This is a genomic window from Nocardia pseudovaccinii, from assembly GCF_050942345.1.
Lineage (GTDB): Bacteria > Actinomycetota > Actinomycetes > Mycobacteriales > Mycobacteriaceae > Nocardia > Nocardia pseudovaccinii.
Genome location: NZ_CP192074.1, coordinates 6877016 through 6990909, shown reverse-complemented (window position 1 = coordinate 6990909; position 113894 = coordinate 6877016). Strand labels below are relative to the sequence as shown.

The 113894-nt window shown below is 65.4% G+C and carries 104 protein-coding genes, 1 tRNA gene, 3 rRNA genes and 2 pseudogenes (2 of these 110 running past the window's edge); 73 read left to right on the top strand and 37 right to left on the bottom strand.

Annotation, left to right across the window (positions count from 1 at the left end; translation table 11 throughout):
• The 3 genes in view from ACQPZ2_RS31450 to ACQPZ2_RS31440 are tightly spaced (at most 43 nt apart) and all read left to right on the top strand, a layout consistent with a single transcriptional unit that may run on beyond the window.
• A protein-coding gene (locus ACQPZ2_RS31450; protein WP_433521770.1) for an alpha/beta hydrolase crosses the window boundary here: on the top strand, positions 1 to 171 show its end. 597 nt of this gene lie to the left of the window's left edge; only the last 171 of its 768 coding nucleotides appear in the window; its start codon lies off the left edge, out of view; it ends in the stop codon at positions 169 to 171.
• Between the two features lie 25 nt (positions 172 to 196).
• On the top strand, positions 197 to 715 hold the full coding sequence (locus ACQPZ2_RS31445; RefSeq protein ID WP_433521769.1) for a PspA/IM30 family protein: 519 nt from the start codon (positions 197 to 199) through the stop codon (positions 713 to 715).
• Between the two features lie 43 nt (positions 716 to 758).
• Positions 759 to 1787: a hypothetical protein gene (locus ACQPZ2_RS31440; RefSeq protein WP_433521768.1), complete on the top strand. Its 1029-nt coding sequence runs from the start codon at positions 759 to 761 to the stop codon at positions 1785 to 1787.
• Between the two features lie 4 nt (positions 1788 to 1791).
• Here the strand turns inward: ACQPZ2_RS31440 and ACQPZ2_RS31435 are convergent, their stop codons facing one another.
• From ACQPZ2_RS31435 to ACQPZ2_RS31420, 4 genes are read right to left on the bottom strand one after another with little or no spacing between them, the layout of a single operon-like run.
• Entirely contained in the window at positions 1792 to 2565 is a 774-nt protein-coding gene (locus tag ACQPZ2_RS31435; RefSeq protein ID WP_433521767.1) for an ESX secretion-associated protein EspG, read from the bottom strand.
• 23 nt (positions 2566 to 2588) lie between these two features.
• The gene (locus ACQPZ2_RS31430; protein WP_433521766.1) at positions 2589 to 3851 is read right to left on the bottom strand and encodes a hypothetical protein; all 1263 of its coding nucleotides are present in this window, start codon (positions 3849 to 3851) and stop codon (positions 2589 to 2591) included.
• A gap of 16 nt (positions 3852 to 3867) precedes the next feature.
• On the bottom strand, positions 3868 to 4254 hold the full coding sequence (locus ACQPZ2_RS31425; protein ID WP_433521765.1) for a hypothetical protein: 387 nt from the start codon (positions 4252 to 4254) through the stop codon (positions 3868 to 3870).
• Positions 4255 to 4275: 21 nt separating this feature from the next.
• Complete coding sequence (locus ACQPZ2_RS31420) at positions 4276 to 4788, bottom strand: DUF3558 domain-containing protein (protein ID WP_433527570.1); 513 nt, start codon at positions 4786 to 4788, stop codon at positions 4276 to 4278.
• A 466-nt stretch (positions 4789 to 5254) separates the two neighbouring features.
• On the opposite strand from ACQPZ2_RS31420, the gene ACQPZ2_RS31415 reads away from it, so the two are divergent.
• From ACQPZ2_RS31415 to ppc, 7 genes and pseudogenes are all read left to right on the top strand, one after another.
• Positions 5255 to 8215 (top strand): nitrate- and nitrite sensing domain-containing protein, encoded by a 2961-nt coding sequence (locus ACQPZ2_RS31415; protein WP_433521764.1) that lies wholly within the window; start codon positions 5255 to 5257, stop codon positions 8213 to 8215.
• Positions 8212 to 8640 (top strand): roadblock/LC7 domain-containing protein, encoded by a 429-nt coding sequence (locus ACQPZ2_RS31410; RefSeq protein ID WP_063045565.1) that lies wholly within the window; start codon positions 8212 to 8214, stop codon positions 8638 to 8640. Before ACQPZ2_RS31415 ends, ACQPZ2_RS31410 begins: the two co-directional genes overlap by 4 nt.
• On the top strand, positions 8637 to 9074 hold the full coding sequence (locus ACQPZ2_RS31405; RefSeq protein ID WP_433521763.1) for a DUF742 domain-containing protein: 438 nt from the start codon (positions 8637 to 8639) through the stop codon (positions 9072 to 9074). Before ACQPZ2_RS31410 ends, ACQPZ2_RS31405 begins: the two co-directional genes overlap by 4 nt.
• A 28-nt stretch (positions 9075 to 9102) precedes the next feature.
• Positions 9103 to 9678, top strand: coding sequence for a GTP-binding protein (locus tag ACQPZ2_RS31400; RefSeq protein ID WP_063045567.1), 576 nt, complete (start codon positions 9103 to 9105; stop codon positions 9676 to 9678).
• A gap of 37 nt (positions 9679 to 9715) precedes the next feature.
• A pseudogene (locus ACQPZ2_RS31395) lies at positions 9716 to 9856 on the top strand (maltose acetyltransferase domain-containing protein); the annotation flags it as partial.
• Between the two features lie 34 nt (positions 9857 to 9890).
• The gene (locus ACQPZ2_RS31390; RefSeq protein ID WP_433521762.1) at positions 9891 to 10106 is read left to right on the top strand and encodes a VOC family protein; all 216 of its coding nucleotides are present in this window, start codon (positions 9891 to 9893) and stop codon (positions 10104 to 10106) included.
• Positions 10107 to 10173: 67 nt separating this feature from the next.
• Entirely contained in the window at positions 10174 to 12945 is a 2772-nt protein-coding gene (gene ppc, locus ACQPZ2_RS31385; RefSeq protein ID WP_433521761.1) for a phosphoenolpyruvate carboxylase, read from the top strand.
• Here ppc and ACQPZ2_RS31380 read toward each other — a convergent pair.
• The 4 genes from ACQPZ2_RS31380 to ACQPZ2_RS31365 all read right to left on the bottom strand — a co-directional run bounded on the left by ACQPZ2_RS31380 (position 12942) and on the right by ACQPZ2_RS31365 (position 16399).
• The gene (locus ACQPZ2_RS31380) at positions 12942 to 14033 is read right to left on the bottom strand and encodes an IS630 family transposase (RefSeq protein WP_433520296.1); all 1092 of its coding nucleotides are present in this window, start codon (positions 14031 to 14033) and stop codon (positions 12942 to 12944) included. The genes ppc and ACQPZ2_RS31380 overlap by 4 nt on opposite strands.
• Before the next feature lie 47 nt (positions 14034 to 14080).
• Positions 14081 to 14488 carry a RidA family protein gene (locus ACQPZ2_RS31375; RefSeq protein ID WP_063045570.1) on the bottom strand — a complete coding sequence of 136 codons (408 nt, stop codon included), beginning with the start codon at positions 14486 to 14488 and terminating at the stop codon, positions 14081 to 14083.
• Positions 14485 to 15255 carry an IclR family transcriptional regulator gene (locus tag ACQPZ2_RS31370; protein ID WP_063045571.1) on the bottom strand — a complete coding sequence of 257 codons (771 nt, stop codon included), beginning with the start codon at positions 15253 to 15255 and terminating at the stop codon, positions 14485 to 14487. The genes ACQPZ2_RS31375 and ACQPZ2_RS31370 overlap by 4 nt, the downstream gene beginning before the upstream one ends.
• Positions 15256 to 15319: 64 nt before the next feature.
• Positions 15320 to 16399, bottom strand: coding sequence for a sugar kinase (locus tag ACQPZ2_RS31365; protein WP_433521760.1), 1080 nt, complete (start codon positions 16397 to 16399; stop codon positions 15320 to 15322).
• Between the two features lie 106 nt (positions 16400 to 16505).
• Here ACQPZ2_RS31365 and ACQPZ2_RS31360 point away from each other — a divergent pair, with 106 nt between their 5' ends.
• The 4 genes from ACQPZ2_RS31360 to ACQPZ2_RS31345 are packed head-to-tail and all read left to right on the top strand — an operon-like array spanning position 16506 to position 21495.
• A complete protein-coding gene (locus ACQPZ2_RS31360) occupies positions 16506 to 17789 on the top strand; it encodes an amino acid deaminase (protein WP_433521759.1) in 1284 nt (427 codons plus the stop codon).
• 9 nt (positions 17790 to 17798) lie between these two features.
• The gene (locus ACQPZ2_RS31355) at positions 17799 to 19409 is read left to right on the top strand and encodes an N-acyl-D-amino-acid deacylase family protein (RefSeq protein ID WP_433521758.1); all 1611 of its coding nucleotides are present in this window, start codon (positions 17799 to 17801) and stop codon (positions 19407 to 19409) included.
• 23 nt (positions 19410 to 19432) lie between these two features.
• Positions 19433 to 20032: a bifunctional 4-hydroxy-2-oxoglutarate aldolase/2-dehydro-3-deoxy-phosphogluconate aldolase gene (locus tag ACQPZ2_RS31350; protein ID WP_433527569.1), complete on the top strand. Its 600-nt coding sequence runs from the start codon at positions 19433 to 19435 to the stop codon at positions 20030 to 20032.
• Positions 20033 to 20043: 11 nt separating this feature from the next.
• Entirely contained in the window at positions 20044 to 21495 is a 1452-nt protein-coding gene (locus ACQPZ2_RS31345) for a GntP family permease (RefSeq protein ID WP_433521757.1), read from the top strand.
• A gap of 39 nt (positions 21496 to 21534) precedes the next feature.
• Here the strand turns inward: ACQPZ2_RS31345 and ACQPZ2_RS31340 are convergent, their stop codons facing one another.
• Positions 21535 to 22506, bottom strand: coding sequence for a helix-turn-helix transcriptional regulator (locus ACQPZ2_RS31340; RefSeq protein ID WP_433521756.1), 972 nt, complete (start codon positions 22504 to 22506; stop codon positions 21535 to 21537).
• Between the two features lie 63 nt (positions 22507 to 22569).
• Between ACQPZ2_RS31340 and ACQPZ2_RS31335 the strand changes: the two genes are divergently transcribed.
• The gene (locus tag ACQPZ2_RS31335) at positions 22570 to 23727 is read left to right on the top strand and encodes an epoxide hydrolase family protein (RefSeq protein ID WP_433521755.1); all 1158 of its coding nucleotides are present in this window, start codon (positions 22570 to 22572) and stop codon (positions 23725 to 23727) included.
• A gap of 30 nt (positions 23728 to 23757) precedes the next feature.
• Here the strand turns inward: ACQPZ2_RS31335 and ACQPZ2_RS31330 are convergent, their stop codons facing one another.
• Positions 23758 to 24738, bottom strand: a complete 981-nt coding sequence (locus ACQPZ2_RS31330) for a helix-turn-helix transcriptional regulator (RefSeq protein WP_433521754.1) — start codon at positions 24736 to 24738, stop codon at positions 23758 to 23760.
• 62 nt (positions 24739 to 24800) lie between these two features.
• On the opposite strand from ACQPZ2_RS31330, the gene ACQPZ2_RS31325 reads away from it, so the two are divergent.
• Positions 24801 to 25292 carry a pyridoxamine 5'-phosphate oxidase family protein gene (locus ACQPZ2_RS31325; protein ID WP_433521753.1) on the top strand — a complete coding sequence of 164 codons (492 nt, stop codon included), beginning with the start codon at positions 24801 to 24803 and terminating at the stop codon, positions 25290 to 25292.
• A gap of 16 nt (positions 25293 to 25308) precedes the next feature.
• Here the strand turns inward: ACQPZ2_RS31325 and ACQPZ2_RS31320 are convergent, their stop codons facing one another.
• The 4 genes from ACQPZ2_RS31320 to ACQPZ2_RS31305 are packed head-to-tail and all read right to left on the bottom strand — an operon-like array spanning position 25309 to position 28484.
• Positions 25309 to 26313 carry an NAD-dependent epimerase/dehydratase family protein gene (locus ACQPZ2_RS31320; RefSeq protein ID WP_433521752.1) on the bottom strand — a complete coding sequence of 335 codons (1005 nt, stop codon included), beginning with the start codon at positions 26311 to 26313 and terminating at the stop codon, positions 25309 to 25311.
• Positions 26314 to 26341: 28 nt separating this feature from the next.
• Entirely contained in the window at positions 26342 to 27562 is a 1221-nt protein-coding gene (locus ACQPZ2_RS31315) for an RNA polymerase sigma factor (RefSeq protein WP_433521751.1), read from the bottom strand.
• 1 nt (position 27563) lies between these two features.
• Positions 27564 to 27905 carry a YciI family protein gene (locus tag ACQPZ2_RS31310; RefSeq protein ID WP_433521750.1) on the bottom strand — a complete coding sequence of 114 codons (342 nt, stop codon included), beginning with the start codon at positions 27903 to 27905 and terminating at the stop codon, positions 27564 to 27566.
• Between the two features lie 9 nt (positions 27906 to 27914).
• Entirely contained in the window at positions 27915 to 28484 is a 570-nt protein-coding gene (locus tag ACQPZ2_RS31305) for a dihydrofolate reductase family protein (RefSeq protein WP_433521749.1), read from the bottom strand.
• 137 nt (positions 28485 to 28621) lie between these two features.
• Here ACQPZ2_RS31305 and ACQPZ2_RS31300 point away from each other — a divergent pair, with 137 nt between their 5' ends.
• From ACQPZ2_RS31300 to ACQPZ2_RS31270, 7 genes are all read left to right on the top strand, one after another.
• Positions 28622 to 29326 carry an ArsR/SmtB family transcription factor gene (locus ACQPZ2_RS31300; protein ID WP_433521748.1) on the top strand — a complete coding sequence of 235 codons (705 nt, stop codon included), beginning with the start codon at positions 28622 to 28624 and terminating at the stop codon, positions 29324 to 29326.
• Between the two features lie 179 nt (positions 29327 to 29505).
• A complete protein-coding gene (gene argC, locus ACQPZ2_RS31295) occupies positions 29506 to 30564 on the top strand; it encodes an N-acetyl-gamma-glutamyl-phosphate reductase (RefSeq protein WP_433521747.1) in 1059 nt (352 codons plus the stop codon).
• Complete coding sequence (argJ, locus tag ACQPZ2_RS31290; RefSeq protein ID WP_433521746.1) at positions 30561 to 31778, top strand: bifunctional glutamate N-acetyltransferase/amino-acid acetyltransferase ArgJ; 1218 nt, start codon at positions 30561 to 30563, stop codon at positions 31776 to 31778. Before argC ends, argJ begins: the two co-directional genes overlap by 4 nt.
• Before the next feature lie 76 nt (positions 31779 to 31854).
• Complete coding sequence (gene argB / locus ACQPZ2_RS31285; protein ID WP_433521745.1) at positions 31855 to 32790, top strand: acetylglutamate kinase; 936 nt, start codon at positions 31855 to 31857, stop codon at positions 32788 to 32790.
• A 76-nt stretch (positions 32791 to 32866) separates the two neighbouring features.
• Complete coding sequence (locus ACQPZ2_RS31280) at positions 32867 to 34081, top strand: acetylornithine transaminase (protein WP_433521744.1); 1215 nt, start codon at positions 32867 to 32869, stop codon at positions 34079 to 34081.
• Positions 34078 to 35070 carry an ornithine carbamoyltransferase gene (gene argF, locus ACQPZ2_RS31275; protein ID WP_433521743.1) on the top strand — a complete coding sequence of 331 codons (993 nt, stop codon included), beginning with the start codon at positions 34078 to 34080 and terminating at the stop codon, positions 35068 to 35070. The genes ACQPZ2_RS31280 and argF overlap by 4 nt, the downstream gene beginning before the upstream one ends.
• A gap of 43 nt (positions 35071 to 35113) precedes the next feature.
• Positions 35114 to 35626 (top strand): arginine repressor, encoded by a 513-nt coding sequence (locus tag ACQPZ2_RS31270; RefSeq protein ID WP_040689265.1) that lies wholly within the window; start codon positions 35114 to 35116, stop codon positions 35624 to 35626.
• A gap of 32 nt (positions 35627 to 35658) precedes the next feature.
• Here the strand turns inward: ACQPZ2_RS31270 and ACQPZ2_RS31265 are convergent, their stop codons facing one another.
• On the bottom strand, positions 35659 to 35808 hold the full coding sequence (locus ACQPZ2_RS31265; protein ID WP_433521742.1) for a hypothetical protein: 150 nt from the start codon (positions 35806 to 35808) through the stop codon (positions 35659 to 35661).
• A 252-nt stretch (positions 35809 to 36060) separates the two neighbouring features.
• Between ACQPZ2_RS31265 and ACQPZ2_RS31260 the strand changes: the two genes are divergently transcribed.
• From ACQPZ2_RS31260 to argH, 3 genes are all read left to right on the top strand, one after another.
• Positions 36061 to 37263: an argininosuccinate synthase gene (locus ACQPZ2_RS31260; protein ID WP_040689239.1), complete on the top strand. Its 1203-nt coding sequence runs from the start codon at positions 36061 to 36063 to the stop codon at positions 37261 to 37263.
• Between the two features lie 119 nt (positions 37264 to 37382).
• Entirely contained in the window at positions 37383 to 38288 is a 906-nt protein-coding gene (locus tag ACQPZ2_RS31255; protein ID WP_433521741.1) for a class I SAM-dependent methyltransferase, read from the top strand.
• Positions 38285 to 39706, top strand: coding sequence for an argininosuccinate lyase (gene argH, locus ACQPZ2_RS31250; protein WP_433521740.1), 1422 nt, complete (start codon positions 38285 to 38287; stop codon positions 39704 to 39706). Before ACQPZ2_RS31255 ends, argH begins: the two co-directional genes overlap by 4 nt.
• A gap of 102 nt (positions 39707 to 39808) precedes the next feature.
• Here argH and ACQPZ2_RS31245 read toward each other — a convergent pair whose 3' ends face one another.
• Positions 39809 to 40483: a hypothetical protein gene (locus ACQPZ2_RS31245; protein WP_433521739.1), complete on the bottom strand. Its 675-nt coding sequence runs from the start codon at positions 40481 to 40483 to the stop codon at positions 39809 to 39811.
• A gap of 109 nt (positions 40484 to 40592) precedes the next feature.
• Here ACQPZ2_RS31245 and ACQPZ2_RS31240 point away from each other — a divergent pair, with 109 nt between their 5' ends.
• From ACQPZ2_RS31240 to ACQPZ2_RS31220, 5 genes are all read left to right on the top strand, one after another.
• Positions 40593 to 40916, top strand: a complete 324-nt coding sequence (locus ACQPZ2_RS31240) for a DMT family transporter (protein ID WP_357475339.1) — start codon at positions 40593 to 40595, stop codon at positions 40914 to 40916.
• Between the two features lie 47 nt (positions 40917 to 40963).
• Positions 40964 to 41809, top strand: a complete 846-nt coding sequence (locus tag ACQPZ2_RS31235) for a DUF4253 domain-containing protein (RefSeq protein ID WP_433521738.1) — start codon at positions 40964 to 40966, stop codon at positions 41807 to 41809.
• 116 nt (positions 41810 to 41925) lie between these two features.
• A complete protein-coding gene (locus ACQPZ2_RS31230) occupies positions 41926 to 42702 on the top strand; it encodes an ATP-binding cassette domain-containing protein (protein WP_433521737.1) in 777 nt (258 codons plus the stop codon).
• Positions 42699 to 43733 (top strand): ABC transporter permease, encoded by a 1035-nt coding sequence (locus tag ACQPZ2_RS31225; RefSeq protein WP_433521736.1) that lies wholly within the window; start codon positions 42699 to 42701, stop codon positions 43731 to 43733. The genes ACQPZ2_RS31230 and ACQPZ2_RS31225 overlap by 4 nt, the downstream gene beginning before the upstream one ends.
• A gap of 53 nt (positions 43734 to 43786) precedes the next feature.
• Positions 43787 to 44761 (top strand): ABC transporter substrate-binding protein, encoded by a 975-nt coding sequence (locus ACQPZ2_RS31220; protein WP_387295372.1) that lies wholly within the window; start codon positions 43787 to 43789, stop codon positions 44759 to 44761.
• Positions 44762 to 44798: 37 nt separating this feature from the next.
• Here ACQPZ2_RS31220 and ilvA read toward each other — a convergent pair whose 3' ends face one another.
• Both ilvA and ACQPZ2_RS31210 read right to left on the bottom strand, forming a co-directional pair.
• Positions 44799 to 46019: a threonine ammonia-lyase gene (gene ilvA / locus ACQPZ2_RS31215; RefSeq protein ID WP_433521735.1), complete on the bottom strand. Its 1221-nt coding sequence runs from the start codon at positions 46017 to 46019 to the stop codon at positions 44799 to 44801.
• Between the two features lie 72 nt (positions 46020 to 46091).
• Complete coding sequence (locus tag ACQPZ2_RS31210) at positions 46092 to 47261, bottom strand: serine hydrolase domain-containing protein (RefSeq protein ID WP_433521734.1); 1170 nt, start codon at positions 47259 to 47261, stop codon at positions 46092 to 46094.
• A gap of 162 nt (positions 47262 to 47423) precedes the next feature.
• Here ACQPZ2_RS31210 and ACQPZ2_RS31205 point away from each other — a divergent pair, with 162 nt between their 5' ends.
• From ACQPZ2_RS31205 to ACQPZ2_RS31195, 3 genes are all read left to right on the top strand, one after another.
• Positions 47424 to 48146, top strand: coding sequence for a GntR family transcriptional regulator (locus ACQPZ2_RS31205; RefSeq protein ID WP_063045603.1), 723 nt, complete (start codon positions 47424 to 47426; stop codon positions 48144 to 48146).
• An 85-nt stretch (positions 48147 to 48231) separates the two neighbouring features.
• A complete protein-coding gene (locus ACQPZ2_RS31200) occupies positions 48232 to 49716 on the top strand; it encodes an NCS1 family nucleobase:cation symporter-1 (protein ID WP_433521733.1) in 1485 nt (494 codons plus the stop codon).
• Positions 49716 to 50447 (top strand): aspartate/glutamate racemase family protein, encoded by a 732-nt coding sequence (locus ACQPZ2_RS31195; protein WP_433521732.1) that lies wholly within the window; start codon positions 49716 to 49718, stop codon positions 50445 to 50447. Before ACQPZ2_RS31200 ends, ACQPZ2_RS31195 begins: the two co-directional genes overlap by 1 nt.
• 4 nt (positions 50448 to 50451) lie before the next feature.
• Here ACQPZ2_RS31195 and ACQPZ2_RS31190 read toward each other — a convergent pair whose 3' ends face one another.
• The 5 genes from ACQPZ2_RS31190 to ACQPZ2_RS31170 all read right to left on the bottom strand — a co-directional run bounded on the left by ACQPZ2_RS31190 (position 50452) and on the right by ACQPZ2_RS31170 (position 55753).
• Entirely contained in the window at positions 50452 to 50796 is a 345-nt protein-coding gene (locus ACQPZ2_RS31190) for a hypothetical protein (protein ID WP_387295363.1), read from the bottom strand.
• Between the two features lie 328 nt (positions 50797 to 51124).
• Positions 51125 to 51703, bottom strand: coding sequence for an isopentenyl-diphosphate Delta-isomerase (gene idi, locus ACQPZ2_RS31185; RefSeq protein ID WP_433521731.1), 579 nt, complete (start codon positions 51701 to 51703; stop codon positions 51125 to 51127).
• A 141-nt stretch (positions 51704 to 51844) separates the two neighbouring features.
• On the bottom strand, positions 51845 to 52717 hold the full coding sequence (locus tag ACQPZ2_RS31180; protein WP_433521730.1) for a geranyl diphosphate 2-C-methyltransferase: 873 nt from the start codon (positions 52715 to 52717) through the stop codon (positions 51845 to 51847).
• A 51-nt stretch (positions 52718 to 52768) separates the two neighbouring features.
• Positions 52769 to 54331: a family 2 encapsulin nanocompartment cargo protein terpene cyclase gene (locus tag ACQPZ2_RS31175; RefSeq protein ID WP_433521729.1), complete on the bottom strand. Its 1563-nt coding sequence runs from the start codon at positions 54329 to 54331 to the stop codon at positions 52769 to 52771.
• 15 nt (positions 54332 to 54346) lie between these two features.
• On the bottom strand, positions 54347 to 55753 hold the full coding sequence (locus ACQPZ2_RS31170; protein ID WP_433521728.1) for a family 2B encapsulin nanocompartment shell protein: 1407 nt from the start codon (positions 55751 to 55753) through the stop codon (positions 54347 to 54349).
• A 551-nt stretch (positions 55754 to 56304) separates the two neighbouring features.
• Here ACQPZ2_RS31170 and ACQPZ2_RS31165 point away from each other — a divergent pair.
• The 3 genes from ACQPZ2_RS31165 to ACQPZ2_RS31155 all read left to right on the top strand — a co-directional run bounded on the left by ACQPZ2_RS31165 (position 56305) and on the right by ACQPZ2_RS31155 (position 60363).
• On the top strand, positions 56305 to 59253 hold the full coding sequence (locus tag ACQPZ2_RS31165) for an acyl-CoA synthetase (protein ID WP_433521727.1): 2949 nt from the start codon (positions 56305 to 56307) through the stop codon (positions 59251 to 59253).
• An 84-nt stretch (positions 59254 to 59337) separates the two neighbouring features.
• The gene (locus tag ACQPZ2_RS31160; protein ID WP_433521726.1) at positions 59338 to 59631 is read left to right on the top strand and encodes a hypothetical protein; all 294 of its coding nucleotides are present in this window, start codon (positions 59338 to 59340) and stop codon (positions 59629 to 59631) included.
• 132 nt (positions 59632 to 59763) lie between these two features.
• On the top strand, positions 59764 to 60363 hold the full coding sequence (locus tag ACQPZ2_RS31155) for a class I SAM-dependent methyltransferase (protein WP_433521725.1): 600 nt from the start codon (positions 59764 to 59766) through the stop codon (positions 60361 to 60363).
• 18 nt (positions 60364 to 60381) lie between these two features.
• On the opposite strand, the gene rffA is transcribed toward ACQPZ2_RS31155, so the two are convergent.
• Both rffA and ACQPZ2_RS31145 read right to left on the bottom strand, forming a co-directional pair.
• Complete coding sequence (gene rffA, locus ACQPZ2_RS31150) at positions 60382 to 61521, bottom strand: dTDP-4-amino-4,6-dideoxygalactose transaminase (protein WP_433521724.1); 1140 nt, start codon at positions 61519 to 61521, stop codon at positions 60382 to 60384.
• Positions 61511 to 62611 (bottom strand): glycosyltransferase family 2 protein, encoded by a 1101-nt coding sequence (locus ACQPZ2_RS31145; protein WP_433521723.1) that lies wholly within the window; start codon positions 62609 to 62611, stop codon positions 61511 to 61513. The genes rffA and ACQPZ2_RS31145 overlap by 11 nt, the downstream gene beginning before the upstream one ends.
• A gap of 258 nt (positions 62612 to 62869) precedes the next feature.
• On the opposite strand from ACQPZ2_RS31145, the gene ACQPZ2_RS31140 reads away from it, so the two are divergent.
• From ACQPZ2_RS31140 to ACQPZ2_RS31125, 4 genes are all read left to right on the top strand, one after another.
• Positions 62870 to 65074, top strand: a complete 2205-nt coding sequence (locus ACQPZ2_RS31140) for a hypothetical protein (RefSeq protein WP_433527568.1) — start codon at positions 62870 to 62872, stop codon at positions 65072 to 65074.
• 70 nt (positions 65075 to 65144) lie between these two features.
• Positions 65145 to 67385, top strand: a complete 2241-nt coding sequence (locus ACQPZ2_RS31135) for a hypothetical protein (protein ID WP_433527567.1) — start codon at positions 65145 to 65147, stop codon at positions 67383 to 67385.
• Complete coding sequence (locus ACQPZ2_RS31130) at positions 67382 to 67891, top strand: GtrA family protein (protein WP_433521722.1); 510 nt, start codon at positions 67382 to 67384, stop codon at positions 67889 to 67891. Before ACQPZ2_RS31135 ends, ACQPZ2_RS31130 begins: the two co-directional genes overlap by 4 nt.
• A gap of 21 nt (positions 67892 to 67912) precedes the next feature.
• A complete protein-coding gene (locus tag ACQPZ2_RS31125; protein ID WP_040689305.1) occupies positions 67913 to 68146 on the top strand; it encodes a Trm112 family protein in 234 nt (77 codons plus the stop codon).
• 45 nt (positions 68147 to 68191) lie between these two features.
• Here the strand turns inward: ACQPZ2_RS31125 and ACQPZ2_RS31120 are convergent, their stop codons facing one another.
• The 4 genes from ACQPZ2_RS31120 to ACQPZ2_RS31105 form a co-directional block, all read right to left on the bottom strand.
• Positions 68192 to 68842 (bottom strand): TetR family transcriptional regulator, encoded by a 651-nt coding sequence (locus ACQPZ2_RS31120; RefSeq protein WP_433521721.1) that lies wholly within the window; start codon positions 68840 to 68842, stop codon positions 68192 to 68194.
• Positions 68839 to 69630, bottom strand: coding sequence for an ABC transporter permease (locus ACQPZ2_RS31115; protein ID WP_433521720.1), 792 nt, complete (start codon positions 69628 to 69630; stop codon positions 68839 to 68841). Before ACQPZ2_RS31115 ends, ACQPZ2_RS31120 begins: the two co-directional genes overlap by 4 nt.
• Complete coding sequence (locus ACQPZ2_RS31110) at positions 69627 to 70358, bottom strand: ABC transporter ATP-binding protein (RefSeq protein ID WP_433521719.1); 732 nt, start codon at positions 70356 to 70358, stop codon at positions 69627 to 69629. The genes ACQPZ2_RS31115 and ACQPZ2_RS31110 overlap by 4 nt, the downstream gene beginning before the upstream one ends.
• 77 nt (positions 70359 to 70435) lie before the next feature.
• Positions 70436 to 71953, bottom strand: a complete 1518-nt coding sequence (locus tag ACQPZ2_RS31105) for a multicopper oxidase family protein (RefSeq protein ID WP_433521718.1) — start codon at positions 71951 to 71953, stop codon at positions 70436 to 70438.
• Positions 71954 to 72135: 182 nt separating this feature from the next.
• On the opposite strand from ACQPZ2_RS31105, the gene ACQPZ2_RS31100 reads away from it, so the two are divergent.
• The 15 genes and pseudogenes from ACQPZ2_RS31100 (at position 72136) to recN (ending at position 91028) form a co-directional block, all read left to right on the top strand.
• Positions 72136 to 73308, top strand: coding sequence for an NAD(P)/FAD-dependent oxidoreductase (locus tag ACQPZ2_RS31100; RefSeq protein WP_433521717.1), 1173 nt, complete (start codon positions 72136 to 72138; stop codon positions 73306 to 73308).
• 101 nt (positions 73309 to 73409) lie between these two features.
• Positions 73410 to 74300, top strand: a complete 891-nt coding sequence (locus ACQPZ2_RS31095) for an RNA polymerase sigma-70 factor (RefSeq protein WP_433527566.1) — start codon at positions 73410 to 73412, stop codon at positions 74298 to 74300.
• A 31-nt stretch (positions 74301 to 74331) separates the two neighbouring features.
• Complete coding sequence (locus tag ACQPZ2_RS31090) at positions 74332 to 75480, top strand: low temperature requirement protein A (protein WP_433521716.1); 1149 nt, start codon at positions 74332 to 74334, stop codon at positions 75478 to 75480.
• A 22-nt stretch (positions 75481 to 75502) separates the two neighbouring features.
• Positions 75503 to 76114 (top strand): DNA-3-methyladenine glycosylase, encoded by a 612-nt coding sequence (locus ACQPZ2_RS31085; protein ID WP_433521715.1) that lies wholly within the window; start codon positions 75503 to 75505, stop codon positions 76112 to 76114.
• A 107-nt stretch (positions 76115 to 76221) separates the two neighbouring features.
• A complete protein-coding gene (locus tag ACQPZ2_RS31080) occupies positions 76222 to 76662 on the top strand; it encodes a DoxX family protein (protein ID WP_433521714.1) in 441 nt (146 codons plus the stop codon).
• A gap of 222 nt (positions 76663 to 76884) precedes the next feature.
• Positions 76885 to 78174 (top strand): tyrosine--tRNA ligase, encoded by a 1290-nt coding sequence (gene tyrS, locus ACQPZ2_RS31075; protein ID WP_433521713.1) that lies wholly within the window; start codon positions 76885 to 76887, stop codon positions 78172 to 78174.
• 545 nt (positions 78175 to 78719) lie between these two features.
• Positions 78720 to 80238: ribosomal RNA gene (locus ACQPZ2_RS31070) — 16S ribosomal RNA — on the top strand.
• A gap of 327 nt (positions 80239 to 80565) precedes the next feature.
• Positions 80566 to 83698, top strand: a 23S ribosomal RNA gene (locus tag ACQPZ2_RS31065).
• 122 nt (positions 83699 to 83820) lie between these two features.
• Positions 83821 to 83937, top strand: a 5S ribosomal RNA gene (rrf, locus tag ACQPZ2_RS31060).
• Together the 16S, 23S and 5S rRNA genes form the textbook arrangement of a ribosomal RNA operon.
• 861 nt (positions 83938 to 84798) lie before the next feature.
• A pseudogene (locus tag ACQPZ2_RS31055) lies at positions 84799 to 85851 on the top strand (tetratricopeptide repeat protein); the annotation flags it as partial.
• A gap of 405 nt (positions 85852 to 86256) precedes the next feature.
• A complete protein-coding gene (locus tag ACQPZ2_RS31050; RefSeq protein WP_433521712.1) occupies positions 86257 to 87153 on the top strand; it encodes an HAD-IIA family hydrolase in 897 nt (298 codons plus the stop codon).
• Between the two features lie 13 nt (positions 87154 to 87166).
• A complete protein-coding gene (locus ACQPZ2_RS31045) occupies positions 87167 to 87469 on the top strand; it encodes a hypothetical protein (RefSeq protein ID WP_433521711.1) in 303 nt (100 codons plus the stop codon).
• A gap of 1 nt (position 87470) precedes the next feature.
• Entirely contained in the window at positions 87471 to 88292 is an 822-nt protein-coding gene (locus tag ACQPZ2_RS31040; RefSeq protein ID WP_433521710.1) for a TlyA family RNA methyltransferase, read from the top strand.
• Positions 88289 to 89281 (top strand): NAD kinase, encoded by a 993-nt coding sequence (locus ACQPZ2_RS31035; protein WP_433521709.1) that lies wholly within the window; start codon positions 88289 to 88291, stop codon positions 89279 to 89281. The genes ACQPZ2_RS31040 and ACQPZ2_RS31035 overlap by 4 nt, the downstream gene beginning before the upstream one ends.
• Positions 89259 to 91028: a DNA repair protein RecN gene (recN, locus tag ACQPZ2_RS31030; RefSeq protein ID WP_433521708.1), complete on the top strand. Its 1770-nt coding sequence runs from the start codon at positions 89259 to 89261 to the stop codon at positions 91026 to 91028. The genes ACQPZ2_RS31035 and recN overlap by 23 nt, the downstream gene beginning before the upstream one ends.
• A 5-nt stretch (positions 91029 to 91033) precedes the next feature.
• Here the strand turns inward: recN and ACQPZ2_RS31025 are convergent, their stop codons facing one another.
• On the bottom strand, positions 91034 to 91453 hold the full coding sequence (locus tag ACQPZ2_RS31025) for an SRPBCC family protein (protein WP_040689356.1): 420 nt from the start codon (positions 91451 to 91453) through the stop codon (positions 91034 to 91036).
• A gap of 159 nt (positions 91454 to 91612) precedes the next feature.
• On the opposite strand from ACQPZ2_RS31025, the gene steA reads away from it, so the two are divergent.
• The 12 genes from steA to der all read left to right on the top strand — a co-directional run bounded on the left by steA (position 91613) and on the right by der (position 105053).
• On the top strand, positions 91613 to 92827 hold the full coding sequence (steA, locus tag ACQPZ2_RS31020; protein WP_433521707.1) for a putative cytokinetic ring protein SteA: 1215 nt from the start codon (positions 91613 to 91615) through the stop codon (positions 92825 to 92827).
• A complete protein-coding gene (locus ACQPZ2_RS31015; RefSeq protein WP_433521706.1) occupies positions 92824 to 93771 on the top strand; it encodes a copper transporter in 948 nt (315 codons plus the stop codon). Before steA ends, ACQPZ2_RS31015 begins: the two co-directional genes overlap by 4 nt.
• Before the next feature lie 130 nt (positions 93772 to 93901).
• Positions 93902 to 95623, top strand: coding sequence for a CTP synthase (locus tag ACQPZ2_RS31010; protein WP_433521705.1), 1722 nt, complete (start codon positions 93902 to 93904; stop codon positions 95621 to 95623).
• Positions 95624 to 96283: an NUDIX domain-containing protein gene (locus ACQPZ2_RS31005; RefSeq protein ID WP_433521704.1), complete on the top strand. Its 660-nt coding sequence runs from the start codon at positions 95624 to 95626 to the stop codon at positions 96281 to 96283.
• 12 nt (positions 96284 to 96295) lie between these two features.
• Positions 96296 to 97246, top strand: coding sequence for a site-specific tyrosine recombinase XerD (gene xerD / locus ACQPZ2_RS31000; RefSeq protein WP_433521703.1), 951 nt, complete (start codon positions 96296 to 96298; stop codon positions 97244 to 97246).
• A gap of 104 nt (positions 97247 to 97350) precedes the next feature.
• Positions 97351 to 97815, top strand: a complete 465-nt coding sequence (locus ACQPZ2_RS30995) for a cupin domain-containing protein (RefSeq protein ID WP_433521702.1) — start codon at positions 97351 to 97353, stop codon at positions 97813 to 97815.
• Between the two features lie 195 nt (positions 97816 to 98010).
• Complete coding sequence (locus ACQPZ2_RS30990; RefSeq protein WP_433521701.1) at positions 98011 to 98985, top strand: ParA family protein; 975 nt, start codon at positions 98011 to 98013, stop codon at positions 98983 to 98985.
• A gap of 185 nt (positions 98986 to 99170) precedes the next feature.
• Complete coding sequence (locus ACQPZ2_RS30985) at positions 99171 to 99974, top strand: segregation and condensation protein A (protein ID WP_433527565.1); 804 nt, start codon at positions 99171 to 99173, stop codon at positions 99972 to 99974.
• 791 nt (positions 99975 to 100765) lie between these two features.
• A complete protein-coding gene (gene scpB / locus ACQPZ2_RS30980; protein ID WP_433527564.1) occupies positions 100766 to 101413 on the top strand; it encodes an SMC-Scp complex subunit ScpB in 648 nt (215 codons plus the stop codon).
• Positions 101414 to 102019: 606 nt separating this feature from the next.
• Complete coding sequence (locus tag ACQPZ2_RS30975) at positions 102020 to 102898, top strand: pseudouridine synthase (protein ID WP_433521700.1); 879 nt, start codon at positions 102020 to 102022, stop codon at positions 102896 to 102898.
• Positions 102899 to 102930: 32 nt separating this feature from the next.
• Positions 102931 to 103641: a (d)CMP kinase gene (cmk, locus tag ACQPZ2_RS30970; RefSeq protein WP_433521699.1), complete on the top strand. Its 711-nt coding sequence runs from the start codon at positions 102931 to 102933 to the stop codon at positions 103639 to 103641.
• Positions 103638 to 105053, top strand: coding sequence for a ribosome biogenesis GTPase Der (gene der, locus ACQPZ2_RS30965; protein ID WP_433521698.1), 1416 nt, complete (start codon positions 103638 to 103640; stop codon positions 105051 to 105053). Before cmk ends, der begins: the two co-directional genes overlap by 4 nt.
• 54 nt (positions 105054 to 105107) lie before the next feature.
• Here the strand turns inward: der and ACQPZ2_RS30960 are convergent, their stop codons facing one another.
• Positions 105108 to 105932, bottom strand: a complete 825-nt coding sequence (locus ACQPZ2_RS30960) for an SDR family oxidoreductase (protein WP_433521697.1) — start codon at positions 105930 to 105932, stop codon at positions 105108 to 105110.
• 81 nt (positions 105933 to 106013) lie between these two features.
• Here ACQPZ2_RS30960 and ACQPZ2_RS30955 point away from each other — a divergent pair, with 81 nt between their 5' ends.
• From ACQPZ2_RS30955 to ACQPZ2_RS30945, 3 genes are all read left to right on the top strand, one after another.
• Positions 106014 to 106967, top strand: coding sequence for an Lrp/AsnC family transcriptional regulator (locus ACQPZ2_RS30955; protein WP_433521696.1), 954 nt, complete (start codon positions 106014 to 106016; stop codon positions 106965 to 106967).
• Positions 106968 to 107039: 72 nt separating this feature from the next.
• Entirely contained in the window at positions 107040 to 107339 is a 300-nt protein-coding gene (locus ACQPZ2_RS30950; protein WP_433521695.1) for an ArsR/SmtB family transcription factor, read from the top strand.
• Between the two features lie 17 nt (positions 107340 to 107356).
• Positions 107357 to 108358 (top strand): LLM class flavin-dependent oxidoreductase, encoded by a 1002-nt coding sequence (locus tag ACQPZ2_RS30945; RefSeq protein WP_433521694.1) that lies wholly within the window; start codon positions 107357 to 107359, stop codon positions 108356 to 108358.
• Here the strand turns inward: ACQPZ2_RS30945 and ACQPZ2_RS30940 are convergent.
• Positions 108355 to 108873 carry a hypothetical protein gene (locus ACQPZ2_RS30940; RefSeq protein ID WP_433521693.1) on the bottom strand — a complete coding sequence of 173 codons (519 nt, stop codon included), beginning with the start codon at positions 108871 to 108873 and terminating at the stop codon, positions 108355 to 108357. The genes ACQPZ2_RS30945 and ACQPZ2_RS30940 overlap by 4 nt on opposite strands.
• Positions 108874 to 108999: 126 nt before the next feature.
• Between ACQPZ2_RS30940 and ACQPZ2_RS30935 the strand changes: the two genes are divergently transcribed.
• Both ACQPZ2_RS30935 and ACQPZ2_RS30930 read left to right on the top strand, forming a co-directional pair.
• The gene (locus ACQPZ2_RS30935; RefSeq protein WP_433521692.1) at positions 109000 to 109752 is read left to right on the top strand and encodes an acyl-[acyl-carrier-protein] thioesterase; all 753 of its coding nucleotides are present in this window, start codon (positions 109000 to 109002) and stop codon (positions 109750 to 109752) included.
• 93 nt (positions 109753 to 109845) lie between these two features.
• Positions 109846 to 109919: transfer RNA gene (locus ACQPZ2_RS30930), tRNA-Pro, on the top strand.
• Between the two features lie 85 nt (positions 109920 to 110004).
• On the opposite strand, the gene ACQPZ2_RS30925 is transcribed toward ACQPZ2_RS30930, so the two are convergent.
• The 5 genes from ACQPZ2_RS30925 to ACQPZ2_RS30905 form a co-directional block, all read right to left on the bottom strand.
• Positions 110005 to 111270: a hypothetical protein gene (locus ACQPZ2_RS30925; protein WP_433521691.1), complete on the bottom strand. Its 1266-nt coding sequence runs from the start codon at positions 111268 to 111270 to the stop codon at positions 110005 to 110007.
• A gap of 229 nt (positions 111271 to 111499) precedes the next feature.
• Positions 111500 to 111718, bottom strand: a complete 219-nt coding sequence (locus ACQPZ2_RS30920; RefSeq protein ID WP_433521690.1) for a helix-turn-helix domain-containing protein — start codon at positions 111716 to 111718, stop codon at positions 111500 to 111502.
• A 1130-nt stretch (positions 111719 to 112848) separates the two neighbouring features.
• Positions 112849 to 113004: a hypothetical protein gene (locus tag ACQPZ2_RS30915; protein WP_433521689.1), complete on the bottom strand. Its 156-nt coding sequence runs from the start codon at positions 113002 to 113004 to the stop codon at positions 112849 to 112851.
• A gap of 287 nt (positions 113005 to 113291) precedes the next feature.
• Positions 113292 to 113756, bottom strand: coding sequence for an NUDIX hydrolase (locus ACQPZ2_RS30910; RefSeq protein WP_433521688.1), 465 nt, complete (start codon positions 113754 to 113756; stop codon positions 113292 to 113294).
• A gap of 22 nt (positions 113757 to 113778) precedes the next feature.
• On the bottom strand, positions 113779 to 113894 hold the final stretch of the coding sequence (locus tag ACQPZ2_RS30905; protein ID WP_433521687.1) for a hypothetical protein. The gene runs 889 nt beyond the window's last position; the window shows 116 of its 1005 coding nt (coding positions 890-1005); its start codon lies beyond the right edge, outside the window; the stop codon is at positions 113779 to 113781.

The following is a 113894-nucleotide window of genomic DNA, read 5'->3' as shown; positions in this document are numbered from 1 at the left end:
CAGGACGAACTCCTACCGCTGCGGCATGCCGAGCGGCTGTTCGCGGCCGCGCCGGAGCCGAAGCGATTGGTGGTCTTTCCCGGCGGGGGTCACAACGATCTGATCATGTCGACCGGGGTCGATTGGGCGGATCTGATCCGCTCCTGGGCGGGTGATGTGCTCGCCCGCTGATGGCGCTCGTGCGTAGCCTGGCGATATGAGTGATTTGGGTGAGATCACCGCGCGGCTCGCGGCGCTGTCCGATGACGAGCTCCTGGCGGTACTCGGCACTGCCACCGCGGGCCGACCTCGGCTCTCGTGGGTGCACACCGCGGTCGTGGAGGCCGCCGGACTCGGCCATATGGGATCCGAGTCGACTGTGAGTCCTGCCACTGTGACGCCGCAGCCGCATGACGAGGAGCCGGGGGCAGGCGCATCCGGGCAGGTCGGAGGCTTTTCTCCGGTACCGGCGGTACCGGTACCGCCGACCGGTATCCCGTCCGGCTCCGAGGTGGGCGGATATTCGTCCGGCGGCGTACCTACTTTTGAGTCAGTTCGCGATAAGGTCGAGCAGCGCTTCGGCACCGCGCAGGGGATGGGCGAACTCGACCGGCAGACTCCTGCGGGCCGCAGCGCCGACGAACAATGGGAGGCGCGCGAGAAAGCGGCGCGCGAGCGTCTGGCTCAGATACGGAAATCGTTGCACGGCAACGATGTCGAATCGAACGATCCGTAAGCTGACCGAGCGCGACGGACTACGAATGTGATGGTGATATTCGATGAGCGAGCCGCGTGAGATCGCCGAACGGCTACTCGATGCCCAAGTGGAATTCCTGCTGGCCGAGGTGAGCGGCGAGCGCTTCACCGAGGTCGTCGTCCGGGATGTGGAATCGGTGCTCGGGGTGGCCGACACCCTGATCTTCCGCGATGTCGTCGGCATCGACGATGCCAAGGAGACGGTCCGCACCGTCATCGATCTCATCGGCGGCAGTCCGGTCATCGCGGATATGGTCGGAGTATTCGCCGACTCGATCTACGACCATATCGCCGCGAACAACGACTACACCCTGGGCCAGGTGGTCGACCGCGAACCGGTCGAGGCGCTGCTGGAGAAGATCTTCGGCATGCATCAGGCGCAGGAGCGGATCCTGGAGCGGCTGACCGAGAGCCCACTGGTCGCCACAGTCGCCGCCAAGTTCGTGGATAAGCTCATCTCCGACTTCATGGAGGCGAATAGGCAGATCGCGGGCAAGATTCCGGGTGTCTCATCGCTGATCTCCATGGGACAGTCGGCGGCCAAGACCGCCAAGAAGGCCACCGAGAGCACCTTCATCGGCGATATGGCGGGCAAGGGTGCGGCATTCGCGCTCAAGCGCACCAACAATGCCATTCGGGAGATGTTGCGCGACGCTCCGGTGCACGATGCCGCGATGGAGTTCTGGGATCTGCACGCCGATGAGCCGGTGAGCGGCCTGCGGGACTATCTGACCCAGAAGGATCTCAACGAACTGGTGCTGCTCTGCTACGAGATCGCGGTGACCACCAGGGAGAAGGAGTATTTCGGGCTGCTCGTGGACGAGTGCGTGGATGTCTTCTTCACCAAGTACGGCGATTTCACGCTGGCCGCGATGCTGCCGGAACTCGGTCTGTCCGGCGACGATATCGCCAAGGAGATCCTGCGGTACGGTCCCGCCGTCATCGAGGGTGCGAAGCGTAATGGCGTGCTGGGCAAGCTGATTCGCGAGCGGCTGGAGCCGTTCTACACCTCGGATGTGGTGCTCGGGATCCTGGGCGACGTCAAGGGCTGAGCCGTCAGCGTGCGAAATGATCGCCGTTGCGGACCTCTTCGACTGTGCGGCCGATCATTTCGCGCAGCGTCGCGGTGACGCGCTGCCGATCGGTCGGCTTCACGATCACGGTGCGACTGCCGAAACTGACGTAGCGGCCGTCATTGTCGAAATCGGTGATCTGGAAGTCCTTGCGGCCCTTGGTATGCCGATTGTCCACGCTGCCGAGCGGATACACCCCGACGTGCACGGTGGCGGTCGTCGGGCGACGGAAGAATTTGTCGAACTCCTCGCGCGCCGTCGGACGCCACGCGTCGCGCACCACGGGCGGCGGCTTCTCCAACTCCTCGATCGGTACCTGCATCGGTTTACCCTGTCCCGGACGGGATTCCGGCAACACGTCGACCACGGCCGGGGCCAGATCGTCGGCCGATAGGAACAGCAGGTCCACATCCCCGCCATGCTGGTGCTCGGGTCCCGGCTCTTGAATCGCCAGTGCGCCGTGCTGGAAATGCACGCCGCCGTGCGCGCGGATCTTGCGCTCGTTGCGCGGACCGCGGAAGCCCGCCACCTCCACCCGCGCCTCCGGCGCCAGCAGCACCTCGACGGCGCGCACCAGATCCTCGTCCAGTTGTGGCACCACCACCTGGGCCGCGGCCCGACGCAGCCGATCCGAATCCTCCTGGAAGACCTCGGTGGAACGATGTCGCAGCGGATAGGGGAGCACATCCCGTCCGGTCGATTCCCAGAGCACTCGGAATTCGAGCGCGGTAAAACGCCACCGCCGCGCGGTTGTCATGCGGTCTTCCTGTCTGCCGGTGCTCATTCGCCGATGACCGGCGGGACCGTCTTCGGTGCATCGGCGAGCCCGGTGAGTTCTTCGCCGTTCTGCTGGTTGATCAAGTAGTCGGGAACACCCTTGGTGGACTCGTTTTCGTCCTTGCCGCCGCGATTGCCAGGGGAACCCATGCCGGACATGCCATTGCGACCTGTGGTGGCAGCGGTGGTAGAGGCCGCGGTAGTGGGCGTGGCGGAGCCGGTCGGTGTTCCGGAGACGGTTCGGCCCGGGGACTGCGCGGTCGATCCGGGGGTGCCGCTCGGGCTGCCCGAGTGGGTGGGCGAACCCGTGCTGGTCGGTGTTGTCGCCGACGACGGGTTGGTCGCGGTGGTGTCCGGCTTGGTCGTGGTCGGCTCGATGCTGGTGGTGCTCGGCGTCGTCGAACCATCCGTCGACTGGGTGCTCGACGGATCGGTGGACGGACTCTCCTCGGTGCTCGTGGGTTCTTGTTTCGGCTGGCTGCCGCCGGGGGTGGAGCCGGGCTGGCTGCCGCCGGGGCTGTAACCCGGCCCGGTGTTGGGGGTTTCGCCCGGCTTCGCGGTCGGGTTATCGGGTTTCGGGATGACCGGAACGTTGGTGTCGGTCTCCTCGATTACCGGGGCGTATACAGTGCGCAGCACACGGACCGCTTCCGCGTGTGCGGTGCTCTCGGCCTCGTCGTTATCGCGCCAACCGCGGCCCGCGATCCAATGCCTGGCGTTCTCGACATTCGACCGGAGCTCGGGAGCATGCGGCACAAGGGCTTTCGTCGGTTCCAGACCGGTCTCGAGCTCGGCGACCTTACTGCCGGTCAGCTTGGCGGCGTTGGCGAGCTGCAAAGCCTGCGTGCTGTAGTCACCCACCGCCTTGGCTACCGCATTGCGCGACGCGCCCTTCCAGATGCTTTCGTCGGTCGCGCGCTTCATCGCCTCGTTGAAGGTATTCAACGAGGTTTCGGCGCGTTTGCCGATTTCATTCCATGCGGTCGCGAGATTGCCGACGGCGGTGAGATCGATCTTGTCGACCTTTTCGCGCAGCTGCGAGGTGGACGGGGTATCGAAGTCGTCGCGGGATTTGACCGAACGCGGTCGGAAATCGCCTTGGAAGCCGATGCCATTGGCGGTGCTGCGGACGCCGTCACGCTGCTGATTGAATTTGGTCTGCACTGCGGCGGGGTCGACGCCGGGTTTGCGTTCGTCGCCCGCGATCCAGTCGGTGAGGCTTTCCAGCATTGCGGAGCCGAGATCGCCTGCGCTCCAGTTGAACATGCCGAATCCCATGGTGTCAGCCGCCTAGTGATTCGGTGTTGGTGTTGAAGTTGACGGAGTTGGTCACGTCCTGGCCGGTAATGCGTTTGATGGAGAGGGCCATGATTTGGCCCATATCTTTGACGACCTCGATATGGTCCAGGATTATCTTGTCGATCGAGTTGTCCTCGCCGGTGGCTTGGCCCTTGAACATTTTGACGAGGTCGTTGGCCATGTTGAAATCGCCGAAGCCGGAGACTCTTTGCGCCGCCTGCGCCTGAATCAGCATGTCCTGAAGATCGCTGAGTCGTTGGTCGCAAGCCGTAAGGCATTGCCGCGCTGCTTCTTCGCTGTCCAAGTACAGTTCGCCGGACCGCGCTTGATCAGCAAATCGTGTCCATTGCGCGACATCGGATTGGCTCATTGACAGTCTTCCCCCTCGGAGTTACTTCGGTAGCACCGGCACTATGGCCGCACCGGCCTGCTGCAGCAGGCCGCACGGTGGCGCGGGATGGTCGAGCACCGGATTGTTGATCAGAGTGAGCTCGAAGATGCCTTGGGACGCGGGGAAGACGACATCGCACATCAGGTCATGGGACGCACCTTCGACACGGAACTGACGGCCCTGCCGTCCGGCGATCGTCACATCCTGGAACTCGACGTTTCCCTGCTTCTGTTCGATCTCCTGCACAGTTCGGGCGCTGGAGAAGACTCCGAGGGAGTACTTCGAACCCTTCCAGTTGCAGATCTCCCATCCGGATTGGTGTACGCCTGCCACGCCGCTCTCTTTGGCGGAGGGGTTCAGGCCCGCCGCCGTCAGCGCGCTATCCGGAATTCCGGTGCACGGATCGAACAACTTCACAGGAGCAGCGCTCGTTCCGCTGCTCGGCGTCGCATCTCCGCTCTTGGACGTCCCACACGCGACCAACCCCGGCAGCACAGCCGCCGTGAGCAGCATCAACTTCAATCGGTGCGCCATCCCCACCCTCTCGACCTGCGGCTATCCGGAGATCATGACCATATCAAACGATATGCGGAGCATCGCTGGTCGCGATGGGAAGTGGGAGCGAAGGATTCGGCCGGAATCGTGCACAGTGAATCCTCGGCACAGCTGTCTGCGACGGCCGTCACGTCACACTGTCCGGCGACATGATGTGAGCGGATCGACACCGCGAAAACAGTGGATTACCAGCATGTATACAAATGTGCTCTGTGACCGTTTTGTCCGGTTTTCGCGTTGACAGCGACCTGCCCCTGCAGCAGGCTGCTGCGTGACTTTCCGTGCGCTCGCCGTGGAGCTGTCACGGCTTGGCAATCGGAGGAGCAGGGTGGTGCGTTTACGTCAACGGTCGGAAAAACCCGGTGGCACAACGGATATGACTGCCGACTCCAGAAGTGAACGCCAGGTTGCCGGAAGCAGAATAATGCGACCGCGCACGATTCGGGGGCAATTGGCCCGAATCCTCGTCGTCTCATTGGTTTTGGTACTGGCGCTGCTCGGCGTGACGGTCGCCCGGGAGGTCAAGGCCTTCCGAGACAGTGGTGACACCGTGCACGCGGTCTCGCTCGCACTGGCCGTCCAGGATCTGGTGCAGGAGGCACAGCGCGAACGCGGGCTCAGCAATGGTCTGCTGGGCGGCGATGCCCGGCTGGTGCAGACCGTGGCGGATCAGCGGGTCGAAACGAATCGCGCGCTGGCCGCACTCGAGAAGGCCGCGGACGGGAACGCGCCGGGCACGGCCCAGGTGCGTTCGGCGATCGGCCAATTCGACGCGCTGGATGCGACCCGTTCGCAGATCGATGCCCGCCGCACCAGCAGGCAGGCCGCGTTTCAGTTCTATACCGACGGCATTTCCGCACTGAATCGTCTGACGCTCGGGCTCGATCAGGCGCGCGACGCCGAGGTTCGCCATGGCCTCGAGGCGCTGTACGCCCTCGGCGAGGCCAAGGAGCAGACGGCCAAGGAACGTGGATTCCTCAATGGCGTCTTCGCCGCCGACGAGTTCCGCAGTGGCGAGTATGTCGAATTCCTCGATATCCGTGCCGCCAAGATGGCCGGTCTGACCGCCTTCGCGCGCGACGCGACCGCGGCACAGCAGGCCGAGCTCGATGCGGCGCTGCGCAGCGAGAATGCCGTCAACGCAGGCGAATCGGAGCGGATCGCGATCGCGTCGAGCAACGGTCCGCTGGTGCGTTCGGTGGATCCGAGCACCTGGTGGGCGCAGATGACGGCGGTCATCGATGAGCAGCGCACGGTCCAGCAGGCGGTCGGTGACGATGTGCAGCGGCGTGCGGCGGCGCTGCGCCGGGATGCGTTCTTGACCCTCGGCGGCTTCCTGCTCGCTGCGCTGATCGCCGTTGCCGCCGAGGTAGCGCTGGTCTTCACCAGCGTGCGCGCCATCGTGCGTCCGCTCGCCGCGTTGGCGGCGGAGGCGGATGATGTCGCCAATCACCGGCTGCCCGGGGTGATCGCGGCCTGGCGGGAATCCGATGACACTCAACCCGATCCGCCTGCGCCGGTGCGGACACCGCGCGGCGCGAGTGTCGAAATCGCCGCGGTGGCGGGGGCATTGGATGGTGTGCAGACTACCGCTTTCGAATTGGCTTCGGAGCAGGCGCTGGTCCGCCGCAATACCACCGAGTCGATGGCGAATCTGGCGCGGCGCAACCAGAATCTGGTTCGCCGTCAGCTCGGCCTGATCAGTGAATTCGAACGCGAGGAACTCGATCCCAAGGCGCTGTCCAATCTGTTCGAACTCGATCACCTCGCTACCCGCATGCGGCGCAATGCCGAAAGTCTGCTGGTGCTGGTGGGTGCGGGAAGCCCGCGGCGCTGGGCCGAGCCGATTCCGCTCACCGATGTGATTCGGGCCGGGTTGTCGGAGGTCGACGACTATCGCCGGGTGGTGCTGCGGCGGGTGGACGATATCGCGATCACCGGCGCGGTTGTCACTGATCTCGCGCATATGCTTGCCGAGCTCATCGAGAACGGATTGGCCTTCTCTCCACCGGATATGGAGGTGGAGATCTACGGACGCAAGCTGCCGACCGGATATCTGCTCGCGGTGGTTGATCACGGTGTCGGGATGCCGGTGGAGCAGTTGGACGAGGCGAATGCCCGGCTGCGCGGCGAGACCGATTTCGTCGTCGCGCCGACGCGGTACCTGGGGCATTACGTGGTCGGCCGGTTGGCGCGGCGGCTCGGGATCGATGTCGAGTTGAATGTGTCGCCGGTGAGCGGGATCGTCGCGCGGCTGCTGTTGCCCGCGGGAATCATCGCGGGAGAGAAAGATCGGCGCGCACCCGCGGCGCGAGAGCGGAGCGATTCGGCTGCGGTGGCCGGTGCGCAAGGGCAGGTCGAGTCGGCTGCGACCGGTGTCCTCCCGGCTTTGGGGGGATCTCCCGTGAGCGAAGCTGTTTCGCCGAGACCGATGCTCGGCAGGCCGCGGCACAGTGCTCCGGCTGATGGGGCTCGGGCGCCTGGCGCTCCGGTCAACGGCGCTCGGATAGCTGGTGCCTCGGTCAACGGTGCCCCGGTGCTGGGCGCTCTGGTCAACGGTGCCCCAATCGATGACGCGGTGGTAGGTGGCGGCTCCATGCCTCATGCCCCGCTCGCCGATGCTCCAGTGCCCGATGCTTCGGCGCTCGGCACTGCGGTATCCGGTGCGCTGACCCGTGATGCGCGGACGAACGGCGCATCCGACCCCGACGGCACCGCGCCTCGGCCACCACGGTCCGGTGGACCCGCGCATTCCCGACCGGGCTTCGCCGCATCGGCACCCGCGCCATTCGCCCAATTCCTTTCCACGCCGGTCGGTTCCGATGACAATGCCGAATCCATCGGTACCGGGATCGATGGATTCGTATTCACACGCGACGGGAGCAGTGGATCGCTGACCAGTCTGCCCGGCGCTACCGGAACTGATGGTGCCAGCCGATCCCTGAACTGCGTGCCCACAGTCAACGGATCCGGTGCCGATCGCCCCATCGACGGCATAACCGCATTCCAGGGTTCACAGCCCGCTTTACCGTCTTCGGCCAGCGGATCGCTATGGCAGGTTCCCGAAACGGTAACAGCGGCAGCGGAATCCGATGCTGCGCCGACGGCGGTGCAGCGCACAAGGAACGGATTGGTCAAGCGCAACAAGCGAGCACGTCCAGCGGACATCGGAAGTGACAGCGCGCCGAAGGCTCCTGAGCCGCCGAGTGCTCCGGTAGCGGATCGCTCACCGGCCGAAACTCGCAGCATGCTCTCGTCCTTCCGGGCCGGACATGAGCGCGGCGCTCTCACCTCGCCACGAACGGGGACGCCCGAAAATATCCCGCGCGCCACGGATTTGGCGCAAACCTCGGCTTCAACCACCACCGCAGAGGAGACTCGATGACCACCCACATACAGGCTGCGGACCCGCACACCTTCAACTGGATGCTGGCCAATTTCGTCCGCAATACCGATGGCGTCCGCGATACCGTCGCCGTTTCCTCCGACGGCCTGCTCATCGCCATGTCGGAGGGCCTGGACCGTACCGGTGCGGACCGATTGGCGGCCATGGTTTCGGGACTGTCCAGCCTGGCCCGAAGTGCCTCGCGCAGTTACGCATTCGATGGACTGAAGCTGATCATGATCGAGATGAAGCGCGGCTTCCTGCTGGTCTCCGCCCTCGGTGACGGCAGCTGCCTGGGGGTCATCGCCGACGGCGGTTGCGATGTCGGTCTCGTGGGCTACGAGATGGCGGTGCTGGCCGAACGGGCCGGTGCGCTGCTGGACCCGGCGCTCATTTCGGAATTGCGAGAGTCGTTGCGCCGATGAGAGATCCATACCGGCTGCGGTTGCCGGACCCGCGGATGATCCCGGTCAACCAAACTTTCGGCTGGCTCGTGGCCGGTCGGTCGCCGAAAGACAGTCCGGACGAACGGGGCCTCGATGACCGATTCGTGCGCCCGTTCGTCGTCACGGCGGGACGCACCACGCCATTGATCGACGGGCTGCGCATCGAAACACTGGTGCGGGCGCTGCCCGCCGCGCTGTCCGCGCCGCTGCACTTCGAACAGCGCACCGTCGTTCGGCTGTGCCAGCAGCCGCATTCCATCGCCGAAATCGGGACGGCGCTGCACGTTCCGGTGGGCGTCGCGAAGGTGATCGTCAGTGATCTCGCGGCCGCCGGGCACGTTTCGGTCCGGGACGCCCCGGAACTTTCCACCGCAGCCATCGAGAGGATCAGGGACCTTGTACGGGCACTCTGAATATCGGACACCACCGGCCGAGCGGTCGATGCCCTCGTCGGTCAAGATCGTGATCAGCGGCGGATTCGGTGTCGGCAAAACAACATTCATCAGCGCGATCTCCGAAATCGAACCGCTGGTGACCGAGGCGGCGATGACCGAGGTCGCCATAGGCGTGGACGATCCGGGGCGGCGCGCGGATAAGACCGAGACCACCGTCGCTCTGGACTTCGGCCGCATCACCCTCGACAGCTCGCTGATCCTGTACCTGTTCGGCACTCCCGGCCAGGACCGCTTCGTCTTCCTGTGGGACGACTTGGTCGACGGCGCGCTCGGCGCGGTGATCGTGGTGGACACGGGCCGGGTCGAGGACTGCTATCCGGTGCTCGACTACTTCGAAGAGCACAACACGCCATTCGTGGTGGTGGTCAACCGATTCGAACAGGGCGAGCACTTCGAACTCGACGAGGTCCGTGAGGCACTCGAGCTCGACGAGTGGATCCCCATCCTGGAATGTGATGCGCGAGACCGGGGATCGGTAAAAGAGGTGCTTGTCGCACTGCTCGAACAGGTGCTCGTCCAGCGCCTGTCCGCACCGCGCAGGCAACCCAGCGAGGTCGGCTGACCGTAGCCTGGCGCCCGTGGGCGAGCAAAAGGAACGGATGCTGCGCGGCGATTTGTACCGGGACAGCGATCCGGAGTTGGTGGCCGAGCGGATCCGGGCACAGCGGTTGTGCGACGAGTTCAACCGCACCGGCCCGGAGGAAACCGAGCGGCGCGATGCGGTGCTGCGGGAGTTGCTCGGCACGCTGGGCGATGGGCCTGGAGAACCCAGGGATGAACCCGAACGAGGCCGCCGAGGCCAGGCTGGCGAGCGGTGCGCAGGGCACCCTGATCTTCACCACCGAGGCCGTCGACGACACCTTCGCCCGGCTGCGCGACGCCGGTGTCGATGTCGATCAGGAGCCGATCACCCAGCCGTACGGCGTCCGCGACTGCGGTTTCCGCGATCCGTGGGGCAACCACCTGCGGTTCTCCCAGCTGCTCGGCTGATTCGCCGCGAACCGCCCGAGGCGAATGTCACCGCCAACCGGGTCGCACCTGGCACTAGGGTCGAATCATGACCCAAGCGCGGATCGAGACGGAACAGGATGCGACCCGGCCACTGCGCGATGACATCCGCTTCCTCGGCGGCGTCCTCGGCGACACCATCCGCGATCACGAGGGCCCCGAGGTCTTCGACCTGATCGAGCGGGTGCGGATCGAGGCGTTCCGGGTGCGGCGCGAGGAGGTCGAGCGCAGCGCGGTGGCGGAGATGCTGGACGGCGTCGAGATCGCGGTCGCGCTGCCGTTGATCCGCGCGTTCACCTATTTCGTGCTGCTGGCGAATCTGGCTGAGGATATCCAGCGCGATCGGCGGCGCGCGGCGCATGAGGCGGCGGGGGAGCCGCCGCAGGATTCCTCATTGGCGGCGACCTACCGCAAACTGGACGCGGCGGCCCTGGACGGCGCCGAGGTCGCCGATCTGCTCGCCGACGCCCTGGTGTCGCCGGTGATCACCGCACATCCGACCGAAACCCGGCGCCGCACCGTCTTCGATGTGCAGACCCGCATTACCGAGTTGATGCGATTGCGGCAGCGCTATACCGAAACCGAGCGGGCGCGTGCGGACCTGGAGCTGCGGATCCGCCGCCAGGTGCTCTCGCTGTGGCGTACCGCGCTGATTCGATTGCAGCGCCTGCGGATTCAGGACGAGATCTCGGTCGGACTGCGCTACTACGACATCACGCTGTTCGACGTTATTCCGGCGATCAACGCGGAAGTTCGGGCGGCGCTGCGGTCCCGGTGGCCGGGCGCGGAATTGCTGCCGCGGCCGATCCTGCGCCCCGGCTCCTGGATCGGCGGCGATCGTGACGGAAACCCCTATGTGACAGCGGATGTCGTGCGTCAGGCGGCATCGCAGGCGTCGGCCGTCGCGTTCGGACGGTATCTGCACGAGCTGGTGGAGCTGGAGAAGTCACTGTCGCAATCGGCGCGGCTGGTGCTGGTGACACCGGAGGTGGCCGCACTGGCCGAGGCCGGTTATCCCGATCCCGCGACGCATTCCGATGAACCGTATCGCCGTGCGCTGCACCGGATTCGGGCGCGACTGTCGGCGTCGGCACTTGCCGCGCTCGGTGAATTGCCCGCGGACGGCCGGGATATGGGTGCACCGGCATACGCGACCCCGCAGGCGGTACTCGACGATCTGGACGCTGTGGACGTCTCGATGCGGGCCAGCGGTGACGGTCTGCTCGCCGACGACCGGCTGGCCGCATTGCGATATGCCGTCGAGACATTCGGATTTCACCTGCAGGGCCTGGATATGCGCCAGAACTCGGAGGTGCACGAACAGGTCGTCACCGAGTTGCTGGCGTGGGCGGGTGTACATCAGGACTACGCGAGTCTCGCCGAGCCGGAGCGGGTGGAACTGCTCGCCGCCGAGTTGCGTACCCGTCGTCCGCTGCTCGGCCCGCATGCGCGGCTCAGTGAACTCGCTGCCAAGGAGCTCGATATCGTCCGTGCCGCACGGGATGTCGTCGTCATCTTCGGCGTCGAGGCGGTGCCGAACTACATCATCAGCATGTGCACCTCGGTCAGCGACATGCTGGAGGCGGCGCTGCTGTTGAAGGAGGGCGGGCTGCTCGATCCCGGTGAGCCCGATGGGCCGCCGAGCTGCCCGGTGAATATCGTGCCGCTGTTCGAGACCATCGAGGATCTGGGTGCCGGTGCGGCGACCCTGTCCGCGGTGCTGGATGTCCCGGTGTATCGAGAGCTGGTGGCTGCCAAGGGAATGCGGCAGGAGGTAATGCTCGGATACTCCGATTCCAACAAGGACGGTGGGTATCTGGCCGCGAACTGGGCGCTCTACCGGGCGGAGCTGGATCTGGTCGAGGTAGCGCGCAAGACCGGAATTCGCCTGCGGCTGTTCCACGGTCGCGGTGGCACGGTCGGTCGTGGTGGCGGGCGCAGCTATGACGCCATTCTCGCCCAGCCCGTCGGCGCCGTGCGTGGCTCGCTGCGGTTGACCGAGCAGGGTGAGGTGATCGCGGCCAAATACGCGGAATCCGGTGCGGCGCATCGTAATCTGGAGTCGTTGATCGCGGGCACTCTGGAGTCGACGCTGCTCGATGTGGAGGGGCTCGGTCCCGATGCCGAGCCGTCCTATGACCTCATGGACGATCTGGCGGCGCGCGCACGCGCGGCCTATGCGCGGCTCGTACACGAAACACCGGGATTCGTCGAGTATTTCCGGCAGTCCACGCCGGTCGCCGAGGTCGGCGATCTGAATATCGGCAGTCGTCCCGCCTCCCGCAAGCCGACGAATTCGGTGAACGATCTGCGGGCCATTCCGTGGGTGATGTCGTGGAGTCAGGCCCGCGTCATGCTGCCGGGCTGGTACGGGACCGGTGCGGCGCTGGAGGAGTGGGTCGGCGGCGACCCCAACCGCTTGGCGATTCTGTCGGACCTCTATCGCCGCTGGCCGTTCTTCCGGACGGTGCTGTCGAATCTGGCCCAGGTCATGGCCAAGAGCGACCTGGATATCGCGGCCAGGTACGCCGATCTCGTCGATGATGTGGCGTTGCGCGAGCAGATCTTCGGGATGATCCGTGACGAGCACGCCCGCACCATCCGCATGCACGCCGCGATCACCGGCAATGATCACCTGCTCGCCGACAACCCGTCACTGGCGGAATCGATCCACAACCGCTTCCCGTACCTGGAGCCGCTGAACCAGATGCAGGTCGAGTTGCTGCGCCGGCTGCGGGCGGGCGACGATTCCGAACTCGTCAAACGCGGCATCCTGCTGACCATGAACGGACTCGCCACCGCGCTGCGCAACTCCGGCTAGTGTCCTGCGCCAGGAATTCGGTGAAGATATGAGGCGAGTCGATCCAGGATTTCATCGGCGGTCTTGGTCCAGGTGAATGGTTTCGGGTTCTCGTTCCAGTGGACGATCCAGTCGCGGATGTCGCGTTCGAGGGCCTGGACCGACCGGTGGGAGCTGCGGCGAAGTTTCTTGTCGGTGAGCAGCCCGAACCAGCGTTCGACCTCGTTGAGCCACGACGAGTAGGTGGGTGTGAAGTGCATGTGGAAACGCGGGTGCGCGGCAAGCCATTTCGCGACGATGGGGGCTTTGTGAGTGCTGTAGTTATCGCAGATCAGGTGCACGTCGAGGTCGTCTGGGACTTGTTTGTCGAGCTTGGTGAGGAACTTCTTGAACTCGGCGGCGCGGTGACGGCGATGGATCGACCCGATCACCTCGCCGGTGGCCACGTTCAACGCGGCGAACAAGGTGGTGATCCCGTGACGGATGTAGTCGTGGGTGCGCCGCTCGGGCATGCCCGGCATCATCGGCAGTACCGGCGCGGACCGATCCAACGCTTGGATCTGGGATTTCTCGTCCACACACAACACCAGCGCCCTCTCCGGCGGATCCAGATACAGCCCGACCACATCGCGGACCTTGTCGATGAACTGTGGATCATTGCTGATCTTGAACTCGTCGACCCGATGCGGTTTGAGCTCGAACGCTTTCCAGATCCGCCCGATCGTGGACTTGCTCAACCCGACCTCTTCGGACATCGACGCCCTCGACCAGTGCGTGGCGTCGACCGGCTGCCGCTCCAGCGTCGCCACCAGCACCGCCTCGACCTGCTCATCGGTGATCGTGCGCGGTGCACCCGGGCGAGGCTCATCGACCAGTCCCTCCAGCCGCCGCGCCACGAACCGGTTACGCCACTTGCCCACCGTCTGCGGCCAGATCCCCAGATCCGAGGCCACTTCCTTATTGGATTTGCCTGCCGCGCAACCCAATACGATCCGGCACCGCTGCGCCAGCGCTTGCGACGACTTCGCCCGACGTGCCCACCGCTGCAGCGTCTCGCGCTCATCGTCAGTCAGAATCAACTCGGCCACCGGCCTGCCCACACGCGCCACCGGCCGAACCTACCATTCTTCAACGGATCTCAGGCGCGGGACACTAGTTAGGCCGACACGATGGCGACCGCATCGATCTCGACCAGCATTTCCTCCCGCGGCAGGCCGGTGAATACCGTGGTGCGGCTCGGCAATACGTCGCCGGTGGTGTTGGCGGTGACGAACTCGCCGTAGGCGTCGTTCATGACGGCGAAGTCCTCGCGCTTGGTCAGGTAGACGCGCAGCATCACCACATCGTCGAAGGTGGCGCCGCTCGCCTCGACGATCGCCTTGACATTCTGCAGCGTCCGAATCGTCTGGGCGGCAACGTCGCCGGGGAAGAGGTACTCATTGGTCGCCGGGTCGACCGGACCCTGGCCCGAGACCTGCACGAACGGGCCCTTGCGCACGCCCTGGGAGAAGGTGTGCGCGGGTGCGGGGGCGTCGGTGGTACGGACGGCGATCTTCTCACTCATGAGTGGCCTTTCAGTGGGTTGCGGCCGGGAGTCCAGCCGAGTTCGGCGGAAATGGCATCGGCCGCCGCGCGGACCCGCGGCAGTTCGGCCAACACCTGGTCGTGGTCGAGCAGCATGTCCGGCACCGACATCGAGACCGCTGCGACCACGGTCCCGGTGCCATTGCGCACCGGGACGCCGATGCAGTTGACGAAGCTCTCGTGTTCCTCGTGGTCTTCCGCATAGCCCTGTGTCGCAACGAGTTCCAGCTCTTCCAGATAGCGCTCCGGGGTGCGGATGGTGCGATCGGTGAACTTGCGATAATCGAGGCGCTCGGCGATCGCGAGCCATTCCGTGCGCGGCTGTGCGGCGACGAGTACCTTCCCGACCGCCGTGCAGTGCAGCGGGGCGGGGCGGCCGATGCGGGAATACATGCGCACGCTCTGGATCGCATCGAATTTATCGATGTAGATGGCGTCACCGGATTCGTAGGTGGCGAGGTGAATCGTCTGTCCGGTGGCGGAATTCAATGCGCTCAGGTGCGGGCGGGCGAGGGTGCGAACGTCACGCTGTTCCAAGGCGCGGTTGGCGAGTTCGAAAATCCGGGAGCCGAGGACGTATTGGTGCTGGCTGTCATGGGTGACGAAGCGCTGCGATTCCATGGTCTGCAGCAGCCGCAGCACCGTGGACTTGTGCACGCCGAGTTCACCGGCCAGCTGATCGAGCGAGCGCGCATCCTCCCCTAGCGACAGCAGGATGGTCAAGGCGCGCAACAAACTCTGGCTCATGACTGCGCCTCGCCAGCGCTCGGCTCCGTGATCGCCATGGGGACTGTGGCTTCGATTCGCTCGCTCATGACGCCACATTCTCTGCTACGACATCTCTGCTGTAATGCACACGCCCCCAGGCGGACTCGTCGAGTGCCGCCAATGCCGCCAGCGCGCCGGGTGAAGGCAATTCCGCGACATCACCGGTGCCGGTCAGTGCGGCGGCGGCACACAGATGCCCGAAGCGCAGCCGCTGCTCCAGCGGGCGTCCATGCAGCAGGGCGGCCAGATACCCGCCCGCGAAGGCATCACCGGCACCGATCCGCTCGGTGATCTCCAGTTCCAGCGCGGGCACTTCGACGCGCTCGGTTCCGGAGAATCCGGTCACCGAATGCTCATTGTTCTTGACCACCAAGTGTTCCGGCTCGGGGAACAGTGCCCGCAAGCGGTCGGCATCGTCGGTGCCGAAGACCGCCTCCGCCTCGTCGGCGCCGAGGAACACCACATCGCAGCCGCGTACATGACGAGCCAGCACCTCAGCGGCCTGCTCGACGCGCCCTGCCCACAGCGCCGGACGGTAATTCAGATCGAAACTGATCAGCTTGCCGCGGCGGGGAAGCGCGACAAGGGTTTCCGTGAGGCGGGTCGCGGATTCCGAGAGCGCGGTGGTTATTCCGGTGAAGTGCACGAGGCCGGTGCGTTCGAGTAGTCCCGCCGCCGCCGTCAGATCGGCGGTGGACAGCGCGCTGGCGGCAGAGCCGGTGCGGTAGTAGAGCATGCGGCTGGCTCCATCGGCCAGATCGGTCGCCTTGCCCGAGCCGCTGCCGCGCTCCTTCACATAGACGGCGGTGGGGCGTGCGGGATCGATGACAACCGCCGACACATCCACGCCGCGTGCCCCGAGGTGTCCGGTGAGATACCGGCCGAATCCGTCATCGCCGACCCGGGAAATCCACCCGGCGTCCACATCGAGCTGAGTGAGCACGGTGGCTACATTCGCCTCGGCGCCGCCCGCGGTTCGCTCGAAGTTCTCCGAGTCCTCCAGCGGACCGGGACGCGCCACCAGCACGGCGAGCCCCTCACCGATGGTCACCGCCCGTGGGCGGCACGACGTAGTAGGCCACGTCACATCGATCTCCCTTCTGCCCTTGCGGCCATCGGCCATCCAGTGCAGAATAACCACACAAAACACGATGTGCAACAAGCGTTGCAAAATATGCAATGCCTGAGCGATATGATTCGGCGGAGACGATTCCGCGGGAAGGAGCGACATGGCTATCGATGAGAAGGCCGTTGCCGCGCTGGCGGATCGGACGCTCGGACCCGAGCACAAGGGCCTGCCGCCCGCGGCCTGGGGCCGCACGGTTCGCGACTTTCTGGACTCCGCGCCGCACCTCGACGAGTTCGAAACCCCGGTATTGACCGTCGACCGCGCGGCCGTCGCGGCGAATGTCGCGGTGATGGCGGACTGGGCGGCGGCCGCGGGCGTGCGCCTGGCGCCGCACGGGAAGACCACCATGGCTCCGCAGCTGTGGGCGCAGCAGTTGGCCGCCGGGTGCTGGGGGATCACCTTCGCCACCGTGTGGCAGGTGCAGGTGGCCCGGTCGTTCGGAGTCGGACGGATAGTGCTGGCCAATGCACTCGTCGATCCGGTCGGATTGCGCTGGGTCGCCGCGGAATCCGCGCGGGATCCGGAGTTCGAATTCTTCTGCTGGGTCGACAGCGTCGAGACCGTCGCGCTGATGGAGCAGCACCTGACGGGTGATGCGCGCATTCGGGTGATCGTCGAACTCGGTGGGCCGCACGGGCGTACCGGCGCACGCACGGTCGAACAGGCGCATGCGATTGCCGAGGCGGTCGGCCGCGCCGAGCGACTGACTCTGGCCGGAGTCGGCGGCTATGAGGGTGCGCTCGCTCACGATCGCACCCCGGACGGGATCGCCGCGGTCCGGCGCTATCTGGACGAAATCGCCCGCTTGCACCGCGAACTCGCCGCGGCCGGACGCTATCCGGAAGGCGCGATCGTCACCGCGGGCGGCAGTGCCTTCCCGGATCTTGTCGTCGAATGTCTGGCCGGACTCGCCGACGAGCAAGGTGTTCCGACCACGGTGGTCCTGCGCTCCGGTGCGTACATCATTCACGACGACGGCTTCTACGCGGGCATTTCGCCGCTGGCCGCGCCACGCAGCGAACGACCGCTGCGCTCGGCGATGCACGGCTGGGCGCGGACCGTTTCGCGACCCGAGGCGGAACTCGCGCTGCTGGACGCCGGTAAGCGCGATCTGCCATTCGATGAGGGGCTTCCGGTCCCGCAATTCGTTGCGGGACCGGAAGGTTCGTTGAATCCGGCGGCACATGTCAGTGCGCTCAATGATCAGCACACGTTCCTGCGGCTGCCGGGCGGTGCCGCCGGTGATCTGCCGGTCGGCAGTGTGGTGCGGCTCGGTCTGTCGCATCCGTGTACCGCTTTCGACAAGTGGCGGTTGATCCCGGTCATTGATGACGCCGACGCGGAGCGGCCACGTGTTGTCGACCTCGTTCACACCTTCTTCTGACGAGTGGCCATGACGGACTTAGTGTTTCGCGATATCGATGTCATAGACGGCACCGGAGCGCCACGCTTCCGTGCCGATGTCGGCATCGATCGAGGACGGATCAGCACTATCGCCGACCCGCGAACGATCACCGAGGCGGCCCGGTTCATCGACGCGCCTGGTTCGGTGCTCGCCCCCGGCTTCATCGATATGCACGCGCACTCCGATCTGCATCTGCTCACCGAGCCCGGCCATTTCCCGAAGATCAGCCAGGGCGTCACCACCGAGGTCATCGGACAGGACGGGCTCTCGTATGCCCCGATCGATGACACCGCGCTGGCGGTACTGCGGCGTCAGATCGCCGGGTGGAACGGCAATCCCACCGATCTGGACTTCTCCTGGCGCACGGTCGCGGAGTATCTGGACCGCCTTGATCAGGGCATAACACCGAACGCCGCGTACCTCGTACCACAGGGCACGCTGCGGCTGCTGGTCGTCGGTAGCGAGCAGCGCCCGGCGACGGTGGCGGAGATCCGGCGTATGCGGGAGCTGCTCGCGCAGGGGCTGCGCGAGGGTGCGGTCGGTATGTCGAGTGGGCTCACATATACGCCGGGAATGTATGCGGACACCGGGGAATTGGCGGCGCTGTGCGAGATCGTCGCCGAATACGGCGGGTTCTATGCGCCGCATACGCGCTCCTACGGTAAGGGCGCGTTGGCGGCATACGCCGAGATGATCGGCCTGGCTCGCAGCACCGGCTGCGCACTGCATCTCACCCACGCGACGATGAACTTCGGCGTGAACCGCGGGCGCGCACCGGAATTCCTGGCGCTGATCGATGCCGCCCGGGCCGAAGGGTGCGATATCACCCTCGACACGTATCCGTACCTCCCCGGCTCCACGACACTTTCGGCGCTGCTGCCGAGCTGGGCGATGTCCGGTGGCCCGGATGCGGCTTTGGCTCGCATCGATGATCCCGAGATGCGCGCGCGAATCACGTTGGACGTGAATGTGAGTGGTTCCGACGGCTGCCACGGCGTCACCGTCGAATGGGAGACCATTCAAATCAGCGGTGTCGCCAATGCGGAGCTGGGGGAGTACGTCGGTAGGACCGTCGCGGAAATCGCGGCCGATACCGATCGCGCACCCGTCGCGGTGTTCTTCGACCTGCTGCGCAGAGATCAGTTGGCCACCACCATTCTGCAGCATGTCGGGCACGAGGAGAACGTGCGCGCGATCATGGCGCACCCGGTGCATATGGGCGGCAGTGACGCACTGCTCGTCGGTGATCGGCCGCATCCGCGCGCCTGGGGCACCTTCCCGCGCTATCTGGGCCATTACGTTCGCGAGCTCGGTGTGCTCGGGCTAGAGGAGTGCGTGCACCACCTCACCGGTCGGCCCGCCGAGCGGCTGCGACTGAGCGACCGCGGGCACGTATTCACCGGATACGCAGCCGATCTCGTGCTGTTCGACCCATCGGCGATCACCGATACCGCGACCTTCGACAACCCGAAGCAGCAGGCGCGCGGCATTCAGCACGTGCTGGTCAACGGCGAATTCGCCATCGAGAACGGTGCGCCCACCGGCAAGCTCGCCGGACGCGCGCTGCGCATGGATGCCACGCGGAAGGAGACATATTGAACGCCACGAGCGCTCTGGAAGTCATGCGCGCCGACCGCGTGCTGACTGTGGTGCGGGCGCCGGTGATTCCGGATCCATTGGCGCTCGCGGACGCGCTGGCGGGCTCCGGGATTCGCACCTTGGAGCTCACCTTCACGACGCCTGGCGTGCTCGATTATCTGCGCATCGCCGCGACGGCCCCCGACGCTGTCGTCGGTGTCGGAACCGTACTGCATGCCGATCAGGCCGCGGCCGCCATCGACAACGGTGCACGGTTCCTCGTCACACCCGGTGTGCGCGCGGAGGTCGCGGCTGTCGCGGCCGAACGCGACATTCCGGTCGTCATGGGCGCTTTCACGCCCACCGAGGTGCTCACCGCACTCGACCTCGGCGCCGCCGCGGTGAAGATCTTCCCCGCCAGGGCGCTCGGCCCCGGCTATTTGAAAGACCTGCGCGGTCCCTTCCCCGATGTGGCGCTCATTCCCTCCGGGGGCGTCAATGCGGGCAACGCCGCCGAATTCCTCGCCAACGGAGCCGTGGCCGTGACCGCGGGTACCGATGTCGTGGCCCCATCCGACGTCGCCGCGGGCCGATGGTCCGAAATCGCTTCGCGTGCGGCGTCATTCGTTCGATCCATGAATTGAGAGGTACCCACATGGGCACCACTGTCGACTGGCTGCGCACCACCACCCCCGGATTGCTGGTGCTGTGCGGTCTCGCGATTGCCGTACTGCTGTTCGCCATTATCAAGGTCAAGCTGGAGCCGTTCATCGCGCTGCTGCTCACCGGACTCGGGCTGGCGCTCGCCGCCGGACTGCCGGTGTCGAAGATCGTCGGTACGGCGATCAAGCCCGGTGATTCGCTGCTGGAGACCGGTTTCGGCGGCATTCTCGGGCATATCGCGGTCATCATCGGCCTCGGCACGGTGCTCGGTGCGATCCTCGAACGCTCCGGTGGTGCGGATGTTCTGACCGGCAAACTGCTGAGCATCTTCGGTGAGAAGGGTGCACCGGTCGCCATGGGTCTGCTCGGGCTCATCTTCGGCATCCCGGTCTTCTTCGATATCGGCATCTTCGTGCTCGCACCGCTGATCTATGTGGCCGCCAAGCGCGGTGGGCGATCGCTGGTGCTGTACGCCATGCCGATGTTGGCCGGTCTGTCGATGACCCACGCGTTTCTGCCGCCGCATCCGGGTCCGGTGGCACTGGGTGGACTGCTCGGGGTGAGCCTGGGATGGCTGATCATCATGGGATTCGTCTGTGGTTTACCGGGTTTCATCGCCGCGGGCATTGTGTGGGGCACCTACATCGGCAAGCGGGTACAGGTCGAGGTGCCTGCCGAGTTCTTGGTGCGGCCGGCGGCCGAGTCCGCAGCGAAGGGCGAAGGTCCGGGCACCGCAACGGATCCGGAGGCCGTACGCACCGAGACCCGCCCGCCAGCGGTCGGGCTCATCGGCGGCATTATCGCGATTCCGCTGGTGCTCATCCTCGGTGCGACCTTCGGCAGCCAATGGCTGGACAAGGATTCGGGGCTGCTGCAGGTGCTCACCTTCCTCGGCACACCCGCAGTGGCGCTGCTGATCGCGGTGCTTGTCGCCTTCTATCTGCTCGGTGTGCGGCGCGGTTCCAGCGTGCAGGAGCTCAGTACGCTCACCGCGGAATCGCTGAAGCCGGTCGGCATGCTCTTGCTGGTGGTCGGTGCGGGTGCGTTCTTCGGAAAGGTCATCTCCGCCACCGGTATCGGCACCGCACTCGCCGATACCATGTCGGCCGCCGGTCTGCCGGTGATCGTGCTCGCGTACATCATCAGCTGCGGTCTGCGCATCGCACAGGGCTCGGCTACCGTCGCCATCGTGACCACCGGCGGCATTGTCGCGCCGCTGGTCACCGGGCACGGCTACTCGCAGATGGCCATCGCACTCATCGCCATGGCGATCGCGGCGGGCTCGATCATCCTCAGCCATGTGAACGACGGTGGCTTCTGGATCATCTCGAAGTACTTCAACCTGACGGTGAAGCAGACACTGCAGACCTGGACGGTGCTCGAAACCGTGCTCTCGGTGGTCAGCTTCGCGGTGGCGGCGGTGCTGTTCGCGATTGTCGGCTGAACTCGTCCAGCCCGGCGTCGGATCCCGGTGCCGGGCTGGTCAATTCGTGCAGTCGAAGTTCTGTAGTGCGGCGGCGCAGCGGTCGGCTTGGGCACGAATGGCCGCGACGAGTTCGGGTGGGCCGCTCAGCAGCGTGAAGTCGATATCGACCGAGGTGATCATCCAGACCAGCGCCTCCGGCGTGTCCGCGCCGACGTGCAGTTGGCAGCTGTGGTCGTCGACTGCTTCGATGACGCCCATGCCGGGCCAGACATTCGCCGCGGCGTCCTCGGCGGATTTGTGCAGCAGGGCAATTGCTTGATGCGGCCACGCCCGTGCGGACAGTCGCAGCGAAAGGTGGACCGCGACATCGCCTTCCGGGAGTTCGCGCGGAGTGAAGCGCGGGCCGGTCGGGGTTCGTGGCGAGATGCGGTCGGCCCGGAAGGTGCGCCAATCATCGCGATCGACATCCCAGGCTACGAGGTACCAGCGCCTGCTGAAGTGCACCAGGCTGTGCGGCTCGACCGCACGGCGGGTGGTAGCACCGCTGTGTGCGCGATAGTCGAAGCGCAAGCGCTCGTGCCGTTGACAGGCCTCGGCGACGGCCATCAAGGTGTCCGGTTCCACCGTTGCGTCCGGTGTCCCGACGCGGACCGTCGCGCCACGCAGCGTGCGGACGCGGTGGCGCAGCCGCGGCGGCAGCACCTGCTCGAGTTTGGTGAGCGCGCGCAGCGATGCCTCCTCGATGCCAGCGACCGTCCCGTCGGAAGCGCTGCGCAAGCCGACCGCCACGGCGACGGCCTCCTCGTCATCGAGCAGCAGCGGCGGCAGTGCGGCCCCGGCGCCGAGCCGGTAGCCAGCGGTGCCCTGTGTGGCGTGCACCGGGTAGCCGAGTTCACGCAGCCGATCCACATCGCGTCGGATCGTGCGGCCGGTGACGCCGAGTCGTTCGGCGAGTTCGGTTCCGGTCCAGTCGCGGTGGGTCTGCAGCAGGGCGAGCAGTTTGAGCAGGCGCGCCGAGGTTTCCAACACGAGATCCAGAATGCCGGACGCTTAGGAACGATCCTGTCCTAAGGGGGTCCTATCGTCGCTTCCATGAGCACCGAACAGGACATCCGCCCCTTCCGCATCGACATCCAGCAGGCCCAGATCGACGATCTGCACGCTCGGCTGGGGAATACCTTGTGGCCGGATGAAATCCCGGGCGGCGGTTGGGACAGGGGCGCGTCGATCTCGTATATGAAGGGGCTCGCCGATTACTGGCGGTCCGAATACGATTGGCGCGCAGTCGAAGCGCGGCTGAACGAGCTGCCGCAGTTCGTCACCGATATCGACGGGCAGCGGCTGCACTTCCTGCACGTCCGCTCGCCCGAACCCGGCGCCGTGCCGCTGGTACTGAGCCACGGCTGGCCCGGCTCGTTCATCGAATTCCTCGATGTGATCGGACCTTTGAGCGATCCGCGCGCCCACGGCGGTGATCCGGCCGATGCATTCCATCTGGTCATCCCGTCATTACCCGGATTCGCCTTCTCGGAGCCCGGACCGAAGGTCGGGGACGGTTCGACCGAGCAATTCGCGCGGGTGGTGGCGAAGTTGATGGCCCGGCTCGGCTACGACCGGTACGGGGCGCAGGGCGGCGACGCGGGCTTCTTCGTCTCGACCGAACTGGGACGGATCGCCACCGACCATGTGCTCGGGATCCATGTGAACGGGCCGATCACACTGCCGTCCTGGAGCGCTGACGGTACGGAACCGGAGTACAGCCCGCAGGATCGGGCGAAGCTGGACAAGCTCACCGGTAGCGAGAGCTACACCCGTTTCGGCTATGCGATGGTGCAGGCGGGGCGTCCGCAAACCCTGGCGATCGGCATGCACGATTCACCCGCCGGTTTGCTGACCTGGATCGTGGATCTCTTTCAGCGCTGGACCAATCCCGCGCTCGAGTTGCCCGACGAGGCGGTGGATCGCGATGCGCTGCTGACGAATGTCAGCCTCTATTGGTTCACCAGGACCTTCGTCTCCTCGATCCGGCTGTACGGGGAGGGGGACTCGTGGGGGATGCCCGCGCGGAATTCCGGCGTGCCGACTGCGGCCGCGGTATTCGCCGGTGACAATTCCATTCGGGTGCTCGCGGAGCAGCAGCACAACATCGAACGCTGGACGGAGTACGACCGGGGCGGTCACTTCGCCGCGATGGAAGCACCGGACCTGCTGACCGACGACGTGCGCGCGTTCTTCCGCTCGCTGCGCTGAGCGTGGTGGCGACCGTGGGCTTGCGCAAGGTCAAGGAGCGTGCGGGCCCCGGTAGCGTTCGGCCATGGCGAAGGCCGTCGCGGCGAGCCGGTCGCGGAATTCCGGCGGGTCGAGAACCTCGCAGAATTCGCCGAGCGGCAGGATCGCACCCGCCAGCACCTCATAGGACTCCGAGGGAATGGTTACTTCGACCCAGCCCTCGGCGTCCGGTTCGGTGGCCGATGCCATCGCTTCGGCGACCGCGGCGGGCTCGTTCATCAGCCGGAGCAGGCGCAGCTGGGCGGCCGCGATCCGGCAGCGAGCCCGCACTCGCAGCATCGATCGGGCGAAATCGTCGGCGGACTCCGACCAATGCTCGGCGAGATTGAAATCGTCTGGCCGCGTGAACGATTCGCCGACCTGCTCGGCCGCGGCGATCCGGCTGACCCGATAGGAGCGGATGGCCGATCCGTCCCGTGCGACGAGATACCAAGTCCCGGCTTTCAATACGAGGCCGAGTGGATCCAAGCGGCGTTCGACGGCTCGATCCTTGCGCCGATACCGGATGTCGAGTCGCCTGTCGTGCCACAAAGCGTCGGCAACCGCTGCGAGCGTTGGTGTTTCGTCGGGACGATGAAACCAGCCCGGCGCGTCCACATGGACACGTTCCGCGATTCGTGTTGCCCGGCCGCGCAATTCGGGTGGTAGTGCGGCGAGCACTTTGAGCTGCGCGGTCGCCAATACCGTGCCGAGTCCGAGATCGGCAGCGGCCGCGGGTTGCCCGGCGAGCAGTACTGCATCGGCTTCCTCGGTGGTGAGACCGGTCAACCGGGTGCGGTACCCGTCGACCAGCCGAACGCCGCCGGTCCGACCCGGTTCGCTGTAGATCGGCACGCCCGCGGCGGACAGTGCCTCGATATCCCGATACACCGTGCGCACCGACACCTCCAGCTCGCGCGCCAGCTCCGGCCCGGTGGTCCGGCCGCGGGTCTGGAGCAGCAATAACAGCTGCACCAGTCGACTCGCTCGCATGATTCGAGATTAGCCATAAAACCTGACAGAAGATGTCAAGTTTGCCTCGTACCGTCGATCTCATGACCACATGGAGCCAGTTCACCGAAGAAGCGCCACGCATCGCCACCGTCTTCACTCGTCGACACCAAGCCACCGGCAATCTCTGCATGCTCGGCACCCTGCGCTCCGACGGCTTCCCCCGCATCAGCCCCGTAGAACCGCGGATCTTCGAGGGCATGCTGGTAATCGTGGGCATGCCGAACACCACCAAATTCAAGGATCTCGCCCGCGACCCGCGCTTCTGCCTGCACACCGCGACCGTCGACACCCAAGTCGGCGACGGTGACGCAAAGCTCTTCGGCACCGTCATCGACCTCCCGGACAAGGAAGTCCACGCCCGCTTCGCCCAGCAACTGTTCGACGAATCCGGCTTCGACATCCGCGGCCAAGAGTTCGACCACTTCTACACCGCGGACCTGACCAGTGCCTCCACCGTCGAGGTCACCGACGATCACCTGGACATCACCATCTGGAAGCCCGGGCAGGGGGAGCGGGTGGTGCGCAAACACTGAGAGCGGCCGGTGGCGATCACCGCCCGGCCAGGAACTCGTCTTCTGCCGGATAGTCGAAGAACTGGCGGAAGTAGGGGTCGTCGGTGGGGGGTGTTCCCGACGTATCGCCTGAGCGGGCGGCGGAAATCAGCCAGTCGAGCTGTGCGGCAACTGTTGTCGCGTAGTCGCCGACCGGTTGATAGCCGAGGGCGGTGGCTGCGGAGGTGTCGAGGGTGACGGGGTGGGTGGAGTCCCAGGGTGTATTGCCCAATGGATGATCGTCGAGCAGGATCTCGGTCCAGTCGTGGGCGAGGTGGCGGGCGACCGTGCGGGAAATGTCGAGGGCGGTGGGGGTGTCCGGATCCGCGATATTGAGGATGCGGGTGCCGGGCTGGTGGGCGACGGTTTCCACCAGTGCCGCGATATTGGCTGCGGCGGTGGTGTGGACGATCCCACCGCCTCGGCGGCGCAGCAGGACCGAGCGGCGCCCATCGAGGATTCGCTTCACGAAGACCCATTCGCGTGGACGACGGTTGCCCACTCCATGGACGCGCGATGGTCTCAGCACAGTGATGGGGAGGCCGCTGTCGAGCGAGACCTGCTCTGCGGCAACCTTGTTCGCTCCATAACCAGCGCGGGAGTTGTAGTCGATATTGCCAGGCGGCATCGTCGGTGCGGATTCGGGTAGTGGGCCATCGAATCGAGGCTCGACCTCCGAATTCGCGTGGTTGCCAGCGGCATCGATGTATACCGCCTTGCTGGACAGCAATACCGTCGAACCGGCTTCCGCCGCTAGTTCCACCAGGGTTCGAGCGTGGTCGGCGGTGTAGCAGGCGCAGTCGACGAGGAGATCTATTCCGGCGGCCAACTCCCGTCGCATGTCCGCGCGATCCGTGGCGATGAAACTCACACCGGCCGTGTGGAGTTCGACGGGGAGGCGGGTCCGTCCCGTCACTCGCACCTGCCAGCCCGCAGCCGCCATCCGCAATGCGATGGCGCGTCCGATCACGCCGGACCCAGCCACGATCAGTGCATCAGGCACCATTCGAGCCTAGAGCAACGCCTGGGCATCAGTTGGCTGAGGCGAGCTCATCCCTGCGCCGCCGCAGAAAGGTCTGTTCTGCGGTGTTTTCCGTGTGGGCGATGGCGGCGTCGTAGGCCTGAATTGCCTCCGCGGTGCGGCCGAGTCGGCGTAGGAGGTCGGCGCGGATCGCGTGGTACAGGTGGTGATTCGGTAGATCGATTTCAGAGAGCAGGGTAAGCGCCGCATCAGGACCCTCGATTTCACCGACCGCCACCGCGCGGTTCAGCGCCACCACTGGACTCGGTGCTATGGCGGCCAATTGGTCGTAGAGCTGCAGAATTTGTTGCCAGTCGGTGGATTCCGGATCGGTGGCGTCGGCGTGCACAGCGTTGATTGCGGCTTGGATCTGGTAGGGGCCGGGTTGGTTGCGGCGCAAGCACTCTCGGACGAGGGCATGTCCCTCGGTGCGGAGAGTGCGGTCCCAACGGTTACGGTCTTGGTCGGCCAGCGGTACGAGTGACCCGTCCGGTGCGGTCCGGGCGGCTCGGCGCGATTCGGTGAGCAGCATCAGCGCGAGCAGACCGGATACCTCCGGCTCGTCGGGCATCAGGTCGACGAGTAAGCGCCCCAAGCGGATTGCCTCGGCGCACAGGTCGGTTCGAACCAGCCGATCACCGGAGGTGGCGGTATGGCCCTCGGTGAAGATGAGGTAGATGACGGCCGAGACCGCGCACAGGCGGGCGGGCAGGTCGGCGTCGCGCGGAACTCGGTAGGGGATGCGCGCGTCGCGGATCTTGCCCTTGGCGCGGACGAGCCGTTGCGCCATGGTCGATTCGGAAGTCAGGAAGGCGTGTGCGATTTCGGGTGTGGTGAGACCGCCGAGCAGCCGCAATGTCAGTGCCACTTGGGCATTCAGCGACAGTGCCGGGTGGCAGCAGGTGAAGATCAGGCGGAGGCGGTCGTCCTGGACGGCGCTCATATCGTCGGATTCGTTGTCGGCGTGCAGAAGTGCGGCCTCGGCATGGCGGTCGTCGCGAGACGCTTCGCGCCGCAAGCGATCGATGGTTCGGTTGCGCGCGGTGGTGATTATCCAGCCGGGCGGGCTCGGCGGGAGTCCGTCGGTCGGCCACCGCTGTACGGCGGCAGTGAACGCGTCCTGCACCGCGTCCTCGGCGATGGTGATATCGCCGAAGACGCGGATCAGGCTGGCGACCACCCGGCCGTAGTGTTCGGTGAATACGGCCGCGATCGCGGCATCGGTGACCATCTCAGTGATCGGCCACCGGCCGCACCTCGATCGGCAGGGTGAGCACCGCGGCCATCTTCTTGCCCCAGTCGAGCGCCTCGTCCAGATCGGCCGCCTGGATGACGGTGAATCCGCCGATGTACTCCTTACTTTCGACATACGGACCGTCGGTGACGAGCACATCGTTGCCCTGGGCGCGCAGCACCGTCGCGGTACTCGGCGCATGCAGGCCCGCGGCGAAAACCCAGGCGCCCGCGGCCCGTATCTCGTCGTTCAGCGCGTACAGATCGCGCATGATCTCGTCGAGATTGTCCGGCGGCGCATTGCCTTCGGGCTGATAGATGCTGAGCAGATACTGCTGCACGGCTCCTCCTCATCCCCGCCGGTAGGTGGCGATCACCACGCCGGTGGGGGTGGTGACGCTATCGGTGAGTCGCAGTTCGCCGAGGTCCGCGCCATCGAACAGCCGCCGCCCACCGCCGACCACGATCGGATGGATCAGCAATAGATACTCGTCGACGAGATCGTTGCGCATCAACGTTTGCAGCAGATCGCCGCTGCCGAGCACCACGAGATCCTGCCGCAGTTCGCGTACCGCGGCGGCGACATCGCCGCCGAGCAGCGTGGAGTTCTCCCACGGCAATGGTTCGGTCAACGTCCGGGACGCGACGAACTTCTCGGTCTTGTTCAACACCTCGGTGTACGGATTGCCGGTTTGCTGCGGCCAGAAGCCGTAGAACTGCTCGTAGGTCCGTCGTCCGAGCAACAGCGCACCGTGATGGGTCGCCATATGTTCGCCCATCACCCTGGCCTGCACGGGGTCGTCGTGGCGATGCACCCAGCCACCGTGCCGAAAGCCGTCCCGGGTGTCCTCATCGGCCCCGCTGGGGGACTGCATGACGCCGTCCAGGGTGAGGTGCTCGACCGCGATGATCTTGCTCATGGAAGTCCTTTCCGTCGGCCGGTCGGTTACCGGCTTCACTACCTACACGAACGGCCCTGCGGCGAATCGACACCTCGGACAGAAATCGGTCGGATATTTCGGTGCCCGCCGAAATATCCCGGCGCGATCATGGTGTGGTGCAAACCCGAGGAGCCGAACTGGCCGGACTGGCCACCCTGCTGGCCGACCGCACCCGCGCCGATATGTGCCTGGCCCTGGTCGACGGTCGCGCCTGGACGGCAGGTGAGCTGGCCAGACATGCCGGAGTGGCGCCGTCCACCGCGACCGAGCACCTGAATCGGCTGTTCGACGGCGGTCTGCTCATCGAACGCCGTCAGGGCAGGCACCGCTACGTGCAGCTGGCCAGCTCGCAGGTCGCCGAGTTATTGGAGACCATGGTCGCCCATCTGGAACCGGCGCACCCGGAACCCACGACGCTGCGCGCGGCCACCGCGGCGGCGGCCCTGGCCCGTGGCAGAACCTGCTACGACCACCTCGCGGGCCGACTCGGCGTTGCGATCACCGCCGCCATGACCGAGCGCGAACTGCTCGATGACGAAGGCGGCTTCGCCCTCACCGAGGCGGGTTCGGCATGGCTGACGGGGCCGATGGGCATCGAGGCGGACACACTGCGGACCCGCCGCCCGATTGCCCGTCCCTGCCTCGACTGGACCGAACGCCGGACCCACCTCGGCGGTGCCGCGGGCGCACAGCTGTACCGCAGGCTGCAGGCACTGGATTGGGTGCGACGCGTTGGGTCGGGCCGCGCTGTCATGCTCACTCAGAAGGGGGAGATCGGTCTGCGCGAGGCGCTGGGCATCGATCCCGCAACAGTCGGCTGACACCGCGCCCGTTTTCGCGCAGGATCGATCGAGTGCCGAATCTCATCGACGCGATTGACCCGCCACCTCCTCGGGTATCACTGCCCGGGCGATCCGGAATCGCCTGGTGACGTGGGCCAGGATCGGTGGAGCAGGACCCCGTTAATGAATGGGCTTGCATAATCGTGCATAATCATCACATGGTTGATTCGTCGAGTAACCCAGTGTTGCGGGTTGCTGTGGCCGGTGCCAGTGGATACGCCGGCGGTGAGGTGCTGCGCCTATTGCTCGGCCATCCGGCCTACCGCGACGGGCGCCTCGTCATCGGGGCGCTGACCGCTGGATCGAATGCGGGCAGCACGCTGGGGGAGCTGCAGCCGCATCTGCTGCCGCTCGCCGATCGCGTGCTCGCGCCGACCACACTCGACGAGCTGGCCGGCCACGACATCGTCTTCCTCGGCCTGCCGCACGGTCAGTCCGCGGCCATCGCCGAGCAGCTGCCGGAGTCGACGGTGATCATCGACTGCGGCGCCGACTTCCGGCTGACCGATGCGGCGGCCTGGGAGAAGTACTACGGCACCACCCATGCGGGCAGCTGGCCCTACGGCCTGCCGGAGCTGCCGGGTGGGCGCGAGCGGCTGCGCGGCGCGCACCGGATCGCCGTGCCCGGTTGCTATCCCACGGTCGCCAGCCTCGCGCTGGCACCGGCGATCGCGGCCGGAATCATCGAACCGACGGTGCATGTTGTTGCGGTAAGCGGCACTTCGGGCGCTGGCCGCAAACTCGACATCGGCCTGCTCGGTTCCGAGGTGATGGGTTCGGTGCGGGCCTACGGCATCGCGGGCGCGCACCGGCACACACCCGAGATCGCGCAGAACCTGCGGGCCGCCGGTGGCACCGAGGTCGCCGTATCGTTCACCCCGGTGCTGGCGCCGATGCCGCGTGGCATCCTCGCGACCTGCACGGCTCCGACCCGAGTAGACGCCGACCAGGCTCGCGCGGTCTATGAAAAGGCTTACGCCGATGAACCATTCGTGCAGCTGCTGCCGGAAGGCACACTGCCGCAGACGGGTTCGGTGCTCGGCTCCAATGCCGTGACCCTCCAGGTCGCGGTGGACGCCGATGCCGGACTGCTCGTGGTGATCGGCGCGATCGACAACCTGACCAAGGGCACCGCGGGCGCCGCGGTCCAATCCATGAATCTGGCCGTCGGATTCGACGAGACCGCAGGACTTTCCACCGTAGGAGTGGCACCGTGACGACGATCGAAACTCCGGGAGGCAAGCTGGTCCGGAGCCAGGGCGTGACCGCACCGCTCGGCTTCCGGGCGGCGGGCATCGCCGCAGGCATCAAGGCCAGCGGAAAACCCGATCTGGCACTGGTGTTCAACGAGGGGCCGGAATACGCGGCCGCTGGCGTGTTCACCCGCAACCAGGTGAAGGCCGCACCGGTGCTGTGGTCGCAGCAGGTGCTCACCGCCGGCCGCTTGCGTGCGGTGATCCTGAATTCCGGTGGGGCCAACGCGTGTACCGGTCCGGGCGGATTCCAGGACACCCACCAGACCGCCGAGGAATTGGCCAAGGCGCTGAGCAATTGGGGCACCGAAACCGGTGCGGGCGAAATCGCCGTCTGCTCAACGGGTTTGATCGGCGACCGGCTGCCGATGGACAAGGTGGTTCCGGCCGTCACCGAGATCGTGCACGAAATGGGCGGCGGGCTGTCCGGCGGTCTCGATGCGGCATACGCGATCATGACCACCGATACCGTGCCCAAGGAAGCGGCCTTCCACCACCGCGACAAGTGGAATGTCGGCGGCATGGCCAAGGGCGCGGGCATGCTCGCCCCATCGCTGGCGACCATGCTGGTGGTGCTCACCACCGATGCCGCCGCAACTGCCGAACAACTGGATCGCGCGCTGCGCAACGCGACTCGGCTCACCTTCGACCGGCTCGATGTCGATGGCTCCTGCTCCACCAATGACACCGTGCTGCTGCTCGCCAACGGGGCGAGCGAGGTCACGCCGTCGCAGGAGGACCTCGACGCGGCGGTGCTCGCGGTCTGTGACGATCTGGCCGCCCAGCTGATGGCCGATGCCGAGGGCGTGACCAAACGGGTGCAGATCACCGTCGCCGGTGCGGTCTCCGAGGACGAGGCGCTGATCGCGGCGCGCGCTGTCGCCCGCGACAGTCTGGTCAAGACCGCGCTCTTCGGTTCCGACCCGAACTGGGGCCGGGTGCTCGCCGCCGTCGGCATCGCACCGGTCACCCTGGATCCGAACCGGATCTCGGTGTCGTTCAACGGAAATCCGGTCTGTGTCGACAGTGTCGGCGCGCCGGGTTCGCGCGAGGTCGACCTGTCCGGCGCCGATATCGAGGTACGGATCGAACTGAATGTCGGTGACGGCACCGCCACCGTGCGGACCACCGACCTGTCGCACGGCTATGTCGAAGAGAATTCGGCCTACAGCTCATGAGCGAGCGCAGCGAGCGAACATCAACACAGCCAGCTTCGCTGGGCATGGCGGAGCTGAGCGCCAGCGAGGCGCAGCCATGACCAGCGATGCGGTGCGGGAACTTTCGGCGTTGGACAAGGCGCACGTCCTCGCCGACGCATTGCCGTGGCTGCAGAAGTTCCGCGACAAGATCGTAGTCGTCAAATACGGCGGCAACGCGATGATCGATGCGGAGCTCAAACAGGCCTTCGCCGCCGATATGACGTTCCTGCGCACCGTCGGCGTACATCCGGTGGTGGTGCACGGCGGCGGACCGCAGATCAGCGCGATGCTGAAAAAGCTCGGGCTGCAAGGTGAATTCCGCGGCGGCTTCCGGGTCACCACACCCGAGGTGATGGATGTGGTGCGGATGGTGCTGTTCGGTCAGGTCGGCCGGGAACTGGTCGGGCTGATCAATGCGCACGGTCCGTACGCGGTCGGCATTTCCGGCGAGGACGCGCGCCTGTTCACCGCGACCCGGCGCACCGTCGACGTCGACGGCGAGGCCACCGATATCGGTTTGGTCGGCGATGTCACCGAGGTGAATGCCGACGCCGTGCTCGACCTCATCGGCGCGGGGCGTATTCCGGTGGTTTCCACCATCGCCCCGGACGCCGACGGCGTGGTGCACAACATCAATGCCGACACCGCTGCCGCCGCACTCGCCGAGGGCATCGGCGCGGAAAAACTGGTGATTCTGACCGACGTCGAGGGCCTCTACACCAACTGGCCGGACCGTTCGTCGCTCACCTCGCGCATCGACGCGGCCGAACTGGCCGAGTTGCTGCCACGTCTGGATGCGGGCATGGTGCCCAAGATGGAAGCCTGCCTGCGCGCCGTGCAGGGCGGGGTGCCGACCGCGCATGTCATCGACGGTCGCGTCCCGCATTCGGTGCTGTTGGAACTGTTCACCGGAGAAGGAATCGGAACGATGGTGACGCCCGCCCCGCTCCCGACGAGCGCGGCGGACACACTGAACGGAACGAAAATATGAGCGAGCGCAGCGAGCGAACAATAAACACAGCCGACCTGTCGGTCGTGACGGAGCCGAGCGCCAGCGAGGCGGAGTCATGAGCGACACAGCAGAGCTGCAGCAGCGGTGGTCCGCCGCGTTGATGAAGAACTACACCACCCCCAAGGTCGCGCTGGTGCGCGGCGCGGGCGCGGTGGTCTACGACGCGGACGGCAGACGCTACGTCGACTTCCTCGGCGGTATCGCGGTCAACAGCCTGGGCCACGCCCATCCGGCGATTCTGGAAGCCGTTACCCAGCAGCTCGGCACGCTGGGCCACACCTCGAATATCTACGCCAACGAACCGGTCATCGAACTGGCCGAACGGCTGCTCGCGCACTTCGGCGACGGTGAATTCGGGGACGGCCACGGCCGTGCGTTTTTCTGCAACTCGGGCACCGAAGCCAATGAGGCAGCGTTCAAGATGGCGCGGCTGACGGGGCGGCACAAAATCATCGCGACCGACGAGGCCTTTCACGGCCGGACCATGGGCGCGCTCGCGCTCACCGGGCAGCCCTCCAAGCGGACGCCGTTCGAGCCGATGCCCGCGGGTGTCGTCCACGTGCCCTACGGCGATGCGGCCGCGCTCGAGGCGGTTGTCGACGGGGACACCGCGGCGGTATTCCTCGAACCCATCATGGGGGAGAGCGGCGTTGTCGTGCCGCCCATCGACTATCTGGTGAAGGCGCGGGAGATCACCGCGCGTCACGGTGCGCTGCTGATCCTCGACGAGGTGCAGACCGGTATCGGCCGGTGCGGAAAGTTCTACGCGCACCAGGCATTCGGCATAGTGCCGGATGTGATCACGCTGGCCAAGGGGCTCGGCGGCGGGCTGCCGATCGGTGCTGTGCTGGCCACCGGACCGGCCGCCGATCTGCTGACGCCCGGGCTGCACGGCACCACATTCGGCGGCAACGCGGTCTGTGCCGCAGCGGCTTTGGCGGTACTGCGCACCATCGATGAGACCGACCTGCTCGCCCATGTCGAATCCGTCGGCAAGCGGCTCAGTGACGGCATCGAGCTGCTCGAGCACCCGTTGATCGATCATGTGCGTGGTGCGGGTCTGCTGCTCGGTATCGTGCTGACCGACGATATCTCTGCCGAGGTCGAGAACCGGGCGCGGGAGGCGGGCTATCTGGTGAATGCGCCCAAACCCAACATCATTCGGCTCGCGCCGCCACTGGTGCTCACCGAGACCCAGTCCGACAATTTCGTCGGCGATCTGCCCGAGATCCTGGACGGTGCGATCGTGGACGCCAAGGGGGGCAAATGAGTACAGCATCGCGGAGCGATTCCATGAGGGGTGGCGGCCGGGAGACGGGTGGGCCACTCCGGCACTTTCTGCGCGACGATGATGTCACGCCTGCCGAGCAGGCCGAAATCCTCGCGCTCGCAGCGGAATTGAAGAAGGATCCGTTCGCGCACCGGCCGCTGGAAGGGCCGCGCGGAGTCGGGGTGATCTTCGAGAAGAACTCCACCCGCACGCGGTTCTCCTTCGAAATGGGCATCGCGCAGCTCGGCGGGCACGCGGTGGTGGTCGACGGTCGCGACACCCAGCTCGGGCGCGAGGAGACGCTCGGCGATACCGGCAAGGTGCTCTCGCGCTACGTAGATGCGATCGTGTGGCGGACCTTCGAACAGGTGCGGCTGGACGAAATGGCCGTCACCGCGACGGTGCCGGTCGTCAATGCCTTGTCGAATGAGTTCCACCCGTGTCAGGTCCTCGCCGATCTGCAGACGCTGGTCGAGCGCAAGGGCAATCTGGTCGGGCGCAACCTCACCTACTTCGGTGACGGTGCGAACAATATGGCGCATTCGCTGCTGCTCGGTGGTGTGACCGCGGGTCTGAACATAACGATCGCCGCGCCAACGGGTTTCGAGCCGCTGCCATGGATTCTCGAGGCCGCGCGCAAGCGAGCTGCCGAGACCGGCGCGACCATCACCCTCACCGGCGATCCGGTTGCCGCGGCGGCAGGCGCCGATGCTCTGGTGACCGACACCTGGACCTCCATGGGGCAGGAGAACGACGGCCTCGACCGCGTCGGCCCGTTCCGGCCGTTCCAGCTCAACGACGATCTGCTCGCCGAGGCGCATCCGGATGTCGTTGTGCTGCACTGCCTTCCGGCGCATCGCGGCGAGGAGATCACCGACGAGGTGCTCGACGGACCGCACAGTGTGGTGTGGGACGAGGCGGAAAACCGGCTGCATGCGCAGAAGGCGCTGCTGGTGTGGTTGCTGGCCAAGCGGGGTGAGGCGCGGTGAGCCGTGGGTTCGGCCGCGCGAGACGTTGCGGTGAGGCATGGTCATGACCGTCCAGCCCGACGCGGGTAAGTCCGCCCCCGCAATCGCTCGAACCCGCGCCGGCCGCCAGTCCCGCATCATCGAACTGCTGACGGCGCACGCGGTCCGCAGCCAGACCGAACTCGCCGCGCTGCTCGCCGCCGAAGGCATCGAAACCACCCAGGCCACCCTGTCCCGCGACCTCGATGAACTCGGCGCCGTGAAGTTGCGCGCCGCCGACGGTGGCGCGGGCGTCTACGTGGTCCCCGAAGACGGCAGCCCCGTCCGCGGCGTCACCGGCGGCACCGACCGGCTCTCCAAACTCCTCGGCGACCTCCTGGTGTCCACCGACGCCAGCGGCAATATCGCCGTCCTGCGCACCCCACCCGGCGCGGCCCACTACCTGGCCAGCGCCCTCGACCGCGCCGCCCTCCCGTTCATCGTCGGCACTATCGCCGGGGACGACACCATCGCCGTAATAGCCCGTGAACCTCTCACCGGCGCCGAACTAGCCGCGAAAATCGAAGAACTCGCCTGAGCCCGCCCCGGCGTCCTCAGCAGGAGGAAATGTCAGCCGAAGGGGTATTCGCCGCCGCCGTGGGAGGTACCCGGCGTGCCGACGTTGATGAGGTCCTGTACGAGGTCGACCAGGGCGCGGCCGATGTCGAGGACGTCGTTGCCGAGGGTGCTGAATTCGCCTGCTATGAGGTGCAGCAGCATGGGGTCCGTCCTTTGCCCGCTCCGATAGTTGCCGGGTAAAGCGTGACATAGGTGGACAGGGGTGCCAAGGTGCTACCGGAAGGTGGAACTCGGACCCGGTTGTGAATGGGCTTGCATCATCGTGCATAATCATTTGCATGACGGTACGGGCCGCCTGACGTGCGATTGGGCGCGTCGGTGGGCGCCGCGCCCCGCCGCCCGCGGATGCGGGCACGACCTGCAGACAAGCACGAAACCGAGGAGCACAAAGACATGTCCGAGCGCGTCGTACTCGCCTACTCCGGTGGGCTCGATACCTCCGTTGCGATCAGCTGGATCGGCAAGGAGACCGGCGCCGAGGTCGTGGCGGTCGCCATCGATCTGGGCCAGGGCGGCGAGGACATGAATGTGGTGCGCCAGCGCGCGCTGGACTGCGGCGCCGTCGAGGCGATCGTGGTCGATGCGCGCGACGAATTCGCCAACGAGTACTGCCTGCCGACCATCCAGGCCAATGCCATGTACATGGGCCAGTACCCGCTGGTCTCGGCGATCAGCCGCCCGCTCATCGTCAAGCACCTCGTCGAGGCCGCCAAGTTCCACGGCGCGAGCACCGTCGCGCACGGCTGCACCGGTAAGGGCAACGACCAGGTTCGCTTCGAGGTCGGTATCGGCGCGCTCGCCCCCGACCTGAATGTGATCGCCCCGGTCCGCGACTACGCCTGGACCCGCGAGAAGGCCATCGCCTTCGCCGAGGAGAACCAGCTCCCGATCAACGTCACCAAGAAGTCCCCGTTCTCGATCGACCAGAACGTGTGGGGCCGCGCGGTGGAGACCGGCTTCCTCGAGGACCTCTGGAACGCGCCGACCAAGGACGTCTACGACTACACCTCGGACCCGACGGTCAACTTCGAGGCGCCAGACGAACTCATCGTCACCTTCGACAAGGGTGTGCCGGTCGCCATCGACGGCCGCCAGGTCAGCGTGCTCGAGGCCATCGTCGAGCTGAACCATCGTGCGGGCCGCCAGGGTGTCGGCCGCCTCGATATGGTCGAGGACCGGCTCGTCGGCATCAAGAGCCGCGAGATCTACGAGGCCCCCGGCGCCATCGCGCTGATCACCGCGCACCAGGCCCTGGAGAACGTCACCATCGAGCGCGAACTGGGCCGCTACAAGCGGCAGGTGGAGCAGCGCTGGGGCGAGCTGGCCTACGACGGCCTCTGGTTCTCCCCGCTCAAGCGCGCGCTGGACGCCTTCGTCGCCGAGACTCAGCAGCACGTCACCGGCGAGATCCGGATGGTGCTGCACGGCGGTTCCGTCGTGGTCAACGGCCGCCGCTCCGAGCAGTCGCTCTACGACTTCAACCTGGCCACCTACGACGAGGGCGACACCTTCGACCAGTCCCTCGCCAAGGGCTTCGTGCAGATCCACGGCCTGTCCTCCAAGGTCGCCGCTCGTCGCGACCTCAACCAGAAGTAGCCGGTGGCCTCGCCTTCGCTCGGGCCGAGCGCAGGAGATCAGCGACGGACTTCGTCCGACTGCGACTATTAGGCTCGATCGGGTCGGCGCGCAGTGAGTGCCGACCCGAAAGGAGCGCTATGCGAACCGACGACGACAGCTGGGATATCGAATCGAGCGTGGGCGCCACCGCCCTCGGCGTCGCCGCCATGCGAGCCGCCGAGAGTCGTCGCCCGGACGCACTGTTCCATGACTCGTACGCCGAAGTGCTGGTGACCGCCGTCGGTTCGGAATCCTGGACGCGCATCGTGCGCGGGGAGATCCCGGATCTCGAGGAGGCCGCGACAGCGGCGATGGGCCCCATTATCTCGGCCCTCATCGCACGCACCTGCTACCTCGACGCCTACGTCCAGGAGGCGGCCGCCGACGGCATCCGGCAGCTCGTCATCCCCGCCGCGGGCCTGGACGCCAGGGCCTATCGGTTCGAATGGCCGGTCGGCACAACGGTTTTCGAGCTGGATCTGCCGAAGGTTCTGGAGTTCAAGGAGAGCGCGCTTGCGGATTTTCCGCCCGCTGCAGACCGCCGCGCGATAGCGGTGGATCTGCGTCAGGATTGGCCTGCGGCGTTGCGGGACAATGGATTCGATCCGACCGCGCCGACCGCATGGCTGGTCGAAGGCCTCTTGCGTTACCTCCCCGCGGACGCTCAGGACCGACTGTTCGACAACATCATGGCATCGAGCGCACCGGGCAGTCGCATCGCGATCTATCGCTCATCAGGTTCCGCGCCGGACTCGAAGGCATTGCAGGATGCGCGAACGGCCGGGGTCGACGTGACAGTCGATGTCGGCGAACTGTGGTACTCCGACGAGGGCCGCAGCGATCCGATCGACTGGTTCACCGAACACGGCTGGACGGTGTCGCGCGCCGATCCGGCCGAGGTGCTGCGCAGCCATGGCCGGGAGGTATCCGACGAGGCCGCCGCCCACCTGAAGACCGACATTTTGTTCACCGCCCGACGACCCGGAGGAGACAGCACACGATGACGCAGAGCGGCAGCACCAACGAAGGGGCGCTCTGGGGCGGACGTTTCGCGTCCGGACCGGCCGCGGCAATGGCCGCGCTGAGCAAGTCGACCCATTTCGACTGGGCGCTGGCTCCCTACGACATTCGCGCGTCGAAGGCACACGCGCGCGTGCTGCACAAGGCGGGACTGCTGTCGGAGAGCGACCTCGCCGCCATGCTGGCCGGGCTGGATCACCTTGCGGCGGACGTGGATTCGGGTGCGTTCGCCCCCGCCGAGGCCGATGAGGACGTGCACGGCGCGTTGGAGCGCGGGCTGATCGAGCGGGTCGGCACCGAACTCGGCGGCCGACTCCGGGCCGGGCGTTCGCGTAATGACCAGGTGGCCACGCTCTTTCGGATGTGGCTGCGCGATGCGGCCCGCCGGGTCGCCGCCGGACTCCTCGATGTAGTCGACGCGTTGGTCGCCCAGGCCGCCGCGCATCCGGACGCGGTAATGCCCGGCAAGACGCATCTGCAGGCCGCGCAGCCGGTACTGCTCGCACACCATCTGCTCGCACACGCGCATCCGCTGCTGCGCGATATCGATCGGCTGCGCGACTTCGACAAGCGGGCGGCGGTGTCGCCCTACGGTTCCGGCGCACTGGCCGGATCTTCGCTCGGACTCGATCCGGAAGCCATTGCTGCCGAACTGGATTTCGATGCCGCCGCGGCGAATTCGATCGATGCCACCTCCGCACGTGATTTCGCGGCCGAGGCGGCGTTCGTGCTCGCCATGATCGGCGTCGATCTGAGCCGGATGGCCGAAGAGGTGATCCTCTGGAGCACACCGGAATTCGGCTACATCACCCTCGCCGACGCCTGGTCCACCGGCTCGTCGATCATGCCGCAGAAGAAGAATCCGGATGTCTCCGAACTCACCCGTGGCAAGGCCGGTCGCCTCATCGGCAATCTGACCGGACTGCTGGCGACTCTGAAAGCTCAACCGCTGGCCTACAACCGGGACCTGCAGGAGGACAAGGAACCCCTGTTCGACTCGGTCGCCCAGCTCGAACTGCTGCTCCCGGCCATCGCTGGCCTGGTCTCGACGCTCACCTTCCACACCGACCGCATGGCCGAACTCGCCCCCGCCGGTTTCACCCTCGCCACCGATATCGCCGAATGGCTTGTCCGGCAGGGTGTTCCGTTCCGCGTCGCGCACGAGGCCGCGGGTGCGTGCGTGCGCGCCGCCGAGGCGCGCGCCGTCGGCCTCGACGAGCTGACCGACGAAGAATTCGCCGCCATCGATCCGGCATTGACCCCACAGGTCCGCGAAGTGCTCACCGTGCAGGGCTCGATCGCATCCCGCAATGCGCGCGGCGGAACCGCAGGCGTCCAGGTCACATCCCAACTCGCCGAACTCCGCAACACCATCCCCCACCTCCGCCGCCTCCTCACCTAGCCGACCCGTTCCCCACCCGGCGACGACCAAGATCAGGTGGAATCTATGGCGGCATCGCCCGAACCCTCCGCCACCAGTGCCACCTGATCTTGATCCCGGCCGTTAGCGGCCCAGGAGGTCGGCCACGTGGATGAGTGGTGCGGCGAGTTCGGGGATGGTGGATGGGTTGTGTAGGCGGCCCGGGCGGTAGGTCAGCAGCTCCGGACCGACAAGGCTCCAGTCCGGGGCGGTTGCGGCGAGATGCGCGTCGATCAGTGGTTTGCCGACGAGCCAGCGGGCGAAGTCCGGATCGGCGGCGCTGATCCGGAAGCGAGAGTCGAACGAGACATTGCCGGTGGCGGTGGGCTTGTCGCCGAACAGCGTGCGGCCCAGCTTGGACAGCACGCCGCGAGTGGACACGCTGACCGACGGGAAGGGGCGGTCCAGCAGCACCATGGTCGCGATGAGGTGGTGCGTTGTCCTCGACCTGTTCGACGCGGAACGTGGGCCGACCGTCGCAGCGACGGTTTCCGTTTCGTACGTGTACTCCGCCACCGTCACCCAGCGGCCGCCGATCTGCCCTGTCAATGTCACGCCCAGATAGCGTCCCCCGTCGGGCATCCGCGAAACCCACCGAGCCCGCGAGCTGTCCGCGAACGTCCACCCGTGCTGGGTCGCCCACTGCCGCAAGATCCTTCGGCGCGCACGCTCGGCGCGAATCGTCAGCGGAACGAACACGATGAGCGTGACCAGTAACAGGATCGGCCCGGCCAGAACCAAGATCACCGCTGCGTCCATTGTCCCTCCTCGATCGACGACCGAATTCTGCGGTGCCGACCTTTCGATCGGGATGGTCGAATGCTTATGGCGCCGACCGCATCCCATCCGCCCGGTTTACGCTGCGCCGATGACCCTGCTGTTGCTGGCGCTGGCCATCGCCTCCGAAATCACCGCGACCGTCTCGCTCAAAATCTCCGACGGTTTCACCAAATTGGTGCCTTCGATCATCGTGGTCATCGGCTACAGCGCCGCCTTCTTCTTCCTGTCCCAGGCGCTGAAGCGCGGCATGCCGATCGGCGTCGCCTACGGCATCTGGTCGGCGGTCGGCGTCGCGGCCATCGCCGTCATCGGCGTCCTGTTCCTCGACGAAAGACTTTCGTTGATCCAGGTCGGCGGCATCGCCTTGGTGATTCTCGGCGTCCTCGCCCTGGAACTCGGTGGCGCACACTGACATCCGCGCTGCGAGATTGTCGGTGGGCGGCTGTTGAATGACGGCTCATGAAGAGAGATTTCGAGGCGGGGACCTTCACCGCGGATCGATCGGCGGAGCCCGCTGCGGTGTCCTTCGCGGGCAATGATCCGGCGGAAGCGTTGGCGGCGTACGGGATCGAGCTACCGGCGGCGTCGGTGGTCGAGCAGACGGTGTCGGGGGCGCCGGTGTGGGTCGTATCGACCGAGCCCGGTTATGCGGCGGCCGGGCTGTGGGAGCAGGTGCGGGAGGTGCATCCGAAGACCGGATTGTGGCCGGTGCTGACCAAGACCCATACCTGGTATCGGACCGGATCCGAGCGCGGGTGGGAGCAATCGCGTGAGTTGTCGATTCCGGAATTCCTCGCCGGAACCGATGCGGCGGACTGGTTGCGCGAGAGATATCGCGAGCGGTCGGGCGATGACTACGAGATTCCACGAGGCGGACCGGACTGGGCCGATCTGGATCTCGAGCTCTACGACTACGACGGATTCGATTGGGGCGACGTCTGGAGTATTCGTGGCGATTGCGACGAATTCGATCAGCTCGCCCTGGTTCCCGCCGCGAATTCCTGGCTGGTTCCGTACGAGCTGCAATGGTCGGGTGCGCTCAACTATGACCTCGACGGCGCCGACCACGCAGTGATGCTGCGCCGGTGGGCGGCGTCGGAGCGCCGATGCGAACTCGTCGCATTGGATTCCGACACGCTGTGGCTCGCCGTCGCACACGAGCCGGAGCTGACCGAAGACGCCGCTCTCGCGCAGGCACTGGAGGCGTGTCTGTACTGCCCGGATGCGGCCGAACAGGATCGCGATTCACTCGATGAACTGGCCGAATCCCTGCTTCGGCAGCTGTGGCGCTTCTGGTGGGACTGATCGGTCTCGTTGCGCCCTGCGCATTTTGTCGAATTCGTCCCATGAGAGGTGTCGGCGAACGTAGCATCGGCCGATGGATCGGACGTTTGCTCAACTGAGTCGACGCGGGTGACGGTATGGCATCGGAACCGGGCGATGTAGTACTCGAGGCCCAGTCGTTGGTGAAACGCTACGGCGGTGTAGAGGCGTTGCGAGGAGCCAACTTTCAGGTGCGCGCCGGTGAGGTCGTCGCATTGATCGGCGATAACGGCGCGGGCAAGTCCACACTGGTGAAATGCCTTTCCGGGGCGGAACAACCGGATTCGGGGACCATCCTGCTGGACGGTTCGGCAACGGTGCTCGGCTCACCGACCGCCGCACGCAGGCTCGGCATCGAAACCGTGTACCAGGACCTCGCCGTCGCACCCGATCTGGACCCGGCCGCGAACCTGTTCCTCGGCCGGGAGCTGGTTCGCCGCGGATTGGCGGGCAGACTCGGCATGCTCGACAAGCGGGCGATGCGGACCCGAGCCGTCGAACACTTCCGGCGCCTCGGTGTGACGCTGCAGAGCACCGATGTGCCGATCGGCGCACTGTCGGGCGGGCAGCGCCAGAGTGTCGCCGTGGCGCGTGCGGTGCTGTGGGCGAGCAAGGTCGTCTTTATGGACGAACCGACCGCGGCGCTCGGCGTTGTGCAGCGCGAGAGGGTGCTCGAGGTGATCCGCAATGTGCGCGACCAGGGCATTGCCGTTGTCCTGATCAGCCACAATATGCCCGAGGTGCTGGCCGTGGCCGACCGGATCGAGGTGCTGCGACTCGGCAAGCGGGTGGCTCGATTCGCCGCCACCGATGCCACGCTGGAGCAGTTGGTCGGTGCGATGACCGGAGCGCTGTCACACGAGGACGCGGCATGACGAAAGCAGAGCCGAATGGTGGCCCCGATCTGCCGGAACGCACTCTGTTGCAACGGCTTCTCGGCGCGAGCACGCTGTGGATCGGTGTGGTGCTCGTCGTATTGTGCATCGTTTTCAGCATCATCCGTCCCGACGCCTTCCCGACCCGTTTCACCCTGCAGACGCTGCTGATCGAAACCTCGGTGCTGCTGGTGCTTTCGGTCGGCATGACGTTCGTGATCATCACCTCGGGCATCGACCTGTCGGTCGGCATGGTGCTGATCTTCGCCGGTGTGCTCGGCGCGAAAACGATGGAATGGCTCAGCCCCGACGAGAACGCCACCGGCGCGGGGTGGGGAATTATCGGTGTCGGCCTTTTGATTTCCATTGCGGGTGGCGGTATCTGGGGATTGCTCAATGGAATTCTGGTGGCAAAGGCAAAGATTCCACCGCTGATCGTCACACTCGGCTCGTTCGGTGCGGCACTCGGTGCGGCACAACTGATCACCGGCGGTGTCGACACCAGGACGGTGCCCGACAAGCTGCGCGACTCCCTGGGCTTCGGGACATCGCTGGGCGGCGTACCGAATCTGGTGCTGGTGGCGGCGGCGGTGACGGTGCTCGCCGCCTGGGTGCTGCACACCACCCGATTCGGTCGCTACACCTACGCGATCGGCTCCAATGAGGAGGCCGCGCGGCGTTCTGGCATCGCGGTCACTCGGCACCTCGTGCTGGTCTATCTGATGACCGGTTTACTCGCCGGACTGGCCGGATTCATGAATCTGGCCTACTTCGGCACCACCACCATCGGTGGGCACGGCACCGACAATCTGGACGCCATTGCCGGTGTAGTCATCGGCGGGACAAGCCTTTTCGGCGGAATCGGCACCATTGTCGGCACGGTTATCGGCGTTTTCATTCCGTCGGTGCTGCGCAAGGGATTCGTCATCGCGGGGGTGCCGGTGTTCTGGCAGCCGATCGCGGTGAGCGCGGTTCTGGTGGGGGCGGTGTGGTTCGACCAACTGCGCCGCCGAGCCCGGGACCGCAAGTAGAGAGGTAAGCAGTACAGCACTGCGCGATAAGAGAATAAGGCGGAGGTAGCCAAATGAGGGTGGCGAAGCGGACCGCGGTGATGATCGGCGCGATGGCGGCGGTCGGCACGCTGGTGGTGGGATGTGGTGGCTCGGTGAACAATTCCGGCGGCACGGATGCCAAGAAATTGGTGCTGATTCCCGGTGTCGCCGACGAACCGTTCTACATCTCCATGCAATGCGGCGCGCAGGACGAGGCGAGCAAACTCGGCTACAAGCTGGAGACGCAGGCGCCGACGAAATTCGATGCGGGCGCGCAGACTCCGGTACTGACCGGTGTGGTGGCCAATAAACCCGGCGGCATCCTGATCGCCCCAACACATGCGCAGGCGATGGCGAACCCGATCAAACAGGCGAAGGATGCCGGGATCAAAATCATCGAGGTCGATACCGCACTGGACGACACCTCGATCGCGCTGTCGTCGATCGCATCCGATAACAAGAAGGGCGGCGAACTCGCCGCACAGACGCTGGCCAAGCTCATCGGCGACAAGGGGCCCGTGCTGGTGATCAACACCAAGGCCGGAACCTCCACCACGGACGCGCGTGCTCAGGGTTTCGAAGATGCCGTGAAGGCCTTCCCGGGCATCACCTCGCTCGGCGTGCAGTACAACAACAATGAAGCGGCACAGGCGGCTTCGATCGTCACCGCGACGCTGGCCGCCCATCCCGACCTCGCCGGGATCTTCGCCACCAACCTGAGTTCCGCCGAGGGCGCGGCCACCGGATTGCGCAACGCCAATAAGCTCGGCCAGGTCAAACTGGTCGGCTTCGATGCGAGTCCGAAGCAGGTCGAGGACCTGAAAGCCGGTACGGTGCAGGCACTTATCGCGCAGGATCCGGCCGGGATCGGTGCGAAGGGCGTCGACGAGGCCGCGGCCGCGCTGGAGGGTAAGCCGGTCACCCGCAATATCCAGACCGATATGGTGGCGATCACCCAGGCCGATATGGATGCCAACTCGAAGTACTTCTACAAGCGGAAGTGCTGACGGGGGCGACGTCGGGTCCGAGCACGCTCGGACCCGGCTAATCCTCCACTCGCACCGCGTACCCCGAATTCTCCAACGCGGCAAGCACATCGTCGCGATGCGTGGGACCCCGGGTCTCCAACGTCAGCGATACCTCGACCTCGTCGACCGCGAGCCACCCACCGGTCCGTGAGTGCACGACGTCCACCACACTCGCACCGGTCTTCCCGACCACCGCGAGCAATCCGCTGAGCGCACCAGGTCGATCCGAAATCGTCACACGCACAGCCAGATAACGCCCGGCGGCACCGAGACCGTGCCCGATGATCCTGGTCAGCATCATCGGATCGATATTGCCGCCGGACAGGATCGCGCACACCGGCCCCTGCAATCCGAGTTCCGTTGGCTCGCAACTCATCAGGGCCGCCACCGCAGCGGCACCGGCGGGCTCGACGATCAACTTCGCGCGTTCCAGACACAACAGCAGCGCCTTGGACAGCGCATCCTCGTCGACCGTCACCACCGCGGGCACATGCGCCGCGACGTGCGCGAACGGCACCTCACCCGGCAGCCCGACCGCAATACCGTCGGCCATGGTCGACATCCGCGTCGCCCGCACCGGTTTACCTGACGCCAGCGAATCGGGCCATGCCGCCGCCTCCGCGGCCTGCACGCCGACCACCCGTACGTGCGGCGCGACGTGATGCAGGGCAATGGCGACCCCGGCGAGCAGCCCACCGCCGCCGGTCGGCACGATCACCGTGCCGACCTCGGGCATCTGCTCGATGATCTCCAGGGCCACCGTCGCCTGCCCGGCGACGATATCGGCGTGATCGAACGGATGGATCAGCGTCGCACCGGTCCGCTCGGCGAAATCCAGTGCGGCATCCAGCGAGTCGTCGATGGTCTCACCGACCTGCCGCACCTCGGCCCCATATGCCTTGGTGGCGACCAACTTCGGCAGCGAAGCGCCCACCGGCATGAATACCGTCGAGCGAATCCCGAGCGAAGCCGCGGCCCACGCCACCCCCTGCGCGTGATTGCCCGCGCTGGCCGCCACCACGCCGCGCGCCCGATCTTCCGCCGGGAGGTTCGCGATCCGGAAGTACGCCCCGCGCGGCTTGAACGAGCCGGTCCGCTGCAGGTTCTCGCACTTCAGCCGCACCTCGGTCCCGGCGTGCTCGGATAACACCCGTGACGCGACCACCGGCGTCTGCCGAATCACCGGCGCCAATGCCGCCGCGGCCGCCTCGATGCGGTCCAGTCCCAGCAACTCCATGCGCCCATGCTGCCAGCCCATGGCACCAATGCGCTGCCACATGGGCAGAAATCATCCGATGATTTTCCGCGCCTATCCGGCCTTCGCGAGATTGTGCGCAATGGCGCCGAGCCGCGCCAGCCGGGCGTCGCCGAGCGGCGTCAGCTTTCCACCGAGCCGATTGGTCACGAAGGCCAGCGACATCCCGGTGGCCGGATCGGCGAACGCCCCCGAACCGCCGAGGCCGAAATGGCCGAACGCGGAGACGGGATCGGCCTTCGACGGCTTCATCGGCACACCGTGGTAACCCAGCGCCCACGGAATGCGAAACGCCAGAACGTAATCGGGAGTGAAGACCTGACGCCGGGTGATCTGCTCGATGGTCTCCGGACGCAGCAACTGGAAGTCCCCGAGCCGACCATCGGTCGCGAGCGCGCTGTACATCCTCGCCAGGGCACGCGCCGAGAAGACGCCGTTGACGCCTGGAATCACCGAATCATGCAGGCGCGGATCGGAAACCATATCCGCGAATCCGCGCGGCGTGGTTTCGGCGGCGGCGGCGAAACGAGTCCGGCCCATGAGCCGCGCACTGTTCTCCCAGCTCATGCCCGCAACGGTGAGCCGAGGAAAGTTGGTGGCAATACGGCCGCGTTCGGATTCCGGCACCCGGAACCAGAGTTCCTCCGCCGCCAGCGGTTTCGCGATTTCCATGCGCAACAGCTCGGTGAAGTCCGAACCGGAGACCCGTCGGATCAACTCGGCGACCAAGTGCCCGAAGGAGATTCCGTGATAGCCGCTGGTCACCAGGTGACGCGGGTCCGGGGAGCAGGCCGCGAGCGCGGCGGTGACCTCGGCATCGTCCAAGAAACGCGCTACCGGCCCGGGCAGCAGATCGCGCAGCCGATGCAGACCCGCCCGGTGCGTGAGCATTTCCCGCACCGTAATGCGCTCCTTGCCCGCCGCCCCGAATTCGGGCCAGTAGGTGGCGACCGGCTCGTCGTAATCGAACAGTCCACGCTCGGCCAATCGGTGCGCCAGCGTCGAGACCACACCCTTGCCGGTGGAATAGGCCATGGCCACGGTGTCGGCGGCCCACGGCACGCCTGGATGCGCGAATCCGGCCCACACATCCACGACCGGTTCGCCGTGCTGATAGACCACGAGCGCCCCGCCGCCGTCGCTCGGCCTGCGGAACAGCCTGTCGAATTCGGCGACCAGGCGCACATAGCGACGATCCACCGACTGCGTTGCCGTAAGTGTCATCGGATTACCTCTGTCGTTAGACCAACCAACAGCATGGCACGGTGGCGATCGGGGCCATCGCGGAGCCGAAATTCCAACAGTGAGACCAGTCGGTTCGGTGAACTTTTCCTGACCGTCATCTCCGCGACCGAGATCGCAACACGGCTCGCATAGCGTGGCCGCATGCCCCCGAGACGACGATCGGCGCTACTGGCCAGGTTGGTTGTCGACGAACCAGGCCGACCTCAGGTGATCCTCGGCGAACTGCGCCGGGTGATTCTGGATGGTGCCGTGCCGCCGTGCACGGTGATCCCTCTGCGCGAGGTCGCCGAATTGTTCGGAGTCAGCCACATCCCGGTGCGCGAGGCGCTCAAGACATTGATCGGGGAGGGACTGGTGACCCATCGGCCGCACGGCGGTTATGCGGTGGCCCAGCTGACCTCCAACGAGCTGCGCGAAATGTATATCGCGCGGGAGACCCTGGAAACCGCCTCGCTGGCGGCCGCGGCGCGCAATGCCACCGACGCCGACCGCGCCCGCTTGCTCGAAGTGAATTCGCTACTGGAACAGGCGATTCGAGATGACGACCCGGTCGCGTACCACCGCCAGTCGCGCCATTTCCACGTGGCGCTGACCAAGCCGTCGCGGATGTTCCGGCTGCTGCACATGCTCGAATCGGCGTGGAATGTCACCGAGCCGGTGCAGTCCATGGTGCATATCGGCCGCGGCGATCGGGTGCGCCTGCACACCGATCACGCGCTCATGCTCGATGCGTTCATGGCCCGCGATGTGGATCGCCTGTTGCTGATCGCGGAACGGCACCACCGCAGGTTGGAGACGGTGATCGCGACGCTGCCCACCGATACCGGACTGCTCGCGCCGGAAGATATATCGATCGCGCAATAGCCGGGCAATAACTGCGCAATGGCGGGGCAATGCGCGGTTTCTACCGTCGTTTCGATCACAGTTTCACCTTCGGATGGGAAACACCATGACCGAAACGCTCACCACCGCGGCCCCGCCCGTACCGGCGCCACCTGCCTACGACCCACGGTTGACGAATGCGGATCTGGCCCCGCTGCGCAAGCAGACCTGGGGCGCCTACAACATCTTCGCGTTCTGGATGTCGGACGTGCACAGCGTCGGCGGCTACGTCACCGCGGGCAGCTTGTTCGCACTCGGACTCGCCAGCTGGCAGGTGCTCGCGGCGCTGCTGATCGGCATTTCCATCGTCTATTTCTTCTGCAATCTGGTCGCCAAGCCGAGTCAGGTGACGGGTGTGCCGTATCCGGTCATGTGCCGCAGCGCATTCGGGGTGCTCGGCGCGAATATCCCGGCCATCATCCGTGGCCTGATCGCCGTCGCCTGGTACGGGATTCAAACCTTTCTCGCCTCGGCGGCACTGGATGTCGTACTGGTGAAACTGTTTCCGAGCCTCGCTCCATATGCGGTCGTCGACGACTATGGATTCCTCGGTCTTTCACTGCTCGGGTGGGGTAGCTATCTATTGCTGTGGGTCGTGCAGGCCTGCGTGTTCTGGCGCGGCATGGAATCGATTCGCAAATTCATCGACTTCTGCGGTCCCGCTGTGTATGTAGTGATGTTCCTGCTCTGTGGCTATCTGATCGCCAAGGCGGGCTGGAGTGCCATCGACCTGAAGCTCGGCGAGGTGAAGTACACCGGCTTGGCCTCGGTGCCGGTCATGCTCGGCGCGATCGCGCTGGTCGTGTCCTACTTCTCCGGTCCGATGCTGAACTTCGGCGATTTCTCCCGCTACGGAAAGAGTTTCGCGGCGGTGCGGCGTGGCAACCTGCTCGGGCTGCCGGTCAACTTCCTGCTCTTCTCGCTGCTTGTCGTGATCACCGCATCGCTGACGGTCCCGGTCTATGGTGAGCTGATCACCGATCCCGTTGCGACGGTGGCCCGTATCGACAGCACCTTCGCGATCGTGCTGGGCGCGTTGACCTTCACCATCGCCACCATCGGCATCAATATCGTCGCAAACTTCATTTCACCGGCCTTCGACTTCTCGCACGTCAGCCCGCAGCGGATCAGCTGGCGTGCGGGCGGCATGATCGCCGCGGTCGGCTCGGTCCTGATCACGCCGTGGAACCTCTACAACAATCCGGAGGTCATCCACTACACCCTGGAGGTGCTCGGGGCGTTCATCGGCCCGCTGTTCGGTGTCCTCATCGCCGACTACTACCGGGTGCGCAAGCAGCAGGTAGTCGTCGACGACTTGTTCACCTTGTCGCAGACCGGAACTTATTGGTACAGCAAGGGGTACAACCCGGCGGCGATCATCGCAACCGCCGTCGGCGCGATCGTCGCGGTGCTCCCGGTGCTCGTCAAGGATGTCACCGGCATGTACACCGCCGCGCAGTACAGCTGGTTCATCGGCTGCGGCCTCGGCTTCGTCACCTATTACCTGCTGGCCACCCGGACCCGGTTGGCAGTGCAGGGAGTTACCGTCTGATGCGCATCCGGGTCGTCAACCCGAATACCACGCGGGCGATGACCGGCACGATCGAGCAGTGTGCCCAGGCCGTAGCGGGCGCGGGCACACTGCTCGACGCGGTAAACGCCGAGATGGGGCCCGCCTCGATCGAGAGTCACTACGACGAAGCCCTCAGCGTCCCGGGCATTCTCGCCGCCATCCGACGCGGCGAAGAAGAGGGTGTCGACGGCTACGTGATCGCCTGCTTCGGTGATCCGGGGCTGGATGCGGCCCGAGAACTGGCAAGTGGCCCGGTAATCGGCATAGCGGAGGCGGCCATGCGTACCGCGAGTCATCTCGGCGGCGGCTTCAGCATCGTCACCACGCTCCGCCGGACCATCGGCCGAGCGGACGATCTGGTGTATCGCTATGGCATGCAACGTTTTTGCCGCGGCATCCACGCCTGCGAAATCCCGGTGCTCGCACTGGAAGATCCGGATGCCCGCAAAATCGTCACCGAGGCATGCGGCGATGCGGTCGACGCCGATGGCTCCGATGCGATCGTCCTCGGCTGCGCGGGCATGGCCGATCTCTGCAAGCACATCCGCGACGAGATCGGTGTACCGGTGATCGACGGCGTCGCCGCTGCCACCCTCACCGCCCAGTCGCTGATCACCCTCGGCCTGCGCAAATCGGGTAGGGGAGAGTTCGCCGCACCACCACCGAAGCCGTACAGCGGCCTGCTGCGCTCCTTCGGCTCGAATTCCTGAGCTGTCAGGCGGCGGCGGCCAGGGCTTCCATCGCCGCATCGGGATCGTCGACATCGACGACGAGACGGGTGAACCCGGGGCCTGCGAGGTCGATGAGAATGGCATGACCGTCGAATCTGGTGTCCCAGAACTCTTTTCGCCCCTTGCCGCGGTAGGTGCCCGCCGCGATCACGCCGGGAAAGAAGGTGCCCGGTGCGCGGACCCACGGTGGGCGCAGATCGACCGGGGCGGGGGTCACCTCTTTGATATCGGCCAGATCGAAGGTCACGTGTTCGCGCAGGGCCAGCAGTCGGTGCCCGCCGAGCACATGAACCGTCACTTTGTCGTCCGTGACTTCGACTTCGACCATCGTGCACCTCGCTGAATTCAAGACCTCGTACGCGATCCAGGATCCGATTCGGTCCTGTTCGCACCCTGTGTCGTTCCTGTGATTTCTCGAAGGCTTTGTCCGGTGTTACAAGTGCCGCATCCCTGCGCGAAATACTTGCTGAAACGTAGATATGCGCATTGAAACATGTGAGAGTCAACCGGACATAGGTCGAATCCAAAAGCAGCAAGGAGCGGGGGCCACTACGGATCACCGCGGCGATTACGAGATGACGCCGGAGATGATCGTTGGCCGACCCGGCCTACGTACCTGAAACGGCCGGGTCAGCGGAACGACCTTCCAATGAGCCTCAGATGACCCGAACCGCTTCTTCCGCGATATCGAGCACACCGAGCAACCACGGCGTATAGCTCCCCGGATCGTCGGCGATCGCATCCCGCAGCGCCTCCGGTTGGATCCACGCGTAGTCGGCGACCTCGGCCGGATCCGGCCGAGGCGCCGCGGTCCGCAGGAACTCGGCATCGAGCCGTCCGATGAGCACATGGTCCCATTCGTGCTCCACCCGACCGGTCGCGGAATCCTGGGCGTGATACCGGAAGATTCCGACCTCGGTCAGCGCGGTGGCCAACCCCAACTCCTCGGCCAACCGGACCGCGGCGGCCGCCGCCACCGGCTCATCCGGCGCGGGATGACCGCAGGCAGTATTGGCCCAGAGCAGCGGAAACCGCGTCTTCACCGCGGCACGCTGCTGCAAAAGCACCCGGCCCGCATCGTCGTACAGCAGCACCGAGAACGCGCGGTGCAGCAGCCCGGGCGCGGTATGCGCCTGCGCTACCGGGCACGCACCGACCGCGCGCCCGGCCGCGTCGACCAGCTCGACGGGCAGGGCCTCGCGGTCGGTAATCGGCTTCGCCAGCGTTTCGGTCACAGCTGCGCCTCGCTGGCGCTCGGCTCCGCTGCGACCGATGGTGCTGTGCCCATGATTCGCTCGCTACGCTCGCTCATGCCTGCGCCTCGCTGGCGCTCGGCTCCGCCGCGACCGATGGTGCTGTGCCTATGGAACGCTCGCTCATCGCCCCACCTTATCGGCGGCGATCAGCAGGTATTGGAAGCTGCCCTCCTTGTAGGCGGTCAGGAACGGCTTCTCCACGCCCGTCGCCAGCTCGGATTCGGTGCGCAGCTCCCAATAGGGAATCGTGGCGGCGGTCAGATCGATGACGTTGACCGGTACCAGATTGTTGTCGGCCAAGGCCCGGAAATACTCGCTGCGCGGATGGATCATGCAGCCGTAATGGGCGTCGATCCAGCTGACCGAGGCCGAACGCCCGCCGTTGACGTCATTGGAGCAGCCGGTGATGCAGACGTAGCGACCGCCGGGTTCGAGCAGCCGGGCGAACTCTTCGAACAGCTCGCCGAGGTCCACGTACATGGTGGTTTCGTTGGTCCAGATGCCGCGCCTGGATCCGGTATCGAAACCGGTTTCGAGCATATTCCGGAAATGGAAGCGCACCTTGTCCGCGACACCGCGATGGGCGGCCTGATCATTGGCGAAGCCGACCTGGTATTCGGAAATGGTGACGCCGTCGACCTGACAGCCGAAGCGCTGATTGGCCATGAAACTCGTACCGCCGCGGCCGGAGCCGCCGTCCATCAGACGATCGCCCGGCCGGATATCACCGAGGTGGTCCAGCAGCAGCGATGCCTGTGCGGTCTCCAGGCGGTGCAGTTCCTTGACGATCCGTTCCTCGCGAGAATCCGCCGGCCCGGCCAGCGTCGCCTGATCGGGTTCGCCGATGCCGTAGTGGTGGTGGAACAGCCCGTCGACCTCACCGAGTCTGGTATTGACCCGGTCGTCATTCGGGTTGTTGTTCCAGTACTCGGCAACGGCCTTCTGGTAGCTGGTGCGCAGGACGGACCCCGTGTCGGGATTGAGCATGGTCATGCCTGATCATCCTCTCGTGTTGCGGTACTACTGATTACGTTGCGGTACTGGCTAATTCGACTCGTTGTAGCGCTTGCTCGCGGCGTGCCAGGCGCGGTTGCCGCCCATCCACGCCCAGAGTCCGCCGAGGAACCGGCGCAGTTCGGCCGATCCGGCGGCGGCCAGCGGACCGGCCTCCTGTTCGAATCGGTGCACCAGCTCGTCGTGCACGACGGCGGTGCGCAGCACCGCCTCGCGCCGGGAGCAGCGCTCCTCCGCGGCCAAGACCGTCGGCAGGTTGAATTCCCTACCGTCCGAACGGTCTTCGCGCGCCATCGAATACAGGTCGTTCACCATCTGGCTGGCGAGTGCGGCCGTGGTGACGACCCGGCGCACTCGAGGATCGGTGTACTCGGCGGCCTGGAGCTCATAGCCGCCGACCACATCGATCGGCGCCATACATGGCAGAAAACTGTGCGGCTGCCGATTGGTGAGGTACTCCCACACCGGTGGCATCCGGTGTGCGGACCGCCAGCCGGCTTCCGCACCGAGCGCGATGAACCATCCGGCGATCTCGGTACGCAATCGAGCCAGCTGTGCCGGGGTCGCATACCGGGACAGATGCTCGAAGGACGTACGGAACGCGCGCAGGATCGGATCGGCCTGTAGCGCCCGCTCCAGCTGCGGCTGGTAGCGAGCCGGAAGATGGACGGGATCCATTGCGGCGGCGGCCAATTCGAGTCGGGGGCCGAGTTCGGCCTCGGCACTGGACGGCGTGCCGTCGGGTGCGGTCTCATCGGCTCCTTCCTCGCAGTAGTAATCGTCGACCGACCATTCCGAGACCGCGCATTTCGCGGCGGCGAGCAGCCGGTCCGCATCGTTGCTGTCCGGATGGGCGAGCATGATCAATCGGCCGAAGTCGGCATCGCGCAGTTCGTCCAGACGTCCGGCGTAGAGACCGATATCCCGCGCCCAGTCGATGAGCCCGTCGTTGACCAATTGGGCCAACGCCGGGTCATCACGCAACGGCGGTGGACAGTACAGCGGTGGAATCGGTGCCGCGGTGCCTTGCAGGTAGGCGGATGCGGTACCTAATCCAGTGGGGCCGATAGGAATTCGACTCCGATTGGTTTTCGGTTCGGTCGGGGCCGATCCTGCCGGCGCGGCCCCCTGCGCCACGCCGACAGCGATCGTTGTGGCGTCGAACGCCACTGGTGGCGGCTGGAGACCAGCCGCCCGGATAGTAGGTGTGCGTGCGGAGTCGGGTACCTCAGTAGTAGGTAATCCCGCTTGGGTGGTGGTGGACGTCGGAAGTAGGAGTGCAGCCGCACCCAGGCCGCTGGGTCCGAGCAGGCTGCGCGGAACAATCGCCTCAGGTTGGGTAGGTCGGTCCAGTTCTGACGAATCAGCTTCCACCACCTGGGTTTCGGATGATTCGGGTATTGCTGTGCATTCGGGTAATTCCGTACTTTCCGGTATATCGGTGTTTTCAGGTGGCGCCGAGGTTGCCGGTTCCGGAACCTCCAGCGGGAGTGTGGGTGGAGCGGTGGTATCGAGGTTGGACAGCAGTGCCGCGACAGCGGCGGCCACCTCGTGGGTGGCGGGTGGTGCCGAGGCGCGAGAGAGCACCGACATCGGTCATCACCCCGGTCAGTCCGCCTGCCGGGCGACCAGGACGTTGTCGAGCACGCCCAGTGCGTCCGGCACCAGCACGGCCGCCGAGTAGTAGCAGCTGACCAGGTAGGAGATGATCGACTGGTCGTCGATGCCCTTGAAACGGACGTTCAGGCTCGGCTCGTACTCGTCCGGGATGCCGGTCTGGTGCAGGCCGATGACGCCCTGATCCTTCTCGCCGGTACGCATGGCGAGAATCGAGGTGGTCTGGGTGTCGCTGACGGGGATCTTGCTGCACGGGTAGATCGGGACGCCGCGCCAGGCGAACACGCGGTGTCCGTCCACCTCGACCGGATCCGGATACAGGCCGCGCTTACTACATTCACGGCCGAATGCGGCGATCGCTTTCGGATGTGCCAGAAACAGTTTGGTGCTGCGCCGCATGCTCAGCAGTTCATCCATATCGTCCGGCGTCGGTGCACCGGACTCACTGTAGATGCGCTGTTTCAGGTCGCAATTGTGCAGCAATCCGAAATCGGGATTGTTGACCAGATCGCTTTCGCGCCGCTCGTAGAGCGCCTCGATGGTGAGCCGGAGCTGCTGTTCGACCTGGTTCATCGGATCGTTGAACAGGTCGGCGACGCGGGTATGCACCCGCAGCACGCTCTGGGCCAGGCTGAGCTCGTATTCACGCGGGGCGTCGTCGAGGTCGACGAAGGTGCCGGTCAGCAACGGCTCACCGAAGTGGCCCGAGGAGATCTCGATATTCGCCTCGCCCTTGGTGTTCTGCGGGCGTGCCGGAGCGTCGGCGACACGGGACAATTGCTCGCGGAGCGCCGGGGTGTACTCCAGCATTTCTTCGAGCGTTTGCCGGGACAGCACCAGCATGGTGGTCGGGGTGACGGTTTTGACCGTCACCGGCCAAATACCGGACCCGTCGATGAGGGTTTCATCGCCGAAGAAATCACCGCCGCCCAGCATGCCGAGCTTGGTTTGCTCGCCGAATTCTCCGGTGCCGATCTTGCTGAGTTTGCCGTGCACGATCAGCATGACCTGATTCATCGGATTGCCGAATTCGGCGACCACCGTGCCGGGTTCGAGGTCGCGCTGCTCGAAACGCTGGGCGAGCGCGCGCAGCACCTCTTCGTCGTCGAAGTCCCGCAATTGCGGAAGTTCGGTGAGTTCCATCGGGATGACTCTGGCTTGCGAGCCGTCGATGACGAACTCGACCTCGCCGTTGCCGACGGTGTGGGTCAGCCGTCGGTTCACACGATAAATACCACCGTTGACCTGCGTCCACGGCAGCGTGCGGGTGAGCCAGCGCGACGTGATGCCCTGCATCTGCGGCTCGGACTTGGTGGTGTGCGCGAGCTGGTGGGCGGCGCCGGTGCTGAGGCTCTTGCGCCCGTTGGTTTCTGTTTGGACTGGCATTTCGATGGTCATGCGTGGTCCTCACCTGAGATGGTCACCGAGACGGTCGATTGTGCTGTACTGGTGGTTCGACGACTTTTCGAATTCGGCGGTGGTGCACAACAATTCGACAGGCGGCAGGCCTGCTGGGGTATGGCGGCGTGGTTGCCGAGAGAAGTGGCCGACCCAAGGCATGCAGACGGTGACCGATTCTCCCGTGCGAATTGGCTTACGCGACATTGCGTTCCGAACGGCTTCGATCCTAAACCGCGAAAGATGCTGTGCGCACACGAATCTCGAGAAAGAAGCCACGAGAATGCTGGTCTGTTTTTCGGATGGTTACGACATGACCTCGATGCGGACAACTGCCGATAACGGCCCGGCGCGAACCGGCGTGGATCGGGCAGGGCTGTACGGTCGGTATCTTTTGCGCACCGCCGCCGCGAACATCCCGCATCATCGGCCCGACCTGGCATGGATCCCGTCACAGCCGACCCATAATGGATACACGGTGTGGGAAGCTCGTCTGAGCACATCGGGGTGTGTGATGCGGGTCACTTTGCAGGGTAGGGCCAGGAGCGATCGTGAAGTTGAATGTGGAAAGTGTGGTCGGGTCGGTGCAGCGGTTGATGGCAACGGCCCAGAACGGCCTCGAGGTCATCCGCTTCGGCGGGTTGACCCACGATGTCGAGTCCTCGCCGTTCGAGGTCGTCGAACGGCGCAGAATGTATCGACTGCGCCATTACTTCCCCGACGATGTGACGCCGGGTCGTCCGGTCGCGGTCCTGGTGCCGCCGCTGATGGTCAATGCCGATATCTGGGATGTGAACGCCGACGACGGCGCGGTCGGCATTCTGCACCGCGGCGGAATCGATTGCTGGGTGGTCGATTTCGGTTCGCCCGCCAGTGAGGAGGGTGGCTGGGAACGGGATCTGGCCGATCACGTCCTCGCGGTCAACAGCGCCATCGATACGGTCTGCGACGCGACCGGCGCCAATGTGCACCTGATGGGGTACTCGCAGGGCGGCATGTTCGCCTATCAGACCACCGCCTACCGCTTCGGCAAGGGCGTGGAGAGCATCGTGACCTTCGGCAGCCCGGTGGATGTGGTCGCGGGCATGCCGTTCGGACTGCCCTACGGCATGGTCTCCGATGTCGCGGAGTTTCTGGCCGACCATGTGGTAACCCGTCTGCCCATCACCGATTCCATGGTCCGGCTCGGCTTCCAGATGCTCGATCCGATGAAGACCGCCAAATCGCGCATCGACTTCCTGCGCCAGCTGCACGACCGAGAGGCATTGCTGCCCAAGGAACGTCAGCGCCGGTTCCTCAATGACGACGGTTGGGTCGGTTACGCCGGTCCGGCGGCGGCGGACCTGCTCAAGCAGTTCGTCGTGCACAACCGATTGATGCTCGGTGGCTTCGTGATCCGGGACCAGCCGATTTCGCTGGCCGAGCTGAAGTGCCCGATCCTGGCCTTCGTCGGCGAGGTAGACGATATCGGCCAGCCTGCCGCGGTGCGCGGCATCGTCCGCGCCGCACCCAATGCCGAGGTATACGAAGCTAGTTTGGTGGCGGGACATTTCGGCCTCGTCGCGGGCAGCATGGCGACCAGGCATACCTGGCCGCTGGTGCGTCAGTGGATCGATTGGATGGACGGCGATCAGCCGCTGCCCCCGGAGATCGCGCCGATGACCGGCCATGTGGCGACCAGCCGGCCGAATTCGGCGGCCACCCGGGTCGTGCACACCGCGGCCACCCTGGCCGAGGCGGGCGCGGGCGTCGGCAAGGCGCTGGAGGGCATTGCGGGCAATACCGTGCGCGGTTCGATCGAACTCGCCGGTGAGGCCGCGCGCGCACTGCCGCGGCTGGTTCGACTCGGCATGATCCAGCCGCATACCCGCATCTCGTTGGGCCGCTTGGTCGCCGAGCAGGCGCGCCGCGCGCCGCTGCGCGATCTGTTCCTCTTCGACGATCGCGTGCACACCAATGCCGCCGTGAACGCGCGCATCGATAATGTCGTGCGCGGGCTCGTCTCCGTCGGCATCCGCCCGGCCATGCGCGTCGGTGTGGTGATGGAGACCCGGCCGAGCGCGCTGGCCACCGTCGCCGCGCTCTCCCGTATCGGCGCGGTGTCCGTATTGCTCGCCCCCGGTAGCGAGTTGGATCGGGCCATCGAACTCACCGGTATCAAGGCCCTGGTCTCGGATCCGGAGAATCTGCGTACGGCGGCGGCAACCGGTACCCGGGTCCTGGTGCTCGGCGGCGGTAGCACGCGCACTCTCGATATTCCATCGAGCGATGACGTGATCGACCTGGAACAGATCGATCCCACGCAGGTCGAGCTGCCCGCCTGGTATCGCCCGGATCCGGGCCTGGCGCGCGAATTGGCCTTCGTGCTCGTCACCGGCACCGGCGACCGCCTGGAGACCAAGTACATCACCAACCACCGCTGGGCGCTGTCCGCCTTCGGCACCGCGACCTCGGCCGATCTGGATCGCAAGGACACTGTCTACTGCCTTGCGCCGCTGCATCATTCGTCCGGTCTGCTGGTGAGCCTGGGCGGCGCGATCGCGGGCGGTAGCCGGATCGCACTGGCCAGGTCGCTGGATCCGATCCGGTTCGGTGAAGAGGTGCACCGCTACGGCGTAACCGTGGTCACCTACACCTGGACGATGCTGCGCGACATCCTCGACGCCGAGGTCTTCCCGGCCGGACACCAGCATCCGATCCGTCTGTTCATCGGCTCGGGCATGCCCGCGGGTCTGTGGCGACGCACCACCGAACAGTTCGCGCCCGCGCGGGTACTCGAGTTCTACGCCTCCATCGAGGGCGATGTGGTGCTGGCCAATGTGGCCGGTGTGAAGGCGGGCTGTAAGGGCCGCCCCGTGCCGGGCACCGCGAAGGTGGAGCTGGTCGCCTACGACCCGGTCACCGAGCAGATCCGGACCGACGGGTCCGGCTTCGCGCGCCGTTGCGCGGATAACGAGGTCGGGCTGTTGATCGGCAAGGCGACCGAGGGCATCGACCTCTCCGACGGCGGCCTCCGCGGGGTATTCACGGCGGGCGATGCGTGGATGCCGACGGAAAATCTCTTCCGCCGTGACAGCGACGGCGACTACTGGCTGGTGGATCGCACGGATACGGTGATCCACACCGAACGCGGCCCGGTCTTCACCCAGCCCATCGTCGACATACTCAACGACATCACCGCCGTCGATATGGAGGTCGCCTACGCATTACCTGTCGGCGACCATGCGCTGGCGGTGGCGGCGGTCAGCGTCCGCACGGGCTTCCGGCTGGAACCCAAGGATGTGACCGAGGCGGTGCGCGCACTCGATCCGGACCAGCGGCCCGACATCGTGTACGTCGTCGACACGATTCCGCGCAGCTCCTCCTACCGCCCGTCGACGCGGGCCGTGCAGGCCGCGGGTCGTCCGCAGCCGGGGCCCGATACCTGGTGGTACAACCGGGAATCCGAGGCCTACGAAATCCGCACCGAGGACGAAGCCGGAACCATCTTCGGCGAATAAGCCCGCGCCCCCGTCGTTCCGATTTCGGTCGCAACGGCGGGGTAGCGTGGATGCCAGGTCCGCGGCGACAACGGAGGTTTCGAGATGTCGTGGAAGGTCAAACTGGGCGTCGGCATATTGGCGCTGTTGGGCGCGCTGATGGTGATCGGGTTCGTGAAGAGCCTGGTGCTGTCCCTGGTACCGCTGGCGATCCTGCTGTTGGCTGGTTATGGCGTGTTCCGGCTGTACGTCGGTAGTCGCGGCAAAGCCACCGAGACCGAGGTGCCACAGCTGCCCGCCACCCCGCCACCCGCGCTCCCGGCCCGTCCCACGAAGGATGCGGCGACCAGACTCCGCGAGATCCGCGAGGAGGCCGCCCGTCAGCAGGGGCAGCCGTAGGCGGGTACGCTTGCCGCGCCGGATCGTGTTGGCGAGTCGGTTGATTCATTACCCAGAGGGCGGTGCCTCGCGCGGGCTGCCCGGCGCATCCGGGTGGCGTGGTTGCCATGTCGACAACTGTTCAGGGGTGCTGTGAGACCGAGCCTTATCTACCGCAACGGAACCATCTACGAGCTGCTGATGCGTGGGCTGTATGGGCGGCACTACCCCGCTCGGTATCGCGCGATCGCCGAGCTCGTGCCCGATGGCGCCCGCGTGGTCGACCTGTGCTGTGGACCCGCGACGCTGTACACCCGCTACCTGCGCGACCGGTCCATCGAATACACCGGACTCGACCTCAACGGCCGATTCATCGCCAGGCTGGCACGGGCGGGTGGACGCGGCGTGGTGTGGAACTTGCGTTCCGATACCCCGCTGCCCGAGTCCGATTACGTCATCATGCAGTCGAGCCTGTATCACTTTCTGCCCGAGCCCGCTCCGGTCATCGATCGGATGCTGGCCGCGGCGGGAAAGCAGGTGATCATCGCGGAGCCGATTCGCAACCTGGCCACCAGTGACAATCGGGTACTAGCCGCGATCGGGCAGCGGTTCACCGATGCGGGCGACGGCGCACAGGCGCGCCGGTTCAGCGAGGCGACTCTGGACGCGTTCTTCCGCGGTTACGAGCCGCGCGTGGTGCAGCGGTCGCTGATCGCCGGTGGCCGGGAGAAGCTGTTCGTGCTCACCGCCTGAGGCGGGTCCGGCTCTCGCTCAAACGGTGTATGCGGTGACGGCGTCGATGACCCTGGCGATCTGATCGTCGGTGAGATCGGGCCAAAGTGGTAGGCGCACAACGGTTCCCGAGAATTCGGCGCTGCGCGCACAAGGTTTCGGCGTGCGGCCCAGCTTGAGGCCGGCTGGGCTGGAATCCAGCGGAACGTAGTGGAACGGCGCCGAGATACCGCGCGCGGCCAGATGTGCGATCAGATCGTCGCGCTGCCGCTCGGTAGGTGTGCGCAGGTAGTACAGATGCGCGGTATGTGTCCGGTCCTCGGGCACCACCATGAGCCGGACATCGTTGCGGCGGGCCCAGTCCGGCAGTGCGGCGGCGTATGCGTCCCAAACCCGGTGCCGTCCGGTCTGAATCGTCTCGAATTCGTCCAGCTGCGCGTCCAGCACCGCCGCGTTGAGCTCGCTGGGCAGATAGCTGGAGCCGATATCCTGCCAGGAGTACTTGTCCACCGCGCCGCGCAGGAAACGGGCTCGATCGGTGCCCTTCTCACGGATGATCTCGGCGCGCGACATCAGGATCTCGTCGGTGAGCAGCAGCGCACCGCCCTCACCGCAGTGCACGTTCTTGGTGTCGTGGAAGCTGAGCGTGCCGAGGGTGCCGAGGGTGCCCAGTGGGCGATCGCGCCACCGGCCGCCCAGGCCGTGTGCGTTGTCCTCCACGATGGCGATGCCGTGCGCATCGGCGAGTGCGAGCAGCCCGGCCATATCGGCGGCCACCCCGCCGTAGTGGATGACCACAACGGCCTTGGTTCGCTCGGTGAGTACCGCGGCGACCGACTCGGGATCCAAATTGCCCGTTTCCGGGTCGATATCGGCGAAGACGCAGGTCGCGCCGCGCAGTGCCATGGCCGTCGCGGTCGAGGTGAACGCGAAACTCGGCACGATCACCTCGTCGTCGGGGCCGAGCTCGAGCAGCAGACCCGCCATCTCCAGTGCGGAGGTGCAGGAGGTGGTCAGCAGCGCATGCGGCGCCTCGGTGATGGCCTTCAGCTTCGCGGTGGCCGAGGCGGTGAACCGCCCGTCGCCGTGACTGTGGTCGGAGGCGAGAACGGCCTCCAGATTGGCCAGTTCACGGCGGGCCCGGAACGGGCGGCTGAAGATGACGCGGTCAGTGCTCAACCCGGTCGTTCCCCCTGCTGGCGGTGGTCGTGGTCATTTCTCGGTTATCCGCCGGGCGCGGCGTCGGCGAACCGACGGTCAGATACAGCGGCTTGCCGACGAGGATATGCAAAGCCACACCGAGGTATTCGGCGATGAGTCCCAGTGAGAACAAGATCGTTCCCGAACATAGCAGCAGCACGACGATCATCGAGGCCCAGCCCTCGGGCGCCCAATTGTCGGCGGTGAGCGCCTCGTATACGACGAACGCGGCCATCACGCCACCGGCCAGCGCGAGGGTGACCCCGAGCAGGCTGACCAGCCGCAGGCCCCGGGTTCCGCTGCACAGCACCATCTTCCAGAACAGCGAGAACAGACGGCGGTAGTTGTAGCCGGATTCCTCGCGGCCCTCGGCGCGCAAGGTCACCGGCACCTGGGCGACGGTCCCGACCACCCAGGTCAGCGCGACGTCGAGATAAGCGCCGTTGGAGGCGACCTCGGCGAGCTGGCGGCCGATATCGCCGCGGATGAGCCGGTAACTTTCGAATCTGGTGGAGTCCGGGAACGCGAAGATCGTCGCGAGCACCACCTTCGCACCGCGCGAGGTGATATTGCGCAGGAATCCGTGCGGGCGGGTGTTGGTCGGCTTCGAATAGACCAGATCGGCGCGCTCGGTCAGGGCCGCGTCCAGGAATGCGCCGATGAAGGCGGGATCGTGCTGGCCGTCCTCGTCCATGGTGACGATCCAGTCGCCCTGGGCGGCCGACATTCCGGCGATGGTCGCGGCGTCCTGCCCGAAGTTGCGGCTGAGCCAGACGATGCGGACCTCCGGATAGGTCTGCTCCAGTTCCTGCAGCACCACATCGGAGCGGTCGGGACCGTGGTCGTGCACCAGGATGATCTCGCCGACCGAGAAGGCGACGCCGCCGGGGGTGTCGGTGGGATCGGTCAGCCGGTGCAGTTCTTCGACAAGTCCACCGATGGTTTCTTCGCCCCGATAGATCGGCACCACGACCGACACCGCGTGCGGCTGGTCGGCGCCCGGCCGAGCGGGGCGTCCGTTGGTCGCACCCGCGGGCGAGCCGTTGGGGTGGGCGGTGGGAATCGGCATCAGCTGGATCGACTTTCGATGACGGTGCGTGCCGGTAATCTCCGCTGGACAGCAGAGCCCGAGCCGCCGTGAACTTTAACACGGTACGCATACGGCATTCCGGAGCAGCTCATCGCACCATCATGGTGGTGTCGGCGCGTCGATGCCAAGCTCGACTGTGCGCTGTAGGGTTTGGAACTCGTGACGGTTGGTGCAGTGACGGAGGCGAAAAGCGCAGGACCCGACGCCCGCGACAGCGAGCCCGATTCGCGTCGGGCAGTGTACCGATGGGGTGCCGTCTGCACGCTCGGTGTCATCGCGGGATACCTGGCGGTACTGCTGGCCAATGCGCGGCACTTCTACACCGACGACACCGAATCCCAGTACACCGGACTCTGGGTGGGACTGGGACGCGCGCTGCGTGACGGCACCTTCCCGGTGCTGGTGCCCGAGCGCTGGATGTCGGGCAACAACACGATGGATGATGCCGGCCTGTTCAACCCGCCGCAGCTGCTGATCGATCTGATCGCGCCGTCGGTCGACAACATGGCGGTGTACGCGACCGTCGTCAAACTGATCTTCGCGATCATCGCCGCGCTCGGTGTCTACCGGATCTGCCTGGTGTACGGCGCGCGGCCGGTGTGGTCCGCGGTCGCGGGTGTCGCGTTCCCGCTGTCGGGTTTCTTCCTGTTCTTCGACGAGGCCAGTTGGATGACCGCGCTCACCGGCACCGCTTGGCTGGTCCACGCCTGGGCGTCGTCGGTGCGCTACACCCGCGGTCTGGGCGGGCCGATCCCCGTCTTCATCTACCTCTACCTGGCCATCTCCACGCAGTACATCTTCCCGGCCGTGGAGGCGGCGCTCATGCTGCTCGCGGTCGCGGTGGGTGAGTTCGTCTACCAACGCAAATGGCAGCCGGTGGCGCGGTTGACCGTGGCCGCGACGGGTGCCGGTCTGGCCGGATTGCTGACCTTTCTGCCGAGCATGCTGTCGGCGAAGGTGACCTGGCGCGGCACCATGGAGATCAACAACGACCAGTTCTTGACGGTGCCATGGTCGGAATCGCTGAATGCCAGTCTGCCGAGCACATTGCCCGCGTTCACCTCCTGGTGGGGCTATATCCAGCCGATGCCGGTCACCTATATCGCCTGGTTCCTTATTCCGGCGTTGGCCTTCATCGACTGGCGGCGCGCCCGCGAATGCTGGCGCGAGCTCAGCGGGGTCGCACTGTTCGCGGTCATCATGCTGATGTGGAGTGCCGGACCGGGTTCGATCGGTCCGCTGCGCTGGCCGGTGCGTGTGCTGCCGATGCTCGCGCTCGGCCTGCTCGTGCTGGTCTGTGTGCTACTCGGGCGCTACGCCACCCTCCGTGATCTGAAAAGTCGCGGCGTCGCGGCCGCCCTGCTGATCGGTCTGCTGTGGGTGCGGTCCTTTTCCGCGGATCCGCACAATGTGGTCCGGCACGTACTGGCGGCCGCCGCGATCGGCGCGCTCGTCGCCGGGGTGGTCTGGCTGGGACGTAACCGGAGTCTGGCCACCGCGGGTGTGCTGACCATCGTCGCGATGTTCCCGATCGCGTTCTACCAGGTCAACGCCGCGCAGCCGACGCCGATGACATGGCATCTGCCGACCAACAGGTCCGAGGCGCAGGCCGCGTTCCCGGACTTTCCCGGTACCACGATCCAACTCGGCGAGCGCGGGCTGCTGCAGCGTGACGATATGAGACTCGACGGCGCCTACGGATCTCTGGTCTTCGGCAACTACGCCAAATCGCTCGAGCTGACCTATGTCAATGGCTACACCCCGACCGGTCACTTCTATTTCGGCGAACTGCTGTGCATGCGCTGGGACAGCAGCGTCTGCCCGGACGCGTATCGGCGGATGTTCGCGCCGGAGCCGACCACCGGCCGTCCCCTTGTCGATCTGATGAAGCTGGACCGGGTGGTGTTGCAGCGCGCCCTGTTCCCCGATGCGCGTAATCAGCAGGCACCGGAGGGCTGGAAGTGGGTCGACTATCCCGGCCATGAGCGCTACATCTCGGTGCTGGAACGCGTGGACGGTCCGATCTCGACGGTGAACGGCCGCGTCGCGGATGCGAAAAATGTGTCGGCTACATCGATTTCGGAGACCGATACCACCAGCCGGGTGCGGGTGTCCTCGGCCGATGGCGGCAAGGTGGTATTCGCGCGCCTCGGCTGGCCGGGTTACCGGGTGACCCTGAACGGTAAGCAGATCCCGATCACCACCGTGGCGAAGTCCTTTGTCGCCGTCGACATACCCGCGGGCACGCAGAACGCCGAACTGGTGCTGATCTGGCGGCCGCCGGGCTGGAAGATCGGCATCGGCACGACAGCGCTCGGCATCGCCGCCATCGGAGTGCTGCAGGTGCTGTGGGTGCGATCGCGGCGTCGGGATCCGGAGTTGCCGACGGCGGATTCGAGCCCCGGCGAGCCGGATCGTGAACTGGCGGACGTGGTCTCGTAGCGCTCTATCCACGCAGGCCCGATCGGAGGTGTCCCTCGACGAGTGCGCCCTGTAGGGTCTGGAACTCGTGGTGGAAAGCAGCGCCCCCGCCCGGCGGGACGTGTACAAATGGGGATTCATAACCGCACTCGGTGTGATCGCCGGATATGGTGCCGTCCTGCTGGCCAATGCCAGGCATTTCTACACCGATGACAGCGAGTCGCAGTACGGCCCACTGTGGGTGATGCTCGGCCGGTCCCTGCGTGACGGACAGTTCCCGGTGCTGGTCCCCGAGCACTGGATGGCGGGCAACTACGCCATCGAGGAGGCGGGCCTGCTGAATCCGCCGCAACTGCTGATCGATCTGATCGCGCCCTCGGTCGACAACATCGCGCTCTACACCACCGTGATCAAGCTGATCTTCGCGGTCGTCCTCGGGACCGGTGTGTACCGCATCTGCGTGGAGTACGGGGCGCGGCTGCCGTGGGCCGCCGTTGCGGGCGTGTCGATTCCGTTCACTGGTTGGCTGCTGTTCTTCGACGAGGCCAGTTGGTACACCGCCTTCACCGGTACCGCGTGGCTGGTGCACGCGTGGGCGTCCGGCGTGCGCTACGCACGGGGACGTGGCGGGCCGATCCCCACCTTCGTTTTCCTGTACCTGGCCATCTCGGTGCAATACATCTTCCCCGCGGTCGAGGCCGGGCTGATGATCGGCGCGGTGGCCGTGGGGGAGGTTGTCTACCAACGCAAGTGGCAGCCGTCGCTGCGACTGCTCGCGGTCGCGGGCTGCGCCGCGGTGGCCGGGCTGGCCACCTATCTGCCGAGCATGCTGTCGGCGAAGGTGACCTGGCGCGGCACGGCTCAGATCAATAACGACCAGTTCCTGACCGTGCCGTGGTCGGAATCGCTCAATGCCAGCCTGCCCAGCTCATTGCCCGCGTACAACTCCTGGTGGGGTTATGTGCAGCCGATGCCGGTGGTCTACATCGCCTGGTTCCTGATTCCGGCGCTGGCCTTCATCGACTGGCGCAAGGCGCGCGCGTCCTGGCGGGAGTTCAGTGCGATCGCGCTCGTCGCGCTGATGGCGCTGATGTGGACAGCGGGACCGGGCACCATCGGCCCGCTGCGCTGGCCCGCGCGGGTGTTGCCGATGCTGGCCCTCGGACTGCTGGTGCTGGTGTGCGTGCTGCTCGGACGCTTCGCCACCTTCGAGAATTGGCGTGGCCGCGGTATCGCGGCGGGTGTGCTGATCGGGCTGCTGTGGGTGCGCTCGTTCTCGGCGGCGCCGCGCGAGGTCGTCTGGCATGTGGTGGCGGCGGTCGGAATCGCCGTGCTCGGCGCGGCCGTCGTGTGGCTCGGGATGAAGAAAGGCATGGCCGCGGCCTGCGTGTTGACCATCGTTTCGGTGTTCCCGATCGCCTTTCTCCAGGTGCATGCGGCACAGCCGACGCCGATGAGCTGGAACCTGCCCGAGCAGCGGTCGCAGATGAAGGCCGCGTTTCCCGAATTTCGGGGCACCACCCTGCAATTGGCCGATCGCGGGCTGATCCGGCCGGAGGATCGTTCGTTGCGGGGCGCGTACGGATCGCTGGTCTTCGGTAACTACGCCAAGGATCTGGAGAAGACCTACGTCAGCGGCTATACGCCCAACGGGCACTTCTGGTTCGGTGAGATGCTGTGCATGCGCTGGGACACCAGCGTCTGCCCCGACGCCTTCCGGCGGGCCTTCGCGACGGAGCCCACTACCGGCAGGACGATCGTCGACCTGATGAAGGTGGATCGGGTGGTGCTGCAGAAGGCGCTTTACCCGGACGCGCGCAATCAACCCGCACCATCTGGCTGGCAGTGGGTCGACTACCCGGGCCACGACCAGTACATCGCGGTGCTCGAGCGAGTGGGTGGGCTGCTGTCCACCCAGAACGGCCGCGTGTCGGCGGTCTCCGGTGGCACCGCGACGTCGGTGTCGGAATCGGAGCTGACCAGCCGGGTTCGCGTGAGTTCGGATAGTGGTGGCCGCGTGGTCTTCGCACGGCTGGGCTGGCCGGGCTATCAGGTGAAGCTGAACGGCCGCACGATCCCCTTCGACGTGGTCGCGAAAACCTTTGTCGCCGTGGATATTCCGGCCGGCACCAAGAACGGCGACCTGGAGCTGACCTGGCGGCCGCCGGGGTGGAAGATCGGCGGGGTCGCGATGCTGCTCGGGCTGTTCGGAATCGGCGCATTGCAATGGATATTCGTACGCGGTCGCGAGCGTGATGAGGACGCGACGCTGACCGAACTGCCGGTGACCGCCACGGTCCCGGAGCCCGATCTGGCGGGAGTATCTCGTTGACAGCTGACCAGCAGGCCGAATTCACGGCGGACCATGCGGGTGCGACCGGCGCCGAGGATCCGGGTCTGCTGCTGCGGCTGGTGCGTCGGCAGGAGATCGCCTTCGCGATGGTCGGTGCGTTCAATACCGCGCTCGGTATGGGACTGACCGTGCTGTGGCTATCGGTGCTCGGCAGTAATGTGCCGCCCGCGATCGCGGTGGTCGCCGCCTATGCCGTCAGCATCGTCATCGCTTTCGTACTGCATCGCACGCTGGTCTTCCGAGTGCGCGGACATATGCTGCGCGACTTCGTCCGCTTCGTGGCGGTCAATTCCGGTGGGCTGCTGATGAACATCGCACTGCTGTCGCTGGCCGTCTCGGTGCTGCATCTGCCGAGCAGACCGGCCGCGGTGGTGGTCATGGGTCTGGTCGCCATCGCCAGCTTCTTCGGGCATCGCTACATCTCGTTCCACCGGGCGCCCGTGCCCGAGCCGCCATCGGCCGGTTCGGGTGCGGAACGGACCTAGGCGCCGGGTAAGTTATCGATCATGCCGGAGGAAACCGCCTTGGACGCCACCCTGTTGAGCCTGCTCGCCTGCCCGCAGGACAAGGGTCCGCTGCTGTTGGTCCGCGACGACAAGGGCGCCACCGCCCTCTACAACCCGCGCCTGCGCCGTGCCTACCCGATCGAGAACGGCATTCCGGTGCTGCTGATCGATGAGGCCCGCGATGTCACCGACGCCGAGCACGCGGCCTTCACCAGTCAGCACGCCGACGCCTGAGCGGCCATCCGCTCGGTGGCGCACGATAGCGTGCGCCACCGCGAATTACGATGCGGGAGTATCGATTTCACCGGTGAGATAGCGCTGCAGCGTGGGGGCGACGGCCGCGACCAGTTCAGGACCCGGCATCGAGGCCAGCGGTTCTATCTCCAGAATCTTGCGCGCGACCAGCACGCCGATCATCTGCGTACCCACCAGCGCGACTCGGGCACGGCCGTCGTCTTCGGGCTCAGCGATCCGCATCCGTACTCGTTCCAGGACGACATCCAGGACAAACGTCCTGGCCAGCGTGATATCGCCGCCCGCGAGAATGCTGCGCACCGCCGCGACGATCCCGGGGCCTGCGGGGGAGTCCCACACCGCGAGCACCGAGCCGAGAATGGTTTCGCCGAGCCGATCCAGCGGCGCGGCCTCGATCCGGCGCAGTGTGGCCTCTGGATCGATCGGGAACTCGACCACCGCGGCGAACAGTTGCTGTTTGGTCCCGAAATAGTGGTGGACCAGCGCGGGATCGACCCCGGCGTCGGCGGCGACGGCGCGGATCGAGGTCTTGTCGAAACCGATATCGGCGAAGCGGGCGCGGGCGGCCGCGAGGATTTCCGCACGGGTGTCGGAGCGACCCGGTCGGCGACCGGAGCGGGTGCCCCGGTCGCCGTTGGTCGTCGTGTCCTGGGCGATCGGGTTCTCGGCCGTCACGCGGTCCGCCGTCGTAGCGTGGCTGCGCCCAGGCAGAGCGCGACGACCGCGAATCCGGCAACGACTGCCAGGTCACGCAGCATCTGACCGGTGACATCCGGATGCGTCGAAACCTGTTGCAGCGCATCGACCGCATAGCTCAACGGCATCACATTGCTGATCGCCTCCAACCAGCCGGGCAACTGTCCACGCGGAACAAGCAAGCCGCACAGGAAGATCTGCGGCGCGACCACCACCGGCATGAATTGCACGGCCTGGAATTCGGTGCGCGCGAAGGCACTTGCCAATAGCCCGAGTGCGACGCCGCAGACCGCGTCGATCATGGCGATCACCACAACCCAGACCGGACTGCCCGCCGAATTCAGGCCGAGCAGCCCGAAGGAGACCAGGCAGGCCACCGCCGCCTGCGCCGCCGCGGCCACCGAGAAGGCGGTGCCGTATCCGGCGAGCAGATCGAGTTTCGACAGCGGTGTGGTCAGCAGCCGCTCCAAGGTGCCGGAGGTGCGTTCACGCTGCATGGCGATCGCGGTGATCAAGAACATCACGATGAACGGCAGGATGCCGAGCATGCTCATACCGACGCGATCGAATATCGGGACGGGGTTGAACGGGTTGGGCGGGGTGTCCTTGTAGATGAAGTAGAGCAGCGCCATCAGGACCGCCGGAACCACGAGAATCATTGCGACAGTGCGGTGGTCGTTGCGCAGCTGACGCAGGATGCGTCCGGTCGTCGCGGCATAGGGACGCAGTGTCGGCGTCCGGCGGCGAGGTACGAGGGTGGTGGTCATGCCGCACGTCCCATCGTGATCAGAGTGAGGAAGGCTTGTTCGAGGTTCTGCTCACCGGTTTCGGCGCGCAGTTCATCGGGGCTGAGCTCGGCGAGCAGGTCACCCTCGCGCATCAGCAGCAGTTTGTCGCAGTGCTCGGCCTCGTCCATCACATGGCTCGAGACCAGCAGCGTCGTTCCGTTCGCGGCCAATTCGTGGAACTGCTTCCACAGGTCGACGCGCAGTACCGGATCCAGGCCGACCGTCGGCTCGTCCAGGATCAGCACCTCCGGCTGCGCGACCAAGGCGCAGGCCAGAGACGCGCGGGTCTCCTGGCCGCCGGAGAGTTCGTCGCCGCGCTGGTGGGCGTGATCCAGCAGGCCGACTGCGCCGATGGCCTCGTCGATGTCGTCGCGGTCGCGGCCGTAGAGCGCGGCGAAGTAGGCGACGTTCTCACGCACGCTGATATCGCGGTAGATGCTCGGTGCCTGGGTCACGTAACCGATCCGATGCCGCAGTTCCGCCGAGCCCGCGGGCAGTCCCAGCGCAGAGATCTCGCCGGACGCCACGATCTGGGTGCCGACGATGCTGCGCATGAGCGTGGTCTTGCCACATCCCGATGGACCGAGCAGTCCGGTGATGGAACCGCGCGGGATGGTCAGCGAGATGTTGTGTAGGACTTCGCGGCCGCCGCGGCGCACGGTGAGGTTGCGAACCTCGACGGCATGGGATGAGTGCAGGTCCGTCATGGGACGCCTCAATTCATCGAGTGTTGAATTCACTGTGTGATGAATTTAGCGCGATCTGGTTCTCGGGGCAAGACCCGTCAGTGGTGATGTGCCGGTGTTCCGGCCGACTGACCGGGCTCGACCACGACAAACTGGCCCATCATGCCCTGGTCCTCATGCCAGAGCAGGTGGCAGTGATACATGTACGGCGAGTTCGGATCGGCGGGTCCGTCGAACCGCATGGCGAGCTTCGCGCTGGCATTCGGCGGCAGGAAGATGGTGTCCTTCGGTCCGGTCAGTGCGGCGGGTGGCGGTGCGCCGTTCAGTTCGAGCACGCGGAACTGCACATCGTGAATGTGGAAGTTGTGCGGCATGCCGTCGTTGTTGTGCACCATCCAGGTTTCGGCGGTGCCCCTGGTGACCGTCAGATCGATCCGATCCATCGCCATCGGGCTGCCGTTGATGCCACTCAGATTCAGTTCGAAGTTTCGTTCGCGCACCGAATCGGAGCCATCCGGTGTGGACGGATGCGCCAGTGCCGCAGGCAATTCCGGCGAAGGCCGCAATGTCGATGCCGCACGCAGTTCGAGGATGTCGAAGCTGTCGTCGCCGCCCGCGAATCGCTGCGTCCAGAAGTCCAGTCCCGCATCGAGTTTCGTGCTGCGCAGCACGGTCCGTTCGCCGGGCCGCACGCGAACCACGATTTCCGCGCGTTCGCCCGGTGACAGCCGCACCCGATCGAGCGCGACAGGGCGTTCCAGCAGCCCGCCGTCGGTGCCGACCAGCGAGAAGCGGCGATCATCGGCGAAGCCGAAGGTGTATACCCGCGCCGTCGAAGCGTTGAGCAGACGCAATCGCACGAGCTCATCGCCGATATTCCGATACGGCGTCAGGGTTCCGTTCACCATGGTCCGGTCGCCGAGGAACCCGACGTCGCGGAACATGCCGTGCGACGAATCGAACTGATTGCCACGGAATTTCACGTCCTGGACGATGACGGGCAGATCGTCGACACCATAGTTGTTCGGTAGCGAAAGTCCTTCGGAAACTTCGTCATCGAGCAGGAAAAGGCCCGCAAGCCCACGCCGGACATGTTGTTCGGTCGTGCCGTGCGGATGCGGGTGGTACCAGAGCGTGGCGGCGGGCTGGTCCACGGTCCAATGCGGTGTCCAGGTGCCACCGGCCTGCACCATCTGGTGTGGCCCGCCGTCCATCGCCGCGGGCAGATGCATTCCGTGCCAGTGCACCGTCGACCGCTCCGAAAGATTGTTCCGGACTTCGACTTCCACCTTTTCCCCGCGCCGCGCCCGCAGCGTCGGTCCGAGATAGTCCCCGTTGAACCCCCACGTCGCAGTCGTCTGCCCTGCTCGGAATTCCTTTTGCCCCGAACGCATTTCGAGTTCGAAGACACGCGTGCCATCCGCTCGCACCCGGGACTGCGCCAGCGGCGGAATCGCGAGCTCATTGCTGAACTCGCCGCTGCCGACAGTAGATACGGACGCACTGCCGTACACCCACGTGACGCAGCCGCCGACAGATAGCAGCACCACCGCCGCGACCGCCGTGACGATCAAGAGCAACCGCCGCAACCACCGCGGCCGGGAAACCGAAGACATGCCGCCGACGGTATGGATCACCAGCCCCCGGCCACATCCGGGAGCGTCCCCATTTCACCCCTGATCCCGCTGTGTGTCCCACGTCACACCGCATGGCTGTCACGTCCGGCGGCGGTGCTTTGTCCGATGGTCGTCACCAACCAGCAAACCTGCCCCGGTGACACCGACCATGGGAGCAAGCCATGACAACGCATCGGATCGTCGTACTCGGCGCGGGCTACACCGGCATGCTGGCCGCTATCCGGCTGGCCCGGCGAACCCGCAAACTCGACGTCGAGATCACCATCGTCAACCCGTCCGCCCGCTTCACCGAGCGGCTGCGCATGCACCAGGTCGCCGCGGGCCAGGAGTTGGCCGATAACCGGATCCCGGAGATCCTGGCGGGATCGGGGGTCGAATTCGTCCAGGGCTGGGCGACTTCCATCGATCCCGAGGCGCAGCGAGTGTATGTCGACGGCACCGGCACACTGCACTACGACGAGCTGATCTACGCGCTCGGCAGTAGCACCGACACCAGCATCGTGCCCGGCGCCGCCGATCACGCCTGGACCCTGAACGATCCGCGCACCGTGCACCGCTTCTCCGAACACCTTGCGGTGGTCGCGGCCGGTGCCGGCACCATCGCGGTCTGCGGCGGCGGTCTGACCGGCATCGAGGCGGCGGCCGAAATCGCCGAGAGCTACCCGGGCCTGCGCGTCACCCTGATCAGCAGCACCGAACCGGGCGCGATGATGGGCGACAAGGCCCGCGCCTACCTGAACAGGGCGCTCGATCGGCTCGGCGTGGCACGCAAGGTCGGCCATGCGGTCACCAAGGTGCTGCCGGATGCGGTCGAACTCGCCGACGGCGAACTGGTTTCGGCCGATCTGACCCTCTGGACCACCGGTGTCCGCGTCTCGCCACTTGCCGCCCAGTCCGGCATCGAAACCGATGCGCGCGGGCTGATCGTGGTCGATCCGACCCTGCGGTCGGTTTCGCACCCGAACATCCACGCCGTCGGCGACGCCGCCGCGGTGCGCCAGGCCTGGGGTCAGATCCACGGCACCTGCCAGTCCGGTCTGCCGACCGCCGCCTACGCCGCCGACTCCATCGCGCGGCAGCTGAGGGGCAAGACCGTCGAGCCGTTCCGGTTCGGTTACTTCCATCAGCCCGTCAGCCTGGGGCGCAAGGATGCGGTCATCCAGTTCACCAAGGCCGACGACACCCCTGGCCGGTTCTACCTGACCGGACGAGCGGCCGTCTTGTACAAGGAAGGGGTGAGCAGCAGCCCGGTGCCGAGCTTCAAGCTGAGCAAGAAGATGACGGTCTCGGTCCAGCTGTCCAAGGGCGGCAAATCCACGCGTCGGACCGCATGAACCGGCCCGGATCAGCCGTCCGCCAACCAGGCGGGCGGTTTCCGCGTTCGTCCGGAAAGTTGGATTGCCAAATCCGGACTTGCCCTAGGAGCATGGTCCAGATGGTCGACGCCACGCCCGCGCAGGATCCATTCATCGAACACCGGCGGCTGCTCTTTTCCACCGCCTACCGGATGCTGGGCACCGTCACCGATGCCGAAGACATCCTCCAGGACACCTGGCTGAAGTGGAATGAAACCGATCAGTCGACGGTCCAGCATCCCAAGTCCTATCTGGTGCGCACGGTCACCAACCTGTCGTTGAACCGGCTCACCTCGGCCAGGGCCAAACGCGAAACCTACGTCGGCCCTTGGCTTCCCGAACCCCTGCTGACCTCACCGAATATCGCCGAGGAGACCGAGTTGGCCGACACCGTCTCCACCGCGATGCTGGTGGTCCTGGAGACCTTGAATCCGGTGGAACGCGCGGTCTTCCTGCTGCGCGAGGTGTTCGGCTACAGCCACGCCGAGATCGCCGACACCCTCGACAAGCCCGAGGCCACCGTCCGGCAGATCGCGCATCGGGCCCGCTCACATGTGCAGTCCCGCCGCCCGCGCTTCGATACCGATAAGGCCGAGCGCACCCACATCACCGAACAGTTCATGGCCGCCTGCGCCGGTGGTGATCTCAATGCCCTGATGGGTCTGCTCGCCCCCGATGTCACCTCGTGGTCCGATGGCGGCGGGGTGGTCACCGCGGCCCGGCGTCCGCTGTACGGACCGGATCATGTGGCGCGCTGGGTTCTCGGCGTACTCGCCAAGCCGTCGGTCGCGGGCATCGTCCTCGAACCAGCACATATCAACGGCGAACTCGGGGCGCTCGCGCGCATCGACGGAAACCCGGTCGCGGCGTTCACCTACGACATCATCGACGGCCACATCCACAACCTGCGCTTCCAGGTGAACCCGAGCAAGCTCAAGGGGCTCTACATGGGGACCGACGTGATCGGATGACCAGTTCGGCGTGTTGCTTTACGATCCTGCCGTGACCAGCCAGACCACGGAACCGAATGTGGACGGAGGACAGGTTCGGGTTTCCACCCTGGAGTTGTTCTTCGATCTCGTCTTCGTCTTCACCATCACCCAGCTCACTCACGTCTTCACCCACCATCCCGGCTGGGAGGCGCTGGCTCAGGTGGTGGTGCTGTTCGGGGTCATCTGGTGGATGTACAGCGGCTACGTCTGGCTCACCAACGAAGTGGCGCCGAGCAATTCGCAGCGCCGCACGCTGCTGTTGATCGGCATGTTCGGATTCTTCGTGCTCGCGCTGGCGATCCCGGACGCGTTCCACGGCACGGGTCTCGCCTTCGGTCTCGGCTACGTCCTGGTCAACACGGTGCACACGGCGCTGTTCTGGGTCAGTGGCGGCACCTCGGCGAGCCAGGCGATCAAACGCATCGCGCCACTGAACGCGCTCGCGGCGGCGCTCGTGCTCGCGGGCGGCTTCGTGCACGGCTGGTGGCAGTACCTGTGCTGGGGTCTGGCATTCGCGGTGCAGGTGCTGAGTCCGTACCTGGTCGACACCCGCGATTTCGTGGTGCGGGCCAGCCATTTCTGCGAGCGCAACGGGCTGGTGATCATCGTCGCCATCGGTGAGTCGGTGGTCGCGATCGGTCTGGGCCTGGCGGGGGAGAAGCTGACCGTGCCGCTGACCGCCACCGTCGCGCTCGGACTCTGCCTGGCCTATGTGCTGTGGTGGGCTTATTTCGGGATCGATGACGACCGTGGCGAGCATGCGCTGGCCGCGGTCCCGGATCGGGAACGCTCCCGTCCCGCGGTGCTCGCCTACGGTTACGCGCTCTACCCGCTGCTGATCGGCATCACCGTCACCGCGGCGGGCATCAATATGACCATCGCGCACGGCAACGAACCTGCCTCCATCGCCGCCGCGTCCGCGCTCTCCGGCGGCGTCGCGCTGTACTTCTTCGGCCAGTTCTGTTTCCGGCTCGCCCTCGGTCTGCCGCGCCCGTGGTCGCGACTGCTCGCCGCCGCCGCGGTGTCCGCGACCATCCCGATCGGCATCGCGTGGGTCGCCTGGGCACAGCTCGCGGTGCTGGTCGCGGTCGGCTATGCCGCCGTGATCATCGACGATCTCGTCACGCTGCGCTCGGGCCAGCACAGTCGCTACGTCTGACTTTCGGGAACAATGGAGAGTCGTGCGTAACGAGGAACTGGCGGTCGAACCACCCGCCGCGGCTCGCCGACTGCTCGGCTCGACGCTGTGGTCCGGACCGGTCGGCGTGCGAATCGTCGAGGTCGAGGCATATGGCGGCGACCCGGCCGGACCGTGGCCGGATCCCGCATCGCATTCCGGACGCGGGCGGACCAAGCGCAATGCGGTGATGTTCGGGCCCGCCGGCGTGCTGTACGTCTACCTCAGTTACGGCATGCACATGTGCGTGAACGTGACCAGCGGTCCGGACGGCACCGCGAGTGCGGTACTCATCCGGTCGGGCGAGGTGATCGCAGGGTCGGACACGGTCAGGGAGCGACGACCCGCGGCCCGCACGGACGCCGATTTGGCAAGGGGCCCTGGGAATCTCGGCAGCGCGCTCGGAATAACGCTGAGCGACTACGGAACTCCACTCTTCGACCCTGCCTCGCCGATCCGGTTGGAGCTGAACGGCGCGATCGACCCCGCCGAGATTTCCGACGGACCGCGCGTCGGGGTCAGCAGCGCAGCGGATGTGCCGTGGCGATTCTGGCTCGCATCGCCTGCGGTCTCGGTCTATCGGCGCAGCCCGCGTGCCCCGATCGAAGCGGTATAACACCAGGTCACATGAATCCTAGGGATCGGCGATGAGTTTTCGGGGCGGTGTCCGTCCTATCTGTTGAACGCGCTCCACCCGGCGCGACCGACCCGAAGGAAAGACAGATGACCGCCATCGCCCCCGCCGCCCCGATCACCGCCGCTGCCACCGTCGCCCACCGCCCCGGCAAGACGATGACTATCGCGCTCTGGACCGTGCAGGTCCTGCTCGCGCTGTTCCTCATCATCGCCTCCGCCGCCCCGAAGCTGCTCGGCGCACACGCGGCGGTCGAATCCTTCGACACGATCGGCTGGGGCCAGTGGTTCCGCTACTTCACCGGCGTAGTCGAACTCGCCGGTGGCATCGGCCTGCTGGTGCCCCGCCTGACCGGCCCCGCGGCCGTCGGCCTGACCATCACCATGGTCTGCGCCGCACTGACCCAGGTGTTCCTGCTCGGCGCACCCGCCCTGGCGCCGTTCCCATTGGTGCTCGGCGTGGTGTTCGTCTGGATCGCCTGGCAGCGGCGCGACGGCATCATCGCGGTGCGGGAGCTGCTGGCTCGCTGAACATCTGAACAACGCACACGATCGGCAGACCGCGGTCTGCCGATCGTCGTGGCATTCACCGAAAATCATTCGCCCTGCGTGGCGGCGCACGGCGACACTGAGGGCCATGCCGGTCGCGGGGACCGGTGCGGAAAGATGGGAAAGCGTGAGCGAACGAAGTGAGCGAACCATGTGTCAGCGCGCATCGCGCACGCTGGAGCCGAGCGCCAGCGAGGCGGAGGCGTGAGCGGCGACATCATCGACGAACTGACCTGGCGCGGACTGATCGCGCAGTCCACCGACCTGGACGCCCTGCGCGCGGCGGCGTCCGCCGGGCCGCTGACCCTGTATGCCGGTTTCGATCCCACCGCGGCCAGCCTGCACGCCGGACATCTGGTCCCGCTGCTGGCGCTGAAGCGGTTCCAGCGCGCGGGCCATCGCCCGATCGTGCTGGCCGGTGGTGCCACGGGACTCATCGGCGATCCGCGCGACGTGGGCGAACGCACCATGAATTCGACCGATACCGTCGCGGAATGGGCGGGCCGGATCCGTTCACAGCTCGAGCGCTTCGTCGACCTCGACGACTCACCCACCGGCGCGATCATCGCCAACAACATGGACTGGACCGGCCAGCTGTCGACCGTGGACTTCCTGCGCGATATCGGCAAGCACTTCTCGGTCAACGTCATGCTGGCCCGCGACACCATCAAGCGCCGCCTGGACGGTGAGGGCATCTCCTACACCGAATTCAGCTACATGTTGCTGCAGGCCAACGACTACCTGCAGTTGCGCCGCAATTACGGCTGCACACTGCAGGTCGGTGGTTCGGATCAATGGGGCAACATCATCGCCGGTGTCGAGCTGAACCGGCGCGTCGACGGTGCGGCGGTGCACGCGCTGACCGTGCCGCTCGTTACCTCGGCCGACGGCAAGAAGTTCGGCAAGTCGACCGGCGGCGGCAGCCTGTGGCTCGATCCGGAAATGACCAGCCCGTACGCCTGGTACCAGTACTTCGTGAATACCGCCGATGCCGATGTCGTGCGGTACCTGCGCTGGTTCACCTTCTTGTCCCGCCAAGAGTTGGCCGAGCTGGAACTGGCCACGGCCGAGCGTCCGCACGCACGGGAAGCCCAGCGCAAGCTGGCCGAGGAAATGACGAATCTGGTGCACGGCGAAGCGAATACCCGGGCCGTGCAGCTGGCTAGTCAGGCCCTGTTCGGACGAGCGGATCTGCGTGAACTCGATGAGCCGACGTTGTCGGCAGCCCTGCGTGAAGCCGCTGTCGACGGCACGGTCGCCGAGGTCGGTGTCGGTGAACCGAGCACGATCGTCGATCTGCTGGTCGCCACCGGACTGTCGGAGAGCCGCGGCGCCGCACGGCGTGCGGTGAACGAAGGCGGAGCGTCGGTGAACAACGAGCGGATCTCGGATCTGGAATGGACGCCCGCCGATGCCGACTACCTGCACGGACGGTGGTTGGTGCTGCGCCGAGGAAAGCGGAACTTCGCGGGCGTACTGCGGGCGGGCGCATAAAGATCACGTGGCTCGGGTCACATTCGCGTGGCCCGAGCCCGTTCTTTGGGGTGTCAGACGGCGTCTGACCTGCGAAATGACATGCGTGTAGTGCGGATTTGACTCGACGTTCTCCGCCGCGTAACTTTGTCCAAGTCAGAGCGACACGGACACCGACCCGGAGCCCAAAGCGCAGCGGAAACGTTGAGCACAGTGGCCTGGGAAACGAGGTAGGACGAGGAGCGCCTGGCGATCAGCGTTGCCGGATCGGACGAGCGGACTTGACTCTGCGCGGGCGGTTGGCTAGGCTAGGACAGTTGCCTCAACAAGCCCCCCGAGAGAATCTGGGGTCCAGTTGTGTGCGTGTGTTCTTTGAGAACTCAATAGTGTGTCGATGAATGTCAGTGCCAATTATTTATTGGTTCCGGTCCTTTCATACCCCCGTGTGGTGAGGGCTGGACATTTAGTCAGCAAATTTTTTTGCTGGCGTTTGATTTTGCCAAGGTTTTCGGACTCTGGTTAATTCTTCTGATTGCGCCCTTTTTTTGGGGTGTGGTTGAGAGTCTTCAACGGAGAGTTTGATCCTGGCTCAGGACGAACGCTGGCGGCGTGCTTAACACATGCAAGTCGAGCGGTAAGGCCCTTCGGGGTACACGAGCGGCGAACGGGTGAGTAACACGTGGGTGATCTGCCCTGTACTTCGGGATAAGCCTGGGAAACTGGGTCTAATACCGGATATGACCATGGGATGCATGTCTTGTGGTGGAAAGATTTATCGGTGCAGGATGGGCCCGCGGCCTATCAGCTTGTTGGTGGGGTAATGGCCTACCAAGGCGACGACGGGTAGCCGACCTGAGAGGGTGACCGGCCACACTGGGACTGAGACACGGCCCAGACTCCTACGGGAGGCAGCAGTGGGGAATATTGCACAATGGGCGGAAGCCTGATGCAGCGACGCCGCGTGAGGGATGACGGCCTTCGGGTTGTAAACCTCTTTCGACAGGGACGAAGCGTGAGTGACGGTACCTGTAGAAGAAGCACCGGCCAACTACGTGCCAGCAGCCGCGGTAATACGTAGGGTGCGAGCGTTGTCCGGAATTACTGGGCGTAAAGAGCTTGTAGGCGGTTCGTCGCGTCGATCGTGAAAACCTACCGCTCAACGGTGGGCTTGCGGTCGATACGGGCGGACTAGAGTACTTCAGGGGAGACTGGAATTCCTGGTGTAGCGGTGAAATGCGCAGATATCAGGAGGAACACCGGTGGCGAAGGCGGGTCTCTGGGAAGTAACTGACGCTGAGAAGCGAAAGCGTGGGTAGCGAACAGGATTAGATACCCTGGTAGTCCACGCCGTAAACGGTGGGTACTAGGTGTGGGTTTCCTTCCACGGGATCCGTGCCGTAGCTAACGCATTAAGTACCCCGCCTGGGGAGTACGGCCGCAAGGCTAAAACTCAAAGGAATTGACGGGGGCCCGCACAAGCGGCGGAGCATGTGGATTAATTCGATGCAACGCGAAGAACCTTACCTGGGTTTGACATACACCAGAAACACCTAGAGATAGGTGCCCCCTTGTGGTTGGTGTACAGGTGGTGCATGGCTGTCGTCAGCTCGTGTCGTGAGATGTTGGGTTAAGTCCCGCAACGAGCGCAACCCTTATCTTATGTTGCCAGCGCGTTATGGCGGGGACTCGTGAGAGACTGCCGGGGTCAACTCGGAGGAAGGTGGGGACGACGTCAAGTCATCATGCCCCTTATGTCCAGGGCTTCACACATGCTACAATGGCCGGTACAGAGGGCTGCGATACCGTGAGGTGGAGCGAATCCCTTAAAGCCGGTCTCAGTTCGGATCGGGGTCTGCAACTCGACCCCGTGAAGTTGGAGTCGCTAGTAATCGCAGATCAGCAACGCTGCGGTGAATACGTTCCCGGGCCTTGTACACACCGCCCGTCACGTCATGAAAGTCGGTAACACCCGAAGCCGGTGGCCTAACCCCTTGTGGGAGGGAGCCGTCGAAGGTGGGATTGGCGATTGGGACGAAGTCGTAACAAGGTAGCCGTACCGGAAGGTGCGGCTGGATCACCTCCTTTCTAAGGAGCACTTCTGCACGGCACCCCGAAGAGTCGGGGATGGTAAACGCTGGTGCCAGAGACCGTTTCGGAAACATATGTTTTCCGGCGGATGCTCATGGGTGGAACGCTGACAGGTTCATCGCATCAGATCGGAGCCGAGTCTTCGATCGCGGTGAATATATCGACACACTGTTGGGTCCTGAGAGAACAGACGTTCTTTCCAGGCAAGATAACGATCCGCTCGGGTTTTCTGTGAAACCGCCAGTGATTCTGGTCAGGTCCTGAAGTTCAATTCGGTGCGGGTGTGTTGTTTGAGAACTGCACAGTGGACGCGAGCATCTTTGTTTGTAAGTGTTTAAGAGCGTACGGTGGATGCCTTGGCACCAGGAGCCGATGAAGGACGTAGGAGGCTGCGATAAGCCTCGGGGAGCTGTCAACCGAGCTGAGATCCGAGGATTTCCGAATGGGGAAACCCAGCACGAGTGATGTCGTGTTACCCGCATCTGAATATATAGGGTGTGTGGAGGGAACGTGGGGAAGTGAAACATCTCAGTACCCACAGGAAGAGAAAACAATAGTGATTCCGTGAGTAGTGGCGAGCGAAAGCGGATGAGGCTAAACCAGGAGCATGTGATAGACGGCAGTTGTTGTGTTCTTGGGGTTGTGGGGCTCACTTTCTCGATTCTGCCGAGTCGAGCGACAGTCAGAAAAGTGCGTGTTAGTCGAAGTGGTCTGGAACGGCCCGCCATAGACGGTGATAGTCCGGTAGGTGAAAATGCGTGCTCTGTTGTAGTGGGTGCCCGAGTAGCAGCGGGCCCGTGAAATCTGCTGTGAATCTGCCGGGACCACCCGGTAAGCCTGAATACTCCCTGGTGACCGATAGCGGACTAGTACCGTGAGGGAAAGGTGAAAAGTACCCCGGGAGGGGAGTGAAATAGTACCTGAAACCGTGCGCTTACAATCCGTCAGGGCCTGCGAGTGACTTTGTTGCTGTGGGTGATGGCGTGCCTTTTGAAGAATGAGCCTGCGAGTTAGTGGCATGTGGCGAGGTTAACCCGTGTGGGGTAGCCGTAGCGAAAGCGAGTCCGAATAGGGCGTTTGAGTCGCGTGTTCTAGACCCGAAGCGGAGTGATCTACCCATGGCCAGGGTGAAGCGACGGTAAGACGTCGTGGAGGCCCGAACCCACTTAGGTTGAAAACTGAGGGGATGAGCTGTGGGTAGGGGTGAAAGGCCAATCAAACTCCGTGATAGCTGGTTCTCCCCGAAATGCATTTAGGTGCAGCGTCACGTGTTTCACACCGGAGGTAGAGCTACTGGATGGTCTAGGGGGCCTACAAGCTTACCGAAATCAGCCAAACTCCGAATGCCGGTGTGTGAGAGCGTGGCAGTGAGACTGCGGGGGATAAGCTTCGTAGTCGAGAGGGAAACAGCCCAGATCGCCGGCTAAGGCCCCTAAGCGTGTACTAAGTGGAAAAGGATGTGGAGTCGCGAAGACAACCAGGAGGTTGGCTTAGAAGCAGCCATCCTTGAAAGAGTGCGTAATAGCTCACTGGTCAAGTGATTCTGCGCCGACAATGTAGCGGGGCTCAAGTACACCGCCGAAGCCGCGGCATTCACACAATACATCCGCCATAGATTACGGTTTGTGGTGCAGTGGTGTGGATGGGTAGGGGAGCGTCCTACAGCCATGGAAGCAGCAGCGTGAGCTAGTTGTGGAGGCTGTGGGAGTGAGAATGCAGGCATGAGTAGCGAAAGACGAGTGAGAAACTCGTCCGCCGAATGACCAAGGGTTCCTGGGCCAGGTTAATCCGCCCAGGGTGAGTCGGGACCTAAGGCGAGGCCGACAGGCGTAGTCGATGGACAACGGGTTGATATTCCCGTACCCGTGTATCCGCGCCCAATGGCGAATCAGTGGTGCTAAGTATCCAAAAGCGGACCTATCACCTTCGGGTGAAGAGAAGTGGCTGCATACGACCCCTGCTGTAGTAGTCAAGCGATGGGGTGACGCAGGAAGGTAGCTGGGCCAGGTAATGGTTGTCCTGGTGTAAGCCTGTAGGGAGAACGGTAGGTAAATCCGCCGTTCATATATCCTGAGAGGTGATGCGTAGCCGATTGAGGTGAATTCAGTGATCCTATGCTGCCGAGAAAAGCCTCTAGTGAGTTGGTACACGGCCCGTACCCCAAACCGACACAGGTGGTCAGGTAGAGAATACTGAGGCGATCGAGAGAACTGTGGTTAAGGAACTCGGCAAAATGCCCCCGTAACTTCGGGAGAAGGGGGACCATGTCTGGTGAACGGATTTACTCCGGGAGCTGGGGGTGGTCGCAGAGACCAGAGAGAAGCGACTGTTTACTAAAAACACAGGTCCGTGCGAAGTCGTAAGACGATGTATACGGACTGACGCCTGCCCGGTGCCGGAAGGTTAAGAGGACCGGTTAGCCAGTAATGGCGAAGCTGAGAATTTAAGCCCCGGTAAACGGCGGTGGTAACTATAACCATCCTAAGGTAGCGAAATTCCTTGTCGGGTAAGTTCCGACCTGCACGAATGGCGTAACGACTTCTCTGCTGTCTCAACCACAGACTCGGCGAAATTGCATTACGAGTAAAGATGCTCGTTACGCGCGGCAGGACGAAAAGACCCCGGGACCTTCACTATAGCTTGGTATTGGTGTTCGGTACGGTTTGTGTAGGATAGGTGGGAGACTGTGAAGCGGGCACGCCAGTGTTTGTGGAGTCATCGTTGAAATACCACTCTGATCGTATTGGACCTCTAACCTCGGGCCATGATCTGGTTCAGGGACAGTGCCTGGTGGGTAGTTTAACTGGGGCGGTTGCCTCCTAAAATGTAACGGAGGCGCCCAAAGGTTCCCTCAGCCTGGTTGGCAATCAGGTGTCGAGTGCAAGTGCACAAGGGAGCTTGACTGTGAGAGTGACAGCTCGAGCAGGGACGAAAGTCGGGACTAGTGATCCGGCACCGGCAAGTGGAAGCGGTGTCGCTCAACGGATAAAAGGTACCCCGGGGATAACAGGCTGATCTTCCCCAAGAGTCCATATCGACGGGATGGTTTGGCACCTCGATGTCGGCTCGTCGCATCCTGGGGCTGGAGTAGGTCCCAAGGGTTGGGCTGTTCGCCCATTAAAGCGGCACGCGAGCTGGGTTTAGAACGTCGTGAGACAGTTCGGTCTCTATCCGCCGCGCGCGTCAGAAACTTGAGGAAGGCTGTCCCTAGTACGAGAGGACCGGGACGGACGAACCTCTGGTGTGCCAGTTGTCCTGCCAAGGGCACTGCTGGTTAGCTACGTTCGGAAGGGATAACCGCTGAAAGCATCTAAGCGGGAAGCCTGTTCCAAGATGAGGTTTCTCACCACCTTCGAGTGGTTAAGGCCCCCTACAGACCATGGGGTTGATAGGCCAGAACTGGAAGCCCGGTAACGGGTGTAGGTGACTGGTACTAATCGGCCGAGGACTTACCAACGAAGAAGCTACGCGTCCACTGTGCGGTATCTGAAACAACACACAGACACTGCAGCAGACGGTTCGTGAGGGTTTATGCCCTCGGGGACTCGTCGCGTTGTTGTGTGGATAGTTTCATAGAGTTACGGCGGCTATAGCGGTGGGGAAACGCCCGGTCCCATTCCGAACCCGGAAGCTAAGGCCACCAGCGCCGATGGTACTGCACTCGACAGGGTGTGGGAGAGTAGGACACCGCCGGAACATCCTTCACGATAGGGGACCCAGAACTGGGTCCCCTATCGTCGTTTTTGCACCTATATCTATGCCGTGTTCGGGCCCGACTGCCGACACGTGATTGAATTCAGGGGTTCGACAACCTCTGGCGGAACCTAGAAAGGGGCCACCGTGTCGGAACAGAACGACGGCCGGAAGTCTTTCCGGCAGGACGGTCCCGACCGCGATCGAGGCGGCGACTCTCGCGGCTCTTCCGACCGAGGTGATTCCGGTGAACGGCGTGGCTTCAAACGCAGCGACTCGACCCGGAGTGGTTCGAACGACCGCGGCGACTTCAACCGCCGCAACGATTCCAATGATCGCAGTTCCGGCGACCGCGGTGGTTTCAAGCGCAGCGGGTCCGGCGAGCGTGGTGACTCCGGTAGCCGTGGCGGCTACAACCGGGGTGCCGATGATCGCGGAGGTTTCAACCGCGGCGGCGGCCGTGGCGGTTTCGAGCGCGGCGACGCCGGTCGGCGTGATGATTCCGGCGAGCGTGGTTTCAACCGTGGTGGTTCGGGTGAGCGCGGCGGATTCAAGCGCTCCGGTGATTCCGCCGACAGAGGTGGTTTCAACCGTGGCGGCTCGGACGACCGCGGCGGCTTCAACCGCAGTGGTGATTCGGGCCGACGCGGCGATGCGGGCGATCGGGGCGGATTCAGCCGGGGTGGCTCCGGCGATCGCGGCCGTTTCGATCGGGGCGATTCCAGTGAGCGTGGCGGTTTCACCCGAGGCGGTGATTCCAGCGAGCGCCGTGGCTTCAAACGTGGCGGCGATTCGGGTCAGCGCGGTGATTCCGGCGATCGAAGTGGCTTCGGCCGCAGTGGTTCTGGTGACCGTGGTGGTTCCAGCCGTGGTTCCGGCGATCGCGGTGGCTTCAGCCGCGGCGGTTCGAGCGATCGCGGCGGTTTCAACCGTGCTGACTCGGGCGATCGCGGTGGGTTCCGCCGTGGCGACACGGGGGAGCGCGGCGGGGTCGGCCGTGGTGGCAGCGGTGAGCGCGGGGGTTTCAAGCGTGGTGGCGAATCGAGTCAGCGCGGCGACGTGAACGAAGGCACCGGGTTCAAGCGACGCGATGACGCCGGCCAGCGCGGTGGTTTCAACCGTGGCGGTGACTCCGGTGAGCGCGGCGGCTGGACCCGCGGCGACGACGCGCAGGATCGCCGTCGTGGCGGCGAGGGCGCGCGTGCCGGGGGCGGTTCTGCTGATCGACGCGCGGCGCGTCCCGAAGAGCCGGATCTGCCCGATGATGTCCAGGCCGCCGACCTCGAAACCGAGGTGCGTCGCGACCTGCTGAGTCTGGACAAGAGCAATGCCGAAACGGTCGCCCGGCATCTCGTAATGGCGGCCCGGCTCATCGACGATGATCCGCGTCTCGCTTTGGCTCATGCACGAGCCGCCCGCCAACGCGCTGGCCGCATTGCAGTGGTCCGCGAAACCGCGGGCGTCACCGCGTATCACGCAGGCGAGTGGGCCGAGGCCCTCTCCGAATTGCGTACGGCCCGCCGGATGTCCGGCGGTTCCGGTCTGCTCGCCGTCATGGCCGACTGTGAACGCGGCCTCGGCCGCCCCGAACGCGCCATCGAACTGGGCCGCAGCGACGAGGCCCGCGCCCTGCGCGGTGACGAGGCCACCGAACTCCGCATCGTGGTCGCTGGCGCCCGCATGGACCTCGGCCAATACGACCAGGCCGTAGTCACCCTGCAGACCTCGGAACTCGACCCCTCCCGCACCGGCTCCGCCGCCGCCCGTCTCTTTTACGCCTACGCCGACGCCCTGGTCGCCGCAGGCCGCACCGCCGAGGGCCTAACCTGGTTCCTCAACGCGGCCTCCGCCGACCTCGACGGTGAAACAGATGCCGAAGAGCGTGCCGAGGAACTAACCGGCGACACCGACCTATAGGCACAGCGGCTGGGACCGACACCGAGGAGTTCGTCGACTCAGGCCGCAAGTGCAGGGGTCGGACAGCCGACAAGAGGGTATGGAATACGCGGGTGCAGGTGCCCGGGTCTTGTCGGAAGAGGCGGCACAGTCTCGCGATGGGCGCGCTCGTCCAGCGAAGGCGTGGCTTCTGAGATTGCGCCGCGGCCCGCCGGATATCCGGCGGTTCTGGTGGCTCGTCATCATCGCTGACTGCGAACATCGCGCAACTCGCTGGCTAGGCGATATCGCACATCGCACTGTCAATTCGAACGCGGGCTCGGAATGGGTTTGCGGCATACGGTCGGTCGACGCCGTCATATTCCTGTCGGCGGGCTGGCGTAGGGTTCGGGAAGGTGTCGGTCGGTTACATGGAGTGAGAGTGGTGTGAAGCGGCTACGAGAGCGGTATGAAGCCCTGCTGCTGGATCTGGACGGCACGCTGTATCGCGGGCCGGAGGTGATCCAGGGCGCGCCGGGGGCGTTGGCGGATTCCGATGCGGCACAGCGGCTTGTATATGTCACGAACAATGCGAGTCGCGGTCCGGATGTGGTCGCGCGGCATTTGGCCGAGCTCGGGTTTGCGGCGGAAACCGATGATGTGGTGACCAGTGCGCAGGCGGCGGCACGGTTATTGGCTGAGCGGCTCGATTCCGGGGCAACGGTGTTGATCGTCGGCACCGATGACCTGGCCAAAGAGGTCGAAGCGGTCGGGCTGCGTTCGATCCGGCGCTTCAATGGCGCCGCACCAGATGCTGTCGTACAAGGACATTCGCCCGAAACCGCGTGGCCGGATCTGGCCGAGGCGGCCTACGCGCTGAGCGCCGACGCACTGTGGGTTGCCGCCAATACCGATAAGACGCTGCCGAACGAGCGTGGCCTCGCGCCCGGCAACGGCGCCATGGTCGCCGCATTGCGTGCCGCCTCCGGCAGGGAACCGGTGGTAGCGGGCAAGCCCTATGCGCCACTATTGGAGGACGCCCTGGTGCGCGCCGGAACGCGCAGCGCGCTGGTCGTGGGTGACCGCCTGGACACAGATATCGAGGGCGCCAACCGCGTCGGCCTCGAATCGCTGCTGGTCCTGACCGGCGTGAGCACCCTCGACGAACTACGCGACGCCCCGGCGGACCTGATCCCGACCTACGTCGCGGAGTCATTGGACGCACTGAATCATCCGCCGGTCGAGGACGAGGTGACCGACCTCGGCGACGACTTGGCGGAACGCTTACGCCGTAACCCGGGACGAGCCGTAAGGGTGCAGGCGGCCGGTTCGGAAATCCGATAGCGTTGACCCCACGATGACTACTCCGATGCCACGCCCCAACGGACCCGGCTCGAATGGACCGCGCCCCGGGCCGCCGCTGCCCGGCCAGCATCTGCCGGGTGCACAGGGACGCCCGGAGCCTGCCGACCCCGCGCGGATCCGCGCCGAGATCGACGGTCTGCTCGCCGAACTCGACGCGCGTCCGGCCTGGGCCGGCCTGGCGGCGCCCCCGCCGACGGCCTCCGATTCCGGCGTCGATATCACCCGGCGCGCCCGCATCCTGGAACAGGCACATGAGGTGCTCGTACAGGCACTGGCCACGGTGGACAAGATCTGAGGTGGCCAGGCGCGCGCGGGTGGACGCCGAACTGGTTCGCCGCGGATTGGCGCGATCGCGTGAACATGCGGTCGAGCTGATCGGTGCGGGCCGCGTCCTGATTGCTGGAACTGTCGCTGTGAAGCCTGCGACTGCTGTGGAGACCGGCACGCCGTTGGTCGTGCGCGAGGAGCCCGACGAGGTGTCGTGGGCGTCGCGCGGTGCGCATAAGCTGCTCGGCGCGCTCGAAGCTTTCGAACCCCTGGGCTTGACCGTCGGCGGGAAGCGCTGCCTGGATGCCGGTGCGTCGACGGGTGGCTTCACCGACGTACTGCTCTCCAGGCAGGCGCGTGAGGTTGTCGCCGTCGATGTCGGCTACGGCCAGCTGATCTGGCGGCTGCAGAACGACGACAGGGTGCAAGTTTTCGATCGCACCAATGTTCGCGCCATCACCCCCGAATCCATCGGCGGCACCGTCGAACTGGTTGTCGGCGATCTGTCGTTCATCTCACTGAATCTGGTGCTGCCCGCCCTCGCTGCCTGCTCCGCACCGGGTGCCGACCTGTTGCCTATGGTCAAACCCCAGTTCGAGGTGGGCAAGGAGCGAGTAGGCTCCGGCGGTGTGGTGCGTGATCCCGCATTGCGCGCGGAAGTGGTGCGCGATGTCGCGGCGGCGGCCGCCGAATTGGGCTTGCGCACCGTCGGGGTGGTGGCCAGCCCGCTGCCCGGCCCATCGGGCAATGTCGAATACTTTGTGTGGCTGCGTAAAGACGGGCAGTTCGAGTACGACGGCGAGCAGGTCGCGGCGCTTGTCGAACGTGCGGTTGAGGAGGGTCCACAGTGAACGCGCTGACGCCGGTCGAATCCAGAGAGATTCTGCTGGTTTCGCATCCGGGCCGGGCGGAGATCATCGAAACCGCTCATCGTGTCGCGAAGATTTTCGCCGACGCGGGTATCGGGCTGCGCGTGCTCGCGGACGAGGCGGACAGCACCCGATTCGACTGTGAGCCCGACACCCCGGGCGGGACGGCCGTCGCGGAACCGGGCGGATATCCGGCGCGCGTGGTCGAGCACTGCCCGGACGCGGCGGTCGGCTGCGAGATGGTGCTTTCGCTCGGCGGTGACGGCACCTTCCTGCGCGCGGCCGAACTGGCCAGGCCGGCGGGGGTGCCGGTACTCGGAATCAACCTGGGCCGCATCGGTTTCCTCACCGAGGCCGAGGCCGAACACCTCGATGAGGCATTGGCGAGCGTGGTCCGCGGCGATTACCGACTCGAGCATCGGATGACCATCGATGTGAACGTCCGGGTGGACGACGAGATCGTCGAAACCGGTTGGGCGCTCAATGAAGCCAGTATCGAGAACGCCTCGCGCATGGGTGTGCTGGAGGTGGTCCTCGAGGTCGACGGGCGGCCGGTTTCGCAGTTCGGTTGCGATGGCATCCTCATCTCCACACCGACCGGATCGACAGCCTACGCGTTCTCCGCGGGCGGCCCGGTGGTGTGGCCCGAACTCGAAGCGCTGCTGGTGATTCCGAGCAATGCGCACGCCCTGTTCGCACGGCCGCTGGTGACCAGTCCGGAGTCCAGGATCGCGGTCGAATCCGTTGCGGCGGGCCATGATGCGATAGTTTTCCTGGATGGCAGGCGCACCCTGGCATTGCCGAAGGGCGGTCGGCTCGAGGCGGTCCGCGGCGCCGAACCGGTGCGGTGGGTGCGGTTGGATTCCGCACCGTTCGCGGACCGGATGGTGCGCAAATTCCAATTGCCCGTGACAGGCTGGCGTGGCCGACGGCGAACGGAGATCACACGTGCTGACAGAGATCAGGATTGACGGGCTTGGCGTCATATCCACGGCCACCGCGCAATTCCATGAGGGTCTGACGGTTCTGACCGGTGAGACCGGCGCCGGTAAGACCATGGTGGTGACCAGCCTGCACCTGCTCAGCGGTGCGCGGGCCGATGCGGGCCGTGTCCGGTTGGGTGCGGACCGGGCCGTGGTCGAGGGGCGCTTCACCGTCGATGAGGTGAATACCACCGCGCAGAAGCAAGTGCAGGAAGTCCTGGAATCGGCTGCGGCCGAACGCGATGACGACGGCAGCATCATCGCGATCCGCACCGTCGGCAGCGACGGACGCTCCCGCGCACACCTGGGTGGGCGCGGCGTACCCGCCTCCGTCCTCGCCGATTTCACCGCGCCGTTGCTGACCGTGCACGGTCAGAACGACCAGCTGCGCCTGCAGCGTCCGGATCAGCAGCTGTCCGCGCTGGATCAGTTCGCCGCCGATAGTGTCGGTTCGCTGCTGCGTAAGTACCAGGTGCAGCGGCGGTCCTGGCTCGACGCCCGCACTGAGCTGCTCGAACGTACCGCGCGCAGTAGGGAACTCGCGTTGGAGGCCGACCGGCTGAAGCATTCGCTGTCCGAAATCGATGCCATCGCACCGGAACCCGGCGAGGATGAGCGCATCGTGGACGAGGTGCGCAGGCTCAGCGATCTGGATTCGCTGCGTGAGGCCGCCGCGGTCGCGCACGATGCCTTGGCCGGTCCCGCCGATTCGCCCGAAGACGGTTCGGGCGCACTGGAATTGCTCGGCGCCGCGCGGGCCCGCATCGAATCGGCGCACGATCCGGCGCTGACCGCGCTCGGGCCGCGGCTCGGCGAGGCCATCGCGGTCGTCGTCGATCTCACCACCGAGCTCAGTGGCTATCTTTCGGATTTGCCTTCGGACCCGGGCACATTGGATTCGCTGCTCACCCGGCAGGCTGAGTTGAAATCGCTGACGCGCAAGTACGCACCGGATATCGACGGGGTCATCGCGTGGGCGGATGAGGCGCGCACGCGTCTGGGCTCGCTAGATGTCTCCGAAGAGGCATTGGCCGCGCTGGCGGCGGAGGTGGATATCGCCGCGGACCGCGTTCGGGAAGCGGCACGCAAATTGACTGCGGCGCGCACCAAGTCGGCGGGCAAGCTCGCCTCGGCGGTGAGCGCCGAACTCGGTGGGCTCGCGATGGGTAAGGCGAAGCTCGAGGTCGTGGTGCGGCCGGTGCCCGCGAGCCCGCAGGACTCCGCGCCGCTGACGGTGGACGGGCAGGAATTGCACGCGGGTTCGACCGGTGTCGACGAGGTGGAATTCCGGCTGTCCGCGCATTCCGGTGCGCAGTCGTTGCCGTTGAGCAAGAGCGCATCCGGTGGTGAGTTGTCGCGCGTGATGCTGGCTCTCGAAGTGGTGCTCGCCAGTTCGGATCATGGCGCGACCATGGTGTTCGACGAGGTCGACGCCGGTGTCGGCGGCCGGGCCGCGGTCGAGATCGGCCGCCGACTCGCCCGGCTCGCGCGCACCCATCAGGTGATCGTGGTGACCCACCTGCCGCAGGTCGCGGCATTCGCCGACACCCATCTGGTGGTGGACAAGTCCGATGACGGCAAGGGCAAGGTCAACAGCGGCGTCCGGGCATTGACCAAGGATGAGCGCGTCATCGAATTGGCTCGCATGCTGGCCGGTCTCGATGACACCGAAACCGGCCGCGCCCACGCCGAGGAACTGCTCGAAACCGCTCGCGCCGAACGTGCCCTGGCCTGAGGAGTTCAGCGCAGGGCTTTTTGGGCGCCTTTGATGAACTGGTTGATGAGGTTCTTCAGGCCGAATTCCAGCACCTTCGCGGGGACGGGAAGGCTGGGCTCGGACTCCATCGTGTAGGAGACCAGGGTGCCGTTATCGGTGTCGGTGAAGGTGATGGTGCCGACGTGCCGCTTCACCGGCGCACCCTTGATGATCTTGTATTCCATGAGTTCGCCGGGGACCAGCTTGGTGGTCTCCTCGACGATGCCGACGCCGGCCTTGCCGATGAAGTACTGCGCGCCGACCCCCGTCGGGGTGGGCGAGCCCGGGGTCTTCAGGGTGAAGTCGACCGGGATGTACGGGTTGATGCCATCCCGCTCGGTGAAGAATTTGTAGACGACATCGCGCGGTGCCGCGATCACGGCGTCGACGGTACTGCTGACCATGATGACTCCTATTCGGGATATCTGTGACCCGCAGCATACGGGTACTTGCTGGCGCGCTCTCGGCGCGGCGTGGTGTTCGTGTTATCACAGTGACGAATGTGATAGGTGATACGGCGCGCCTCCACCAATGGTTGAGGGTTTGCGGACAGGATCGGCCCCATGAAGATGTTGGCGTTGTTGTCGAAGAGCACCGAAGCGCTGCCCGGATTGACCGGGACAGCTCGGGTTGACCGCAACACCAGGCGTCTGCTGAAGCGGGTCGGGCCCGGTGATGTCGTAATACTCGATGAGATGGATCTGGATCGGCTCACCGCCGATCAGTTGGTCGAGGCGGGTGTGGTCGCGGTGGTGAATACTTCGCCATCGATCTCGGGCCGCTACCCCAATCTGGGGCCGGAAGTGCTGGTCGCCAACGGAATTCTGCTGCTGGACACCGTGAGTTCGGATGCCTTCCGGATCAAGGACGGCGCCAAGGTTCGCATCGATGAGGGCGTCGTCTACTCCGACAAGCTGGTCAAGAAGGAGCCCGAGGTCCTGGTCACGGGCATCGAGCTGACCGAATCCGATGTCGCCGAGCGGATGATCGAGGCGCGCAACGGTCTCGCCGATCATCTCGAGGCCTTTGCGGGCAACACCATCGAATTCATTCGCACCGAGAGTGCGCTGCTCATCGACGGTATCGGGGTGCCGGAGCTCGAGCTCGACATGAAGAATCGGCATGTGGTCGTGGTGGCCGACGGCCCGGAGCACGCCGACGATCTCAAGCGACTGAAGCCCTTCATCAAGGAGTACGCGCCGATCATGGTCGGCGTCGGCCGCGGTGCGGATACCTTGATGAAGCAGGGCTACCGCCCCGATCTGATCGTCGGCGACCCGGACGAAATCACCACCGCCACCTTGAAATCCGGTGCCGAGATGATTCTGCCCGCCGATACCGACGGCCACGCCAAGGGGCTGGAACGCATCCAAGATCTCGGCATCGGCGCGACGACCTTCCCGTCGTCCGGCGCAGCTTCCGACCTGGCCCTGCTGCTGGCCCACCACCATGGCGCATCGCTGATCGTGACCGCAGGCGCCGCCGCCTCGCTGGACGACTTCTTCGACCGCGGCCGTCGCGACAGCAATCCGGCGACCTTCCTCACCCGGCTGAAAATCGGCACCGAACTCATGGATGCCAAGGCCGTCGCCACGCTCTACCGAAACCGGGTGTCCGGCACCGCCATCGCGATGGTCGTACTCGCCGCGCTGGTCGCGGTGATCGTGGCCATGCTCGCCTCGAATATGGGGACCGAGGCGCTGGATTGGGCGGCCGATACCTGGAATCGGTTCGCGCTGTGGGCCGAGGGCCTAGCCGGTGCGGGAGGGACCCGATGATTTCGATTCGGCAGCATGCGGTTTCGATTGTCGCGATCTTCCTGGCCCTTGCCCTCGGTGTGGTGCTCGGGTCGCAGACCGTGGCGGCGGACCTGCTGACCGGATTGCGCGCGGATAAAACGGATCTGCGCAAACAGCTCGATGTGGCCACCGATCAGAACCGGCGGTTCGGCGACGAAATGAATGCCGCGGACCGGTTCATCGCCGGATCGGCGGGGCGGATCCTCGGCGGGACGCTCACCGACCGCAGCGTCGTGGTGTTCACGACCCCCGATGCCGAACCCGCCGATGTCGAGGCCGTCGCGAAGGACCTGGAAACCTCGGGCGCCACCGTGACCGCCCGCATCGCGCTCAACGACGCCTTCCTCGACGCGGCCGAGGGCGACCGGATGCGCACCGCGGTCACCAATGTCATCCCCGCGGGCGCGCAACTGCGCACCGGCCAGGTGGATCAGGGCAGTATGGCGGGCGATCTGCTCGGCCTGGTGCTGCTGCTCGATCCCGTGAGCGCGCAACCGCGCAGCACCCCGCAGGAGTTGAGCCTGGTGCTGGAGACGTTGCGCGGCGGCGGCTTCCTCGCCTACGGCGACACCCCGACGCAGGCCGCGAACCTCGCCGTTGTCGTCACCGGCGATGGCGCGAAGTCCAGCGAGAACAGTCAGGGCAGCAATATCGCCCGGTTCGCCGGCGCCCTGCGTGGTCGCGGTGCGGGGGCGGTGCTGGCGGGCCGATCCGGCGCTGCCGACAATCCGGGCCCGATCGCGATCATTCGTTCCGACGCCGCGCTGGCCACCGCCGTCACCACCGTCGACAATCTCGACCGCGATATCGGCCGCGTCACCACCGTGCTCGGTCTGAGCGAGCAGCTCAACGGCGGCGCGGGCCGATACGGAACCGGCACCAAGGCGACCTCCCTCACACTCGTCGCACTGCCCTCGAGCTGACCCGCCCGACCCGCGATGCCCGGTGCTGCGAACATGGCGCACGGTGCGGATCCGATCGATCGCAGCGACTCGGTGGCAAACGTGCGTGGCGTGTGATCAGACCAGCAATTTCGTGTTACCGTGAAGACCCGTGGGTCATACACGGAATCAGGCGCGAACGGCCACGAAGCACATCTTCGTCAGCGGTGGTGTCGCCTCCTCATTGGGTAAGGGTCTTACCGCCTCCAGCCTCGGTCAGCTGCTGACCGCGCGCGGACTGCGGGTGACCATGCAGAAACTCGACCCGTACTTGAACGTCGATCCGGGCACCATGAATCCGTTCCAGCACGGCGAAGTGTTCGTCACCGAGGACGGCGCGGAGACCGATCTCGATGTCGGCCACTACGAGCGGTTCCTCGACCGGGATCTGTCCCGGGACGCGAATGTGACTACCGGGCAAATCTATTCGTCGGTGATCGCCAAGGAGCGTCGCGGTGAATACCTGGGTGACACGGTGCAGGTTATCCCGCACATCACCGACGAGATCAAGAGTCGCATCCTGGCGATGCAGGGGCCGGATCTACAGGGGCAGGTGCCCGATGTGGTGATCACCGAAATCGGCGGCACCGTCGGCGATATCGAATCGCAGCCCTTTCTCGAGGCCGCGCGCCAGATCCGCCACGATGTGGGCCGGGACAATGTGTTCTTCCTGCACGTATCGCTGGTGCCCTACCTCGCGCCATCGGGTGAGCTCAAGACCAAGCCGACCCAGCACTCGGTGGCCGCACTGCGCAATATCGGTATCCAGCCCGACGCGCTGATCCTGCGTTGCGATCGTGAGGTGCCACAGGCGCTCAAGAGCAAGATCGCGCTGATGTGCGACGTCGATGTGGACGCCTGCATCTCCACGCCGGATGCGCCGTCGATCTACGACATTCCCAAGGTGCTGCACCGTGAAGGGCTTGACGCCTATGTGGTGCGCAGGCTCGGGCTGCCGTTCCGGGATGTGGACTGGACCGTGTGGGGCGATCTGCTGGATCGGGTGCACCAGCCGCGGGAGACGGTCGAGGTCGCACTCGTCGGCAAGTACGTCGATCTGCCCGATGCGTATCTATCGGTGACCGAGGCGTTGCGCGCGGGCGGCTTCGCCTCGCGGGCCAAGGTGAATATCCGCTGGGTGCAGTCGGATGAGTGCGAGACCCCGGCGGGTGCGCAGGCCGCGCTGCGCGATGCGGACGCGGTGCTGATTCCGGGTGGGTTCGGTATCCGTGGCATCGAGGGCAAGGTCGGCGCCATCAAATATGCGCGGACCAGGGGGCTTCCGCTGCTCGGTCTGTGCCTGGGCTTGCAGTGTGTGGTCATCGAAGCCGCGCGCTCGGTCGGTCTGGCCGAAGCGAATTCGGCCGAATTCGAGCCGGATACACCGCATCCGGTGATTTCCACCATGGCCGATCAGAAGGAGATCGTGGCCGGTGAGGCCGATCTCGGCGGCACCATGCGCCTCGGCGCCTACCCGGCGACGCTGCAGAAGGGTTCGGTGGTCGCGCAGGCCTACGGCACCGACCAGGTCTCCGAGCGGCACCGGCATCGCTACGAGGTGAACAACGCCTACCGCGACAAGATCGCCGCCAGCGGTTTGAAATTCAGCGGTACCTCCCCCGACGGACATCTGGTCGAATTCGTCGAGCTGCCTGCGAATAAGCATCCGTTCTTTGTGGCCACCCAGGCGCATCCGGAGCTCAAGAGCCGCCCGACTCGCCCGCATCCACTGTTCGCGGCGCTGATCGCGGCGGCGCTGAAATATAAACTGGCCGAGCGGCTTCCGGTCGATATCCCGGACGAAGAGTTCGCGAACGCAGATCAGGCGTCGTAGATGAGTGATAACGGGGGAGCCCAGCCGGGCAGCCACGACTTCGAGACTGTGGCGAGCAAGACCATGTACAGCGGTGCCATCCTCGCCTTGCGGCTCGACCAGGTGGCAATGCCGGGCGGACGCGTCGTCGAGCGCGAGGTGATCGAACATCATGCGGCGGTTGCGGTTGCGGCCATTGATGATGCCGACAATGTGGTACTGATCAGGCAGTATCGGCATCCGATCGGTCGGCGGCTGCTCGAGCTGCCCGCCGGACTGCTCGATGTGCCCGGCGAGGATCCGCTGGCAGCGGCCAAGCGCGAATTGGCCGAGGAGACCGGACTGGCCGCCAGGGAATGGTCGGTTTTGGTGGATGTCGCGCTGTCGCCCGGATTCACCGATGAGGCGCTGCGGGTGTATGCCGCGCGGGGTCTGTACGAAACCGACCGGCCGGAGCCGGAATTGGAGGAGGCGGACCTGGAATTGGTTCGCCTGCCGGTGGACGAGGCCGTGCGGGCCGCATTGGCCGGTGAGATCGTCAATGCCACGGCGGTCGCCGGGCTGCTCGCGCTCGCGGCTGCCAGGGCGGGCGGGGTGCAGTTGCGTCCGGCCGACGCGCCGTGGCCGGGACAGCCCACCGCATTCCTGCGTCGCAAGGCGCAGCGGCAGTCCGAAGACTGACGGGTCCGGGCGGTGCTCGCGCGGGAGGTGGACGCCTACCTCGATCATCTTGCGGTCGAGCGCGGCGCCGCCCGCAACACCCTCGGTGCGTACCGTCGCGATCTCGACCGGTATCGGGATTTCCTGACCGGGCGCGGGGTTACGGCGCTCGAGCAGGTCTCCGAATCCGATGTCGCGGAGTTCACGATGGTGCTGCGGGCGGGCGGGGACACGCACCCGCCGCTGGCCGCGAGTTCGGTCGCTCGTGCCTTGATCGCGGTGCGCGGGCTGCATCGCTTCGCCGCGGCGGAGGGTATGACGAGTACCGATGTCGCGCATGCGGTGAAGCCGCCGACACCGGGACGTCGATTACCGAAAGCGCTGCCGTACGACGAGGTATTGCGGCTGCTGGAGGCTGCTGGTGGCGGGCCGATCGATGACGCGAACGGGGTCGGAACCGACGGCGGGCCGCGCGGATTGCGCGATCGGGCGCTGCTCGAGCTGCTGTATTCGACCGGGGCGCGGATTTCGGAGATGGTCGGGCTCGATGTGGACGATCTCGATACCGGGGAACGCGCTGTTGTGTTGCACGGCAAGGGCGGCAAGCAGCGCATGGTTCCGATCGGCAGGCCCGCGCTGGCAGCTGTCGACGCCTATCTGGTGCGGGGGCGGCCGGTGCTCGCCGCGAACGGCAAAGGCACTGCGGGCGCGCTGTTTCTGAATGCTCGCGGTGGTCGGTTGTCGCGGCAGAGTGCCTGGCAGGTTTTGCAGACCGCCGCCGAGCGGGCGGGCATCGGGGCCACGGTTTCGCCGCATACGCTGCGTCATTCCTTCGCAACGCATTTGCTCGACGGGGGTGCGGATGTGCGTGTGGTCCAGGAACTTCTGGGACATGCGTCGGTGACAACTACTCAGATCTACACCTTGGTCACTGTGAACACGCTTCGCGAGGTTTGGGCAACCGCTCACCCCCGCGCCCGCTGACCGCTGTGCTCCGGAGACCGCCGCGGAAGAATTGGGACCGTGGTCCGGTTGTGTCGTTATGCCGGGATCGGGTGGTCTCGGCCTACCGACGTGAGGTGAGTTGGATGGCAAAGGCTTTCATCGCTAAGGAGCGCGATGTCGAGGCGGTGGCGCTGCCCGGTGGCGGATCGTTCCAGTTGCTCGAGGACAGCGAGAACACCGATGGGCTGTTCGGAGCGAATCGGCTCGTCCTGCGGGCTGGCGCGGATGGGACCAGGCCGCACCATCACACGAAGTCCACGGAAATCCTCTATGTCCTGGACGGGACCATGGAATTCCTCGTCGACGGCGAACGGCATGCGGTCGCGAAGGGTGGTCTGGTGGTGATTCCGCCGGGTACTGTCCATGCCTTCGGGGCGTCCGCGGACGGTCCCGCCGAGTTCTTCGCGGTACTCACACCGGGTATCGTCCGGTTCGAGCACTTCCGGCAGCTCGGTCGTATCGCTCGGGGTGAGGCGGATTGGGACAGCATGGATGAGCTCCACGATCGGTTCGACGTCCATTTCGACGGTGGACCCGATTGGCGCTAGGGGAGTGGACGCTTGCGCAGGTAAACGCGGGTGTCGCGTGTCCGAGCGTGGGTCTTGCGCTGTCAAGCGGTAGCGTCTATCGAGAGCTGGACCGTACGAAAGCGAGGTCGGGCCTGATCGGCCTCGCTACGCTCGGGCAGAAGATGCCGGAGTGGGCGAAGGCAACGGGCAGGAACGTATAAGGAGCAGCGGATCGTGACGACAGCCGGTGCGGCAGAGCCGCCGATGAGTGCTGGGGCGCAGCCGCTTACGGGTCCCCGGACGGGTCCGTACTCGGCCGCCGCGGCGGAAACGCTGTGGGGCGACGGCGCCGACCCCGTCCCCGAGGATGCGACGCTCGGCCCGACCGGACGCCCGCTGCGTGTCGTGCCCGACCCGCCGCCGGTCGAAAACCACGGTGATGCGCTGATCGTCGCGATGTGCAATCAGAAGGGGGGCGTCGGCAAGACCACCTCGACCATCAACCTGGGCGCCGCGCTCGCGGAGTTCGGTCGGCGGGTGTTGCTGGTCGACCTGGATCCGCAGGGTGCGCTGTCGGCGGGATTGGGTGTGGCCCACCACGATCTCGATCTGACCGTGCACAACCTGCTCATCGGATCCAAGGTCTCGATCGACGATGTCCTGATGGAGACCCGCGTCGAGAATCTGGACCTGCTGCCGAGCAATATCGATCTGTCCGCAGCGGAGATTCAGCTGGTCAATGAGGTCGGCCGGGAGCAGACACTGGGCCGCGCACTGGAATCGGTGCGCGATCGCTACGACTACATCCTCATCGACTGCCAGCCGTCGCTCGGCCTGCTCACGGTGAATGCGCTGGCCTGTTCCGATGGCGTGATCATTCCGATGGAGTGCGAATACTTTTCACTGCGCGGACTTGCCTTGCTCAACGACACCGTAGAGAAGGTGCGGGACCGCTTGAACCAGCGCCTGAGCCTGTACGGCATCGTTGTGACCATGTTCGATGCGCGGCTACTACATTCGCGCCAGGTCATGGCGCGCGTCGTCGAAGTGTTCGGCGACCTGGTGTACGACACGGCGATCGCGCGCACCGTACGTTTTCCCGACGCCAGCGTCGCGGGTGAACCCATCACCACGTGGGCACCGAAATCCAGTGGGGCCGAAGCATATCGGGCGATGGCGCGGGAAGTCATCCACCGGTCCGGCCGGTGATCGGCGGTACGGAACCGGCGCCATCGACGAACACGGATACGCTCGGCTCGGAGTCTGATGAGTTCGTCGATCGGGACTCCGGCGCCGGGCGTGCCGCGTCGGCTGCGAACGACTCGGCCGCGGATGATCCGCCCGGTAGACCTGGCGGCGAGAGCGAGCCGACGGCCCAGACCTCCGGGTTCCAGCTGCGGCTGAGCAACTTCCAAGGGCCGTTCGATCTGCTGCTGAATCTGATCAGTTCGCGCAAGCTCGATGTCACCGAGGTCGCGTTGCATCAGGTGACCGACGAATTCATTGCCTACACAAAGGCGTTGACCGCCAGCATCGGGCAGCAGGCATTGCGTGCGGACAAGATCCTCGATCAGACCACCGAATTCCTTGTCGTCGCGGCGACATTGCTGGACCTCAAGGCGGCGCGATTGCTTCCGTCCGGTGAGGTGACCGACACCGAGGATCTCGAACTGCTCGAGGCACGCGATCTTCTCTTCGCCCGGCTGCTGCAGTACCGCGCGTTCAAACAGGTCGCCGAACTGCTCGGGGAACTGGAGGCGGTCGCGTTGCGGCGCTATCCGCGCGCGGTCGGGCTGGAGGAGCGCTACGCCGACCTGCTGCCCGAGGTTACGCTGGGAGTTGACGCAAACCAGTTCGCCGCGATCGCCGCGACGGCCTTCCGGCCTCGCCCGGCGCCGCGGGTCGGACTCGACCACCTGCACCAGCACGCCTTCTCGGTCGCCGAACAGGCTGCGCTCGTGCTCGAACAGCTCAAACTGCGCGGACCGGGCGGCTGGACGACCTTCGGCGAACTGGTCGCCGACTGTGATGTGCCGATCCAGATCGTCGCCCGCTTCCTCGCATTGCTCGAGCTGTACCGGGGCAAGACGATCGAGTTCGACCAACCCGACCCGCTCGGCCCGCTCTCGATCAGCTGGACCGGCGACCCCAAGGACGAGACCGCCGACACCGTGACCATCGAGGAGGACTACGGGTGAGTGAGCGCACCGACGATGCGACACCCGTCGAGCACACCGGCATCGAGCACGACACCGGGGTCGTGGGCGAGCAGGTCGACGGTGGTGATCGTACAGTCGCCGCGCGGAGTGGCGATGCGGCGGAATCGAGCGACGAGGCGGCATCTTCGAGTGATGAGAGCATCGAAGGCGCCGCGGATGCGAATGTGTTAGGAACCGACGGTCGTGCGGCGCTGAGTTCGAGCGGCGGTGTCGCGGTGGGTGCGAGCGCCGCAGAATCGAGCGTCGACAAGGCGGCGTCTAGTGGGCGCGATGAGTTCATCGAGGACGCCGCAGATGCTTGCACGCCAGGATTCGACGGCAATGCGGCGAATTCGAGCGGTGATGACGCCTGCGATGCGGCGATTTCGGGCGAGCTGGAAGCACCGGCTGTAAGCGGTCGAATCGACCCGGATTCCTCGAGCCAGGTCGAGCCGAGCCTCAGCGGGCAGGCATCGGGTGGAGTCGAAGGCGTCGCGGGGCGCACTGATACGACGCCGACGAGCAGTGGAGGCGAGGAGCCCGCAGCTTCGGCCGGTGCGACCGAGGCCGTGAGCAGTCCGATCGTCGACGGCGATTCCTCCGGCACAGCCGAGCCGAGCGTCAGCGAGCAGGTGGCGCCGAGCATGGAGGATGGCGACGGCCTTGCTGGCGGACCGAGTGAGACGCGGCTGGGAAGTGGTAGGGACGAGGCCCGAGCTTCTGTAAGTGCGACGAAGACGGCACGTGCGACGAAGAACAAAAGAGATGTCGCCGCCGGCTCCGAAGACGAAGTGGCGGAGTTCACGCCCGAACCGCTGGATGACGGTGAATTCCGGTCGGCGTTGGAGGCGATGCTGCTCATTGTGGACGCTCCGGCCCCGGTAGAACTGCTGGCCGACGCGTTGCAGGACAAACCGGCGCGGGTGGAGCGGGCGCTGCACGAAATGGCCGCGGAACTGTCCGCGCGGGCCAGTGGCATCGATCTACGTTTCGTGGGTGACGGGTGGCGCTTCTATACTCGCAGCGAGTATGCGCCGTATGTGGAACGGATGCTGCTCGATGGTGCCCGGTCGAAATTGACCAGGGCCGCTCTGGAAACATTGGCGGTGGTGGCATACCGCCAACCGGTGACCCGGACCAGGGTCAGCGCGGTGCGCGGCGTGAACGTCGACGGTGTGATGCGAACCCTGCTGGCTCGCGGATTGATCGCCGAGGCCGGGGTCGACCCGGAAACGAACGGCACGCAGTACTGCACGACCGAACTGTTCCTGGAGCGGATCGGACTCGCATCGCTGTCCGATCTGCCGCCACTGGCGCCCCTGCTGCCGGGCGTCGACCTGATCGACGAGATCAACGAGAGCCTGGACACGGACCCCCGTTACACCAGGTTGAAGAAATCCGCCGAGACCGATTTGGATCTCGGTACCGAAGAAGACTGACAGGACAACATGAATACGCCCGCTCGCCGAGATGGCACACCGGATCGTAGGAACAGAAGCGACCAGCCCACCAGGGGCGGCGCAGGCCGAAACGCACGCGATATGCGTTCGGCGCAACGGGGAAGTACGCAGCGTGGGGCCGCATGGGGCGGTTCCGAGCGCGGCTCCTCGCAAGGGGGTTATCGGGGGAGCTCAGAAGGCGGCGACCGTGGGTACCGCGGTTCGTCGCAGGGTGATCAGCGTGGCTCCTCGCGTGGCGGCTACCGCGGCACCTCGCAGGGCGACAGCGGCTATCGCGGTTCGTCGCACGGCGACAGTGGCTATCGCGGTTCCGCCGAGCGCGGATCAGATCGACGTGGCTCGTCGCAGGGTGGCGGTTATCGCGGTTCTGCCCAGGGGGACAGCGGTTATCGCGGTTCCGCACAAGGCGGCTCGGGCTACCGCGGTTCGTCGCAGGGCGGCTCCGATCATCGTGGTTCGCGCGGCGACGGCTATCGCGCTGGCGCACAAGACAGCTCGGCTCCACGTAGCGCCGGTTCGCGCAGCTATACGCCGGGAGGCGCTGCGCAGCAAGGCAATCCGTCGCGCCGCACATCGTCGGCCGCTATGTCCGCGCCCGTCGGCAAGAAGCCCAAGAATCCGAAGCCGCAGAAGAAGGTGGTCTCCGCCCCGCTGCTGAGCAACGCCAAGCCCGCCAAGAAACAGCACGTCGACCAGCCCGCCGAGGGCGGTCACGAGAAGTTGCCGTGGGGCGAGGGCGAGCGGCTGCAGAAAGTTCTCGCCAAGGCCGGTGTCGCATCGCGCCGCGCCGCCGAGGAGATGATCGCCCAGGGGCGGGTCGAGGTCGACGGCGCCATTGTCACCGAGCAGGGTCTGCGGATTGATCCGCAGCATGCCGTGGTCCGCGTCGACGGCACCCGCGTGATGGTGCGTGAGGAACTGGTCCATATCGCGCTGAACAAGCCCAAGGGCTGGCAGTCCACCATGTCCGACGATCTCGGCCGCCCGTGCGTCGGCGATATCGTCGCCGAACGCATCGCGGCCGGTCAGCGCCTGTTCCACGTCGGCAGGCTGGATGCCGACACCGAGGGGCTGTTGCTGCTCACCAATGACGGCGATCTCGCGCACCGGCTCATGCACCCGTCGTTCCAGGTCCCGAAGACCTATCTGGCGACGGTGAACGGTGAGGTCAACAAGTCGGTCGGCAAGCGCCTGCGCGACGGTGTCGAGCTCGAGGACGGTCCGGCCAAGGTGGACCGGTTCCAGGTGCTCGAGCTGGGCGAGGGACGTTCGCTGGTCAAGATCGTGTTGCACGAAGGGCGCAAGCACATCGTGCGTCGGCTGCTCGACGCGGTCGGTCATCCGGTGACGCGGTTGGTGCGCACCAATATCGGTCCGGTCGCACTCGGCGACCAACGGCCCGGCACGCTGCGCGTGATCGGCCGCGATGAAGTCGGCAAACTTTACGAGGCGGTGTCGTTGTGAACGGTGTAGAGATTCCCGTGGAGGTCCCTGCGATGGTTGAAGGCACCACGCCGCTGGTCGTCGCCATGGACGGGCCTTCGGGCACGGGCAAGTCCAGTGTGTCGCGGCGACTGGCCACCCGGCTCGACGCCAGCTACCTCGACACCGGCGCGATGTACCGCGTCGCGACGCTGCGGGTGCTGCGTGCCGGTGTCGAGTTGACCGATTCGGCAGCCATCGGTGCCGCGGTCAAGGAACTGCCGCTGACCATCGGTACCGATCCCAGCCGTGAGCTGATCCTGCTCGACGGTGAGGACGTCTCCTCGGAGATCCGCGGCAATGCCGTCACCAGGGCGGTGTCCGCGGTGTCCGCCGTGGCCGAGGTGCGCGAACTGCTCGTCGCGCTGCAGCGTGAAATCGCTTCCGCCGCACAGCGAATCGTGGTCGAGGGGCGCGATATCGGTACCGTCGTGCTGCCGGATGCCGACGCCAAGATCTACCTCACCGCCTCCGCCGAGGCCCGCGCGCAGCGGCGTAACCAGCAGAACATCGCCGAAGGCCGCGGCGACGACTACGAGGGCGTACTCGCCGACGTGCAGCGTCGCGACACCCTCGACTCCACTCGCACGGTGTCCCCACTGCGTCCGGCCGATGACGCGGTGCAGGTCGACACCAGCGAACTGAATATGGATGAGGTCATCGACGAGCTGTATCGCGTTGTGGTGCGGCAGGTTTCGATCGGCCGGACAGGCAGGACACAGTGAGTGAAGACGTTCTCGCGGGAGATGGCGTCTGGAGCGACGAAACCGATTGGGAGATAGCCGATCTCGACGGTGAGTTCGGCGAGGACGAACACCTCGCGATGCCGACGGTTGCGGTCGTCGGCCGCCCGAATGTCGGCAAATCGACCCTGGTGAACCGCATCCTCGGCCGTCGTGAAGCCGTCGTCGAGGACATTCCCGGCGTGACCCGCGACCGCATCTCCTATGAGGCGAACTGGGCGGGTCGCCGTTTCCTGGTGCAGGACACCGGTGGCTGGGAGCCCGATGCCAAGGGCCTGCAGCAGTCGGTCGCCCGCCAGGCCGAACTGGCCATGGAGACCGCCGACGCGATCCTGCTGGTGGTCGATGCCGTCGTCGGTGCGACGGCCACGGACGAGGCCGCGGTGAAGAAGCTGCGCCGCTCCAAGATTCCGGTGATCCTGGTCGCCAACAAGGTCGACGACGAGCGCGTCGAGGCCGAGGCCGCCGCGCTGTGGTCGCTCGGTCTCGGTGAGCCGCGCATGGTCAGCGCCGCGCACGGCCGCGGCACCGGTGATCTGCTCGACGATGTCCTGGAAGTTCTCCCGGAGACCCCGCGTGAGGGCACCGGCGGCACCGGTCCGCGCCGGGTCTCGCTGGTCGGCAAGCCCAACGTCGGCAAGTCCAGCTTGCTCAACAAGCTCTCCGGTGACGAGCGTTCGGTTGTGCACGATGTCGCGGGCACGACCGTCGACCCGGTCGATTCGCTGGTCGAATTGGGCGGCAGGATCTGGAAATTCGTCGATACCGCCGGTCTGCGTCGCAAGGTCTCCCATGCCAGCGGCATGGAGTTCTACGCTTCGTTGCGCACGAAGGCGGCGTTGGAGGCCTCCGAGGTCGCGATCATGCTGATCGACGCCTCCGAGCCGATCACCGAACAGGACCTGCGGGTGATCAGCATGGTCGCCGACTCCGGTCGCGCGCTCGTGCTGGCCTTCAACAAGTGGGATCTGGTCGACGAGGACCGTCGCCTGCAGCTCGACAAGGAAGTCGACCGGGATCTGGTCCGCGTGCCGTGGGCGCAGCGCGTCAATATCTCCGCGCATACCGGCCGTGCCGTCCAAAAGCTTGTTCCCGCAATGGAAACCGCACTGGAATCCTGGGATAAGCGAATCCCGACCGGTCGGCTGAACAACTGGCTCAAGGAAGTCATCGCGGCGACGCCGCCGCCGATGCGCGGTGGCCGGTTGCCGCGCGTCCTGTTCGCCACGCAGGCAACGACCCGGCCGCCGACCTTCGTGCTCTTCACGACGGGGTTCTTGGAGGCGGGCTACCGCCGGTTCCTGGAGCGCAGGCTGCGCGAGGAGTTCGGCTTCGATGGTTCCCCGGTTCGTATTTCGGTTCGTGTGCGTGAGAAGCGGGAACGCCGGAAGTAGGCCCCTCGGAACGAACGCCGTTGCTGAGCAACGGCGTTCGTTCTCAATTCGCGGTCAGCGGAAGTCGGCGAGGTGGTCGGATACCCATTCGGCGAGGGAACGTGCCGGGCGACCGGTGATATCGGCGACGGTCGAGGTGATTTCGGGGCGGGGCGCGGCAAGCATCTCGGTGTAGCCGTCGAGGAGGACGTCGACGAAGGAGTCGGGAAACGTGTCGTCCGCGAGTAGGCGCTGTCTGGCCTGGTCGCGGGTGAGTTCGGACCAGCGCAAGGGGCGCTCGAGTGCTTCGCCGATGATCCGGACCTGCTCCGCCCGGGTGAGTACCTCCGGTCCGGTCAGCGTGTAAGTGGCTCCGGCATGGGTTTTTTCGGTAAGTGTCCGGGCCGCGACGGCCGCGATATCGGACTCGTGGATCAGGCTCATCGAGAGCTCGCCGTGGCTGCCGTGCACGATACCGCCGGTTCGGATCTCATCGGCCCACCAGAGGGTATTGACGGCGAAGGTGCTCGGGCGCAGCACCACCGATTCGATTCCGCAGCCGTGCACCAGCTTCTCCTGATCCTCGAAGCTGAGGTCCGGTATGCCGCCGGTACCGAGAAAAACGATGCGCCGGGCGCGCTCGGCGATGAGATCGAGTGCCTTGGGTAGTTGTGCGCCGGTGTGCAGCGGCCACAGCAGGAAGACCGCGTCGATGTCGTCGAGGCAGGCGAGCAGCGTGTCGGGTTCGGACAGTTCGACGCGCACGACCTGCACGTCGGGCGGGAAGCCGACGGCCGGTGGGTTGCGGGTGCCTGCCCGCACAGTGTGACCGGCGGTGCGCAGTTGGCGGACGAGTTGGCTACCGATGTTTCCGGTAGCGGCGAGGATGAGGATGTTCATGCCCCGATCCTGGCGTTGAGGGAGCGAAATCAACCAGAGTGAGGTCTGATATTGCTGGAAACCGTCAGGCATGGAGGGTCAATGATGGATGCCGTCGAGAGAGGGATCGTTCATGCGCTGCAGATCGACGGCCGGGCGTCGTTCCGAACCATCGCCGAGGTTCTCGACGTCTCCGAGAACACCGTGGCACGTCGGTATCGTCAGCTGCGAAATGCGCATGGGCTCAGGGTGATCGGGTTGGTGAACGGTCAGCGGCTCGGTTACGTCCAATGGACGATCCGATTGCGCTGCACTCCCGACGCCGCCGGTTCTGTCGCGAAAGCCCTTGCGGCACGCGACGATACGTCCTTCGTGTATCTTCTCTCCGCTGGCACCGAGGTCTCCTGCACGGTCCGGACCCGCAGTATCGAAGAGCAGGAAGCGCTACTGCTGCACAAACTTCCACGCACCAGCCGAATCGTGGCCATGTCCGCGCACTTGCTGCTGCGCGGATTCGTGCTGCCCGACGGCTGGCGAGGTTCAGCCGCGCTGACACTCGACCAGGTAGACCACCTCGAGCCCGTCCCCGTCGACCCAGACGACGAACCCCTTCATCTCGACGAAGGCGATAAGTCCCTGCTGCGCGCCCTCAACCACGATGGCCGCACCTCCTACACCGACCTCGCCACCGCCACCCGGTGGTCCGAAACCAAGGTGCGCCGCCGGATGGAAGCCATGCGCCGCAACGGAATCCTGCGATTCCAGCTCGATATCCCGTCCGCTGCACTGGGATTCGGCACGGAGGCCCGACTCTGGATCGCCACCCAACCGGCCGCTACCGTCGCCGTCGGCGAGGCGCTGGCCCGCCACCGCGAAGTCTCCTTCGCCGCTGTCACCACCGGCGCTACCAACCTGGTCGCGGCGGTCAACTGCCGTGACCCTCGAGATCTCGGTCGCTACCTCACCGAGCGTATCGCCGAACTTCCCGGCATCGCCACGCTCGAAACCGCTCCGATCATTCGTACCGTCAAACGCGCGGGCTCCCTGCTCCTCTGACGTGTGCTGCGTCACGGTGCCGAGTCGTGGCATCCGGCGTAAGTTCGTTAATTAGCGAAATACCGAAAGGAGGTGGATGTGCTCGACGAGTGCAAGGCATTGGCGAATGAGACCCGCTTGCGCATCCTGGCGTGGCTCAAGGATCCGGACACGAACTTCCCAGCGCGGGGCGATGACGCCGGCGAGTTAGGGGTCTGCGTCGGTCTCATCCAGCAGAAGGCGGGGACCTCGGCCTCGACCATATCGGCACACCTCGCGATCCTGCAGCGCGCTGGCTTCCTCAGTGCCACCCGGCGTGGCCAGTGGACCTACTACCGCCGCGACGAAGCCCGCATCCGGGCCTTCACCGAAGAACTGAACCGCGTTCTCTGAGCTACGAAGGAAGTCTTATGCCCACCGCACTGTCGATCCTCGACTTGGCGTCGGTCGCACCCGGCAGCACCGCACGCGACAGCTTCGAAAACAGCGTCGCGCTGGCCAGGGCCGCCGAACGCAGCGGCTATCGACGCGTCTGGTACGCCGAACACCACAACATGCGCTCGATCGCGTCCAGCGCCACCAGTGTGCTCATCGGTCACGTCGCGGCGCAGACCGAGACAATTCGGCTCGGTGCGGGTGGCATCATGCTGCCCAATCACTCACCGCTGGTGATCGCGGAGCAGTTCGGCACCCTCGAGACGCTATTTCCCGGGCGGATCGACCTCGGACTCGGCCGAGCGCCCGGCAGTGACCAGAAGACCATGTTCGCGCTGCGCCGCAATCCCTCCTCGGCGGACTCCTTCCCGCAGGATGTGCTGGAACTGCAGGGCTATCTGTCGGGCAACTCGCGAGTACCGGGCGTGCAGGCCGTGCCGCGAGCGGAAGGCATTGTGCCGCTTTATATTCTGGGGTCGTCACTATTCGGTGCGCAGCTCGCCGCGCAGCTCGGCCTGCCGTATGCCTTCGCGTCCCACTTCGCGCCGGACGCGCTGCACCAGGCGGTCGCCGTCTATCGCGAAAGTTTCCGGCCATCGGAGCAACTCGCCGAGCCGTATGTGATGGCCGGTGTCAATGTGTTCGCGGCCGAAGACCACGATTCGGCAGTGGCGCAGAAGACGATCTCCTACCGTGCTCGCGCGCGAGCCATGATTCGGCGTGGCGCGGCGGGCGCGGACTTCACCGACGAGGAGATCGATGCGTTCCTCGCCTCACCGAACGGCAGCCAGCTCAGCGCGATGACCCGATACACCGCCGTCGGCACACCCGCCGAAGTCCGTTCGTACCTGGCGGATTTCGCGGGCTCCATCGATGCGGACGAACTCATCGTCGCCCACCACGCCACCGAAATCGATGACCGACTCCGGTCCGTCGAACTCACCGGCGGTCTCATCACCGAGCCGGTAGCCTCCTAGCTCACCGAGCCGCCGACGATCAGGTTCGCGGTAATCGTGCCGTCGGCTTCCTTATTGCCGTAGACGACGACCGCGGCACCGACCGTCACATCCGACACGCTATTGCCGGTGAGGACAAGCACCCGGGTATCGGTGCTGACACGAACGTTCGTCGTGGCACCCAATATCCCTTGCACCGCAAGCGTTTTGCCGTCGTTGGCAGTGACCTTGCCGATGGTCAGCCCGTGACTGACCTGGGCCGCGTTCGCCGGGGCGGCGGCGGTATCGGTGCCCGCGGACCTGGCCGCCGGTGCCGAACCGATGGACGCGATGAAGAGGTAGGCCACCAAAGACAGCAGGACCGCGAAACTGGTTCCAATGAGCATGCCGAGGTCGGGATAGTACTTCCGTCGCCTCGACGGAATTGTGATGGCGGTGAGAATCACCGGGTCGATGGCCAGCTCCGCGCCGCCGCTGGACTCCTTGCTCGGGAGGCCCTTGGGCTGGTTCGACCACGGCGTGGCCGGGGGACTCATAGCTTCAACGTTATTTAACCCAGTGCGAACACCTATCACCACTGGCGGGAGCACCACGTCGATACCGTGGACACGCTGAGCGGGTCGGGGTGCGGCCGGAGGGGCGGGACCTGGCATTATCCGTACATGGTCATTCCCAGCGTGCTGCCGGAACGCCCTACCGTCGGATCCCCGTTCGAAACCGGCTGGCCGGTCCGCCTCGCCGACACCGACCGGGACCAGCGTCTGCGCCTCGACGCCATCGCCCGCTACCTGCAGGACATCGGCTTCGAGCACCTCGAAGCCGTCGAGGACGGTGACACCCACCGTGGCTGGGTGGTCCGCCGCACCGTCATCGACGTCCTCAAGCCCATCGAATTCGGCGAGCACGTCACCCTGCGGCGCTGGTGCTCGGCGCTGTCGAACCGCTGGTGCAATATGCGCGTGCAGATCTGCGGCAGCAACGGCGGTCTGGTCGAAACCGAAGGATTCCTCATCCATTTCGGCGCCGAATCCGGCGTCCCGGCGCGCATGAGCGACCGCTTCATGGCACCCATGCTCGCCAGCACCACCGAACACCGCCTGCGCTGGAAAGCCGCACTCACCGACCCACTACCCACCGGCCCCGACGTCCAGGAATTGCCCTTCCCCCTGCGCGTCGCCGATTTCGACTGGCTCGACCATGTCAACAACGCGGTCTACCTCAGCGCCCTGGAAGAACTCCTCGCCACCCACACCGATCTCACCTCCGGCCCGCACCGCACCGTCATCGAATACACCAAACCGCTGACAGCAGGCGAGCAAGTCCGCGTAATCGGTCGCCGCACCGGTAGCACCCTCGACGCCTGGTTCGTCGTAGCCGACGACCCCCGAGCCACCGCCCGCATCACCCCACGCTGACTCCCGCCCCACCCGCCACACCGATAACCAGGCGATTCGGCGTCTGGGCGCCCCCTGAGGTAATCTTTCCGAGCGCCCGAACACCAGGCGCAACGGGCTGTGGCGCAGCTTGGTAGCGCACCTGACTGGGGGTCAGGTGGTCGCAGGTTCAAATCCTGTCAGCCCGACAGACGAAACCCCTTCCGACCAGCATCGGAAGGGGTTTTTTCGTTTCTGGAGAAGCTCCGGGATTTGAACGATCTCACAAAAATCTCACGTTTTCGGCTCCGGTCCGCGTGCCCAGGCCTCCAGCACGGCTCGGTTGTCGGGGACCGTCTCGGGGATGTCGATGTAGTGGGTTTTGGCGACCTCGCGGGTGTTGCCGAGTTGGCGGGCGGCGCGTTCGGGGTCGCCGGAGGCGTGATCGACGGCGGTGGCCACGCCTTTGCGGAAGGTGCGTGGGGTGACCCAGGCGAAGTCGTCGCCGCGGGCGGCGCGCCAGGTGCGTCCGAAGTTGTTGGGGTTGCGTACCGAGCCGTTGCGGGCGGGGAACAGCAGCCGGTCGGGGTTGGGGCGTGCGGTGACTTCGAGGTCCTTGATGGCTTCGCGGACTGCTTCGACGGTGTGCTCGGGTAACAGGATTCGCCGCCACCCGTTGTCGGATTTCGGTGCGGGTTTGCGCACCCAGCCGCCGGCACCGGCGCCCTTGATCTCCACCAGGGTTCCGGTGACATCGAGGTAGGGGTCGCTAGCGTCGAGGTCGATGTCATCGAGTAGCAGTGCGAACACCTCGTGGGGTCGCATTCCGGTGCCGGTGATCACGTCCACCACCCACACCACCGTCCAGTCCCGGGCGGGACCGCTGGTGTAGGCGGGGGTACCGGGGATGGCTTCTCCGCGCGCCCAGGCCCGCACCTGGGCCCGGAACGCTGGCAGTGCACTGTGGTCACCGATTTTGCCGCGCGCGGGAACGCGGCGTCGGGTGAATGCGGCGACGCCGTCGACGGGGTTGGTGTCGATCACGCCGTGGCGGAGGGCGATCTGCATCATCGCTCGCAGGATGATTTTGTGCTGCTTGGCTTTGCGTCGCATTCCGAGGGAGACCAAGTGTTTGATGTGGCGGTCGAGTTCGCCGGCGGTGGCTTGCCAGATCTGTAGGTTCCCGATGGAGTTCTCGATCTTGATCGTGGCCTTGTTGGCGCGCCGGTCGGTGGAGACGTAGATCTCGCGCCGGTAGTCCTCGATGTTGCTCGCGGTATAGGCGTCATCGCCGGCCAGCTCGGCCAGCAGTTCCTTGGCCAGCGCAATCAGCTTGGTGTTGCGTGTGATCCGAGCACGCCCGAGCTGCTCGCGGTAATCGCGCATGGCCTCCGCCAGCCGGTTACGGGCGTCGTCGGCACTGACACCCATGCGCTCGAGCTGCTGCGCACCGCCCGCACCGTAGTAGCGGACAGTGGTGCGCCAGCGCCCGTTGCGCTGCTTCTTCGGCTTGGTCGGCACCCCGAAAGTTCCGACCGGCTTCGGCAACCTACCGCCCATCACACCCTTCCCAACATTCTGATTGCTACTGATTCACTGGTCGACAGCCAAGTTCTCGAAGGAATTCACATGTGCGTCATGCGCTTCGCCGCGAGATCGGTCTGCGTGAGAATCTTGGGCAGGCCGATCCGCTGACGGCAAGAGCCGGAAGATAGCTGAGAATTAACTACCGATGCCCGGGCCTCTTACCGGGAGCATCGTGAGGCCGCGCTGTGCCGATCGTTTCGGCTCAGCCGTGCGTCTTTCGGGTGGGGCCCGTTCCGCCGCCTCGGTCGAGTTGTTCTTGTTCCCAGGCGAGCAGGTCACTGAGCCGATAGCGGCGGTACCGGCCCATCCGGGCGAAGCGCGGGCCGCGACCGGCGCTGGCCCACGACGCCAGCGTCTTCAGCGGGATCTTCAACCGTTGGGAGACTTCGAGTGAACTCAGCCAGACTTCGTCACCGGACATCGCGGGCCCGATCCGTGGACGTGGCGTCAGGGGCGATGCCCCCCGACTGCGAAGCGCGGTGCGGTGGGGTTTTTGCGGCATGGGTAAGCACCTCTCTCGGATCCTTCCCAGCGCAAACGTACCCACCCTCCATTGAACACCAAGATCGGTGGCCGCCGCCAGGTCGCACTGATGAGATGGCGCTGCACGGTCCCTGCGTCGCGGCGTGGCAGTCGGTCTGTTACGTTGCGGCACAACGACAATGGGCGGGCTGAGCGAGGTGGCGGCGTCGCTGTCATGGCAGGGGAAAGCGAGCTGCTCCGACAACTGGTTCCGGGCAGCTAGACCATTCAACGCGAAGATGAACGCCGCAGGACGGTGCTCGGGACCGGGCGTGTGTCCCGATCCGAAGCGCCGCATTCTGCATGGATCCATAGCGGCGATCCAAATGCTTGCATACGCAGCTTGGAATGTGGAGGGGCAGTTCACGATCGCGGGCCCACGAAGGACTCGAACGGCTGCTGATGCTGGGCTGTGATCGGGGGTCCGCCTCCACGGAGTTCGCTCCTTCTCAGGTTTCTGCCGCGCGCGTATCTGCGGCAGTATGTGCTGAAAGACGCTCTGAGAAGCTAATTTCCTTGGTGCCACGCTCGTTCGGGTCCTGCAAGATCGGAAAATCGTGGGAACTCTCAGTCGTTCGGCAACATCGTCGGCAGCGAGCCGGACCTGGTCACCCTTCACCATCTGTCCCGAACGAAACACCGTGTCGCAGTTGACTCTCGGCATAGTCGTCAAAGCAGTGGCGGGTTGAACGTGAGAGTGCCTCGGGCTGGGCTGTTCTCGCGAGGCCACAGGGAAGTCGAGCCATCGGCACGAGCTGGTACCTAGCTGTGTGCGTGGGGCTGCGATGAATGACGGCGGAGGCACGCCGGAGAGACCATTGCGGAACGAATGCATGGGTAACTCAATTCTGACCCGATCCGCGATTCATCCCAACCTCCATGAAACCCCAAATCCCGGATCCGCGCCACCAAAAGCGGATTCGCCCGCGATTGCTGCGTGCTCAATGGCGTGGATCAAGTGCTGTTCGTGGGGCAACCGGGCGACAGCTGACGGGCAGTGCTGTGCGCACGATGCGACTACTGTCCAATTCAGCGATGCAGAATCAAGGGCACCCCGGCGGCGGGCCGGGCCGTCCCTCCGGAGTCAAACAGCATGACGTAGAGGTGACCGACATCAGGATTGGGCGGATATTCCGCTCCCCAATAGGTCGGCACTTCGTCGCATGCGGTGACCTCGAAGATCATCACTCTATGAGACCACCGGGGCTGGAACGGCAACAGAGGGCAAGACGATCGCAGCGCATTGGCGGCCTTCGCCATTAGGTGGACCGCCGGGCAGGTAGCCGTTTTCGGCGGACAGTTGGCCCGCTGGCGGCATTTCGGCGGTCGGTCGATGTGGGCCAGGCAAGGCACTACAACGCGAAAACGGCAGGTGTAAGGGGCATTGGGTCGGAAGTCCGACCGTGGCCGATCCGGACTGTGTACGCGGATGTGCTGGCACGGTGTGAAGCAGTTCAATGATGTATAGACAGCTACAGCCTCGTGAGCTTCTGCCCCTTCTTCACCAATTCGCCGATCTGCGTCGCCCACCGGACAGCAGTCGGTATGGTGTCGATCTTCGGTTCGAATGAATCCAGTTCGCCTACAGGCACCCAGGCGTAGTTCGAGTACTCCTCATTCAGTTCGATGTCGCCGCCGTCGTACTCGGCGTAGAAGTGCGGCAGGATCGTACTGTTGCCGTCCTTCTTCTTGAAGAGGACGTTGTACGAGAGGTCTTCGGCGATCGCGATGATGGCGGCCTTGCCGATCTCCTCTTCCTTCTCGCGACGGATCGCATCCAGGATGGAGCCGTCGGTGGTTTCCATCTTCCCGCCGATGAGCGAGTAGACGCCGTCGTAGTCGGCTTCTCCCTTGCGGCGGGCCAGCAGGACGCTGTCGGTTGCGGGGTCGATGACGACGAGCTTCTGACAGTATTGGGAGTGAGTGGTGTCGCTCATGCGGGGATGTCCAATTCCTTTCTTACCGTAGCTGTTTGGGCTGCGTAGTGCGGCTGCCGTCCACGTATACCGTGATCCCGCTCAAGTTTGCCTCGTAGCCAGCGAGATAGGCATCTTTGACATCCTCGGCCGTGGATC

What these genes read in the sequence shown, in the direction of transcription:
- ACQPZ2_RS31445 (WP_433521769.1), top strand. Translation starts at nt 197, where the DNA reads ATGAGTGATTTGGGTGAGATCACCGCGCGGCTCGCGGCGCTGTCCGAT.
- ACQPZ2_RS31440 (WP_433521768.1), top strand. Translation starts at nt 759, where the DNA reads ATGAGCGAGCCGCGTGAGATCGCCGAACGGCTACTCGATGCCCAAGTG.
- ACQPZ2_RS31435 (WP_433521767.1), bottom strand. Translation starts at nt 2,565, where the DNA reads ATGACAACCGCGCGGCGGTGGCGTTTTACCGCGCTCGAATTCCGAGTG.
- ACQPZ2_RS31430 (WP_433521766.1), bottom strand. Translation starts at nt 3,851, where the DNA reads ATGTTCAACTGGAGCGCAGGCGATCTCGGCTCCGCAATGCTGGAAAGC.
- ACQPZ2_RS31425 (WP_433521765.1), bottom strand. Translation starts at nt 4,254, where the DNA reads ATGAGCCAATCCGATGTCGCGCAATGGACACGATTTGCTGATCAAGCG.
- ACQPZ2_RS31420 (WP_433527570.1), bottom strand. Translation starts at nt 4,788, where the DNA reads ATGCTGCTCACGGCGGCTGTGCTGCCGGGGTTGGTCGCGTGTGGGACG.
- ACQPZ2_RS31415 (WP_433521764.1), top strand. Translation starts at nt 5,255, where the DNA reads ATGCGACCGCGCACGATTCGGGGGCAATTGGCCCGAATCCTCGTCGTC.
- ACQPZ2_RS31410 (WP_063045565.1), top strand. Translation starts at nt 8,212, where the DNA reads ATGACCACCCACATACAGGCTGCGGACCCGCACACCTTCAACTGGATG.
- ACQPZ2_RS31405 (WP_433521763.1), top strand. Translation starts at nt 8,637, where the DNA reads ATGAGAGATCCATACCGGCTGCGGTTGCCGGACCCGCGGATGATCCCG.
- ACQPZ2_RS31400 (WP_063045567.1), top strand. Translation starts at nt 9,103, where the DNA reads ATGCCCTCGTCGGTCAAGATCGTGATCAGCGGCGGATTCGGTGTCGGC.
- ACQPZ2_RS31390 (WP_433521762.1), top strand. Translation starts at nt 9,891, where the DNA reads ATGAACCCGAACGAGGCCGCCGAGGCCAGGCTGGCGAGCGGTGCGCAG.
- ppc (WP_433521761.1), top strand. Translation starts at nt 10,174, where the DNA reads ATGACCCAAGCGCGGATCGAGACGGAACAGGATGCGACCCGGCCACTG.
- ACQPZ2_RS31375 (WP_063045570.1), bottom strand. Translation starts at nt 14,488, where the DNA reads ATGAGTGAGAAGATCGCCGTCCGTACCACCGACGCCCCCGCACCCGCG.
- ACQPZ2_RS31370 (WP_063045571.1), bottom strand. Translation starts at nt 15,255, where the DNA reads ATGAGCCAGAGTTTGTTGCGCGCCTTGACCATCCTGCTGTCGCTAGGG.
- ACQPZ2_RS31365 (WP_433521760.1), bottom strand. Translation starts at nt 16,399, where the DNA reads ATGGCCGATGGCCGCAAGGGCAGAAGGGAGATCGATGTGACGTGGCCT.
- ACQPZ2_RS31360 (WP_433521759.1), top strand. Translation starts at nt 16,506, where the DNA reads ATGGCTATCGATGAGAAGGCCGTTGCCGCGCTGGCGGATCGGACGCTC.
- ACQPZ2_RS31355 (WP_433521758.1), top strand. Translation starts at nt 17,799, where the DNA reads ATGACGGACTTAGTGTTTCGCGATATCGATGTCATAGACGGCACCGGA.
- ACQPZ2_RS31350 (WP_433527569.1), top strand. Translation starts at nt 19,433, where the DNA reads ATGCGCGCCGACCGCGTGCTGACTGTGGTGCGGGCGCCGGTGATTCCG.
- ACQPZ2_RS31345 (WP_433521757.1), top strand. Translation starts at nt 20,044, where the DNA reads ATGGGCACCACTGTCGACTGGCTGCGCACCACCACCCCCGGATTGCTG.
- ACQPZ2_RS31335 (WP_433521755.1), top strand. Translation starts at nt 22,570, where the DNA reads ATGAGCACCGAACAGGACATCCGCCCCTTCCGCATCGACATCCAGCAG.
- ACQPZ2_RS31330 (WP_433521754.1), bottom strand. Translation starts at nt 24,738, where the DNA reads ATGCGAGCGAGTCGACTGGTGCAGCTGTTATTGCTGCTCCAGACCCGC.
- ACQPZ2_RS31325 (WP_433521753.1), top strand. Translation starts at nt 24,801, where the DNA reads ATGACCACATGGAGCCAGTTCACCGAAGAAGCGCCACGCATCGCCACC.
- ACQPZ2_RS31315 (WP_433521751.1), bottom strand. Translation starts at nt 27,562, where the DNA reads ATGGTCACCGATGCCGCGATCGCGGCCGTATTCACCGAACACTACGGC.
- ACQPZ2_RS31305 (WP_433521749.1), bottom strand. Translation starts at nt 28,484, where the DNA reads ATGAGCAAGATCATCGCGGTCGAGCACCTCACCCTGGACGGCGTCATG.
- argC (WP_433521747.1), top strand. Translation starts at nt 29,506, where the DNA reads ATGGTTGATTCGTCGAGTAACCCAGTGTTGCGGGTTGCTGTGGCCGGT.
- argB (WP_433521745.1), top strand. Translation starts at nt 31,855, where the DNA reads ATGACCAGCGATGCGGTGCGGGAACTTTCGGCGTTGGACAAGGCGCAC.
- ACQPZ2_RS31280 (WP_433521744.1), top strand. Translation starts at nt 32,867, where the DNA reads ATGAGCGACACAGCAGAGCTGCAGCAGCGGTGGTCCGCCGCGTTGATG.
- argF (WP_433521743.1), top strand. Translation starts at nt 34,078, where the DNA reads ATGAGTACAGCATCGCGGAGCGATTCCATGAGGGGTGGCGGCCGGGAG.
- ACQPZ2_RS31270 (WP_040689265.1), top strand. Translation starts at nt 35,114, where the DNA reads ATGACCGTCCAGCCCGACGCGGGTAAGTCCGCCCCCGCAATCGCTCGA.
- ACQPZ2_RS31265 (WP_433521742.1), bottom strand. Translation starts at nt 35,808, where the DNA reads ATGCTGCTGCACCTCATAGCAGGCGAATTCAGCACCCTCGGCAACGAC.
- ACQPZ2_RS31260 (WP_040689239.1), top strand. Translation starts at nt 36,061, where the DNA reads ATGTCCGAGCGCGTCGTACTCGCCTACTCCGGTGGGCTCGATACCTCC.
- ACQPZ2_RS31255 (WP_433521741.1), top strand. Translation starts at nt 37,383, where the DNA reads ATGCGAACCGACGACGACAGCTGGGATATCGAATCGAGCGTGGGCGCC.
- argH (WP_433521740.1), top strand. Translation starts at nt 38,285, where the DNA reads ATGACGCAGAGCGGCAGCACCAACGAAGGGGCGCTCTGGGGCGGACGT.
- ACQPZ2_RS31245 (WP_433521739.1), bottom strand. Translation starts at nt 40,483, where the DNA reads ATGGACGCAGCGGTGATCTTGGTTCTGGCCGGGCCGATCCTGTTACTG.
- ACQPZ2_RS31240 (WP_357475339.1), top strand. Translation starts at nt 40,593, where the DNA reads ATGACCCTGCTGTTGCTGGCGCTGGCCATCGCCTCCGAAATCACCGCG.
- ACQPZ2_RS31235 (WP_433521738.1), top strand. Translation starts at nt 40,964, where the DNA reads ATGAAGAGAGATTTCGAGGCGGGGACCTTCACCGCGGATCGATCGGCG.
- ACQPZ2_RS31230 (WP_433521737.1), top strand. Translation starts at nt 41,926, where the DNA reads ATGGCATCGGAACCGGGCGATGTAGTACTCGAGGCCCAGTCGTTGGTG.
- ACQPZ2_RS31225 (WP_433521736.1), top strand. Translation starts at nt 42,699, where the DNA reads ATGACGAAAGCAGAGCCGAATGGTGGCCCCGATCTGCCGGAACGCACT.
- ACQPZ2_RS31220 (WP_387295372.1), top strand. Translation starts at nt 43,787, where the DNA reads ATGAGGGTGGCGAAGCGGACCGCGGTGATGATCGGCGCGATGGCGGCG.
- ilvA (WP_433521735.1), bottom strand. Translation starts at nt 46,019, where the DNA reads ATGGAGTTGCTGGGACTGGACCGCATCGAGGCGGCCGCGGCGGCATTG.
- ACQPZ2_RS31210 (WP_433521734.1), bottom strand. Translation starts at nt 47,261, where the DNA reads ATGACACTTACGGCAACGCAGTCGGTGGATCGTCGCTATGTGCGCCTG.
- ACQPZ2_RS31205 (WP_063045603.1), top strand. Translation starts at nt 47,424, where the DNA reads ATGCCCCCGAGACGACGATCGGCGCTACTGGCCAGGTTGGTTGTCGAC.
- ACQPZ2_RS31200 (WP_433521733.1), top strand. Translation starts at nt 48,232, where the DNA reads ATGACCGAAACGCTCACCACCGCGGCCCCGCCCGTACCGGCGCCACCT.
- ACQPZ2_RS31195 (WP_433521732.1), top strand. Translation starts at nt 49,716, where the DNA reads ATGCGCATCCGGGTCGTCAACCCGAATACCACGCGGGCGATGACCGGC.
- ACQPZ2_RS31190 (WP_387295363.1), bottom strand. Translation starts at nt 50,796, where the DNA reads ATGGTCGAAGTCGAAGTCACGGACGACAAAGTGACGGTTCATGTGCTC.
- ACQPZ2_RS31180 (WP_433521730.1), bottom strand. Translation starts at nt 52,717, where the DNA reads ATGACCATGCTCAATCCCGACACGGGGTCCGTCCTGCGCACCAGCTAC.
- ACQPZ2_RS31175 (WP_433521729.1), bottom strand. Translation starts at nt 54,331, where the DNA reads ATGTCGGTGCTCTCTCGCGCCTCGGCACCACCCGCCACCCACGAGGTG.
- ACQPZ2_RS31170 (WP_433521728.1), bottom strand. Translation starts at nt 55,753, where the DNA reads ATGACCATCGAAATGCCAGTCCAAACAGAAACCAACGGGCGCAAGAGC.
- ACQPZ2_RS31160 (WP_433521726.1), top strand. Translation starts at nt 59,338, where the DNA reads ATGTCGTGGAAGGTCAAACTGGGCGTCGGCATATTGGCGCTGTTGGGC.
- ACQPZ2_RS31145 (WP_433521723.1), bottom strand. Translation starts at nt 62,611, where the DNA reads ATGCCGATTCCCACCGCCCACCCCAACGGCTCGCCCGCGGGTGCGACC.
- ACQPZ2_RS31125 (WP_040689305.1), top strand. Translation starts at nt 67,913, where the DNA reads ATGCCGGAGGAAACCGCCTTGGACGCCACCCTGTTGAGCCTGCTCGCC.
- ACQPZ2_RS31115 (WP_433521720.1), bottom strand. Translation starts at nt 69,630, where the DNA reads ATGACCACCACCCTCGTACCTCGCCGCCGGACGCCGACACTGCGTCCC.
- ACQPZ2_RS31110 (WP_433521719.1), bottom strand. Translation starts at nt 70,358, where the DNA reads ATGACGGACCTGCACTCATCCCATGCCGTCGAGGTTCGCAACCTCACC.
- ACQPZ2_RS31105 (WP_433521718.1), bottom strand. Translation starts at nt 71,953, where the DNA reads ATGTCTTCGGTTTCCCGGCCGCGGTGGTTGCGGCGGTTGCTCTTGATC.
- ACQPZ2_RS31100 (WP_433521717.1), top strand. Translation starts at nt 72,136, where the DNA reads ATGACAACGCATCGGATCGTCGTACTCGGCGCGGGCTACACCGGCATG.
- ACQPZ2_RS31095 (WP_433527566.1), top strand. Translation starts at nt 73,410, where the DNA reads ATGGTCGACGCCACGCCCGCGCAGGATCCATTCATCGAACACCGGCGG.
- ACQPZ2_RS31080 (WP_433521714.1), top strand. Translation starts at nt 76,222, where the DNA reads ATGACCGCCATCGCCCCCGCCGCCCCGATCACCGCCGCTGCCACCGTC.
- ACQPZ2_RS31045 (WP_433521711.1), top strand. Translation starts at nt 87,167, where the DNA reads ATGACTACTCCGATGCCACGCCCCAACGGACCCGGCTCGAATGGACCG.
- ACQPZ2_RS31025 (WP_040689356.1), bottom strand. Translation starts at nt 91,453, where the DNA reads ATGGTCAGCAGTACCGTCGACGCCGTGATCGCGGCACCGCGCGATGTC.
- steA (WP_433521707.1), top strand. Translation starts at nt 91,613, where the DNA reads ATGAAGATGTTGGCGTTGTTGTCGAAGAGCACCGAAGCGCTGCCCGGA.
- ACQPZ2_RS31015 (WP_433521706.1), top strand. Translation starts at nt 92,824, where the DNA reads ATGATTTCGATTCGGCAGCATGCGGTTTCGATTGTCGCGATCTTCCTG.
- ACQPZ2_RS31005 (WP_433521704.1), top strand. Translation starts at nt 95,624, where the DNA reads ATGAGTGATAACGGGGGAGCCCAGCCGGGCAGCCACGACTTCGAGACT.
- ACQPZ2_RS30995 (WP_433521702.1), top strand. Translation starts at nt 97,351, where the DNA reads ATGGCAAAGGCTTTCATCGCTAAGGAGCGCGATGTCGAGGCGGTGGCG.
- ACQPZ2_RS30975 (WP_433521700.1), top strand. Translation starts at nt 102,020, where the DNA reads ATGTCCGCGCCCGTCGGCAAGAAGCCCAAGAATCCGAAGCCGCAGAAG.
- cmk (WP_433521699.1), top strand. Translation starts at nt 102,931, where the DNA reads ATGGTTGAAGGCACCACGCCGCTGGTCGTCGCCATGGACGGGCCTTCG.
- ACQPZ2_RS30960 (WP_433521697.1), bottom strand. Translation starts at nt 105,932, where the DNA reads ATGAACATCCTCATCCTCGCCGCTACCGGAAACATCGGTAGCCAACTC.
- ACQPZ2_RS30955 (WP_433521696.1), top strand. Translation starts at nt 106,014, where the DNA reads ATGATGGATGCCGTCGAGAGAGGGATCGTTCATGCGCTGCAGATCGAC.
- ACQPZ2_RS30945 (WP_433521694.1), top strand. Translation starts at nt 107,357, where the DNA reads ATGCCCACCGCACTGTCGATCCTCGACTTGGCGTCGGTCGCACCCGGC.
- ACQPZ2_RS30940 (WP_433521693.1), bottom strand. Translation starts at nt 108,873, where the DNA reads ATGAGTCCCCCGGCCACGCCGTGGTCGAACCAGCCCAAGGGCCTCCCG.
- ACQPZ2_RS30935 (WP_433521692.1), top strand. Translation starts at nt 109,000, where the DNA reads ATGGTCATTCCCAGCGTGCTGCCGGAACGCCCTACCGTCGGATCCCCG.
- ACQPZ2_RS30925 (WP_433521691.1), bottom strand. Translation starts at nt 111,270, where the DNA reads ATGGGCGGTAGGTTGCCGAAGCCGGTCGGAACTTTCGGGGTGCCGACC.
- ACQPZ2_RS30920 (WP_433521690.1), bottom strand. Translation starts at nt 111,718, where the DNA reads ATGTCCGGTGACGAAGTCTGGCTGAGTTCACTCGAAGTCTCCCAACGG.
- ACQPZ2_RS30915 (WP_433521689.1), bottom strand. Translation starts at nt 113,004, where the DNA reads ATGATCTTCGAGGTCACCGCATGCGACGAAGTGCCGACCTATTGGGGA.
- ACQPZ2_RS30910 (WP_433521688.1), bottom strand. Translation starts at nt 113,756, where the DNA reads ATGAGCGACACCACTCACTCCCAATACTGTCAGAAGCTCGTCGTCATC.